The following is a 115,343-nucleotide window of genomic DNA, read 5'->3' as shown; positions in this document are numbered from 1 at the left end:
GTGGCCCTGCTTGTCGTAGACGAAGCCGGTGCCCGTGCCGCCCTCGCCGTTGCTGCTCTGCGCCTCGATCGTCACGACGCTCGGCAGCGCCTTGCTCGCGATGTCCGCGACCGAGCCGGGGCTGCGGCTCTCGGTCTTCGGGTCGCCGGAGGAGGAGACCGTGGTCGAGCTCTCCCCGATCCCCTTGTCGGCCGCCCAGTAACCGACGCCGCCGCCGACGCCGCCGGCGATCAGGGCCGCCGCGATGACGGCCGCGACGAGCCCGCCGGAGCGCTTGCGCTTCGGCGGTACGGGCGCACCCCAGGGGGCGGCCGGGCCGCCGTAGGGCGGGGGCGCGTCGGCGCCGCCGTACCAGCCGCCGGGGGCGTGGGCCGGAGCGCCCGCCGGGGCGCCGGGTGCGTCGGCGGCCGCGAACGCGGCGGAGTCCTGGGGGGCGGGCGGGGCCGCGGGGAACTGCGCGGTCTGCGCCGCCTGACCGTACGGATCGGCGGCCGGCGGCAGCGCCTGACCGCCGGTGCTGCCTGCGCTGCCGACGCTGTCGGTGCCCACGGGGCCGCCGGTGCCGTCAGGGGCCCCGGCCGGCGCCGCGCCGGGCTGCTGCGGCTGCGGCGTCGTGACCTCGGAGGCCGCCGGGGCGGGCGGCGTGCGGGGAGGCTCGGCGGGAACGGCCGGAAGCTGCGCCGTGCGATCGGTCGCGGGCGCCTGTGGCATGACGCCCTCGGACGGAGCCGCCTTGTCCTGCCCGGCGTCAGCCGGACGGGCGGCGCCCTCGTTCTCGGTGCTCACAGTCGTCGTCTCCTCAATCAGGTGCACGTCAGGTCGGTCGCGACTTCCGGCCACGCTCGCACATGTCTGCGGCCAGCTTTTCCCATGGCGCGTCAGACCACCGTAAGCGGAGCCTGTGACCTCGGCGGTCCGTCCTTACTACAGGACAAATTGGACCGCCTGCGCGATTGTGCCAGCCGGTGGCACCATAACGCGGTGACCTACGCGTACCCGGCCGGGAACGACCGTCCCGAGCACCGTCCCCTCGACGTCGTCGCCCACCGCGGAGCCTCCGACGACGCCCCTGAGCACACGCTGGCGGCGTACCGCAAAGCGATCGAGGACGGCGCGGACGCGCTGGAGTGCGATGTGCGACTGACCGCCGACGGGCACCTGGTCTGCGTGCACGACCGCCGGGTCAACCGCACCTCCAACGGCCGCGGCGCCGTCTCCACGCTCGAGCTCGCCGACCTCGCGGCGCTCGACTTCGGGTCCTGGAAGGCTCCGGCCGGCGAGCGCGAGGCGCCCGACCGCGACCCCGAGCGCGACAACCGCGAGCGCACCTCGGTCCTCACCCTCGAGCGCCTCCTCGAGCTCGTCGCCGACTCGGGGCGGCGCGTGGAGCTCGCCATCGAGACCAAGCACCCCACCCGCTGGGCGGGCCAGGTCGAGGAGCGGCTGCTGGCCCTGCTGGGCCGCTTCGGCCTCGCCGAGCCGCCGCCGGACGACCCCTCGCCCGTACGGGTGATGAGCTTCTCGGCCCGGTCCCTGCACCGGGTCCGGGCGGCGGCGCCCGCCCTGCCGACCGTCTATCTGATGCAGTTCCTCTCCCTCCGCTACCGCGACGGCCGGCTGCCGGCGGGCGTGGGCATCGCCGGGCCGAGCATCCGGATCGTGCGCAACCACCCCGACTACGTGGCCCGGCTGCACCGGGCCGGCAACCGGGTGCACGTCTGGACGGTCAACGAGCCCGAGGACGTCGAGCTGTGCGCCCGCCTCGGCGTCGACGCGGTCATCACCAACCGGCCGAAGGCCGTCCTGACGCAGCTCGGGCGCCGCTAGCGCCCGTCCGGCGGGGGCCGGAGGGCCGTGGGCCGGGCGGCGCCCATTACATGGAGTGCACCGGCGCGTTCGGTACGTATTCGACCCGCGCGAGTGCCCCACCCGGCGAAGGTTGGCCGGTTTCCGGTCCAGTCCATTGGGGCATTCATCCCCTGACGTGGGGCAAAGGAGGTCTCGGGGGTGGCGTTGGTGGTGGCACAGGAGGTGCCCACGTCGTCGATCATGGCCGTACCCCATGGTCCCGCCGGTGTGGGCGAGGCGAGACACCGGATGCGCAAGGAACTGCGCGCCGGTGGGGTACCGGATTCGGTCATCGACGACGCCGTACTGATCCTTTCGGAGCTGCTCAGCAACGCGTACCGGCACGGGCGCCCGCTGGGCCGGGAGAACGGCGACAGGGGTATGGGGACGGACGGCGCCTTCCGCGCCGCCTGGCGGGTCGACGCCCGCGGCAGGCTCACCGTCGAGGTCACCGACGGCGGCGGTCCCACCCGTCCCTTTCCGGCCACTCCTTCCGTCACCGCGCGCGGCGGCCGCGGGCTGAACATCATCAACGCACTCTCCCAGGACTGGGGCGTACGGGACTCCTGCGGCGAGGTGACCGTGTGGGCGGCGCTCTCCGCGCGCGCGGGTTTCGCTACGCGCGTCGATGTGGATCCGCTCCTCCTCTACTCCGACCTCGACGAGCCGGCATGACGACGCGCGTAGAGACCGCATAGAGACCGCGCAGAAGCCGCATGGAGGCACGCGCGCGGGCGCGTCGCGGCGCCGCGGCGGGGACACGCGCGGCGACACTCCCGCGCATCCCGCCACCGTCTTCCCGACCCGGCCGCCCGGCCACGCGCGCGTGCCCGCTCCCGCCGCGCCTCTGGCGCTAGGCTCGCGCCCGTCAACGAAGTGTTGCCGCCAGGCACACGAGCCGGACGCACCGATCGGGAGACCCCCACACCATGGCCAAGAAGCGCCGCCCCCAGACCCAGGCTGCCGCCAAGCCGCAGGCAGGCGACGCGCCGATCCCCGTCGTCGGCGCCCGCGAGCCCTGCCCCTGTGGCTCGGGCCGGCGTTACAAGGCCTGTCACGGCCGTGAGGCCTCGCACGCCGTGGTCGAGCTGGTGCGGCGCCCCTTCGAGGGGCTGCCCGGCGAGGCCGACTGGGTCGCCCTGCGCGAGCTGGTGCCCGCCGCGACCGTGGAGCTGAAGCTCAAGGGCGGCCTGCCCGAGGGCGTGCCGTCCGTGACGCTCGCGACGGTCCTGCCGATGGCCTGGCCCGCGCTGCGCCGCGACAACGGCTCGGTGCTGCTGGGCCTGCAGAACGACACCCCCACCGGCGACCTCAGCCGCGACCTCGCCGACACCCTGCAGCGCGCTCTGGCCGCCGAGCCCGGCACGCCGGTCACCGCCGGGCGCACCGGTGCCGAGGGCCCGCGCCTGCAGGACCTGCTGGATGCCGAGGGGCCGTTCGAGCCGGTCGTCCACACGGGCTTCGAGTTCTGGGTGGAGAACGCCGAGAACGCCACCGGCGAGGTGGCGGCCTCCCTGGAGCGCGCCAACGCCGCCGCGATCCCGACCGTCCGGCTGCCCGGCCTGGACGCCGCGTACTGGTGCGAGACCCCGGAGAAGAACCACCTGCGCTGGGTCATGACCCACCCCGAGGAGAAGCTGCTGGACGCCCTGGCGCGGCTGCACGCGGCGGGCGGCACCTCGCTGGGCGAGGGCACCCGCCTGGTGGGCTCCTTCCGCGCGCACGGGCTGACCGTGCCGGTGTGGGACCTGCCGAGCGGAATGAGCGCGGCGGACGTGGAGAAGCCCGCCGCGGCGTTCGCCGAACGGCTGGCCGGCGCGCTGGCGGACGAGACCCCGCTGACCGCCGACGAGCGGCGCGCCCGTGCGGGCCTCACGAGCCGTCAGGTCACGCTGAACTGACGGCGATACCGCCCCCGGGGTTGGGCGATACCCGGCCACGTGGGCGCCGATCGCGGATGCCCCGGGCGCCGAATCGATTCCGCCGTGCCGCGTCACGCGGGCGGAGTTATTGATTCCGGCGCCGTCGGCGGGTAAATGGCGAGTCAAACCGCGTGACTCCTGTCACAACTCCCGCTGTCAGACCGGAAATCGGCGTCCGGAAATCCACGATCGAATTTGCGAACCGCCGATCTCTTGTTACGGTTCTAAAAGCCCGGTCGCTGGTGCATCCCCCGTCGCCAGCGACCGGGCGTTTCCATGCCCGGACCGGTACGGACCCGCAAGGGGAGCCCACCGGCCAGGAGCCCCGGGACACCACCGGGCCGCCGGCTCCACACCGGCACTCGCGCCGGCCGCCGAACGGCCCCGTAGCGGACATCAGGCAGGCACCGGACCGGCGGCAGACCGGCACCATGACGAACACCTGACCGACGCACGGTCATTCCCCGCGAGCCCCCGAACGCGGCCCGCGCCCCCGCCACCCGCGTCCGCGCCCCTCCCGCAACTCCCGGCCCTCGCCGTCGGACAGGCCCTCCGCAGGCCGCCACAGGCCGACCGCCTGCCGCCCCACCTGCACAGATGCCGCGCTGCGGCCCGTAGGCAAGATCCCCGCAGGGGCGCGCGCACCGCACGCCGGGCGGTCCCCCCGCGGGGCACGCCGCGGGGGCACGCCCCCGGGGTGCGCGGCGGGCGTGCCGCTAACCGTCCTCGGGTTCCGGCGAGTTGCTGCCGGAGCGGAGCAGCAGCCTTCCGTCCGCCGAGGCGATCTCCGCGACCGCTGCATACGAGCCATGTCCGCGCACCGTCGGTTCGTGGGGCGTCTCGCACATGTCCGGATCATCGGTTGCGGCCATCTGGCAATTCACCTGCACGGTCCGCCCGGCCGGTCCCATGAGGGTCAGGACGCCCGTCAGGGGGGCGCCCGTGGCGTTGCGGTAGTAGGTCCGCGCCCAGGTGTCGTTCGTCTGTTCAAGGACGCAGGTCTGGGCCTCCACGCCCTCGGGCGCGGTGAGTTCGGGGCCGCAGCGGGCGGTGCCCCGGTCGCCGTCGTCCGGGCCGGCGCCGAGCAGGCCGTCGGAGGAGAGCCGGCTCCCCAGGAGGTCGTCGCCGGTGCCGGGCCCCTTGGCGCCGCCGTACGGGGCGTACGCACCGGAAGGGCCGCCCTCGCCGCGCGGGCCGGGGTGGTCACCGCGCCGGGCCTCGGTCCTGGAGCCGCCGCGTCCGGTGCCGTCGTCGCCGGCCGGGGCCTTGCCCGGTTCCGCGCGCCGCCCGGCGGGACCGGCCGAGGCGACCGCCAGCGGCAGCACGACGGCCAGGACCACCGTGCTCGCGAGCGCGATCATGCGGAAGTTCACCGCACGCCGCTGCCGGACCCACCCGGACACACTGGAGGCACTGGACGCACGGACCATCGGACCCACCTGCACTTCACCTGCGATGCGCCACGGAAGCGCGCACGCCTGCCAAAGGGGTCGGCGGCTCGCTCGCGCGGCGGGAACGGATTGATCGCGGGGACGGATTCGTGCGTTCGCGATCGGAACGCACGCACGCATGCCCCGCCGGGCCGTCGGCGGTCCTGTGACAGGCGCCCGATACGGCCTTGCCCCGAACATACGGGCACGACCGCGCTCTCAGCGCCCTCGCACGCCCGTTTCCTGCGGTTCTCGGAGCGGCTTGCACCCGTAAGAGTGAGAGCGCGGGCGTCTCCCGTCCGTACGCGCCCTCACGTCCACCTGCCGGAGCCGGCCGCTCCGTTCACCGCGCCGGCGGTTCAGTACGCCAGCTTGCTGCCGTCGCCACCAGGCGTGCCCGTGTTCGCGCTCTGCTCCACCAGGACGTCGACGACCGTCGCCACGTCGGGCAGCCAGGGCCGCGCCAGGCCGTCAACACGCCGCGTGGCACCCGGCCTTCCGCCGCGCCCGGCCACGGCCCCGGCGGGCCTGGGGGCACGTTCCCAGCGGACCCGGCCGGCGCCCGTGGGGGACGGCGGCAGCACGGCGTAGCCGCCCTCGCCGTGGAAGCGCAGCGAGCTCGGCACCCAGTCCTGACGGTGCAACAGCTCGCCGAGGACCTCGAGGGAGTACGGGGCCACCAGCAGCGACCAGCGGGTGGGGGTGGCCACCACCGGGCCCAGCCGCACGCCCGCGCGGTCGAAGGCCGCCAGCGCGCGGGCGCCGGCGACGGCGGGCAGGCTCACCGCGCAGGGCGCGCGGCCGCCGGTGGCGAGCACGACGGGGGCCTCGGGCCGGTTGGTCCACCACCAGCGCACCATCCGCGCGTCGGTGGTGGCGGCCAGCAGGCCGGGGTCGAAGGGGTGGGCGCCCGGCACCACGCACTCCGGGTCCGGGCAGCCGCATTCGCGCACGCGGCCGATGCCGGGCCGCAGGCCCACACCGGGGAGTACGGGCCACTGCCACTCCGTGGCGTAGGTCAGGGCCGCGGTGAGCACCGCGGACCGTCCGGCCCGCCGGAGGGAGAGCCTGCGTCGCCTTCCGAGGATCTCGCGCATGAGCGCTCGTTCCTTTCCGTGAACGCCGAAGGTGGGTCCTTGCCTGGGGGCAAGGGCCGTATCGCACAACTGAACACGCTGACATGAACCGCGGGCACCGCAGGGGTTGCGGGAGCCGCGGGCACCGCCTGGACTGCATGGAACGCGTAGCCCCTGGAAGCGCGAGGGCTACATGGCACTACGGGCACTGCTCGGCGCGGTACTCAACGCGCCGTGGCCCCTCGGGCCGGCACACCACGTGGATCACGAGTCACTGCGTAGACAAACGCAGCGCATCACGCCGCGGGCCGAGCGTGAAACCTGGCGGGGGGTGGCGCGCGCATGGCGCTTCGTGCTGAACCGGGTGCGCCCCTCGCCTGCGGCATGGGTTGCCCCACGCCGCTCGGGGATGGGCGTGGCCGTCGACCGATAAGACGCTCGGGTCCGCCGCCGGGTTGCGGGGCGGCCCCAACTGCCCCTGCCCTTCTCCGAGTACGTACCCACCGTGCTGGGTGTGACGCGCTGTTGGAGCGAAGCCAGTCGATCGTAAATCGGGGGCCAGGACACTATTTTCCGGCCAAACTTTACGGCTTCTTCCAGAGGCACGGAACCCCATCAGACACCACCAATCCCACTGGTCCAATGCTGGACATTCCCTTGCCCGGGCGTGTACATGTGGACCACCGGTAGCACGCAACACGATCAGGGGGTTTGCGATGCCGTTGCGCAGAACGCCCAGGCCAAGCAGCTGGTCGAGAGCGCTCGGCGGGCTGCCCCGGCCCGGCGGGCACCCAGGTCCCCGGGGCGGCCCCGCGGGGCCCGTCCGGAGCAGACGGCCATGACCGCGCCCCACCTGCCGAAAGTGGCCGGAATCGATCCCTCGGTGCCCGCTCCCGCCCACACTTCCGCCCCTACGGTTCCTCCTCCCCCTTCCGCCCCCGGCTCCTGCGCCACCGCCGACCCCCCGGTGCAGGACCGTCTCGCGGGCTGGGTCTCCGACCTGACCACGCTCCAGGAGCTGACCGAGCGTCTGACCCGGACCTCGGAGCTGGAAGGAGCCCTGCGCGAACTCCTGCGCGCCGGCGCCACGCTCATGGGGGCCGGGCGCGGCCTGGTCACCCTCCACCCCGACCACCACGGCGGACACCCGCTGACCGTGGGCCTGGGCCTGGGCCACGCCGACATCGGTCACATCGAGACCATCCCGCACGACCCCGCCTCCTCCCCCGGCCCGTACGTCCGCCTCCTCGACGACCTCCCGCCCGTGGGCGACCGCTCCGGCAGGGCCCACCCCGACATCCCGGGCGAGGACGACCTCGACCCCCGCCACCGCGAGGTCGCCGCCCGCCTCGGCTACGCCGCCAGCTACGCCCTCCCCCTGGAGTCGGCGGCCACCCCCGCCGGCGATGCCCCCTCCGCCGGCCGCGTCGGCGCGGCCGTCTGGCTCTACGACGAACCCGCCGAGCCCACCGAGCGCCAGCGCCACCTGGCCGGCCTCTACTGCGGCTACGCCGCCGAACACCTCATCCGGCTCCTCGAACTGACCCGCGCCCGCCGCACTCTGGGCGCCCTGCGCGAGGAGCTGCTGCCCAGCCGGCTGCCCCGGGTGCCCGGCATCCGGCTGGCCGTCCGGCACCGCACCGGACCGCAGGGCGGCGGCGACTGGTACGACGCGCTGCCCCTGCCGGAGGGGGCACTGGGCCTCGCGATCGGCGGCATCAGCGGCTCCGGGCCCGGGGCGACCGCCGCCACGGCACGGCTGAGGGCCTCCCTGCGCGCGTACGCCGTCATAGAGGGCGAGGACCCGGTCGCCGTCCTGTCCGACCTCGAACTGCTGCTCAGGCTGACCGAGCCGACCCGCACCGCGACGGCGCTCTTCGCCTACTGCGAGCCCGCCGGGCGCAAGGTGGTCGTCGCCGGCGCCGGGCACTGCTCGCCGCTGATCATCGGCGCGGGCCGCGCCGAGTACGTGGAGACCTCGCTCTCGGCGCCGCTGGGCATGCTCGCCTGCTGGGAGGCGCCCAGCGTGGAAATCGAACCGGAACCCGGAGAAACGCTCCTCTTCTACAGCGACGGACTGCTCAACCGCGCCGGCGACGCCATGGACCGGTCCTTCGCCCGGCTGCACTCGGCGGCGGCCAGCGTGCCGCGGTCCGCCCGGACGGACCCGGAGGCGATCGCGGACCACGTGCTGCGCGCGGTCCTGCCGGACGGCCCCGACGGGCCGGGCGACGAGGACGTCGTCCTGCTGGTGGCGCACTTCGACTGAGTGCGACCCCCGCCGCGCCCACCCTTCGATCGCCATCGGTCACAGCCTTCTCGACCGCATTCCTCCGCACATACGATGGAAAGCGGCCCCGTTCGAGGAGGAAAGCCAGTGACCGAGCAGCAGCCCGCGCCCGAGAACCCCGAAGGCGACGAGCCGATCAAGCAGCGGAAGAACGGCCTCTACCCCGCCGTCTCCGACGAGCTCGCCGAGAACATGAAGTCAGGATGGGCCGACACCGAGCTGCGTGATCTCCAGCCGATACCCCAGGCCGCCGAGACCGCGCGCCGCCGCGCCGAGCTGTCCGCCCGCTTCCCCGGCGAGCGCCTGGTGATCCCGGCGGGCAACCTCAGGACGCGCTCGAACGACACCGAGTACGCCTTCCGCGCCTCGACCGAGTACGTCTACCTCACCGGCGACCAGACCCAGGACGGCGTCCTGGTGCTCGAGCCCACGGGCCCGGAGGGCCACACGGCCACGCTCTACCTCCTGCCCCGCTCCAACCGCGAGAACGGCGAGTTCTGGCTCGACGGCCAGGGCGAGCTGTGGGTCGGCCGCCGGCACAGCCTGGCGGAGGCCGAGCTGCTGCTGGGCCTGCCCGCCAAGGACGTGCGCGAGCTGGCCGACGCCCTGCGCGAGGCCACCGGCCCCGTCCGGGCCGTCCGCGGCCACGACGCCGGCATCGAGGCGGCCCTGACCGACAACCCGGGCAGCGACGTCACCGCCGAGCGCGACGAGGAGCTGCGCGTCTTCATCAGCGAGCAGCGCCTGGTGAAGGACGCGTTCGAGATCGGCGAGCTGCAGAAGGCCGTCGATTCCACCGTCCGCGGCTTCGAGGACGTCGTGAAGGTCCTCGACAAGGCCGAGGCGACCAGCGAGCGCTACATCGAAGGAACGTTCTTCCTGCGCGCCCGCGTCGAGGGCAACGACATCGGCTACGGCTCCATCTGCGCCGCCGGCCCGCACGCCACCACCCTGCACTGGGTGCGCAACGACGGCCCGGTCCGCTCCGGCGAGCTGCTGCTGCTGGACGCGGGCGTGGAGACCCACACCCTCTACACCGCCGACGTCACGCGCACGCTGCCCATCAACGGCACGTACACCGAGCTGCAGCGCAAGATCTACGACGCGGTGTACGAGGCCCAGGAGGCCGGCATCGCGGCGGTCGTGCCGGGCGCGAAGTACCGCGACTTCCACGACGCCGCCCAGCGCGTCCTGGCCGAGAAGCTGGTCGAGTGGGGCCTGGTCGAGGGCCCGGTCGAGCGCGTCCTGGAGCTGGGCCTGCAGCGCCGCTGGACCCTGCACGGCACCGGGCACATGCTCGGCCTGGACGTCCACGACTGCGCGGTCGCCCGCACGGAGACCTACGTCGACGGCGTCCTGGAGCCCGGCATGGTGCTGACCGTGGAGCCCGGCCTGTACTTCCAGGCCGACGACACCACCGTGCCCGAGGAGTACCGCGGCATCGGCGTCCGCATCGAGGACGACATCCTCGTCACCGAGGACGGCAACCGGAACCTCTCCGCCGGCCTGCCGCGCACGTCGGCCGACGTCGAGGCCTGGATGGCGGCCCTGAAGGACACCCGGGGCTGATCACCACCGCGCCCGGCGACCCCGTGACCCGCACCCGCGGGGCACGGGGTCGCGCGCGTCGCGGGCCGCGCGGCGGGCGGGCGCCGACGGGCGCATGATGGGCGTAGAGGGCATTCGCATCGAGGGAGGTTCCCGGTCATGACCAAGTTCATGGACGTCCATCACGACATGCGGGGCGTCACCGAGAAGCAGCTCCAGGAGGCGCACCGGGCGGACCTGGCCGTCGAGCGCGAGGAGGGCGTCCACTTCGAGCGGGCCTGGGCGGACCCGTCGTCCGGCACCGTCTACTGCCTGTCCGAGGGCCCCTCCAAGGAAGCCGTCCAGCGCGTCCACACCCGGGCCGGCCACCCGGCCGACGAGATCCATCCGGTGCCCCTGACGGTCTCCTGACCGCCGGCGGGGCGCGGCGCGCGGGGCGCGGCCGGCGGGTCAGGACGCTCAGGACGCCTTGAGCAGGGCCGCCGCCGGCGGTGCGCCGTCGCGCCATTTGAGGATCTTGTCGAAGCTCACCACCGCGCCCTGCCGGCCCGGACGGTTGCGGACGCGCACGTGGTCGGTGAGCGAGGCGATCAGAAAGAGACCCCGGCCGTGTTCGTCGTGAACCGAGGCCGGGGTCCTTTCGCGCGTCGGACGGGCCGGCCTGCGGCCCGGTCGCGAGCGTCCGGTGAATCCGGGCCCGGAATCGGTGACCTCGATGCGACAGGTGTCCCCGTCGATGAGGGCGGTGACGCGATAACCGGTCGAGGCGTCACCGCCGTGCTCGACGGCGTTGGCGCACGCTTCGCTGAGGGCGACCGCGAGGTCGTAGGACGTCTCCGGGTCGACCCCGGCCGTCTCCATGGCACCGATCAGGAGCCGCCTGGCGAGCGGAACGCTCGCGGCCTCGCGCCGCAAGTGGAGTGACCACCAAATGCTCATGCTCAGCCTCCTGGCTGCGGCTCGACATACCGATACGTATAGCCGGGTGAGGCATGCGGTAAGCCTGCCGGGCCTGTGAGACCGCTCATTCGGCCGACGCGCCGTGTGGGTGAGGGCGTGTATGGGAGCGGGGTGACGGACCCGTCCGCGCGGGCCCCGGCGATCAAGCCCCTGCCGTAGGGATCCGGTAAGCGCGATGGGATGATGGCGCAGCCATGTCTGACCCCGTCGCGCGCGCCGGCGCCGATCTGCGACTGATCCGGGCCACGGTGTTCACCGCGGTCTGTGTTCTGCTGTCCGCGGGCGGGCACGTACTGGCGTCCTGCGCGAGCGTTCCGGTGTGGACGCTGGGCGCGGGCTTCGCGCTCGTCCTCGCGGCGGTCCTGCCGCTGGCCGGACGGGAGCGCTCGCTGCCGGGCATCGCGGCCTTCCTGGCCGTGGGACAGCTCGCGCTGCACACGCTCTTCGGGCTCGGGCAGCGCGGCGCCGGGACCTCCGGCCGGGCCGTCCCCTCCGAGGGCCACCTGGTCCACTTCGCGGGGCAGCTGATCTGCGACCAGCGCCCGATGTCGGCCACCGAGGCACGACGGGTCATCACCGACGCCGGACTGGACCCGGCCGTCCACCCCATGGGGCCGGCCGCGCCCGCGCCCGGCGGCGCTTCGGCCCCGTTCCCGCACGCCCTGCTGCCGTCGCTGCCGATGGTGCTCGGCCACCTGCTCGCCGCGCTCGCCCTCGGCTGGCTGCTGCGCCGCGGCGAGGCCGCGCTGTGGCGGCTGGTGCGGCTGTCGGCGCGGTCCGCGCGCGACGTCGTGGAGGCCACGCTCGTACGGGCGCTGGGCGCCGCCCTGGTGCTCGTGGGCCTGCGGGCGCCCGAGTCGCCCGCCGTGCCCCGGCGCCGCGCGGGCGCGGACGACGAGCGCCCGCTGCGGGCGCCGGCCCTGCGGCATTCCGTGATCAGGCGGGGCCCGCCGCGCTGCGTCCTCGCGGCCTGACGACGCGACGCACCACTGCCCGTACGGGGCGGGAGGGCGGTCGCGGCGACGCCGCACGCGCGCCACCCCCCTCTCGTTCCTTCCTGCCGTGGAGTGTTGTCCCCATGAACGCATCGCGTATCCGCACCGCCCGTACGTCCCTCGTCGCCGCCCTCGCCGCCGGTGGCGTGCTGCTGCTCGCCGGCCCGGCCTCCGCGCACGTCAGCGTGCAGCCCGGCACCGCCGAGAAGGGCGGCTACAGCACCATCAACATCAAGGTGCCCAACGAGAAGGACGACGCCTCGACGGTGAAGCTCGAGCTCAGCCTCGACCCCAAGCACCCGCTGGCCTCGGTGATGCCGCAGGCGGTGCCGGGCTGGGAGGTCAAGGTCGAGAAGACCAAGCTCGACAAGCCGCTGCAGATGCACGGCAAGACGATCGAGGAGGCCGTCAGCAAGGTCACCTGGACCGGCGGCAAGATCGAGCCGGGTCAGTTCCAGCAGTTCCCGCTGTCCGTCGGCCAGCTGCCGACCGACGCCGACGAGCTGGTCTTCAAGGCCCTGCAGACGTACTCCGACGACGACGTCGTCCGCTGGATCGACCCGTCCAAGCCCGGCGGCCACGAGGCCGAGCACCCGGCTCCGGTCCTCAAGCTCGTCGAGAAGGCCACGAAGCCGGGCGGGAAGGACGCCAAGGACGACAAGGGCGCCAAGGCCGAGGCGGCGTCCGCCACCTCCGAGAAGGCGGACGACTCCGAGGGTGGCTCCGACAACACCGCCCGCGTCCTGGGCGTCGCCGGCATCGTCGTGGGCGTGGGCGGCCTCGTCTTCGGCGTGCTCGCCGGCCGCCGTCGCGCCTCCGACTGACGTCCCGCCGACGCCGTTCACGTCCCGCTGACGCCGACGGCATCACGCTGACCTCTTCGGCACCCACTCCACCGCACGGCCACGTCCGGTCCGGCGGCGGCGCGTTCGTACGCGCCGCCGGGCCGGGCGGCACCGACCACCCCTGGAGAAGCACTCCATGCGCACCACGTTCGCGGGCGCGGCGATCGCCATAGCCGCCGTGCTCACCCTGACCGCCTGCGACGGCTCCGGCGATGCGGGCGACAAGCCCGCCGCCGACGTCTCCGCCGAGCCCAGGAAGGCCGGCGCGATCGTCCTCGACGCGCCCAAGGCCAAGCCCGACCTGGTCCTGACCGACACGTCGGAGAAGAAGTACGAGCTGGTCAAGGAGACCAAGGGCCACCCGGTCCTGCTCTACTTCGGCTACACCTACTGCCCCGACGTCTGCTCGACGGTCGTCTCCGACATCGCCGCCGCCGAGAAGAAGCTGTCCAAGGAGGACCGGGACAACCTGCGGGTCGTCTTCGTGACCACCGACCCCGAGCGCGACACCCCCAAGCGGATGCGCGAGTGGCTCGACGCGCAGGGCGGCCAGGACATCGTCGGCCTGACCGGCGACTTCGCCACCATCCAGGCGGCGGCCAAGCCGCTGGGCATCCTCGTCGAGCCGCCCAAGAAGGAGAAGGACGGCTCGGTGACCGTCAGCCACGGCGCCGAGGTCGTCGGCTTCTCGCCGAAGGACGACGGCGGCCACTGGATCTACACCGCCTCCACCACGTCCGAGCAGTACGCCAAGGATCTCCCGAAGATCGTCAAGGGGGAGAACCCGTGATGCGCAAGTCCACCGCCGCCACCGCCGCCGTCCTGCCGCTGCTGCTCGCCGGGGGCCTGCTGCTGGTCACCGGCTGCCAGTCGGAGAAGAACGCCCTGGCCTCCGACAAGCCCGAACTGTCCGTCAGCGGCGCCTACCTGCCCGAGCCCGCGATGGCCGACATGGCCGCCGCGTACCTCACCGTCACCAACGACGGCGGCAAGGCCGACCAGCTCACCAAGGTCACCAGCCCGCTCTCCCGCGACGTCACCCTGCACGCCACCGAGGGCTCGCAGATGAAGCACGCGGCGAAGCTGGAGGTGCCCGCCAAGGGGAAGCTGTCGCTCACCCGCGGCGGCACCCACCTGATGCTGGGCAAGCTCGACCACAAGCCCAAGAAGGGCGAGAAGGCCGAGTTCACCCTGCACTTCGCCACCTCGGCGCCGATCAGGATCCAGGTGCCGGTCGAAGACATGACCTTCCGTCCGAAGGACTGACATCGTGATGAGGACCCCGGCCGCCGCGCGGCGAACGGTGTCGTTCCTCGGCACCCTGCTCGCCGCGCTGCTGTGGACCGTCACCTCCGGCGCGGGCACCGCGTCGGCGCACGCCGCGCTCACCTCCACCGACCCCGCGAGCGGCTCGGTGGTGGCGAGCGCGCCCCGGCAGGTCAGGCTCACCTTCTCCGAAGGGGTGCTGCTCGGCGCCGACTCCGTGCGGGTCCTGGACCCCAAGGGCGAACGCGTCGACCAGGGAACGCCGGAGCACGTGGGCGGCAGGTCGGAGACGGCCGCCGTCGCGCTGCGCGCGGGGATCGCCGACGGCACGTACACCGTGGCGTGGCAGGCGGTCTCGGCGGACAGCCATCCGGTGGCCGGGGCCTTCACGTTCTCCATCGGGGCGCCCTCGGAGACGACGGTGACGGCGGGGTCGGCCGCCGGAGGCATCGACCCGGCCGTCGACGCCTTCTACGGCATCGGCCGGTTCGCCGCGTACGGGGGCTTCGTGCTGCTCGTCGGCGGCGCCGTCTTCGCGGGCGTGTGCCGCTCGTCGCGGACCGTGCAACGGGTCGCGGTGGGCGGCTGGGTCACGCTGTTCGTCTCGACGACCGTGCTGTTGCTGCTGCGGGGCGCGTACGCCGGCGGCAAGGGCATGGGGTCCGTGCCGGACCTGTCGCTGCTGGGCGACGCGCTGTCCAGCAAGCCCGGGGCGGCGCTGCTGTCCCGCCTGCTGCTGCTGAGCGCGGCGGCGGTGTTCCTGGCGGTGCTGTTCGGCAACCGCACCCGCGAGGACGGCAGGGCGGAGCCGGAGCGGCGGCGCGGCGCCGACTGGGGGCTGGGCGCCGGCGGCGCGCTCGTCGCGGCCGGGCTGGCGGCGACCTGGGCCCTGGCCGAGCACGCCTCCGCCGGCATCCAGCCGTGGCTGGCGATGCCGGTGGACATCGCCCACCTGCTGGCCGCCGCGGTCTGGCTGGGCGGACTCGCGGCCCTGCTGGCCACGCTGTGGTCCGGCGACATGGTCCGGCGGGCGGCGGTGGAGCGCTTCTCGCGGATGGCGTTCGTGTCGGTGTGCGTGCTGGCGGCCACCGGGCTCTACCAGACCTGGCGGCAGGCCGGCTTCTCGTGGAGCTCGCTGATGGGCACGGAGTACGGGCGCTGGCTGCTGGTGAAGGCGGGCCTGGTCGCCGTCCTGCTGGCCGTCGCCTTCCTCTCGCGGCGGTGGACCGGCCGGCTCGCGGACGTCGCGGCGACGAAGGCCGCGAAGAAGACCGCCGGGGTTCCGGCCGGCCGGGCCGGCGCGGGCGATCCCGTGCGCGCCGCCCAGCTCGCCCGGCAGCGGGCGGCGTTGGCGAAGGCCGCCGGGCGGCGGCAGCGCGACGCCGACGCGGGCCGCAGCGGCCTGCGGCGCTCGGTCCTCGCCGAGGCGGCCGTCGCCGTGGCCGTCCTGGCCGTCACCACCCTGCTCACCGGCACCCAGCCCGGCCGCGCCGAGGCGGAGCAGCGGCGGTCCGGGGCCCCGGCCTCACCGGCCGCCGGACCCGCCGAGGTGAGCATCGCCTACGACACCGGCGGGACGAACGGGCGCGGCACCGCCCGCGTCACCGTCGACCCGGCCCGTACGGGGGCCAACACCGTCGACGTCACTCTCCTGGACGCCTCGGGCCGCCCTGTGGACGTTCCTGAGCTGACACTGTCAATGACCGCGACTGAAAAACGCATCGGTCCGCTGCGGGCCGATCTCAAGCGTCAGTCCGCCGGTCATTGGCAGGCCACCGACTTCCGGCTGCCCATGGCCGACAGCTGGCAGCTGTCCCTGACCGTACGGACCTCGGACATCGACCAGGTCACCGAGATCGAGAACGTGAAGATCAATTGATGGCTGACAAGACTGACACCACGTCCGAACCGAAGCCCGGCGACGCCTCCAGGAACCGGGCGGCCGGCCCGACCCACGTCTCCCGCAGACGGCTGCTGGGCACCGCCGGCGCGGCCGGCGCCGCCGCGCTCGTCGCCGGCGGGGCGGCCGGCGCGGCCGGCGCCGAGGCCGTGCGCGAAGGCCCCGATCCGCTGTCCTCCGTCGGATCGGCGGCCGTGCCCTTCCACGGCCCCCACCAGTCCGGCATCCTCCAGCCCGCGCAGGCGCACGCCCACCTGGCCGCCTTCGACCTCATGCCCACGGCGGACCGCAAGGCCGCGGCGGCCCTGATGCGCCGCTGGTCGGACGCGACGGCGGACATGATGGACGGCCGCACGCCCCAGGGCGACGAACTGGGCGTCGCCCTGGACGCGGGACCGTCGTCCCTGACGATCACCTTCGGCTTCGGTCGCACGTTCTTCGACCGGACCGGCCTGGTGGCCAAGCGGCCCGACGCGCTCGCGCCGCTGCCCGCCTTCACCGCCGACGCCCTCGATCCCAAGCGCAGCGAGGGCGACCTGTGGGTGCAGATCGGCGCCGACGACACGCTGGTCGCCTTCCACGCCCTGCGGCTGCTGCAGAAGCTGGCGACGGGCACGGCCCGGATGCGCTGGCAGATGAACGGCTTCAACCGCACGCCGGGCGCCACCGAGCAGCCGATGACCGGCCGCAACCTCATGGGCCAGATCGACGGCACGAACAACCCCAAGCAGTCCGACGGCAACTTCAAGACCCGCATCTTCGTGCCGGAGGACCGCGCCGGCGCCGACGCGTGGATGGCGGGCGGCTCGTACGCCGTCGTCCGGCGCATCCGGATGCTGCTCGACAGCTGGGACAACCTCTCGCTGGACCGCCAGGAGAAGGTGATCGGCCGCCGGAAGTCCGACGGCTCGCCCCTGTCCGGGGGCACGGAGACCACCCGCGCGGACCTCAACAAGGTGGGCCCCGACGGCGCGCTGGCCATCGCGGGCGACGCGCACATCCGGGTGGCCTCCCCGGCGACCAACCGGGGGGCGGCGATGCTGCGCCGCGCCTTCAACTACCACGACGGCTTCCGCGACGACGGCGCCCCGGACGCGGGCCTGCTGTTCGTCGCCTGGCAGGCGGACCCGATGAAGGGCTTCACGCCGGTGCAGCGGAAGCTGGACCGGGGGGACGGCCTCTCGCGCTTCCTCCGCCACGAGTCCAGCGGCCTGTACGCGGTGCCCGGCGGGTGCGAGCGGGGGGAGTACGTGGGGCAGCGGTTGCTCGAGGGGTGAACCCCTTCGGGGGAAACGGCCTCACGCCGCCCACCGGTATCGTGACTGCTCCAGCAGATGATCGGTTCGGAGGGACAGCGCGTGAGGTCGGCAACCCGCTACACCTACCTCGGCCCCGAGGGCACCTTCACCGAGGCCGCCCTGCGCACCCTGCCCGAGGCCGCCACCCGCGAGCTCGTCCCCATGGTGTCGGTGCCCGCCGCGCTGGACGCGGTCCGCGCGGGCGAGGCCGCCGCCGCGCTCGTGCCGATCGAGAACTCCGTCGAGGGCGGCGTCACCGCGACCCTGGACGAACTCGCCACCGGCGAGCCGCTGATGATCTACCGCGAGGTGCTGCTGCCGATCGCCTTCGCGCTGCTGGTGCGGCCCGGTACGCGCCTGGAGGACGTCAAGACGGTGACCGGGCACCCGGTCGCCCAGCCGCAGGTGCGCAACTGGCTGGCGGCGCACCTGCCGGACGCGGTGTGGGAGTCGTCGGCGTCGAACGCGGACGGTGCGCGCCTGGTGCGCGAGGGCCGCTACGACGCCGCGTTCGCCGGGGAGTTCGCGGCGGCCACGTACGGGCTCGAGCCGCTGGTGACGGACATCCACGACGCGCAGAACGCGCAGACCCGCTTCGTCCTGGCCGGCCGTCCGGCGCGGCCGGCGGCGCGCACGGGCGCGGACCGCACGTCGCTGGTGGTGTGGCTCGGGGACGATCACCCGGGTGCGCTGCTGGAGTTGCTGCAGGAGTTCGCGGCGCGCGGGGTGAACCTGATGCGCATCGAGTCGCGGCCGACGGGCGAGGGAATGGGCCGTTACTGCTTCTCGGTGGACTGTGAGGGCCACATCACCGACCGCCGGGTGGGCGAGGCCCTGATGGGGCTCAAACGGACCTGCCCGAAGGTGCGCTTCCTGGGCTCGTACCCGCGTGCGGGTGTTGACCCGGACGACCGGTCGGGTGCCCTGGGGACGGTCAGGCCCGGGACGTCGGACGGCGATTTCGTGGCGGCGGCGGACTGGCTGGCGCGCTGCCAGGACGGCCGGGCCTGAGAAAAGGCCCTGGGCGGGGCCCGTACGAGGCCTCCGTCCCGCATGAGTGCCCTGTTCGTGCGAGCCCTCTGTGGGTTACCCACAAAGTTATCCACAGGTCGCTCTCGAGCTGGGGATAAGTCGACACATCCAGACGCGGACGCGAGGGGCGAAACGGTCAACGTCGACAAATCTCTCTAGCTATCCATCCGACCATCCACAGGCCCCGGCCGGTTACCCACGGGCGCCTCGTCCACCGAAAAGCCTCGAACAACCCGTTAGAGGGAGTGAATACCACCCTAAAGAGCGGCCACGCGAGGTTTGCCCCAAGAAACTCTGACGAATGACAGAGCAGTCGGAATCCTGCATTCCGACATCCACAGTTTTGGCGCACACCCTGTGGACAAAGAAGCGGAAGGCATTGTTCCTGTGGACAACGAGCATTCCGGGCCGCGGTCCCGGCCTGTGGGCCAACTGCCGCGCGCCCCAAGAGGGCACGCCGCGCCCGCGCCGCGCGACGAGGGTGTGAATACCGGTCGCCTGTAGGCCTTTTCCGGAATTTTCACGATCACCCTCGCCCTTTGTTCAAGAGTTTTTCCTCGCCCCCAAAACCGGACAGATCGCCATGAATGGGAATATCACCTCGAACAATCGCAGCCTGCAACGGTAGCCTGGGGGGGTGATTGACCTTCGCCTGCTTCGTGAGGACCCCGACCGTGTGCGCGCGTCCCAGCGTGCCCGTGGAGAGGACGTCGACGTCGTCGACGCTCTGCTCTCCGCCGACGAGCGGCGCAGGTCCTCCAGCGTCCGCTTCGACGAACTCCGTTCCGAGCAGAAGTCGCTCGGCAAACTGATCCCCAAGGCCTCCGGCGACGAGAAGGCCGAGCTGCTCAAGCGCGCCGGCGAGCTGTCCGCCGCCGTCAAGGCCGCCGACGCCGAGCAGGACGAGGCCGCGGCCGAGGCGCAGCGCCTGCTGCTGCAGATCGGCAACATCGTCCACCCGGACGTGCCGCGCGGCGGCGAGGACGACTTCGTCGTCCTCGAGACCGTCGGCACCCCCCGCGACTTCGCGGCCGAGGGCTTCGAGCCCAAGGACCACCTCGAGCTCGGCCAGGCCCTCGGCGCCATCGACGTCGAGCGCGGCGCCAAGGTCTCCGGCTCGCGCTTCTACTACCTGACGGGTGTCGGCGCGCTGCTGGAGCTCGCCCTCGTCAACGCCGCCATCGCCCGGGCCACCGAGGCCGGCTTCACGCCGATCCTCACCCCCGCGCTGGTCAAGCCGCGCGCCATGGAGGGCACCGGCTTCCTCGGCCAGGCCGCGCAGGACGTCTACCACCTGGAGAAGGACGACTTCTACCTGGTCGGCACGTCCGAGGTCCCCCTCGCCGCGTACCACATGGACGAGATCATCGACGCGGACCAGCTGCCGCTGCGCTACGCGGGCTTCTCGCCGTGCTTCCGCCGCGAGGCCGGCACGTACGGCAAGGACACCCGGGGCATCTTCCGCGTCCACCAGTTCGACAAGGTCGAGATGTTCTCGTACATCGCGCCGGAGGACGCCGAGGCCGAGCACGCCCGCCTGCTGCAGTGGGAGAAGGAGTGGCTCACCGCCCTCGAGCTGCCCTACCAGGTGATCGACGTGGCCACGGGTGACCTCGGCTCCTCCGCCTCGCGCAAGTTCGACTGCGAGGCGTGGATCCCCACCCAGGGCAAGTACCGCGAGCTGACCTCCACGTCCAACTGCAACGAGTTCCAGTCCCGCCGCCTGTCCATCCGGATGCGCGACGGCAAGAACGTCCGCCCGCTGGCCACCCTCAACGGCACGCTGTGCGCGATCCCGCGCACGATCGTGGCGCTGCTGGAGAACCACCAGCAGGCCGACGGCTCCGTGCGGGTGCCCGAGGCGCTGCGCCCCTACCTCGGCGGCCGCGAGTTCCTGGAGCCCGTCGCCAAGTGACGCCGACGCCGCTCCCGCCGCCGTACCGCCTGATCGCCACCGACCTCGACGGCACGCTGCTGCGCTCCGACGAGACCGTCTCGGAGCGCACCCGTGCCGCGCTCGGGCTGGCGACGGCGGCGGGCGCCGCGCACATCGTCGTCACCGGCCGGGCGGTCGCCTGGACCCGGCACATCCTCGAGGCCCTGGACTACCGCGGCCTCGCGGTCTGCGGGCAGGGTGCGCAGGTCTACCACGCCGGCGAGCACCGGCTGCTGACGTCGGTGACGCTGGACCGGCAGCTCGCCGCCCTGGCCGTCGCCAAGATCGAGGCCGAGGTCGGCCCCCTGTACCTCGCCGCCAGCCGCGACGGCATGGACGGCGACGTCCTGGTCGGCCCCGGCTACCGCGTCCAGGAGGGGCCGCTCCCGGCCCTGCCCATCACGGACGTCTCCGAGCTGTGGTCGGCCCCGCTGAACAAGCTCTACCTCCAGCACCCCGACCTCGGCGACGACGCCCTGGCGGAGGTCGCGCGCACGGTCGCGGGCGGCCTGGTGGGCGTGACGATGGCGGGCGCCGGGATCGTCGAGCTGCTGCCGCTGGGGCTGAGCAAGGCCACGGGGCTCTCGCTGGCGGCCCGCCGGCTGGGCGTCAAGGCCGCGGACACGATCGCCTTCGGCGACATGCCCAACGACGTCCCGATGTTCGGCTGGGCGGCGCACGGCGTGGCCATGGCCAACGCGCACCCGGAGCTGAAGGCCGTGGCCGACGAGGTCACCGCCTCGCACGAGGACGACGGGATCGCCGTGGTTCTCGAGCGACTGTTCGGGTGAGGTTCTCCGTCGATTCCCCCGCCGAGTTCTGGGCCGGGTTCTCCGCCGGTGCGCGGGCGGCGGGTGAGACGGCGGCGGGGCCGAGGTCCCAGCGCCAGGTCGGCCGGCCGCGCGTGAGCGGCCACAGCGCCAGCCCCAGGGCGAGCGCGATCGCGTGGCCGGCGTCGGTGAACGTACCGCCGGTCGTCAGCGGTACGGCGAAGAAGAGCACGGCTCCCGTCAGGTAGAGCCAGCGCCACGGGCGGGGCACCCGGTAGGTGAGGAGGCCCACGGACCCGGCGAGCCCGTACGAGACGCCTATGTCGACGACGTGCTTCATCGAGCGCGGCGCCGAATGGCTCTCTATCGCCAGCAGCAGGATCTCCTGGCTGACGAGCGTGGCCGCGATGTGCGCGACGGCGACCGTGCACAGCCAGCGCACCGTGCCGACCCAGCGTTCGACGTTGGCGTGGAAGACCTCGAAGAGCACGGCGTAGAGCAGGAACGAGGACGGGTTCGCCATCCAGAAGCCGCTGATGAGCAGCGACTGCAGCGGGTGCTTGTCGAGCTCGTGGATGTTGCTGCTGGTGCGGTGGAGGAGGAAGGCCTCCAGCCCCTCGCTGGCGGCGGCGATGACGAGGCTGGTGATGCCGATGATCAGCAGGTAGATGTGCGTGCCGGGAGAGGAACGCACCCAGGCGCGGACCGAGGACCACAGCGACCACAGCCGGTCCGGCAGCCCTTCGAGGTTCACCCTTAGACGGTAGCCCGGGGAACGCGGGCGCGCAGTTGTAGGATGACTGGGCAACCGGATGAAGTGAGGGGTTTCGGCCATGGCTCTACGTGCGGCGGGACGGCAGTCCCTGGTGGACACCGTCGTCGAACAGCTGCGCGCGCAGGTCGGCGCCGGCGAGTGGCAGGTCGGTGAGCGCATCCCCACCGAGCACGCCCTCGCCGAACAGCTGCAGGTCGGCCGCAACACGGTCCGCGAGGCCGTCCGCGTGCTCGTCCACGCCGGAATGCTGCGTTCCAGGCAGGGCGAGGGCACCTTCGTGGTCTCCACCGCCGACCCCTCCGAGATCATGCGCGGCCTGCGCCGGGCCCGGGTGCGCGACGTGCTCGAGCTGCGCATCGCGCTGGAGGCGGAGGCCGCCAGGCTCGCCGCGCTCCGGCACGAGAGCGCCGACCTCGACCGGATGCGGGCGGCGCTGGACGCCCAGGCGGCGTTCGAGGACGCCGAGGGCCAGCCCGACTCCGGCAGCCTCGAGCTCTACGCCGACCACGACGTCGAGTTCCACCGGGCCGTCGTGGAGGCCGCCCACAACCCCGCGCTGACCGCCACCTACGCCTGGTTCAGCGACGCCGTGCGCGAGGCCCTGCTCGCCGGGCTCGGCGACCGGGAGATGCCGCCCACCGTCCACGGCGACCACCACGCCGTCATGGACGCCATCGCCTCCGGAGACCCGGAAGCGGCCGCCCGCGCCGCCCGGACGCTGCTGGAGCGCCCCAAGCAGGCCGTCGAGTCGCTGCTCACCGAGAGCTGACCCGGCCCGCTCCGCACCCTTCGCACCACCCTTTGGAGAGCACCCGCATGTCCGAATCGAGGCCGTCCACACCGTCCACACCAGTGATCGACACGATGGGCGCACAGGAGACCCCCGCGCCCGCCCCGGCGCCCGCCGCCGCCCCGCGCGTCGCGCGCGCCCACCCGGCCCTGGTGATGCTCGGCATCGTCCTCGCCTCGCTCAACATGCGGGCCGCCCTCGCCGGGGTCTCGCCGCTCATGGGCGAGATCGGCGACCACTTCCACCTGGCCGCCGCCACGAGCAGCCTGGTGACCACCATCCCGCTGATCTTCATGGGCCTGGGCTCGATCGTCGCCCCCCGGCTGGCCCGGCGCTGGGGCACCGAGGCCGTGCTGTGCGGCGCCCTCGTCCTGCTGGCCGGCGGCATCCTGCTGCGCGTCGCCCCTCCGGTCGTCGCCCTCTTCGTCGGCTGCGCGCTCGTCGGCACCGCGATAGCCCTGCTCAACGTCCTGATGCCCGGCCTGGTCAAGCGGGACTTCCCGGACCGGGCCGCGAGCATGACGGCGCTGTACTCCACCACGCTCATCCTCGGCGCCACGGGCGCGGCCGCCTCGTCCGTACCGCTGGAGGAGGCCCTCGGCGGCTGGCGCGGCTCCCTCGCCTCCTGGGCGCTGCTCGCGGCCGTGGCGGCGCTCGTCTGGCTCCCCCAGGCACTCCTGGCCCGGCGCGGCACCGCGCCCGGCGCACCGGCCGCGCCGGCGCACCGGAGCCCCGCGGCGCCCGTGGCGCTCACGCGCTCGCCCCTGGCCTGGCAGGTGACGCTGATGATGGGCACCCAGTCGCTCATCGCCTACGTGTGCATCGCCTGGATGCCGACGGTCTTCACCGACCACGGCATGAGCAGGAGCCAGGCCGGCATCGTCTACGCGTTCTACACCCTGGTGCAGATGGCCGGCTCGTTCTTCGTGCCCCTGATCGCCGGGCGCACGCGCGACCAGCGGCCGCTCGCCGTGGCCGTCGTCGTCCTCATGGCGGCGGGCGTCACGGGCCTGCTGACCGCGCCCGTGGCGGGCGCGTGGGTGTGGGCGACGCTGATGGGCGTGGCCCAGGGCGGTCTGCTCGGCCTCGCCCTGACGCTGATGGTGCTGCGCACCCGCGACGCCCACACCGCGTCCCGGCTGTCGGGCATGGCGCAGACGTGGGGCTATCTGCTGGCGTCCGTCGGGCCGTTCGCGATCGGTGCGGTGCACCAGGCGACCGGCGACTGGACGCTGCCCATCGCCCTGCTGCTCATCGCCTGCGCGGCGCTGCTGTTCCTGGGGCTGGGCGCCGGGCGCGATCGCAAGATCTGAGGCATCAGGATCTGAGGCTTCAAGATCTGAGGTTTGGGCCCGGTGCCCCGTCAGGCCCTCGGCTACTCCTCCCCCCCGAGCGTCAGGGAGCGGAGCTTGTGGGCGGCGAAGGCCGTGGCGGCCACCGTCACGGCCACCAGCAGCGTCAGCGCCAGCGGCAGGCCGACCTCCGCGTCGACGGCGCCCTCGCCGGCGATCCGCTGGGCCAGGGACAGCGCCCACTGCTGCACGCTGAGCGTCCGGGCGCCGGGGATGAGGCTGCCGAAGAGCGACTCCCACACCAGGGCGTAGACGAGGCTCGCGACGACGGCGTGCCGGGTGACCGTGCCCAGCAGCAGGAAGATCGCGCTGTAGGCGACGGAGGCGACGGCGGCCGCGACGGCGTAGGCCACCGCGATCTGCCGGCTGTTGCCGTTGAGCAGGAAGCCCGCGATGAGGGTGGGGACCGCCGAGAAGGCGACGGAGACCCCTGCCGCGACGGTGAGCTTGGTCAGGATGATGCTCGTCCGCTTGACGGGCTTGGACAGGAGGTAGACGACGGACCCGTCGTCGATCTCCGGGCCGATCGCGCCCGTGCCGGCGATGACGCCGATCAGCGGCACCATCGTGGCGAGCGCGAAGCCGCCGAGGACGTTGGCCGCCGTCTGGTCGTCGGCGCCCGTCAGCAGGCGGACGGCGACCGAGATGGCGAGCAGCAGGGCGGGGAGCGCGAAGAGGATCAGCGCGCGGCGGCGGCCGAGGAGGCCCCGGTAGGTGAGCCGGGCGACAGTCGGGTGGTACATGGGCTGTTACCGCTCCCTTCAGGCCGTGACGAGGTAGGAGAAGACCGATTCCAGGGACTCGTCGGAGGGCGAGACCGTCAGGAGCCGGATGCCGTGCGCGCGGGCGACGCGCGGCAGGAGTTCGGTGAAGCGGCCGAAGTCGGCGGCCTCGACCCGCAGGACGCCTTCCCGCACGTCCACTTCGATGCCCGACGTCGACGGGTCGGCGATGAGCGCGGCGGCCAGGGCCCGGTCGTCGCCGGACCGTACGACGTAGCGGTGCGGCCGGTCCGTCATCAGGCGGCGGATCTTGCGGAAGTCGCCCGACGCGGCGTGCCGTCCGGCGACGACGACCTCGATGTGGGCGGCCAGTTGCTCGACCTCCTCCAGGATGTGGGAGGAGAACAGCACGGTGCGGCCCTCGGCGCCCATGGTCCGCAGCAGGTCCATCAGCTGCATGCGCTGGCGCGGGTCCATGCCGTTGAAGGGCTCGTCCAGCAGGAGCACGGACGGCTCGTGGACGAGGGCGGAGGCCATCTTCACGCGCTGCCGCATGCCCTTGCTGTACGTGTCGATCCTGCGGTCCTGCGCGTACTCCATCTCGACCGTGGCCAGCGCCCGCTGGGCCTCGCGGTCGCCCAGGCCGTGCAGCTCGGCGTTGGCCCGGACGAAGTCCCTGCCGGTGAGGAAGTCGTACATCGCCTCCCGCTCGGGGACGATGCCGATGTGGCGGTAGATGCCTTCGTTGCGCCATATCGTCTCGCCGTCGAGGGTGACCGTTCCGGCGGAGGGGGCGAGGAAACCACCCATCATGTTGATGAGTGTGGACTTGCCGGCGCCGTTGGGGCCGAGGAGGCCGGTGACGCCGGGGCCGACGGTCATGGAGACGTCGTTGACGGCGACCACGTTGCCGAACCAGCGCGAGACGTTGTCGATGCGGATAGTACTCATGGGCGCAGCCCATTCCTTGAGGGGTGGTGGTCGGGCGACGGGTGGGCGCTCACAGGCCGGCCTTTCGGTAGCGGCGCATCAGCAGGCCGTACGAGCCGGCGATCAGGGCGAGCACGACGAGGAGGTAGACCGTCCCCGCGCCGGTCCCGGGGCCGTGGCCGTCGGGGAAGGCGGAGGTGGCGGAGAGGAACGCCGTCTGCACGCCGTCGATCAGGGTGATCGGCGAGAAGAGCCCCAGCCATTCGACGGCCCGGATGTTGTCACTGGCGAGCGCGATGTTCTGAATGGTGCTGACCGCGCCGTAGGGGATGGTCAGCACGGCGATGACGGCGGCGACGCCGAAGCCGCGGCGGGGGGTGAGCGCGGCGACCACCAGGCCGATGCCCGCGTAGAAGAGCGAGAGCAGGGTCACGGATGCCAGTCCGTACGCGAAGCCCTTCGTCTGGACGGCGAAGTCCATCTTGGCGAGCAGGGCGCCGACGTAGAGGATCAGCAGGGGCGTCGCGGTGAGCACGAACAGCGCCGAGGCCATCGCCGCGAACTTGGCGACCACGTAGTCGACGCGTTCGATGGGGCGGGAGAAGTACAGCGGCACGGTCCTGAACCGCAGGTCCCGGGAGACCGACTGCGGCGCCTGGGCGGCGAGGTAGAGGCCGATGACGAGCTGCAGCCAGATGGCGTAACGGGTGTACTCCATGGGCAGCTTGTTCATCTTGGTGCTCACGGCGACCGCCACGACGATCGCGGCCGGCAGGCACATGACGCCGAAGAGGATCATCGGCATGACCTTGGACTTCGCCGAGCGGCCCAGTCCGTAGGCGCCGCGCAGGCTCTGGGCGTAGAGCGAGCGGCGGGCGTAGCCGCGGCCCAGGCGGGGGCCGTCGTACGTGCGGTAGCCGATGTTGTGGATGACGTCCGGGGCGGCGCCCTGCTGCCGGCCGGACGCCGCCGTGGTCCTGGTCTCAGGCGGCATCGACGGTGCCTCCGTTCTGCTGCTCGCGGTCGGTGCCGGACGCCTTGCGCCAGTCGGCGCCCCAGGCCGGCGCGGGGGCCTGTCCGGTGGCCGCCGGGTGCTCGCCGTCGTCGTCGCGGAAGACCTCGGCGATGCGGTGGCGGCGCTGTTCCATGCGGACCAGGCCGAGGCCGAGGTCCGCGACGGCGTCGCGGACGATGTCGTACGTGCTCTCGCCCGCGACGTCGACGAGCAGGACCCGGCCGGAGGCGGGCGAGCCGTCGGCGGCCCGGCCGGCGGGGCGGGTCTCGAGGCCGGCCGCGGCCAGGGCCGCGAGCAGCGCGGACGTGCCGTCGGGGCAGGCGTCGGTGTCGGTGACCTCCACGGCGAGCGAGCCCGTCGCCTGGGTGAACTCCTCGGTGGAGGAGGAGCGCAGCAGCCTGCCGCCGTCGATGACCACGACGTGGTCGCAGGTGCGCTCCAGCTCGCCCAGCAGGTGCGAGGTGACCAGGACAGAGATGCCGAAGTCGGTGTGGACGCGCCGGATCAGGGCGAGCATCTCGTCCCGTCCGACGGGGTCGAGGCCGTTGGTGGGCTCGTCGAGCAGCACCAGGTGGGGGTCGTGGACGAGCGCCTGCGCCAGCTTGACCCGCTGCTTCATGCCCGTGGAGTACCCGCCCATGGGGCGGTAGCGCTCCTCGTACAGGCCGACGTGGCGCAGCGTGTCCGCCGTGCGCTCGCGGGCGGCGGCCGGCGGCAGGCCGGACATCCGCGCCATGTGGACGACGAACTCGGTGGCCGACACGTCGGGCGGCAGGCAGTCGTGCTCGGGCATGTAGCCGACGCGTTCGCGGATCTCCGCGCCCTGGGTGGCGACGTCGAGGCCGAGGACGCGGGCGCTGCCCTCGGTGGCCGGGGAGAGGCCGAGGAGGATCTTGATCAGCGTTGACTTGCCGGCTCCGTTGGCACCCACCAGACCGGTGACACCCGGGGTGATGTCGACGGAGAGCCGGTCGAGAGCGGTCACCCGGGGGTACCGCTTGCTGAGGCTTTCGGTAGCGATCACAGTCACACCCTCGACGGTAGTGGCGCGGGTCACACCGGGCGTCAGACCAGACGGCTGGATCGGCGTAGTCCTCGGGTCTGACATGCCCGGGGAGGTGGGACCGAAGGGACGAGGGAAGTTTTCCACAGGGCCGTGCGGGGGCCTTGACGCAGCCGCCGGACATTGTCACAGTCACCAGTGTCAACTTGCGTGCACGGCTGGGGCCTTGGTCGGAGGGGTGGCATGGCGGCTGGCGTGACGGACGAGGCTGAGCTGGGCGGCTTCCGGGAGGTGCAGCGCCTGGCGTACGCATGCGCGGAGGCGGTCGCGGCCCGCCTCGCGCCGGGGGTGACCGAGCGCGACGCGGCCCGGATGCAGCGCGAATGGCTGCGCGAGCGCGGGGTGCGGGACTGGTTCCACCTGCCGTTCGCGTGGTTCGGCGACCGCACGGCCTTCGCGGGCTTCCGGGTGCCGACGCAGTTCTTCCCCACCGGGCGGCGGCTGGAGCCGGGGATGCCGTTCATCCTCGACCTCGCCCCGGTCCACCGGGGCTTCACCGCCGACGTCGGCTACGCGGGCTGCCTGGGCCCGGACCGGCTGCACGACCGGCTCATGACGGACCTCGCGGCCCACCGCGCGCTGATCCTGCGCGAGGTGCGCGAGCGCCGGCCACTGCGGGAGATCTACGAGGCGGTGGACCGGCTCATGACGCGCCAGGGCTACGCCAACCGCCACCGCGCCTATCCCTTCGGAGTGATCGCGCACAAGGTGGGCCGCATACGTGAACGCCGCTGGTCGCCGAGCCTGTTCGGGTTCGGCACGCAGTCGCTCAAGGGGCTCGCCTCGGACGCGGTCCGCGGCCACCGGGAGGGCTGGTCGCCGCTGTGGAGCCCGCACCGCTTCTCCGACCACCCGCCGCGGCCCGGCCTGTGGGCGGTCGAGCCGCACCTGGGCTTCCGGGGGACGGGCGTGAAGTTCGAGGAGCTCCTGGTGGTCACCGACTCCCGGGACCCCGAGGAGAGCGCTTTCTGGCTGGACGACGATCTGCCGCACGTGCGGCGCTGGCAGGAGGAGGGGGCGGTCGCATGAGCGGGGACGGCACGGGAATCGAGGGGGCGCGGGAGCGCCGCGTGCGTACGGGTGGCATCGAGCTGAGCGTGGTGGAGCTCGGCGACGCCGGGCGGCCGACGGTCGTGCTGCTGCACGGCTATCCGGACAGCAAGGAGGTCTGGGCCGACGTCGCCCTGCGGCTGCGCGACCGCTTCCACGTCGTGCTCTACGACGTCCGGGGCCACGGCCGCTCCACGGCGCCCGTCCCGCTGCGGGGCGGATTCACGCTCGAGAAGCTGACGGACGACTTCCTTGCCGTCGCGGACGCGGTCAGCCCCGGCGCGCCGGTGCACCTGGTGGGGCACGACTGGGGATCGGTGCAGGGCTGGGAGTTCGTGACCGTCCCGCGCACCGAGGGGCGCGTGGCCTCCTTCACGTCCATCTCGGGCCCCTCCCTGGACCACTTCGGGCACTGGATCAGACGGCGGACCACCCGGCCCACCCCGCGCCGCCTGGCGCAGGTGCTCGGCCAGGGCGCCCGGTCCTGGTACGTGTACGCCCTGCACACCCCGGCCCTGCCGGAGGCGGCCTGGCGCGGACCGCTCGGCCGCCGGTGGCCCGCGATGCTCGAGCGGCTGGAGAAGCTGCCCCCGGACGTCTCCGGCGGCTACCCCACCGACTCCCTGCCGCGGGACGCCGCCCACGGCGCCTGGCTCTACCGCGACAACGTCCGCGCCAGGCTGCGCCGGCCGCGCCCGGACGCCTACGCCCACGTCCCCGTCCAGCTGATCACCCCCACCGGTGACGCCTACCTCTCCGAGCGTCTCTACGACGACCTCGAGCGGTGGGCCCCCCGTCTGGTGCGGCGCACGATCGCCGCCAAACACTGGGTGCCGCGCAGCCGGCCCGACCAGGTGTCCGCCTGGCTCGCCGAGTTCGTCACGGCTCAGGAGGCCGCCCGGCAGGAGGGCGCGCCCGCCCGGCCGCCGGCGGGCGGCGGCCCGTACGCCCAGCGGTTCGGCGGGCGGCTGGTGCTGGTGACGGGCGCGGCCGGCGGGATCGGCCGGGCCACGGCGTTCGCCTTCGCGGAGGCCGGGGCGAGGGTCGTCGCCGTCGACCGGGACGCCGAGGGCGCGGCCCGCACGGCCGAGCTCGCCCGCCTGACCGGCGCGCCACAGGCCTGGGCCGAGGTCTGCGACGTCTCGGACGAAGCGGCGATGGAGAAGCTGGCCGCCAAGGTCGCCGCCGAGTACGGCGTGGTGGACGTGCTGGTCAACAACGCCGGCATCGGCCTGGGCGGCACGTTCATGGAGACGTCCGCCGAGGACTGGCGCAAGGTCCTCGACGTCAATCTGTGGGGCGTCATCCACGGCTGCCGCACCTTCGGCCGGCAGATGGCCGAGCGCGGGCAGGGCGGCCACATCGTCAACACCGCCTCCGCCGCCGCCTTCCAGCCCTCCAAGACCCTCCCCGCGTACAGCACGTCCAAGGCGGCCGTGCTGATGCTGAGCGAGTGCCTGCGCGCCGAGCTGGCCGGCCAGGGCATCGGCGTGAGCGCGATCTGCCCCGGCATCGTGGACACCGGCATCGTCGCGGCCACCCGCTTCGCGGGCCTGACCGAGGAGGAGCAGCGGCTCCGCCGGGAGAAGGTCGGCCGGGCCTACGCCCGGCGCGGCTATCCCCCGGAGAAGGTCGCCCAGGCCGTCCTGCGGGCCGTGCTCCGCGACCGGGCCGTGGTGCCGGTGGCCCCCGAGGCGCACGGCCTGCGCCTCATCTCCCGCTTCGCGCCCCGGCTGGGGCGCGCCATCGCCCGGATCGACCCCCCGCTGTAGAGGAGATCCCTGATGAGCGTCAGCCATCCCTACTACCGCATAGCGCCACGGCGCGTGGCGTTCGACTGGCGGGACACCCCGCTGCACTGGATACCCGACGAGCCCACCGCCACCCATGTCATCAACGTCCTCCACCTGCTGCTCCCGGCCGGGGAGCGCTGGTTCGTCAAGGTCTTCAGAGAGGCCCTGCCGCTGGTGACCGACGAGGCGCTGCTGAAGGACGTCAAGGGCTTCATGGGCCAGGAGTCCACCCACAGCACCCAGCACTCCCACGTGCTGACCCACCTCGCCGCACAGGGCCTGGACACCGGACCGTACCTCCGGCGGCTGGACTTCCTCTTCGACGTACTCCTGGGCGAGAAGCCGCCGTTCGGCCTCTCGCTGAGCGAGCGCGAGTGGCTGCGCTGGCGGCTGTCGGTGGTCGCGGCGGTCGAGCAGTTCACGGCCGTGCTGGGGGACTGGGTGCTGAGATCGGACGACCTGGACCGGGCAGGGCCGGACCCGGTCATGCTGGACCTGCTGCGCTGGCACGGCGCGGAGGAGGTCGAACACCGCTCCGTGGCCTTCGACATGTACGAGCACTGCGGCGGCGAGGACCCCGGCCGCTACGCCCGCCGCCTGCTGGGCATGGCCGTCGCCGCACCGTGGCTGGCGTACCTGTGGGCCACGGGAGCCGCCTATCTCATACGCAACGACCCGAAGCTGGCGGGCCGGATGCGCTACGGACTGCGCGCCCACAACCGCGCCGTCGCCAAGGGGATACTGCCCGGTTGGCGGGAGCTCGGCTCGGCCGTCCCCCGGTACCTGCGGCGGTCGTACCATCCCTCGCAGGAGGGGTCGCTGCGAAGAGCCGTCGACTATCTGGCGACCTCACCCGCGGCACGGGCCGCGGCGGGCGCGATGGGCCGCGCGGCCATTTCGTAAGGAGCCACCTCATGACCGACGTCGAGTACCGGATCGAGGACCTGGCGCACCGCAGCGGCGCCACGGTCCGCACGATCCGCGCCTACCAGGACCGCGGGCTGCTGCCCAAGCCCGAGCGGCGCGGCCGGGCGAACGTCTACCGCGACACCCACCTGGCCCGGCTGCGCCAGATCGCCGGCCTCCTGGACCGCGGCTACACCCTGGCCAGCATCAAGGACCTGCTGGAGGCCTGGGACGCGGGGCGCGGGCTCGGCGGGGTCCTGGGGCTGGTGGCGGAGGTCGACGGACCCTGGACGGACGAGGAGCCGGGCCGGATCACCCGCGCGGAGCTCGGCGAGAGGTTCGGCGGCGGGCCGGACGACGACGCCGTCGAGGAGGCGGTGGAGCTCGGCGTGCTGGTGCGGGTGCCCTCCTCGCCCGACGAGTTCCTCGTGCCCAGCCCCCAGGAGCTGGCCGTCGCCGCCGAGCTGCACGCGGCCGGGGTCCCGCTGCCCGCCATATCCGGCCACCTGCGCGAACTGCGCGTCCAGGTCGAGCACATCGCCACCCGCTTCCTGGACTTCACCACCGAGCACGTCTTCCATCCGTACCTGAACCACCCGCCCACCGACGAGGAGGCGGCCGAGGCCGCCTCCCTCGTCCGCCGGCTGCGCCCCCTGGCCCAGCAGACGGTCGACGCCGAACTGGCCCGCGCGATGCGCACGTTGGCCACCCGCTACCTCCGCGACCACCTGGGCGCGGTGGCGGCGGAGGATCCGGACGTCCCCGGGCGGCCGGCCCCGGCGGCGCGGGAGGACGTCGCCCTGCCCGCCGGCACGGTACGGGCCGTGCGGGCGCTGGTCGGGCCGGAGAACGCCGCCGCGTTCATCACCGCCGCCGCCGAGCGCGAGGTGCGGGCCCGGGCCATGGACGGGCTCGTCCGCCGCCGCTGACGGCGGCACCGGGCCCGGCCCGGCACACGGCCCCCGCTCACAGCCCCGGTGCGCCCCACACCGGGAACCAGCGGCCCAGGTCCCGCTCGACCGGCAGCTCGCTCTCCAGCAGCGCCCTCGCTTGGAGCTCCAGGCCGTTGTCCCGCCGGTCCGCACCGCCCGGGAGCGGCGCGAAGGGGTAGAACGTGCCGCGCTTGTAGAGGTAGACGAGCGCGAGCGGGCGCCCGCCCGCGTCGCGGAAGCCCATCAGCGAACAGAGCAGCTGGGGGCCGAAACCCCCCTCCTGCAGCAGGGTGTTCACCGCGTGCAGGTCGTTGACCAGCGCGGCCGGGTCGTCGGCCGGCTGCCGTGCGAGCAGCCAGGTGTAGCCGTAGGAGTCCCGGCTGAACTCGACCGGCACCCCTCCCCGCCCGGTGTCGGCGTCCAGCAGTGCCCGTACGTCCTCGCGGATCCGGTCGAACGCCCCGCCCTCCACGCTGGCGAAGCACACCGAGCCCCGTCCGGTGGGGACGAAGCCCGCGCCCGCCTGCAGCGTGACGGCGGCGGACGGCAGGGCGAAGAGCCGGTCGAGGTCCGGGAGGACCGGCTTGCCGCGGCCGAGGATGACATCCAGGAAGCCCACGACCGAAGTCTCCTTCCCTGGCTCTTCCCAGGCCCTCAGGCGAGGCCGAGGCGCGCGGAGATCCTGCCCAGCTGGTCGAGGCGCTGCTCGAGGGTGGGGTGCGAGGACAGCAGCCGGTTCAGGCCCTCGCCGGAGAAGGCGGGCGCGAAGTAGAAGGCGTTGAACGGTTCGGCCTGGCGCAGGTCGCGCGTGGGGATCCGGGCCATCTGGCCAGTGATCTTGGTGAGTGCGGAGGCCAGGGCCGAGGGCCGGCCCGTCAGCAGGGCGGCCGCCCGGTCGGCGGACAGCTCGCGGTAGCGCGAGAGCATCCGGGTGAGCAGGAAGCTGATGGCGTAGACCACGGCGCTGACCAGGGGGATCAGCACCACCAGCACGGCGGTGTTGCTGTCGCGGTCGCCCACGCGGCGCAGGCCGCCCCACAGCCCGACGCGGGTGATGATCCCGGCCAGGACGCCCAGGAAGGACGCGACGGTCATGACCGCGACGTCGCGGTGGGCGACGTGGGAGAGCTCGTGGGCCAGCACGCCCTCGAGCTCCTCCGGCTCCAGCCTGCGCAGCAGGCCGGTCGTCGCGCACACCAGGGCGTTGCGCCGGTTGCGGCCGGTGGCGAAGGCGTTGGGCACGTCGCTGTCGGCCACCGCCACCCTGGGCTTGGGCATGTCCGCGAGCGCGCACAGCCGGTCGACGGCGCCGTGCAGCTCGGGCGCCTGCTCGGGGGTGACCTCCCGGGCGCCCATGCCGTAGGCCGCGATCCGGTCGCTGAACCAGAACTGGGCGACGAACATCCCGCCCGCCAGGAGCAGGATCAGCGGCCAGGCGCCGCGCAGCAGCGCCACCAGCACGCCCACGAAGACCACGTACAGCAGCCCGATGAAGAACATCGTGGCGGCCATGCGGGTGGTCAGCCCCCGGTCGGGGGCGAATCGGGTGCCTTGCACGGCGCACCTCCAAGGCCCCCGCGGGCCGTGCCCGCGGAGAAGCTTTCCTCTCCCGATTCTCCCTCGACGACTCCCGGTCCTCCCTCGACGGCTCCTGGTTCTCCCTCGGCAGCCGGGAATCAGCGGCCGGCGCCCGGCCCGGCGGCGCGGCGGTCAGGACAGCTGCGCGAGCGCCTCCGTGGCGATCTTCTCGAAGACGGCGACGTCCGAGGCGAACATCGAGTCGGCGATCGGCCAGTGCACGACGATCTCGTCGATGCCGAGCTCGGCGTGGGCGCCCGCGAAGTCCACGAAGGCGTCGAAGGACTCCAGCGGCCGGTCGGGGGTGAAGCCCGTGAGGAGCACCTTGCGCAGGTCGGCGACGTCCCGGCCGGCCTCGGCGCACACCGCGCCCAGCCGCTCGATCTGACCGCCGATGGCCGCCAGGGACTGCTCCGGGGTGCCCGTCTCGTAGAGCTTCGGGTCGCCCGTGGTCACCCAGGCCTGTCCGTGGCGGGCGGCCAGCCGCATGCCGCGCGGGCCGGTGGCGGCGACCGCGAAGGGCAGCCGGGGGCGCTGCACGCAGCCGGGGATGTTGCGCACCTCGTGCGCCGAGTAGTGCTCGCCCTCGGAGGTGACGACGTCCTCGGTGAGCAGGCGGTCCAGCAGCGGGACGAACTCGGCGAAGCGGTCGGCGCGCTGCCGCGGCGTCCACGGGTCCTGGCCGCCCTTGAGCAGGGCCGTGGCGTCGAAGCCGGATCCCCCGGCGCCGATGCCCAGCGTGACGCGGCCGCCGGAGATGTCGTCCAGGGAGATGAGCTCCTTGGCGAGCGTGACGGGGTGGCGGAAGTTCGGGGAGGTCACCAGCGTGCCCAGGCGCAGGCGGGAGGTGACGCCGGCGGCCGCCGTCAGGGTCGGTATCGCGCCGAACCAGGGGCCGTCCCGGAAGGTGCGCCAGGACAGGTGGTCGTAGGTGTACGCGGTGTGGAAGCCCAGCTCCTCGGCGCGCTGCCAGGACTCACGGCCGCCCTCGGACCAGCGGCGGTCGGGAAGGATCACGGTGCTCAGTCGCATGCCCCCGAGCCTAGGCGCTGGGTCCGACAAGCAGGGCACCCGGCGGTCCCACGGGCTCCGCCAGGCTCAAGAGTGCGCATGCGTCGCACGCTTGTACGCCGGGCTCCCGCCGGTGGACGAGAATGGGGCCGTGACTTCCGCTACCGAGCCCGAGACCGCGGCGCCCCGCCGGCCGGCCGCCACCCCCCGGCTGATCGCCACCGACCTCGACGGCACCCTGCTGCGGGACGACCAGACGGTCTCCGACCGTACGGTCGCGGCCCTCGCCGCCGCCGAGGCGGCCGGCATCGAGGTCTTCTTCGTCACCGGCCGCCCGGCCCGCTGGATGGACGTGGTCAGGGACCACGTGCACGGCCACGGCCTGGCGATCTGCGCCAACGGCGCCGTGGTGGCCGACCTGCACGACGGGGGCCGGTTCATCGAGGTCCGCCCGCTGGCGGAGGCCGCCGCCCTCGCCATCGTGCGGGCGGTGCGCGCCGCCGCGCCCGGTGCCTCCTTCGCCATCGAGCGCACCTCGGGCATCCACTACGAGCCGGAGTACCCGCCCTTCCGGTCCGAGCCGGGCGCGGCGATCGCCTCCGCCGAGGAGCTGCTGGACGGCGGCGACGGCCCGGGGGCGCCCATCCTCAAGCTGCTCGCCTTCCACCCCGACATCGCCCCGGACGACTTCCTGCGCCGGGCCCGCACGGCGGCCGGCGAGCACGGCTCGTTCACCCGCTCCAGCCCGACGGCGCTGCTGGAGATCAGCGGCCCGGGCGTCAGCAAGGCCAGCACCCTCGCCCTGTGGTGCGAGCGGCGCGGCATCGCCGCCGAGGAGGTCGTGGCGTTCGGCGACATGCCCAACGACCTGGAGATGCTCACCTGGGCGGGCACCTCGTACGCCATGGCCAACGCCCACCCCGAGGTGCTGGCCGCGACCACGCACCGCACCGCGGCCAACACCGAGGACGGCGTGGCGCTGGTCATCGAGCAGATCCTGCACGCCCTGCCCCGCCCGTAAGGGCCCCTAGAGGTCGACCCCCCGGCTGCGCAGCCAGCCCACGGGGTCGACGGCCGTGCCGAACTCCGCCGACCGGCGGATCTCCAGGTGCAGGTGCGGGCCGGTGGAGTTCCCGGTGGTCCCCGACAGCCCGATCCACTCGCCGGCGCGCACGCGCCGCCCCTGTGGCACGACGGGCGCCGACAGGTGGGCGTACTGCGAGTGCCAGCCGCCGTCGTGCCGCAGGACCATGCTGATGCCGAAGGGGCCCCCGCACCCGATCGAGACCACGGTGCCGGCCCCGACCGCCCGCACGGGCGTGCCGATGGGGACGGCGAAGTCCTGTCCGGTGTGCCCGTTGCTCCAGCGCGCGCCCGTGCCCCCGAAGCCGGCGGTGAGCTCGTACGACAACAGCGGCCGCGTCCAGCCGCTGGGGGAGATCTCCGCCGCGCGGTCGACGGAGCCCCGGTTGTCCTGGATCTCGCTCTGCAGGCCGTCGAGGTCCACGGGCGTGCAGCGGCCGCTGCGGATGGACGCCTCCGCCATGCCGTTCAGGTCGCTGCGCGCCTTTGCCAGCCGCCTCTCGAGTTCGGCCTTCTCGCCGCGCATCCGGGTGACGTCCGCGTCGACGACCGCGTAGGAGTCGGCGGACGCCCCCTCCTCGGCGGCCAGGCGGCGGCTCCTGGCGTCCGCCTCGATCAGCATGCGCGCCAGTCGCTCGCGCCGGTCGGTCTCGCCCGCCTGCAGCTCCAGCAGCTCGACGGGGTCGGCGGCCTCGGCGGGCGCGAGGCCGCCGGAAGCGGTGAAGCCGGCGGTGCGGTACTGCGCGCGGGCGACGGCCCCGGCGTCCTGCCGCAGCGCCGCCGAGACGACCCGCTGGCCGTGCAGCTCGTGGGCGATCCGCCGCACCTGTGACCGCTGGTCGTTCACCACGCGCAGCCCGCGCTCGTAGCGCTGCGCCGCCCGCCCCGCCTCCTGCGCCAGCCGCACCACCTCGGAGCTTGCCCGCACGAGCTGCTGCGGGACGGCCCTGAAGGCGGCGGGGGGCCCGGAGGCGGGCAGGGAGGAGACCGCCATCCACACGGCACACAGCGCCACGCCGGAACGATAGGAACATCGCATGTTCGCGATCTTGGCCCGGGCGCCACCCGAGCGCGTCCACACAGGACCGTTCGGCGGAAGATTTACGGCTGGACGGCACTACCGGAGCCCCCACAGGGACCATCGGAGCCCTCACGGGGACCGCCGAAGCCGCACAGGAGCCCCCACAGGGCTCACCGAGCTCACAGGGGCGCTTCCCACACCACCTTCGTGCCGCCCCCGTCCTCGCCCAGGCCCGGCCCGTACGAGCTGGAGCCGCCCAGCGACTCGGCCCGCTTGGCGAGGTTGCGCAGCCCGCTGCGCCGGCCGCCCTCGGGGATGCCGACCCCGTCGTCGGCGACCGTGAGCCGCACCGCCTCCCGGCCGTCCTCCAGCGTGACCGTCGCGTCGACCACGATCTCGATCCGGGACGCGCGCGCGTGCCGGAAGGCGTTGGAGAGTGCTTCGCGCAGCGCGGCGATGAGGTTCTTGCCGGTCAGTTCGCCGACCTTCGCGTCGACCGGGCCGACGAACGTCGCGGAGGGCTGGAAACCGAGCGGCACGGCCGCCGTGCCCAGCTCGCGCAGGACGCGCGTGCGCAAGCCCGCGGGGGCCTCCGCGGGCCCCTGCTGGAGGGCGAAGATGGCCGTCCGGATCTCCTGGATGGTCACGTCCAGCTCGTCGACGGCCTGCCCGACCTTCGTGCGGACCTCCGGTACGACCGCGAGGCGCTGGGCGCTCTCCAGCAGCAGCCCGGTGGCGAACAGCCGCTGGATGACCAGGTCGTGCAGGTCCCGCGCGATGCGGTCGCGGTCCTCGAAGACGGCCAGCCGCTCCCGGTCGCGCTGCGCCTCGGCCAGCACGAGGGCCAGCGCGGCCTGGGCGGCGAACTGCGCCGCCAGGGTGCGCTCGGTGGCGGTGTACTTCCGGGCGCCGCGCGCGCGGGGCGTGGCGAGGGTGCCCAGCACGCGGTCGCCGCTCTTGAGCGGCAGGAGCATGCTCGGGCCGAAGCGGGGCGCGACCTCGGTGATCATGCGCGGGTCGGTGGCCGAGTCGTCGATGAAGACCGGCTCGCCCGCGAGCAGCAGGGAGGCGACCGGGCTGTGCGGCGGTATCACCGTCCCCAGCAGCCCGGCGGGGTCGTCGGCGGAGACGGCCACCATCTCCAGGCCGCCCTCGCCGTCCGGCAGCAGCACGATGCCGGCGGCGGAGTCGGCGAGCCGCCGCGCCTGCTCGGCCACGACGGACAGCGCGTCCTCGGCGTCGCTGCCCGACAGCAGCGCGGTGGTGACGGCCACGGAGCCGTCGATCCAGCGCATGCGCTGGCGGCTCTCGTCGTGCACGCGCGCGTTGCCGATGGCGATGCCCGCCTCCGTCGCCAGGATCTTCACCATGTGCAGGTCCGCGACGCTGAACTCGCCGCCGCCGCGCTTCTCGGTGAGGTAGAGGTTGCCGAAGATCTCGCCCCCGACCCGGATGGGGACACCGAGGGCGTGCTGGCCGTCGGGGAAGGCGGCGATGTCGGCGATGTCCTCGTACTGATCCGCCGCGACGCCGTACGTGATGAAGTCCGACAGCCCCTCGCCGCAGGGGTCGATGACCCCGATGGCGGCGTACCGGGCGTCGGCCAGCTCGGCGGCCGTCTGGGCGATCCGGTCGAGGGTGCTGTGCAGCTCCGGGCCGGTGCCGACCGAGCGCATGGCCTCCAGCAGCTGCGGCACCCGCCCGGTCAGCTCGGTGGACAGGCCCTGGAAGCTGCGGGTGGCCTCCGTGGCGGCGTCCAGCGAGTCCCGGGCGCCGTCGGCGGGCCCGGGGGCGTCCCGCGGGGCGGAGGGCTGATCCGTCGCTGCCATGGCACGAGCCTAATAAGTGCCATTTGCCAGGGAAAGCGCCTTACGGCTGGTGTCCGCCCCGGAGTGCGCGTCCTCGGCGGCCTCCCGCTCCAGCATCCGCCGGAACGGCCCGCTCTCCCGCGCCAGCGCCTCGTACGCCCCCCGCTGCACCACGCGGCCCGCGTCCAGCACGATCACCTCGTCGACCGCCGCCAGCCCGGCCAGCCGGTGGGTGATCAGTACGGCCGTACGGCCCTCGGTCGCCGCCAGCAGGTCGGCGGTCAGCGCGTCGGCCGTCGCGAGGTCCAGGTGCTCGGCGGGCTCGTCCAGCACCAGCACGGGGAAGTCCGCGAGCAGCGCCCGGGCCAGCGCCAGCCGCTGCCGCTGGCCGCCGGACAGCCGTGCCCCGTGCTCGCCGACCATGGTGTCCAGCCCCCGCGGCAGCCCGTCGACCCAGTCCAGCAGCCGCGCCGCCGCCAGCGCCCGCCGCAGGGCGGCGTCGTCCGCGCCGGGGCGCGCGAGGCGCAGGTTCTCGCGCAGGGAGCTGTCGAAGATGTGCGCGTCCTGCGCGCACAACCCCACCAGGCGCCGCACCCCGTCACCGTCCATCAGCGCGGCGGACCGCCCGCCCAGGGTGTACGAGCCCTCCTCGGCGTCCAGGAAGCGCAGCAGCACCTGGGCGAGCGTCGTCTTGCCCGCCCCCGACCGCCCCACCACGGCCACGCGGCGCCCCGCCGTCAGCTCCAGCCCGAACCCTTCCAGGGCCGGTGCCGCCTGCCCCGGGTGGCGTGCCGTCAGCCCGGCCACCCGCAGCGGGAACGGCGACGCGGGCGCGGGCTCCGAGCCGTCCCGTACGGGCACGGGCGCGTCCAGCACCTCGTGCACCCGCTCCGCCGAGCGCCGCACCAGGTGACGGCTGCGCACCGCGAGCGGCAGCCCCGCCACCGCCTCGAACGCCGCCAGCGGCACCAGCACGACCACCGCCAGCCACACCCCGCCCAGCCGCCCGTCGTGCACCGCCTGTACGCCCACCCACGCCGCGGCGGCCACCGTCAGCCCGCAGACCAGCGCCGACAGGCCGGAACCGAGGGCGCTCGCGGCGGCGCCCCGGCGCGCGATCCGGGTGAGCTCGCCGTCCACGCGCCGCAGCCGCTCCAGCCGTGCGGGCAGCGCGCCCGCGACGGTCAGTTCGGCCGTGCCGGTCAGCAACTCGACGGTGGAGGAGGAGAGTTCTCCCCTGGCTCCTGCCAGCTTCCGCTCCGCACGGCGCGCGACCGCGCCCGACAGGGCTGCCACGAGGGGCCCGGCGACCAGCAGCCCGGCGGCGAGCACCGCGCCCGCCTCCGGCAGCAGCCACGCGGTGAAGCCCACGGAGGCCGCGCCGACGACCACGGCCGAGCCGACGGGCAGCGCCCAGCGCAGGAAGTAGTCCTGCAGCGCGTCCACGTCCCCGACCAGCCGCGAGAGCAGATCGCCGCGCCGGACGTCCCGCAGCCCGGCGGGGGCGAGCCGCTCGAGGCGCCGGTAGACCGACACCCGCAGCCCGGCCAGCACCCGCAGCGCGGCGTCGTGCGAGACCAGCCGCTCGGCGTAACGGAAGACCGACCGCCCGATGCCGAAGGCCCGCGTCGCCGTGACGGCGACCATGAGGTAGAGCACGGGCGGCTGTTGCGAGGCCCGCGAGATGAGCCACCCGGAGGTGGCCATGAGCGCGACGGCACTGCCGAGGGCCAGGGCGCCCAGCAGCAGCGCCAGGGCGAACCGTGCCCGAAGCGGCCGTCCGGCGGCCCGCACCCGCGAGAGGACCCCCGCGCCGCGCGCGGGGCCGGGCGCGGCGGCCTCCTCGGCACGCTCCGCGGCCTCGGCCACGACCGGCGCCTCCTGGGCTGCCGGGTGAACGGGCGCGCGGCTGGGCGATTCCCCCGGCCCCAGGGGCCGGTCCCCCAGGCGCACCGTCCGGTCGGCCACGGCGAGCAGGGCGGGCCGGTGCACGACCAGCACCACGGTCCGCCCGACCGCCAGCCGTCGTACGGCCGCCACCACGGCGGCCTCGGTCTCCCCGTCCAGCGAAGCCGTCGGCTCGTCGAGCAGCAGCACCGGCCGGTCGGCCAGGAAGGCCCTGGCCAGCGCCAGGCGCTGCCGCTGGCCGGCGGAGAGCCCCGCCCCGTCCTCGCCGAGCCGGGTGTCAGTGCCGTGCGGCAGCATGGAGACGAACTCGAGCGCGCCGGCCGCACGCAGTGCGTCCCGCACCTGTGCGTCCGTCGCGTCCGGCCGGGCCAGTCGTACGTTCTCGGCGACGGTCCCGGCGAAGAGGTGGGGTCGTTGCGGAACCCAGGCCACCTGGTTCCGCCAGCTGTCGGGGGAGAGCGATGCCAGGTCCGTACCGCCCACGAGCACGCGCCCGCTCGCGGGCCGTTCGAAGCCGAGCAGCACGTTCAGCAGCGTGGACTTGCCCACCCCGCTGGCGCCCGTCACCGCCACCGTCTCCCCGGCCCGCACCTCGAACGAGGTCTTCGCCAGGGAGGGTTCGGTGCGGCCCGCGTGCCGCACCACGAGCCGGTCGATCGTCAGCGCCGCGCCGCGCGCGTCCGGCGCCGGCAGCGTGCCGGCCGGCGCGGGCTCGGTCTCCAGCACCGCGAAGACCTCGTCCGCGGCCGCCAGCCCCTCGGCCGCCGCGTGGTACTGCGCGCCGACCTGACGCAGCGGCAGATACGCCTCGGGGGCCAGGACGAGCACCATCAGGCCGGTGGCCAGGTCGAGTTCGCCGTGCACGAGCCGCATGCCGATGCCGACGGCCACCAGCGCCACCGACACCGTCGACAGCAGCTCCAGCGCGAAGGAGGAGAGGAACGCCAGCCGCAGCGTCCGCAGCGTCGCCCGCCGGTAGTCGGCGGTGATCGCGCGGATCGACTCGGCCTGCGCCTTGGCGCGGCCGAAGACCTTGAGGGTGGGCAGCCCGGCGATGACGTCGAGGAAGTGCCCGGACAGCCGGGACAGCAGCCGCCACTGCCGGTCCATCCGGCTCTGGGTGGCCCAGCCGATGAGGGCCATGAACAGCGGGATGAGGGGGAGCGTGAGGACGATGACGAGCGCCGAGAGCCAGTCGGCGGTGACGATGCGGGCCAGGACGGCCACGGGCACCACGACCGCGAGACCGAGCTGGGGCAGATAACGGGCGAAGTAGTCGTCCAGCGCGTCGATTCCGCGCGTGGCGAGGGCGGTGAGCTCACCGGTGCTGCGGCCGGCCCGGCCCGGCCCGAGCCGGGTCGCGTGCTCCAGCAGCCGCGTCCGCAGGGCGGACTTGACCGCCGCGCTCGCCCGGTGCGCGGCCAGCTCGGTCAGCCAGGACACCGCCGCCCGGCCCAGGGCGACGGCGGCCAGCAGCGCCAGCGGCACGGCCAGGCCGCCGGCCGTGCGCCCGTCCTGGAACGAGCCGGTCACCACCTCGGCGATCAGCATCGCCTGGGCGATGACCAGCCCGGCCCCCGCGAGGCCCAGCACGACGGAGGCGACGAGGAAGAAGCGGGTCGCGGTGGCGTGCTTCAGCAGCCGGGGGTCGATGGGCCTCATGGCGCGAACCTCTCGGTCTCAGTGCGCTGCCGGAATGTGCCGGGTGCCGATCCGCTTGCGGAACACCCAGTAGGTCCAGGCCTGGTAGCCCACGATCAGGGGGGTCGCGAAGCCCGCGACCCACGTCATGATCTTCAGCGTGTACGGGCTGGAGGCGGCGCCTGCCGCGGTCAGGCTCCAGGCCGGATCGGTCGAGGAGGGCAGCACGTCGGGGAACAGCGCGAGGAACACCGCGGCGAAGACCGCCACGACCGTCACCCCCGACAGGGCGAACGCCCAGCCCTCCCGGCCCGCCCGGTTGAGGACCAGGGCCACGAGCAGCGCCACCCCGGCGACGACCGTCGCCGGCAGGCTGCGGCCGTTGCCGTACGCCGCCTGGGTCCAGGTCAGGAAGGCCGCGGCGAGCGCCACCGCCGCCAGCCCGTACCACCGCGCCTGCGCCCTGGCCCGGTGCCGGATGTCCCCCTCGGTCTTGAGCGCCGCGAAGACCGCGCCGTGGAAGGTGAACAGCACCAGCGTGAACAGGCCGCCGAGCAGGGCGTACGGACCCAGCAGGTCGAACACGTCACCGGAGAAGTTCTTGTCCGGCCCGATCGGCACGCCCCGCACGATGTTGGCGAAGGCGACGCCCCACAGGAAGGCGGGCAGCAGCGAGCACCAGAAGATCGCGCGCTCCCAGTTGCGCTGCCAGCGCTCCTCGGGCCGCTTGTGCCGGTACTCGAAGGCCACGCCGCGCACGATCAGGCAGACCAGGATGGCCAGCAGCGGCAGGTAGAAGCCGCTGAAGAGGGTCGCGTACCAGTCGGGGAAGGCCGCGAAGGTGGCTCCGGCGGCGGTGATCAGCCAGACCTCGTTGCCGTCCCAGACCGGGCCGATCGTGTTGATCAGCACCCGGCGTTCGGGGCGGTCCCGGGCCAGCAGCCGGGTCAGGACGCCGATGCCGAAGTCGAAGCCCTCGAGGAAGAAGTAGCCGGTCCACAGGACGGCGATCAACAGGAACCAGAAGTCGTGGAGGTGCATGGTCGTCTCTCCCTTCCGACGCGCGTCAGTACGCGAAGGTCATCGGCTTGTCGGCGTCCTCGGGCTGTTCGCCGCCCGTCGCCCCGCCGGACGGCATGCGCAGCCGGGGGTCCTTCGCCGGGGGCTTCTCGTCGGTGTCCGGGCCGGCCGAGCCGTACTTCACCAGCAGCCTGACCTCGACCACCGCGAGCACCGCGTACAGCGCGGTGAAGACGGCCATGGAGGTGAGGACCTCGCCCTGGCTCACCCCGGGCGAGACCGCGTTGCCGGTCTTCATCAGGCCGTAGACGGCCCAGGGCTGGCGGCCCATCTCGGTGAAGATCCAGCCGAAGGAGTTGGCGATCAGCGGGAAGCCCATGGTGAGGATGCCGATGCGCCAGGACCACTTGGTGAAGAAGGGGCTCATCTCGCGCGTCCTCGTCAGCATCAGCCGCGGGATCTCGCCCTCGGCCGTGCGGTACTCGGGCGCCAGCCAGAGCTTCCGGCGCGTGGTCCACAGGCCGATGAGCGCGGCGACGAAGGAGGTCATCCCGAAGCCGATCATGAGGCGGAAGCCCCAGAAGGTCATGAAGATGCTGGGGATGTAGTCCTCGGGGTCGCCGCCGTAGCGCGCCGCCTCCTGGGCCGCGATGTCGTTGATGCCGGGGACGGCGTCGGAGAAGTTGTTGTGGGCGAGGAAGGAGAGCAGGCCGGGGATCTCTATCTCGACGCTGTTGTGCCCCTTGCCGACGTCGCCGACCGCGAAGACCGAGAACGGCGCCGGCGCCCGGGTCTCCCACAGCGCCTCGGCGGCCGCCATCTTCATCGGCTGCTGCTCGAACATCACCTTGCCCAGCTCGTCGCCGCTGACCGCCGTGCCCAGGCCGGCGATCACCGCGATCACCAGGCCGACCCGCAGCGAGGCCAGCATCGCCGGAAGCTGCCTGCGCTGCTTCTCGCCCAGTTCCTCGCCCTTGATCCGCCGGCGCTTGGCGCGCCACAGGTGGAAGGAGGAGACGCCCACGACGAACGCGGCGCCGGTGAGGAAGGCCGCGGTGAGGGTGTGGAAGACGACGACCAGGGTGGTGTTCTGCGTGAACACGGCCCAGATGTCGGTGAGCTGCGCCTTGCCGGTCGCCTTGTCGACGGTGTAGCCGACGGGGTGCTGCATCCAGGAGTTCGCGGCCAGGATGAAGTAGGAGGAGAGGATCGTGCCGACGGCCACGATCCAGATGCACGCACAGTGGATCTTCTTGGGCAGCTTGTCCCAGCCGAAGATCCACAGGCCGATGAAGGTGGACTCGAAGAAGAAGGCGAGCAGCGCCTCCATCGCGAGCGGAGCGCCGAAGACGTCACCGACGAAGCGCGAGTAGTCCGACCAGTTCATGCCGAACTGGAACTCCTGCACGATGCCCGTGACCACGCCCATCGCGATGTTGATCAGGAAGAGCTTCCCCCAGAACTTCGTGGCGTGGAAGTACTTCTCCTTGCCCGTGCGGACCCAGGCCGTCTCCAGGCCGGCCGTGATCGCGGCGAGACTGATCGTGAGCGGTACGAAGAGGAAGTGGTAGACGGTCGTGATGCCGAACTGCCAGCGGGCCAGCGTTTCCGGAGCCAAAGCCAGATTCACTCGGTCTCTCCTTGCCTCTGGCGCCCCCGCCGACGCGTGACGCCGACGCTTTGCCCCCGTATGACACAGATAAAGAAGGACATAAAGGCGCGCTTGTGAACGCGTTCACATTCACAAGCATTATTGCGCACCGTCTTTTCGGACAAGTAAGCGGGGTACCCCCTTCGGCCCTGGCACGAAGGGGGTACCCCGTCTGCTGAAGGTCCGGCCGGCCCCCGCTGTCCGTCCGGGCGGTGCGTGGGGGGCCGGCCGGTCCCGGCTACAGCTCCTTGCGGAACTCCTCCGCCGCCCGCAGGAAGAGGTCGTTCGCCTCGACCTCGCCGATGGTCACGCGCACGCCCTCCGGGAACGGCCGGACGACCACGCCCGCGCGCTCGCACACGGCCGCGAAGTCCTGCGACCGCTCCCCCAGCGGCAGCCAGACGAAGTTGGCCTGCGACTCCGGCAGCGTCCAGCCCTGCCCGGCCAGCGCCGCGACCACCCGCGTACGCTCCGCCACCAGCGCGTCGACCCGCTCGCGCAGCGCGTCCTCGCTGCGCAGCGAGGCGACCGCGGCGTCCTGGGCCACCTGGCTCACGCCGAACGGCACCGCCGTCTTGCGCAGCGCCGCCGCGACGGGCTCGTGCGCGACGGCGAAGCCGATCCGCAGCCCGGCCAGCCCGTACGCCTTGGAGAAGGTCCGCAGGACGCAGACGTTCGGTCGGGTGCGGTAGAGGTCGATGCCGTCGGGGACGTTCTCGTCGCGGATGAACTCCAGGTACGCCTCGTCGAGGACCACCAGCACGTCGGCAGGCACCCGGTCCAGGAAGGACTCCAGCTCGGCCCGGCGCACGACCGTACCGGTGGGGTTGTTGGGGTTGCAGACGAAGATCAGCCGGGTCCGGTCGGTGATCGCGGCGAGCATCGCCTCCAGGTCGTGGACATCCCCCTCGGCCAGCGGCACCGGCACGGGAGTGGCTCCCGCGACCTGGGTGATGATCGGGTACGCCTCGAAGGACCGCCAGGCGTAGATCACCTCGTCGCCCGGCCCCGCCGTCGCCTGCACCAGTTGCTGCGCCACGCCGACCGAGCCGGTGCCCGTGGCCAGGTGCGACAGCGGGACGTCGAAGCGCTCCGCCAGCTCGGCCATCAGGCCCGCGCACGCCATGTCGGGGTAGCGGTTGAAGGAGGCGGCCGCGGCGAGGGCGCTCTCGAGCACGCCGGGCAGCGGCGGATAGGGGTTCTCGTTGGAGGACAGCTTGTACGCGACCGGTCCGCCGGGCGCCGCCGGCCGGCCCGGCTTGTAGGTCGGCACGCCGTCGAGCGCCGCACGCAGCTTCGGGGTCTTCTCGGTCACCGCTGGTCCTCCTCCACTGAAGCCAATACTGCACACCTTATGAGGATTGACCCGGGCGGCGTCCAGAGCTGAGGGAGCGCTCCTCTTTCTGGCGCGCGCCGTGGCGGACGCCGTGGCGCGCATCCCTCGTGAAGGTGAGTTGAGACCTCTTCGAGACCTGGACCAGTGCCGAGACGCGGATCCGCCAAAGGGCGACAGCCCACCGTCGATGGGCTCAACTACCTTCATTTCCATGATCATTGATGGAAATCGGTAGAGCAGAAACGTGCCTGTCAACAGTCAAATGCGGTGCCCTGCCAAAGGACCACCCGAGCCCTACTATCGGCTCGCCATGACAGCAGCAGGGAAGCATCAGGTGAGCCGGGCGGATCCGTCCCGCAGGGGCAGCTGGCAGGGGCGGGCGGGCATCCGTGATGTTGCCGCCGCCGCCGGGGTTTCGATCACGACCGTCTCCGACGCGCTCAACGGCAAGGGCCGGCTACCGGACGCGACCCGCCGCCATGTCCGCGAGGTCGCCGACCGGCTGGGCTATCGCCCTTCCGCCGCGGCCCGCACCCTCCGTACGGGCAAGTCGGGCCTCATCGGCCTCACGGTCACCACGTACGGGGATGAACCTTTCACCTTCACCGAGTTCGCCTACTTCGCGGAGATGGCGAGAGCGGCCACGTCCGCCGCCCTGGCGCGCGGCTACGCCCTGGTCATCCTCCCCGCCACCTCCCGGCACGACGTGTGGTCGAACGTCGCCCTCGACGGCACCGTCGTCATCGACCCCTCCGACCACGACCCCGTCGTCTCCGACCTGGTCCGCCAGGGCATCCCCGTGGTCTCCGACGGCCGCCCCGCGGGCACCCTCCCCGTGACGGCCTGGGTCGACAACGACCACGAGGCCGCCGTGCTGGGCATCCTCGACCACCTCGCGGACGCCGGAGCCCGCCGGATCGGCCTGCTCACCGGCACCACCACGGACACCTACACGCGCCTGTCCACCACCGCCTACCTGCGCTGGTGCGAGCGCGTCGGCCAGGACCCGGTCTACGAGGAGTACCCCGCCCACGACCCCTGCGCCGGCGCCGTGGCCGCCGACCGCCTGCTGGCCCGCCCCGACCGGCCCGACGCGGTGTACGGGCTGTTCGACCCCAACGGCACCGACCTGCTCGCCGCCGCCCGCCGCTACGGGCTGCGCGTGCCCGACGACCTGCTGCTCGTCTGCTGCAGCGAGTCCACCGTCTACGCCACGACCGAGCCGCCCATCACCACGCTCTCGCTCAAGCCCCGGCGCATCGGCACCGCGGTCGTCCAGCTCCTGATCGACGCCATCGAGGGCCTGGACACCGGCCGGCCGGTGGAACAGGTCATACCCACCGAACTGATCGTGCGGACCTCGTCCCAGCGGCGCCCGCCGCGCACCACCGTCAGCCCGCCGCGCGGACCCGCCGCGACCTGACGGACGTCCCGGGAAAGCTCCCGGCAACCCGCCGCCGGGCCCGGCGAACGCTCCACGGCCCGACCCGCGTCAACCGGAAGTGGACCCGCATCCGGCGCACGGGCACGTCGGCCGAGGACCGGGGGAGCCGCCCCGGCACGCTGCTGACCGGCGCGAACGGCTCATTTAACGGCTCATTTGGGGAGAAATGACCGGCGATCCCGGTCTCCTGCCCCGATTCACGGCCCCTGGTGCGTCACAAGCCGCGACGGTCATTCCTATGATGGGCGCACGACACCACGGACCGCCATCGACCAGGCAAGGTCCACAAGGTGCACGGCGGCGCGATGGTGGAGGGGTCGATGACTCAGGGGGCCGGGCAGGGACCTGCGGCACGGACCACGGCGGCGATGGCGCCCTTCCCCGGGTACGCCGCGCCCGGTCCCGTGCCGGGCTACGCGCACACCGCCCCGCCCGCGCCGGAATATCCGGAATACCCCCCCGGCTACACCCCGACCGCCCGCGACCTGCCGGTGATCGGTGCGCGCGTGCCGCAGGACGTGCCCACCGTCGAGCTGACGCCCATCGCTCCGCCCCAGCCGCAGCAGCAGCCGCAGCAGCACCAGGCCGCCCCCGTCGGCCGCGGCCCGCTGTACGTGGTCGGCGACGTGCACGGCTACCTGGACGAGCTCTACGAGGCGCTCGCCGCCCAGGGCCTCATCGACGCCCACGGCCACTGGGCCGCGGGCAACGCCCGGCTGTGGTTCCTCGGCGACTTCACCGACCGGGGCCCGGACGGCGTCGGCGTGATCGACCTGGTCATGCGGCTGTCCGCCGAGGCCGCTGCCGCCGGCGGCTACTGCAAGGCCCTCATGGGCAACCACGAGCTGCTGCTCATCGGCGCCAAGCGGTTCGCCGACACCCCCGTGAACTCCGGGGCCGGCACCGCCTCCTTCCAGGCCGCCTGGCTGCTCAACGGCGGCCAGCGCACCGACATGGAGCGCCTGGAGGACCACCACCTGCAGTGGATGTCCCGCCTCGACGCGATCGCCGAGGAGGACGGGCACCTGCTGGTGCACTCCGACACCACCGCCTACCTGGAGTTCGGCGACTCCATCGAGGACGTCAACGACGCGATCACCGAGGCCCTGCAGCGCAACGACCCCGACGAGGTCTGGGACCTGTTCCGCAAGTTCACCAAGCGGTTCGCCTTCCGCGACGAGGACGCGGGGCCCGTGGCCGTGCGGGAGCTGCTGCAGACCTACGGCGGCAGCCGCATCGTCCACGGCCACAGCCCCATCCCCTACCTCCTGGGCGAGGTCGGTACCGAGGACGCCGACGGCGAGGACGGCACTCCGCTGGTCGAGGGACCCCATCTGTATGCCGACGGGCTCGCCCTCGCCATGGACGGCGGGGTCACGATGGCCGGAAAACTGCTGGTGGTGCAACTTCCGCTGGCGGGCTGAGGGTTCGGCCGGCCGGTGCACGGGCAAGTGTGGAGTTCCACCGGCTCGGGGTAATTCGGGAAACCAGCTGTCACCCCGCGCCGGTGCGGCTCTACCATCGGCTTATCCGTAGCAGGCTCTCCTCCGTTTCCGCCCACTGCCCGGTACAAGCCGGCACCAGGCCCTACGGAGCATCGGGGGATGCACATGAACAGCGTTCCGCACCTGCTGGCCGAGGACCGCCCGGAATTCGAGCGGGTTCTCGACCAGGCGCTGCGTACCGCGAACCATGACCCGGAACTCGCCGCCGCGATGGGACAGCGGCTCAATACCGAACAGCTGCGCGCCATGGCGATGAGCGCCATGACCGCCATCTCCGCCTGTGCGATGGCGGAATACGAGCACCTCCTCGCCGCCCGGGAGGAAGTGCGCACGCGCTCGTCGGCCGCCCAGCCACAGCCGGCCGGTGCCGGAATCGGTCACCCCGGCGAGAGCGGCCACGGCGCCCCGCTCGCCCCCGCCGACTCGTCCGCCGACGTCCCCGAGGGCCAGGGCGCGGGCGCCGGCGCCGTCCTCGCCGTGCTGGCCCCGGTCCTCGCCGGGATCGCCGCGTTCCTTTTTCTTCTCATCGGATATGTCATGCGAACCGTCGGGGAGGGCGAGTCCGTAGCCCGCCCCATGATCTCGATCGGCTGGTGGTTCGGCGCCTTCACCGTCGCCGGAGTGCTCGTCGCGATGTCCGGCATGCTGCGCACCGCCCTGCGCAACGGCCGGCGCGAGGACGAGGCCCCGCCGCGCGACCACCTCGCCGAGGAGGCCGAGCGGGCCCGCGACGCGTGGCGGCAGGCGCTGCTCGAGCGGGGCGTGCTGCCCTTCCTCCGGGAGGCACTGGCCAAGGCGCCCCCGGCGCCCCGCCGTCCCCGTAACCCGAGGAAGCCCACCGGACCCAGCCGGACGCCCCACCTCGGTTACTCCCGCCCCGGCTTCTCCAGCCCCGACAGCACTCCCTCCGCCCCCACGCGCGCCGCCCGCCCCGGCCCGGACCGCGCCGGCCCGGACGCCACAGGGCCGGACCACCGGGCCGACTAGCCCGGCGATCCGGCCGGCGGTCTTTCCTGCGTCCTGTTACTCAGCGATCGGCAGATAAACGCGGTTGCCCGAGGCCGCGAACTCCTTGGACTTCTGTTCCATTCCGGCCGCGGCCTCGGCGTCGACCGCGAGGTCGCCGCCGTGCTCGCGCCGGATGTCCTGCGAGATCTTCATCGAGCAGAACTTCGGTCCGCACATCGAGCAGAAGTGCGCCGTCTTCGCCGGCTCCGCCGGCAGCGTCTCGTCGTGGAAGGCGCGTGCGGTGTCCGGGTCGAGGGCCAGGTTGAACTGGTCCTCCCAGCGGAACTCGAAGCGGGCGTCGGACAGCGCGTCGTCCCACTCCTGGGCGCCCGGGTGCCCCTTGGCCAGGTCCGCCGCATGGGCCGCGATCTTGTACGTGATGACGCCGGTCTTCACGTCGTCGCGGTCCGGCAGGCCGAGGTGCTCCTTGGGCGTGACGTAGCAGAGCATCGCCGTGCCCCACCAGGCGATCATCGCCGCGCCGATGCCGGACGTGATGTGGTCGTACGCGGGTGCGACGTCCGTGGTGAGCGGGCCGAGCGTGTAGAACGGCGCCTCCTCGCAGATCTCCTGCTGGAGGTCGATGTTCTCCTTGATCTTGTGCATCGGGACGTGACCCGGGCCCTCGATCATCGTCTGCACGTTGTGCCGCTTGGCGATGGTGTTGAGCTCGCCCAGGGTCTTCAGCTCGGCGAACTGCGCCGCGTCGTTGGCGTCCGCGATCGAACCGGGGCGCAGCCCGTCGCCGAGCGAGTACGTCACGTCGTAGGCGGCGAGGATCTCGCAGAGCTCCTCGAAGTTGGTGTAGAGGAAGTTCTCCTTGTGGTGCGCCAGGCACCAGGCGGCCATGATCGAACCGCCGCGCGAGACGATGCCGGTCTTGCGGCGCGCGGTCAGCGGCACGTACGGCAGCAGCACGCCCGCGTGCACGGTCATGTAGTCCACGCCCTGCTCGGCCTGTTCGATGACCGTGTCCTTGTAGATCTCCCAGGTCAGCTCCTCGGCCTTGCCGTCGACCTTCTCCAGGGCCTGGTAGAGGGGCACGGTGCCGATGGGGACGGGGGAGTTGCGCAGCACCCACTCGCGGGTGGTGTGGATGTTGCGGCCGGTGGAGAGGTCCATGACCGTGTCGGCGCCCCAGCGGGTGGCCCAGGTCATCTTCTCCACCTCCTCCTCGATGGAGGAGGTGACGGCGGAGTTGCCGATGTTGGCGTTCACCTTCACCAGGAACCGCTTGCCGATGATCATCGGCTCGATCTCCGGGTGGTTGACGTTCGCCGGGAGCACGGCACGGCCGGCCGCGATCTCCTCCCGGACGGTCTCGGCGGAGACGTTCTCGCGCAGCGCGACGTACTCCATCTCCGCGGTGATCTCACCGCGCCGGGCGTACGCCAGCTGGGTCACCGCGGCGCCGTCCCGGCCCCGGCGGGGCAGGCGCGGGCGGCCGGGGAAGACCGCGTCGAGGTTCTTCAGGCCCCCGCGCGGCGAGATGTGCTTGATGCCGTCGTCCTCCGGGCGCATGGGGCGCCCGGCGTACTCCTCCGTGTCGCCGCGACCGATGATCCAGTTCTCCCGCAGCGGCGTCAGGCCGCGGCGGACGTCCGTCTCGATCGCCGGGTCGGTGTACGGGCCGGAGGTGTCGTACAGCCGTACGTCCTGCCCGTTGGTGAGGTGCACCCGTCGCACCGGAACCCGCAGGTCCGGCCGCGAACCCGTCACATAGTCCTTGTGCCAGCCGATCCGCGCGGCGGACCCGTCGGCAGACATGCGTGCATCCTGCGAGGTCATGAGACCAGTAACTCCCTACGCCGGCATTACCCGGTAACAGGTTCGGCGGTCGGCGCAGCGGCTTCCGTACATCCTTCGTACGGACTTCAGCGCCCTCTCAGCCCGGTGCTCCGAGCTCCCGCGATTGCAAAGGTGACACCACGCTAGCGCCTCTCCGGCGAGGAGGACCAGTGGGGCTTGCGATGATGCCCCGGTGACCAGCACCAGCCATCCCCCCCAACGTCACTCGCACGGCCATGCGCACAGCCACTCGCACAGCCATGGCCCCGCGACCCCCGTTTCGGCCCATCTGCGCAAGGTGATCGCCGCCGTTCTCGTCCCGTTCGCGGCCGCGGTCGTGACCGGTCTGATCGTCCTGTGGCCGGGCGGCGCCCCACCGCACCCGCACACGGGACTGGGCCTCGACCAGCAGACCGAGTCGGGCCGGGTCGTGAAGATCGAGGAGCTCGACTGCCCGAAGGCCGGCGTTCAGCCGCCTCCGTCACAGCAGCAACAGGGAGCGCCTCCTCCCACCAAGGGCAAGTGCGAGAAGACCGAGATCGAGGTGACCTCGGGCAAGGACAAGGGCCGCACCTTCACGGAGATGGTGCAGCCGGACGCCTCGCGCCGCTACGACGTGGGCCAGGAGGTCGTCCTCGCCTACGCCCCGAAGGCGCCGGAGGCGCTTCGCTATTCGGTCACCGATGTGAACCGGACACTGCCGATGGCCGTGCTCGCGGGCATCTTCGCCCTGGCGGTCGTGGCGGTGGGCCGGCTGCGCGGCATCTTCGCGCTGGTGGCGCTGGTGATCAGCTTCGGCGTGCTGACGATGTTCATCCTCCCGGCCATCCTGCAGGGCTCCGATCCCCTGCTGGTCGCGGTGGTGGGCGGCAGCGCGATCATGCTGATCGCGCTCTACATGTGCCATGGGCTCAACGCCCGTACGTCCGTTGCCGTGCTGGGGACGCTGACGTCCCTGCTGATCATCGGCCTGCTGGGATCGTTCTTCATCGACTGGGCGCATCTGACGGGCAACACCGACGACCAGACGGGTCTGGTGCACGGGCTCTATCCGGAGATCGAGATCCGCGGCCTGCTGCTGGCCGGCATCATCATCGGCTCGCTGGGCGTGCTGGATGACGTCACGGTCACCCAGACGTCGGCGGTGTGGGAGCTGAAGGAGGCCGACCCGGGCGCCAATTGGCGCAAACTCTACGGCTCGGCGATGCGCATCGGACGCGACCACATCGCCTCCGTGGTGAACACGCTGGTCCTGGCGTACGCGGGCGCCTCCCTGCCGCTGCTGTTGCTGTTCTCGATCGCGGACAGCGGGGTGAGCGCGGTGGCGACCAGCGAGATCGTCGCGGAGGAGATCGTCCGCACGCTGGTCGGCAGCATCGGGCTGGTGGCGTCGGTCCCGGTGACGACCGTGCTGGCGGCGCTCGTTGTCAGTGCCGACCGGCACACCGCGGGCAAGGGGAGGGGAAGGTCGCGCGGAGGCAGGCGGCGCCGCGCGAAGTGACCCCCGGGGGGCGCCTCCGGCTGATCCGGGGCGCTTCGTGATCAACGGCCCCGGCAGGGGATGGGCTTGGGGCCGGAGCCACCGCGCGCGCGGCATCGCCGCCGCCGCGGCGGCCACCCGTACGACGGGTGAGGGCCGGGGCGGCGGCAGCTCAGGCCAAGGGTCTGGCGGAGACCGAGGTGCTCACGGCGTGCGCGACGGCGCCGGCGGAGGAACCCGGGGCACGGTCGTCGCGCGGCAACTGGCCGAGCGGCGGCCGGAGATCGTCCGGGCCGGAGCTCAGGCGTGGGGAACGGGGACCGCATGGTGCTGCTGTACGGGGCCGACGGCATGTCCGGCCGCTTCGCGAGGGCGCTGACCATGGGAGGGACGGGTCTGGGTCTGGCACGGCAGTTGTTCGCGACCATGGACACGGCCGACAGGCCGGACATCGGTGCGAAAGGTGACAGTGTCGACAAAACCACTGCGGAGGAAGGCAGCGGCGGGGGAAGCGGCGGCGGTCCGTCGGTCCGGACTGCGGTGACCGCGCCACGGGGAGGGGCACCACGCGCCGGGCGGGTGCCGGTCCGGGGGGACGGCGGCTTGCCGGGCCGGGCGGCCCGTTAACCGGCGTTCTGACCCTCGGGATTGCCGGCGAGGATGCTGTCCAGCGCCGCGGCGAGCTCGTAGTCGAAGTCGGCGACCGTGCGCTCCTCCCCCAGGGGGGCCACGCGGTCGGTGCGGTCGAGGAAGGCCACCAGCGGCGCCGCACCGGCACGGAACAGCGCGCCTTCCCCACCCACTTGCAGCCGGATGAAGACATCCGACAGGTGCTGGGAGGAGGCGGGGGCGATGTGCACATCGCCCTCGCCGGACGGCTGGCTCAGCCCGTCGAGCAGCAACTCCCGGGCGAAGGCCCAGGTCACCGGGGCGTCGCCGGGAAGGTGGAAGGTGAACTTCACCGCGTACGGATCGCTGCTGTCGTAGCCCAGCTCCACCGGGATCCGGAACGACAGCTCCTCGGAGACGAGGAACGTCATGACCACTTCTGCCTGAACTGTGTCGCGCATCGCCCAATGCCCCGTCTTCGTCGGTTTGGCAGGGATTGAAGCCTGATGGCCCCAATGACGCCATAGTCTGACAAGAACGCCCCGTGGATCACAAGGAGTGATTTTCCAGTTACTCATGGAGACCGAGGGTGAGCATACGAGCTCGCCGACTCTGGAGCGTAGCGACTCGACTACTGCATGGAGTCGTAACCGGGGGATTTGCTGGCACGGAACAGCCGAGAACTGGCCAAAGTGGCCCGAGGGCGCACGGATTACCGTTTACGCCCCCGGGCTTCGCGTTCACGTTGACGGAGAGAAGTTGACGGGAGAGATAACTCCCCGCCTTCCGCTTCGTTGAGTTGACCGAGCGGACACCGGACGGTGGCGTGGGCGACGCCGTCTGCCGGTGGGGACGTTCCGGGCGGCACGTCACGCCCGGATTGGCCGGCCCCTACCAGTCGCCCTTCGACGACGAGGACGACGTGAACTTCTTGACGACGAAGATCAGGCCACCGACGAGAGCGACCAGCAGCAGCGCCTTGAAGAGCAGGCTGATGACAAAGCCGAGCACGCTCATGATCAGGCTGCCGAACACCAGCAGGACGAGGACCGGCACGGCGATCCACTTCACCCACCACGGCATCCCGTCGAATATCCCCTTCTCGGCCATGTCGATCCCTGCTCTCCGCTTCGCGCGTGATTTCACGCGGCATCGTCACATCACGGCCGGTCGGACTTCCCCGGCGAATGCCGCGGCAAGACTCTCCGGCCGCCCGGAGCGGAATGCCCCGGCCTGCATTCGATGCTAGGGCGGCAGGACCTTCCGGCGGGGCCCGCGCAGCCCCCGTCCTCCCCTGAGCCGCCCCCTACGGGATCCCGGGGGACCGGCTCAGCTCTCAGGCGGAGAGAAGACCACCAGGACCCTCAGATCCTCGCTGATGTGGTGGAAGCGGTGGACCACCCCGGCCGGTACGTACACCACGCTGCCGCGCCCCACCGTCGTGGTCTCCTCCCCGACCGTGACCGATGCCCGGCCGCTCATGACCACGTACACCTCGTCCTGGGCGTGCGGCGCCTGGGGGTCGGCGTCGCCGGCGTTCAGCGCGTACAGCCCGACGGACATGTTCCGCTCGCGCAGGAACTGCAGGTAGGCGCCTTCGTTGGCGACCCGCTCGGCCTCGAGCTCATCCAGCCGGAACGCTTTCATGCGTGGTCCATCCCTCGCCGTACCGATCGCCGCGCCGGTCGCCCCGGCGGCCGCGCCCTTCGAGCCGATCTTCATCGACCGCGCTCGTCTGCAACGATCTCACCATGAAGAATTTCGTAGTCAAGACGATCGCCAACGCGGCGGCCCTGGCGGTAGCCATCTGGCTGCTCAAGGGCATCACCCTGTCCGGCGAGAACACCGCCCGCAAGGTGGTCACGCTCTTCCTCGTCGCGCTCGTCTTCGGCGCGGTCAACTTCATCGTCAAGCCGGTGGTGAAGCTGCTGTCCTTCCCGCTCTTCATCGTCACCCTCGGCCTGATCACGCTGGTCATCAACGCGCTGATGCTGCTGCTGACCTCGTGGCTCGCGGACCGGCTGGACCTGGCCTTCCACGTGGGCGGCTTCTGGCCCGCCCTGGTCGGCGGCGTGATCATCTCCGTCGTGGCCTGGGCGATGCACATGATCCTGCCGGACGAGAACGACTGACGACCGTTCGTCCCCGGCGCCCGCGGGGCCACGGCAGAAGGACGGCTCGAGCCTCCCCCCTCTTGGCTCGAGCCGTCGCGGCTCCACGCGTGAAGAACCGCGCGACCCAGGCTAGTTGACTCTGCGTCAGTGTCCAATCACGCTAGCGACACAGACCTATCGACTTATTTATAGTTCCCCTACGGCCGATGGTGGCGAACAAGGGGAGACAGCATGGATCTGGCCCTTTTACGCACATTCGTCACGGTGCACCGGGCCGGCTCCTTCACCCGCGCCGCCGCCCTGCTCGGCCTCTCCCAGCCCGCCGTCACCAGCCAGATCAGGACCCTGGAACGACAGCTGGGCCGCCCGCTCTTCCTGCGCCAGGCCCGTGGTGTGCGGCCCACCACCATCGGCGACGAACTCGCCCACAAGATCGCACCGCATGTCGACGCCCTGCTGGAGATCGCCGAGGCCGACCTCGACGAGCAGCGGGCCAACCGCACGCTGCACCTGGCCGGTCCCCCCGAGTTCACCGCCCTGCGCGCGCTGCCCGCGCTCACCCCCCTCATCGTCCAGGGGCTGACCGTGCGCGCCGCCCACGGCATGGCCGAGGACCTCTTCGAGGGCCTGGGCGCGGGCCACCACGACCTCGTCGTCACCACCTCCCGGCCGCGCGGACGGCTGCTGTCCGCCACCCCGCTCTGCGACGAGGAGCACGTCCTGGTCGCCGGCCCCCGCTGGGCGGCCCGCCTGGGCGGCGCCGCCGTCGTGCGCGACAAGGGCGTCCGCGCCCTGGAGGACCTGCCCGTCGTCGAGGTCCACGAGAGCCTGCCGTTCGTCTCCCGCTACTGGGCCGCCGTCTTCGACGCCAAGCCCACCGCCGCGGGTGCCGTCATCGCCCCCGACCTGCGCGCCGTCCTGTCCTGCGTCGCGGCCGGGGCCGGCATCGGCGTGCTGCCGCGCTACCTGTGCGGCGACGCCCTCGACAGCGGCGAGATCGTCGCCCTCCTCGACCCGCCGGTGCCCCCGCTGCGCACCTACTTCCTGGTCGTCCGGGCCGGCACCCTGGCCCACCCGCACCTGGCCAGGGCGCACGAGTGGCTGTTGCGCGCTGCCGTTTCCTGGTGAGAAAGGGTTTCGCGGAGGGGACCGTGCGGCAGATGTCCCCTATGACCGAACGGCCAGTGGTCAAACGCACCGCCCGCGCCATCCTGCTCGACGGCGAGCCCGGCTCCGACGCGCTCGACATGATCCTCATCAAACGCACCAAGCCCGGCGAGGCCCCGTACTGGATCACCCCCGGCGGAGGCGTCGAGCCCGAGGACCCGACCGTCGTCGCCGCCCTCCACCGGGAGGTGGACGAAGAGCTCGGGGCGAAGGTCGTCGACGTGGTCCCCGCCTTCGTCGACACCGTCTCGCACTCCCTCCACCACGCCGCCCACGGCGTGAAGGTGCAGCACTTCTTCGTCTGCCGGCTGGCGTCCATGGACCTCTCGCGCCGCCACGGCCCCGAGGTGGACGAGCCCCTCGGCACGTACGAGGTCGTCCGCATCCCCTTCACCCGGGCGGGCATCGACTCGGTGGAGGTGGTGCCTCCGTCGCTGCGCGCCTTCCTCCACGCCAACATCGAGGGCGTGCGCGCCCTGCTCGCCGCCGACCTGGGCTGACGGCGGGCCGGCGCCGGGCGGCGGCCCTACGTCGCGGACGCCGTCAGCTCGTCGAGCGAGTCGTGCCGTATGCGGTCGGCGGGCATGCCGATGCCGACCAGGGTGTCCACACCACTGCGGATCATGCCGGGCGGGCCGGAGAGATACGCGTCGTAGGCGTTCCACGGCCCGTACTTGCGGACGACCTGGGGCAGTTGCCCGCTCAGGCCGAGGGTCGGGCCGTCGGAGATCACCGGGCGGACCATGAGCCAGCGGTGCGACTTCTGCAGTCTGAGCATGGTGTCGATGTCGTAGAGGTCGTCGTTGTGGCGGGCGCCGTAGAAGACGTCCACGGGACGGCTGCGGCCGTGCCGCGCGACGTCCTCGACCAGGGCCTTGATGGGGGCGATGCCGGTGCCGCCGCCCAGGCAGAGGAGGCCGTTGTCGCTGCCGTGGTCAACGGTCATCGAGCCCGTGGGCGGCCCCAGGCGGATGACGTCGCCGGGTCGGGCCCGGTGCACCAGCGCACGGGAGACCCAGCCGGCCGGGACGGCCTTGACGTGGAAGGACAGCAGACCGTCGGGGCGGGGCGCGCAGGAGAAGGAGTAGTTCCGCCAGACGCGCGGCCACCACGGGGTCTCCAGGCTCGTGTACTGGCCGGCGCGGAAGGGGTAGGGCCGGTCGGGCCGTACGGTCACGACGGCGATGTCCGGCGTGCGCGACTCGTGCGAGACGATCTCGGCCTGCCACCAGGGCGGGGACGTCCGCGCGTCCTCGACCGCCGCGTCGATCATGATCTGTGAGATCGCGGTGTACGCCCGGACCCAGGCGGCCTCGGCGTCCGCGTTCCAGCTGTCCCGCGCGTAGTGGGAGAGCGCCCCGATCAGGCATTCGCCGACGGCGGGGTAGTGGGCGGACTCGGTGCCGTACTTGCGGTGACCGCGGCCGAGTTGGCCGAGGTACTCGGTGAGCGTGGCGGTGTCGTCGACGTGCCGGGCGGCGGTGAGCAGGGCCCTGAAGAGCCGGTCGCGCTGGGTGTCCATGGCGGCGGGGAAGAGGGCCCGCAGGCCGGGGTGGCGCAGGAACAGCAGCGCGTAGAAGTACGAGACGGCCTTGTCGGCGACCGGTTCGATCTCGGCCAGCGTGCGGCGGATCAGCAGGGCGTCGGGCGACGGCCCGACCGGGGGCGCGGCGGCGGGGGCGGAGCCGGGCGCGGGGCGCCGGCCGTCGGCGCCCCCGCTCATGAACGGGGGCGCGGCCCCCTCCGGTAACCGAGGCGGCCCCTCCTGGGCGCCCGGCCGGGTGAACCAGCCCCGCTCACCCGCGTCGCCGGTGGTGCGGCCGTCGGCCGAGGGGGTGGTCGGAGCGTTCATGGTCGCGTCGCCTCGCCTCGAACATCTCGGTGTTCCAGCACGCGCAGCATTCCACCCCCTTGCCCGTCGCCCGGCAGGTTTGCCGGAAGTCGCCGCGCCGCTCCCCCGGTTGGGGATAGGCTGCGCCCCTTTCCGGCCCGCCGGTAAGCATGCGGGGCGCTACGCCCGGGGCGCGTCCGCCACCAGGGCGTAGGCCTCCCTGAGGTCCCGCCCGCCGTAGGCGTGCGAGGCGATGTCCCGCACGTGGTGGTCGGCGTTGACGGCCACCGACACCGGCACCACCGCGAACAGCCGGGCGTCCGACATGGAGTCGCCGTACGCCACGCAGTCGGCGCGGCCCAGGCCGTAGCGCTCGCACAGCTCGTCGGCGATCCGGACCTTCGCCGAGGCGTCGAGGATGCCCGCCGGGTCCACCGGGTCGCGGAACGGCACGGCGGGCCACCGCGAGCCATGGGCCGCGTCCGCTCCCCAGTCCAGCAGGCGTTCGACGAAGAACCCCGGCGACAGCGAGATCACCGCGCACCGCTCGCCCCGCGCCCGTATCTCCCGCCAGACGTCCCGGATGCCCGCCAGCCAGGGCGCGCCCTCGAAGGCCGCGGCCACCTGGGGCTCGGTCAGCTCCCCCCAGAGCTCCACCGCCAGTTGGGCGAACCGGGGCGGCGTCAGTTCCCCGGCCGCGAACGCCCGCTCCAGCTCGCCGATCTCCGTCTCCAGCCCGAGTTGCCGGGAGATCTCGACCGCGGCCGCCGATCCGTGGATCAGCGTCCCGTCGAGGTCGAACAAGTGCAATCTGCTCATGACGACCGAGCGTAGGCGCACTCCCGCCGCAAGGACGTACGCCCCGGCCCCCGGCCCGGACCGCGACCGGCCAGCCGGCCAGCGGTGACCGGTCGGCCGCTGGCCGCCGGCCACCAGCCACCGGGCGGCGAGCGGCCCCCGACCGGCCCCGCCGCTCAGCGGGCGGCCGGCGCGGCCTCCCGCTCGGCGGCCGCGGGGACCCCCGAGGCGACCACGCGCCCGGCGGAGGGAGCCGTCGTGCGCCGCTCGAGCGAGGCGGAGAGCAGGGCCAGGAGCAGCGCGGAGGCGGCCATGGCGGCGCCGACCCAGTTGGGGGCGGTGTAGCCGAAGCCGGCGGATATCACGAGCCCGCCGAGCCAGGCCGCTATGGCGTTGCCCAGGTTGAAGGCGCCGATGTTGACGGCGGAGGCGAGGGTGGGGGCGTCGGCGGTCTGGTCGAGCACCCGCTTCTGCAGCGGGGGCACGGTCGCGAAGCCGAAGGCGCCGATGAGCGGGATGGTGATGGCGGCCGCGATCTTGTCGTGCGCGGTGAACGGGAGCAGGGCGAGCAGGACCGCCAGTCCGCCGAGGGCGATGTAGAGCATGGGCATCAGCGCGCGGTCGGCGTACCGGCCTCCCACCAGATTGCCGACGAGCATGCCCAGGCCGAACAGGACGAGCAGCCAGGTGACGGACGAGGGGGCGTAGCCGGCGACGTCGGTCATCATCGGGGCGAGGTAGGTGCTCATGGTGAAGACGCCGCCGAAGCCGAGGACCGTCATCGCCATGGCGAGCAGGACCTGGGGGTTGCGGAAGGCCGCCGTCTCGCCGCTGAGCCGCGTGCGCTCGGGCCGGGGCTGCGGGGGCACGAGGGCGGCGATGCCCAGGACGGCGAGGACACCGAGCCCGGCGATGATCAGGAACGTGACGCGCCAGCCCACGTTCTGACCGACCAGGGTGCCCATCGGCACACCGACCACTGTGGAGACGGTCAGCCCCGTGAACATCATCGCTATCGCGCCCGCCTTCTTCTGCGGGGCGACGAGCCCGGCGGCGACGATCGCCCCGATGCCGAAGAACGCTCCGTGCGCGAGCGACGCGACGATCCGTCCGGCGAGCATCACGGAGAAGACCGGGGCGACGGCGGAGAGGGCGTTGCCCGCGACGAACAGGCCCATGAGGGCCATCAGCATCGTCTTGCGCGGTATCCGGCCCCCGAGGATGGCCAGGATCGGCGCCCCGACGACGACACCGAGCGCGTAGCCGGTGGTCAGCAGGCCGGCGGTGGGGATCGAGACGCCGAACTCCTCCGCGATCTCGGGGAGCAGGCCCGAGGTGACGAACTCGGTGGTGCCGATTCCGAAGGCGCCGATGGCGAGCGCCAGCAGGGCGAGTGGCATGACGGAGGGGTCCTTCGTGGAGGGGTCGGGTCGGTGCGCCAAGTCTTTGCGGCAGACTTTTACCGGCCTCCACAATAATTGCAGACGCTTTTACTTGCAAGCGCGGGCTATTGCGGGAGGGGGATACGCTGGTCGGGAGCGACTCGAACGGCATGTGCCCGCGACCGCGTACGACTCCGAAGGAGGGTCACCCCATGTCCCGCACCCCGGACCCCGCCCTGACCGGCCTGGCGCAGGGCTGGTGCGCCCTGTCGGCGCTGCACAGCCGCATAGAGGCGCACCTCGAACGGGCGCTGCAGACGCATCACGAGCTGAGCGTGCGCGAGTTCTCGGTGCTCGACGTCCTCAGCCGGCAGCACGACGGCGAGGGCGGGCACCTGCGCATGAACGAGGTCGCCGACGCCGTCGTACTCAGCCAGAGCGCGACGACGCGCCTGGTCAACCGCATGGAGGACCGCGGTCTGCTGACCCGCTACCTCTGCCTCACCGACCGCCGCGGCATCTACACCGACGTCACCGACGCCGGCCGTTCCCTGCTGGAGGTAGCGCGGCCCACGAACGACGCCGCGCTACGCGAGGCGCTGCGCGAGGCGTCGGGCCGCTCCGAACTGGCCCCCCTGGTCGCCGTCGTGGAGGGACTCACTCCGGCTTCTTCCTGACCGGCCGCACCGCCGCCACCGTGCGGCACCGGCCCTGACCAGGCCTGTCGTCAGGAACATCCCTGTTGCCAGGACCGGCCCTGCTGTCAGGACCAGGCCTGTCGTCAGGCCGGCTCGGATGGCGTCCAGTCGGCCACCAGGCGCAGCAGCCCCGGGAAGCGGGCCTCGAGGTCGTCGACGCGCACATGGCTGCGCCGCTCGAGCCCGTACTGCCGCTGCCGGATGATTCCCGCCTCCCGCAGCGCCTTGAAGTGATGCGTGAGCGAGGACTTGGGCCGGTCCAGCCCGAACCACCCGCAGGTGTGATCGAACTCCTCCCGTTCCAGCAGGAGTTTGCGCACGATCCCCAGGCGCAACGGGTCGCCCAGCACCCCCAGCACCGCCTCCAGCCGCAGGTCGCCGACCGCGGGCTCGGCCAGCGGCTCGGGCACGCCCGCCGGTACGGGCAGAACCTTGAAGGCCGTCATCGGCGTTCCCCACCTTTCGATCACCTTGTACGACTCCAATCGTACAGCGTGCTAAGTTCGAGAAAAGTCGTACCGCGCACGAACCGAGGGGGATCCCGTGACGACCACGACCACAGCCAGGACCACAACCACACCCACCACCACAGCCACGACCACCCGCCCCACGACCATCCGTCCGACGAGAACCGCAGCGGCGACCACCGGGGCGCCCGGCTGGTGGATCTGGCTCGCGGCCTGGCCGGTGACGGCGGTGTTCATCCTGTCCAACGCGGCGACACCGCTGTACGTCCTGTGGCAGCGCGACATCGGCTTCTCCCGGGGCACGCTGACGATCGTCTTCGCCTCCTACATCGCCGGGCTCGTCGGATCGCTGCTGGTGGCGGGCGTGGCCTCGGACCGGATCGGCCGCAAGCCCGTGCTGCTCCCGGCGCTGGCGCTCGCCGCGGCGGCCTGCGTGATCTTCGCGACCGCGTCCTCCGTCGCCGCGCTGATCGCGGCCCGGCTGCTCAGCGGAATCGCCGTCGGCGCGGTCGTGTCCGCCGGCATGGCGGCGGTGACCGACGTGGCGGGCCCGGCGCGCAGGCGGCTGGCGGCGCTGCTGGCCTCGAGCGCGATGGTGTTCGGCGCCGGCCTGGGGCCGCTGCTGGCGGGCGTGCTGTCCGAGACGCTGCCCGCCCCGACGGCGACCGTCTTCCTCGTCGAGATCGTCCTGCTGGCCCTGGCCTTCGCCGTCGTGCTGCGCATGCCGCTGCCGCGCCCGGAGGCGGGGCGGGGCCGGCAGGCGGGCGGGGCGTGGGTGCGGCTGCCCAAGGTGCCGCGGGGCGCGGGCGGCCGGCTGCTGGCGGGCGCGGCGGCGTTCGCGCCGGGCATCACCGCGACGTCGTTCGTGCTCTCGCTCGGCCCCTCCCTGCTGTCCGGGCTGCTGGGCACGACCAGTCGCGCGGTGGCCGGCGCCATGGCGTTCGCGATGTTCCTCGCCTCGACGGCGGTGCAGTTCGCGGTCCGGCGGCTGCGCGTCCGTACGATCCTCCTCGCCTCCTCGGCGAGCACGGCCGTGAGCATGGCCGCCCTGATCGGCGCGGTGCGCACCTCCTCCGTCGTCCTGCTCGCCGTCGCGGCGGTCGTGGCCGGAGCCGGGCAGGGCATGGGCCAGCTCGGCGGCCTCTCCCTGCTGAACTCCACGGTCCCCGCCGGGCGTCTGGCCGAGGCCAACGCCGCCCTGAACGTCAGCGGCTACCTCCCGGCGGGCCTGCTGCCCGTGGCGGCCGGCTACCTGAGCGACGCCGTCGGCCTGACCTCGGGGGCGACCACGTTCGGCGTCGTGCTCATCGGCCTCGCGGTGACCGGCGGCCTCGTCGTCGCCAAGGGCCACGGGTCGGCCGAGTCCGCCTAGTCCGCTGAGTCCGCCGAGTCCTCCCGGTCCGCCGGGTCCTCCCGGTCCTCGTGAGGCGGCCCGCCGTCACGCGCCCGTACGCGCCCGGGCCCGCTCGCGGTGCGCCCGCTGCCGGCAGGCCCCGCCGCAGTACCGGGCGGGGCGGCCCGTACGCGACGCCGGCACGGGGCGTCCGCAGGACGCGCAGCCCATTTCGTTACGCCGTACGGCCGGATTCGGAGGCAGTTTCGTCACATGGCGCCCCGGCCGCAGGCTGTCGCACAGCAGTGCCGTCATTCTTCCGGGCGCCACTGACGGCCCCCGCCGCTGCTCCATCGAAAGACAGCCCATGAGCAGGGCCATCACATCGTCGATGGTCACGTCCTTCCGTACTGCGACGGCCTGTTGGGCCCGCTCGAGCAGTATCGTCAGCGCCTCACGGAAGCCCTCCTCGACGCCCGGAGAGGGCTCGAGACTGCCCTCCAGGGCGTCACACAGGCCCTTGTTCCGCACGGACAGCCGTACGACCGCAGCGAGGTAGCGGAAGAAGACCGCTCCGGGATCATCCGCGTGCGTCAACTCCCGTGCTGTGTCGGTGAAAAGCTGCACCCGGTCCACCACCGTGGCCCTGAACAGGGCTTCTTTGGACGGGAAATGACGGTAGACGGTGCCCGTACCGACCCCCGCGCGACGCGCGATCTCACCGAGCGGCACCGCCAACCCGGCTTCCTCGAAGGCGGATCGGGCGGCCTGGAGGACGAGTTCCCTGTTGCGGCGCGCGTCCGAGCGGAGCGACGGGGCGAGCGGTGGGGGCGAAGCCGGACTCCTGCGCCGAGCCATGTGCGGGGCCTCCGAGAGGGGCGGAGCGAAACGGGACGTGGGTTCCGATTTTATCTGTGCGTGACGACGAGGAGCCTCACACGACATAAGGGTTATAAGAGACAGAGAACGCGAAAAGGCCGCTGCCGGTGCGTGAAGCACCGGCAGCGGCCTCGTACGAGAGCCCGGGCCGTCCGGGCGCGCGTCAGCCCGCGATCACCGCGTCCCAGGCCTCGCCCGCGGCCCGCAGGGCCCCGGCCGGGTCCGCGGCCGAAACGCCCAGCGCCCGCAGGCCCTCGCCGAACGCCGCCAGCGAGGCGAGGACGACCTCGCGGTCCGCGTCCAGGCCGTAGTGGTTGACGCGGATCATCTCCTTGGCCAGCGCGCCGGCCGCCGCCTGCACGGGCACCGAGGCGTCGGCCGCCAGAGCCGCCGCCACGACGTCCCGGGCGTCGATGCCGTCCGGGGCGCGCAGCGTCGTGGCCGCCGGGGCGGCGTCCTCGTCACGGATCACGTAGGGCGCCAGGGCGCCGAGCGCCCGTACGCCCGCGCGCGTCGCGGCAGAGGCGGCGCGGTGGCGGGCGATGACGCCGTCCAGGCCGTCGGCCTCGATGCGGTCGACGGCCTGCTCCAGCGCGAGCATCTCCAGCTGCGCGGGGGCGTGCGGCAGCGCGGTGCGCCCGCCGTCGATCCAGCGCTCCTTCCAGTCCAGGAGGGAGAGGTACGAGCGGCGGGGCGCCTGCTCATTGGCGGCGATGCGCTCCCAGGCGCGGGCGCTGACCGACACGGCCGACACCCCCGCCGGCCCCGCCATGGCCTTCTGACCGCCGATCACGCACAGGTCGACGCCCCACTCGTCCGTGAGCAGCGGCTCGGCGGCGACGGAGGCCACCGCGTCCAGCATCAGCAGCGCGCCGTGCTCGCGGACCACCGCGCCGATCTCGGCGACGGGGTTGGTGTTGCCGGTGGCCGCCTCGGCGTGGACGAGGCTGACGAAGTCGATGGCGGGGTGCGCGCGCAGCGCCTCGGCGACCTGGCCGGGGGTCACCGCGCCGCTGAAGGGCGCCGCGACCGTGACGACCTCGGCGCCGCAGGAGCGCAGCCAGCCGCCGAACGTCTCGCCGTACGGGCCGGTGATGATGTTGAGCGCGGTGCTGCCGGGCCGTACGGCCGAACGAATGCACGCCTCCAGCGGCAGCAGGGCCTCGCCCTGCATCGCGACCACGGTCTCGCGGGTGCGCATCAGCGCCGCGACCTTGTCCTCGATGCGGGCGAAGTGACCTGCGCCGAGGGGCGCCAGGTCGAGCAGGGCCGGTGCGGTGTTCGCAGTCACGGTGCCTTCCAGGTGGTATCGCGCCGCGTGTCCGGCGCCGCCAGTCTCCCGTCGACTCTACGTCCGCACCCCGACCCCGTCCGACAATCCGACTAGCGCCAGCCAGCTGCGTCGACGCCGCCCGGCACCGCCCCTCCCGCCTCGTAGGGCTCGCGGGTGAACACGAACGTGCCGATGTCCAGATGGCTCACCACCCCGCCCTCGCCCCGGACGACCGACAGGGTCTCCCCCGCGTAGTAGCCGTCGAGCCCGGTCCAGGTCCCGTCCGCCTCCGCGCGGAAGCGTGCCGCGCGCCCGCCGTCGCCCAGCGGCGTCAGCCGCAGCTCCCGGCCGCCGGCCAGGCGCAGCGCGAAGGGGGCGGCGCCCCAGTACCAGGGCCCGGTCAGCTCCAGCAGCTGCCGGTCCACCTCGCCCAGGGGGCGCCACGGCCCGGGAATGCGGGGCTCGCGCTCGGCGACCGTGCCCACGAGGTCCGCCGCGACGGCCGGGATGCCCAGCTGGGAGGTGGCGTTGCCGAGGACGACCGCCGCGACGCCGTCCTCGGCGCTGATCCACAGGGTTCCCACGAACCCCGGCATCGTGCCGACGTGGCCGTGCAGGAAGCGTCCGTTCCGCCAGGTCAGCAGGGTGCCCAGGCCATAGGCCGCCGTCCGGTCCGCGTCCTGCGGCTCGGTCCGCGGAGTGCGCATCTCCGCGAGCGACTCCGCCGAGAGCACCCGGTCGTCACCGTCCATCAGGAACGCAGCGAAGCGGCACAGATCGGCTGCCGTGGACCACAGCTGACCGGCCGGGGCCATCTTCCCGGTGTCCACGGCCGGTTCCGGGAGGAGCACGTCCGCCCAGGGGTGTACGGCCCAGCCCTGGGCGTGCGGCGCCCGGGGCTCGAGGGTCGTACGGTGCATGCCCAGCGGCTCGAGCACCTCCTGGCGCAGCACCTCGTACCACTCCCGCCCGCGCAGGCGCTCCACGAGGGCGCCCAGCAGCGCGTACCCGACGTTGGAGTAGTGGTGCAGGCGCCCCGGCGCGTGGCGCTGGGCGCGTTCGCCGAAGATGTCGGCGAGTTCGGGGCGCAGCGCGCCGTCCGTGCGCTCCCACCAGGGAGCGCCGGTCTCGGCGGCCAGCCCCGAGGTGTGCGACAGCAGCTGGGCGATGGTCGCGTCGCCGCCCTCGGGCGTTTCGAGGTACGCGCCGAGGCGGTCGTCGAGGTCGAGCAGCCCCTCGTCGCGCAGCCGCATCACCAGCACGGCGACGAACGTCTTGGTGATCGAACCGATCCGGTACTGCGTGTCCGCCCCCGGAGCGTCCCCGTCCACGGATCCCCACCCCGCCGACCACACCATGCGCCCGTCACGCATCACCGCACCCACCAGTGCGGGTGTGCGTCCCTCCACCTGGCCGGTGGCAAGGCGGTGCAGCAGGGCGCGGCGGGTGTCGGGCAGCAGTTCGTACGAGTCCGTCATGCCCGCACCCTAACCAGCCGGTGATCACGCGGCAGGCGGATTTCCGCGCGGCGCCGGGGACCACGGCCCGGCGGCGGATCAGGTCTGGGCCATGTCCACGAAGCGCGAGTAGTGACCCTGGAAGGCCACGGTGATCGTGGCCGTGGGGCCGTTACGGTGCTTGCCGACGATGATGTCCGCCTCGCCGGCGCGGGGGGACTCCTTCTCGTAGGCGTCCTCGCGGTGCAGCAGGATGACCATGTCGGCGTCCTGCTCGATGGAGCCGGACTCACGGAGGTCGGAGACCATCGGCTTCTTGTCCGTGCGCTGCTCGGGGCCACGGTTCAGCTGCGAGAGCGCGATGACCGGCAGCTCCAGCTCCTTGGCCAGCAGCTTGAGGTTTCGGGACATGTCCGAGACCTCCTGCTGGCGGCTCTCGGCGCGCTTGTTGCCGCCGGACTGCATCAGCTGGAGGTAGTCGATGATCACGAGCTTGAGGTCGGCGCGCTGCTTGAGGCGGCGGCACTTGGCCCGGATCTCCATCATCGACAGGTTGGGCGAGTCGTCGATGTAGAGCGGCGCGGCCGAGACGTCCGGCATGCGGCGGGCCAGCCGGGTCCAGTCGTCGTCGGTCATGGAGCCGGAGCGCATGTGGTGCAGGGCGACGCGGGCCTCGGCGGACAGCAGGCGCATCGCGATCTCGTTGCGGCCCATTTCGAGCGAGAAGATCACGCTCGGCAGGTTGTTCTTGATCGAGCAGGCGCGGGCGAAGTCCAGCGCGAGCGTGGACTTACCCATCGCGGGACGGGCGGCGATGACGATCATCTGGCCGGGGTGCAGGCCGTTCGTCAGGGCGTCCAGGTCGGTGAAGCCGGTGGGCACGCCCGACATCTGGCCGCTGCGCGAGCCGATGGCCTCGATCTCGTCGAGCGCGCCCTCCATGATGTCGCCGAGGGGGAGGTAGTCCTCGCTGGTGCGCTGTTCGGTGACGGCGTAGACCTCGGCCTGGGCCTTGTTGACGATGTCGTCGACGTCGCCGTCGGCCGCGTATCCCATCTGCGTGATGCGCGTGCCCGCCTCGACCAGGCGGCGCAGCACCGCGCGCTCGTGGACGATCTCGGCGTAGTACTCGGCGTTGGCCGCGGTCGGGACGGACTGGACCAGCGTGTGCAGGTACGCGGCGCCGCCGACGCGGGTGATCTCGCCGCGCTTGGTGAGCTCGGCGGCGATGGTGATCGGGTCGGCCGGCTCGCCCTTGGCGTAGAGGTCGAGGATGGCCTGGTAGATCGTCTCGTGCGCCGGGCGGTAGAAGTCGTGACCCTTGAGGACCTCGACGACGTCGGCGATGGCGTCCTTGGACAGCAGCATGCCGCCCAGGACGGACTGCTCGGCGTCGAGGTCCTGCGGAGGCACCCGCTCGAAGCCGGACCCGCCGCGGTCCCAGGAGCCGCCCTCGTCGCCACCGCGGTCGTGCTGCTCACCGCGGCCCTTGGCGTCGCCGCGACGGGAGCGGGGGAAGGGGAGCCGGTCGCCGGGGCCGCCGTCGCCCCAGGGGTCGTCCATGGGCTCGGGGATGCTCACCCGGGCCACCTCCTCCCGTCCGCGACGCGGACCTCGCCGTGCCACTCTTTCTTACGGCACGGCTCTGACAATTAGGACGCCCGACTCCGCTTCTTGCGCGTCGAGTTCGCGGTGAGTTCGTGTCGGTCCCGTAAGGTCCACGAGACGAAAACGGGGACGTGGACGGGATCGGGAACGGGCCGGGAACGGACGGCAGGCGCCGGTCCACGGTAGGGCCGCGGGCACCGTCAGCCAATCTGGTTATCCACAGGGCATGTGGATGAGCGGCCCCAGCCTGTGGAGAACTCCCCCCAACCTGTGCACGGTGCGGGGGAAAGCACTGTGGACAAACACACAATCGCCTCCGAGTCACCGTCCTGACCTGCGGTTTTGTCATCCACTGGCTGTTGAGGAGAAAAACTTTCCCGACCGGGCGGAGATCGCGACAAACGACGCAGAGAAGATCACACACATCGCGGACGGGTAAGGGTCGTAAGCTTGATGCACTGATTACCTGTGGAAGATTGGACGGCAGCGTGACCCAGGCCCCCACGCGCGAGCGGCGCAGTGCCCGCCATCACGACCGCGAGATCCTCGCGCTCGCCGTCCCCGCCTTCGGCGCACTCGTCGCGGAGCCCCTCTTCGTGATGGCCGACAGCGCCATCGTCGGCCACCTCGGCACCCCCCAGCTCGCCGGCTTCGGCATCGCCGCCCCGCTGCTCACCAGCGCCGTCGGGATCTTCGTCTTCCTCGCCTACGCCACCACCTCCGCCGTCGCCCGCCGGGTCGGCGCCGGCGACACCCGAGCCGCCATCCGGCAGGGCCTGGACGGCATATGGCTCGCGCTCATACTCGGCGCGGCGGTCGCGGCCGCCGCGCTCCCCACCGCCCCCGCGCTCGTCGACCTCTTCGGCGCCTCCCCGGCCGCCGCGCCGCACGCCGTCGACTACCTGCGGATCAGCGCCCTGGGCATCCCCGCCATGCTCGTCGTGCTCGCCGCCACCGGTGTGCTGCGGGGCCTGCAGGACACCCACACCCCGCTCTACGTGGCCGTCGGCGGCTTCGCTGCCAACGGCGCGCTGAACCTCGCCCTCGTCTACGGCGCCGGCCTGGGCATCGCCGGCTCCGCCTGGGGCACCGTCATCGCCCAGTGGGCCATGGCCGCCGTCTACCTCACCGTCGTCGTACGGGGAGCCCGGCGGCACGGCGCCTCGCTACGGCCCGACGCCGCCGGCATCCGGGCCTGCGCCCAGGTCGGCGTGCCGCTGCTGGTCCGTACGCTCTCGCTGCGCGCCGTGATGCTGATCGCCACGGCGGTCGCCGCCCGCCTCGGTGACGCGGACATCGCCGCGCACCAGATCGTGCTCACCCTGTGGAGCCTGCTGGCCTTCGCCCTGGACGCCATCGCGATAGCGGGGCAGGCGATCATAGGGCGCTGTCTGGGGGCCGGCGACGCGGAAGGGGCCCGGGCGGCCTGCCGCCGCATGGTGCAGTGGGGCATCGCCTCGGGCCTGCTGCTGGGGCTGCTGGTGGTGGCGGCGCGGCCGGTGTTCACCCCGCTGTTCACCTCCGACCCGGCCGTACGGGACGCGCTCCTGCCGACCCTGCTGGTCGTGGCCCTGGGCCAGCCGGTGGCGGGCGTGGTGTTCGTCCTGGACGGGGTGCTGATGGGCGCGGGCGACGGGCCGTACCTCGCCTGGGCGATGCTGGTGGTCCTGGCGGTCTTCGCGCCCGCAGCGGTGCTCGTCGTGGGCCTCGGCGGCGGCCTGACGGCGCTGTGGTGGGCGATGACGCTGATGATGACGGCCCGGCTGGCCACCCTGTGGCTGCGCGCCCGCTCCGGGCGCTGGCTGGTGACGGGAGCCGTACGCGCCTGAGGGAGCCGTACGCACCTGAGCCGTACGCGCCTGAGAGCCCGCCCACGGGGCCGGAGCGGGCGCGCGAGCGGCGCGGTCGGCCGGTTGCCGCTGGGCGGCCCGGAAACGGCGGAAGGGCCCGCACCCCGAGGGGTGCGGGCCCTTCCTTCAGGCTGTGCCTGATCGCAGCCGTCAGGCGGCGATGACCTCGATGCCGAGCTTGGCAACGACGTCGGCGTGCAGACGCACGGACACCTGGTGGGCGCCCAGGGTCTTGATGGGCGAGCCCAGCTCGACGCGGCGCTTGTCGACCTCGGGACCACCGGAAGCCTTGATCGCGGAAGCGACGTCGGCCTGGGTCACGGAGCCGAACAGGCGGCCGGCCTCGCCGGCGCGGACGCCGAGGCGGACCTTGACGCCCTCGAGCTGGCCCTTGACCTCGTTGGCCTGCTCGATCGTGGCGATCTCGCGGATCTTGCGAGCGCGACGGATCTGCGCGACGTCCTTCTCGCCACCCTTGGTCCAGCGGATCGCGAAACCGCGCGGGACCAGGTAGTTGCGAGCGTAGCCGTCCTTGACGTCGACGACGTCACCGGCAATGCCGAGGCCGGAGACCTCGTGGGTGAGGATGATCTTCATTAGTTGGTCACCCTTCCCTTATCGCGCGGACGAGGTGTAGGGCAGCAGCGCCATCTCACGGCTGTTCTTCACGGCCGTGGCGACGTCACGCTGGTGCTGGGTGCAGTTGCCGGTCACGCGACGGGCACGGATCTTGCCGCGGTCGGAAATGAACTTCCGCAGCATGTTCGTGTCCTTGTAGTCCACGTAAGCGGTCTTGTCCTTGCAGAACGCGCAGACCTTCTTCTTAGGCTTGCGCGGGGGCGGCTTCGCCATTGTCTCTCTCCTGTGAATCAAGAAGTTTTGTGCTGTCGCCCTCGGGCCGCCAGGCGGCCCGGGCCCGTCGGAACGGGCTTAGAAGGGCGGCTCGTCCGAGTAGCCGCCGCCGGAGTTGCCGGAGCCGCCGCCCCAGCCGCCTCCGCCGCCGCCCTGCTGGCCGCCGGACGGAGCGCCGGTGGCCCAGGGGTCGTCGGCGGGAGCCCCGCCGCCGCTCTGCTGGCCGCCGCCGGGACCGGAGCCCCAGCCGCCGCCACCCTGGCCACCACCACTGCCGCCGCCATAGCCACCCTGGCCACCGCGACCCGCGGTCTTGGTGACCTTCGCCGTGGCGTTCTTCAGGCTGGCACCGACCTCTTCGACGTCGAGCTCGTAGACCGTGCGCTTGACGCCCTCACGGTCCTCGTAGGACCGCTGCTTCAGCCGACCCTGCACGATGACGCGCATGCCTCGCTGAAGCGACTCGGCGACGTTCTCCGCCGCCTGCCGCCACACCGAGCACGTGAGGAAGAGGCTCTCGCCGTCCTTCCACTCGTTGGTCTGGCGGTCGAAAGTGCGGGGAGTGGACGCGACGCGGAACTTCGCGACCGCCGCACCGGACGGGGTGAAGCGCAGCTCGGGGTCGTCGACGAGATTGCCGACGACCGTGATGACGGTCTCGCCTGCCATGGATGAACCTCTCGGCGGGTGTGCTGCTGGCTGCTTGCTACTCGTTGCGATGCAGCCCGATTACCTCTGAACCGCTGGGGTTCAGTGGGTCTCGGGACGGAGGACCTTGGTCCGGAGGACCGACTCGTTCAGGTTCATCTGGCGGTCGAGCTCCTTGACGACCGCAGGCTCGGCCTGCAGGTCGATGACCGAGTAGATGCCCTCGGGCTTCTTCTTGATCTCGTACGACAGACGACGACGGCCCCAGGTGTCGACCTTCTCGACCTTTCCGTTGCCCTCACGGACGACGGAGAGGAAGTTCTCGATCAGCGGGGAGACAGCGCGCTCCTCGAGATCGGGGTCGAGGATGACCATCACCTCGTAGTGACGCATGTGGAACCCACCTCCTTTGGACTCAGCGGCCACGGTCGATCCGTGGCAGGAGGGTCGTGATGCGTGAACAACGGTATCGGCGGACACTGACAATCAGCGGAAAGTCCCTGGGTTGCCCCTGGGACCGAAGCTGGGTCCGGGCAGACACCGGTGCAGACCGTACAGAGTACCCGCACACGGGCGCCGGGTTGAAATCGGTCCTCCGGGCCCCGCAATCTGGACGCATCGTGTGTGACCGGCGCAACACCGCGCTCGCCATCTGGAGGTGGCCCCATGACACAGGCGGTTCGGCAGACCCATGGATCCCGCGGTCTGCTCGCGGTCCTCAACAGCGACGGAAGGCCCCATCCCGTCGAGAACACCCTCGCCGCCGTGACGGTCGTCCTGGGTGCGCTCTCCGCCATCTCCTCCCTGTGGACCGGGCTGCACCTGCTCACCTCCTGGAGCGGGCTGGTGGGCATCCTCACCGGGGCCTGGGGGCAGTTCATCTCCGTCACCACCGGCGAGCGATTCCTGCTGATCGTCGGACTTGGAGCGTCCGCTTTGGGCTTCTTTCTGGGCATGGCGCACGGGGGGCTCTTCGGGGGTGTGATCGGATAGCGGGCCGTACGCCCAATCGGGGCGCTCCCCTGTCGCAGTAGGCTTCGGCGCGAGAGCCGGAGCCCCGACCCTGGGGACACACCTGCCGAGGAGCGCCCCGCATGAGCCACCTGACCCTGAGGACAATCAGCCGAGAGCAGCATCTGGCGTACATCCAGAGCCTGCCCGCGGCCAGTCACATGCAGGTGCCGGGGTGGGCTGATGTGAAGTCCGAGTGGCGCTCGGAGAACCTGGGCTGGTTCGACAAGTCCGGCCAGATGGTGGGCGCCGGCCTGGTGCTCTACCGCCAGCTGCCCAAGATCAAGCGATACCTGGCCTACCTGCCCGAGGGCCCGGTCATCAACTGGTTCTCGCCGAACCTGAAGGACTGGCTGGAGCCGATGCTGGCGCACCTCAAGCAGCAGGGCGCCTTCTCCGTGAAGATGGGCCCGCCCGTCGTCATCCGCCGCTGGGACGCGAACGCCATCAAGACCGGCATCGCCGACCCCGACGTCAAGCGCCTGCGCGACGTCGAGGCCACCTTCATCGAGCCCCGCGCCTTCGAGGTCTCCGACCAGCTGCGCCGCATGGGCTGGCAGCAGGGCGAGGAGGAGGGCGCCGGCTTCGGTGACGTCCAGCCCCGCTACGTCTTCCAGGTGCCGCTGGAGAACCGTTCCCTGGAGGACGTCCACAAGGGCTTCAACCAGCTGTGGCGCCGCAACATCAAGAAGGCCGAGAAGGCCGGCGTCGAGGTCGTCCAGGGCGGCTACGAGGACCTGGCCACCTGGCAGCACCTGTACGAGATCACGGCCGAGCGCGACAAGTTCCGCCCGCGCCCGCTGAGCTACTTCCAGCGCATGTGGACCGCCCTCAACTCCGAGGACCCCAACCGCATGCGGCTGTACTTCGCCGTGCACGAGGGCGAGGCCGTCGCCGCCGCGACCATGCTGATCGTCGGCGGGCACGTCTGGTACTCCTACGGCGCCTCGGCCAACCACAAGCGCGAGGTCCGGCCGTCGAACGCCATGCAGTGGCGGATGCTGCGCGACGCCTACGCGCTGGGCGCCAGCGTCTACGACCTGCGGGGCATCGGCGACTCGCTCGACGAGAACGACCACCTCTTCGGCCTCATCCAGTTCAAGGTCGGCACCGGCGGCCAGGCGGCGGAGTACCTCGGCGAGTGGGACTTCCCGCTCAACAAGCTGCTGCACAAGGCTCTCGACATGTACATGTCGCGCCGCTGATCCTTCCGTCCGCCCGTGGAGCGACTCCGCCGGGCACACGACCACGTCACTTCGCAGCCAAAGGGAAAGGTTCCGGGACCGGCCATGGCGCTCACGCTCTACGTCGACACCGCGCGTTGGCGGGCACACCAGCAGTCCGTGATCCAGCAGTTTCCGGGGATCGTCCCGGTCTGCAAGGGCAACGGCTACGGCTTCGGCCACGAGCGGCTCGCCGAAGAGGTGACGCGCTGGGGAGCCGACACCCTCGCGGTGGGCACCACCTACGAAGCGGCCCGTATGAAGGACTACTTCGGCGGTGACCTGCTGGTGCTGACGCCGTTCCGGCTCGGCGAGGAGCCGGTGCCGCTGCCGGACCGGGCCATCCGCTCGGTCTCCTCGGTGGAGGGCGTGCGCGGCCTGGTGGGCGCGCGCGTCGTCATCGAGGTCATGAGCAGCATGAAGCGGCACGGCATCAGCGAGGAGGACCTGCCCAAGCTGCACGCGGCCATCGAGGACGTGCGCCTGGAGGGCTTCGCGATACACCTGCCGCTGGACCGCGCCGACGGCACCACCGGCGTCGACGAGATCAGCGCGTGGATGGAGCGGCTGCGCAACGCCCACCTGCCGCTGCACACCATGTTCGTCAGCCACCTCAAGGCCGACGAACTGCGCGAGCTGCAGCAGCGGTTCCCCCAGACCCGCTTCCGCGCCCGCATCGGCACCCGGCTGTGGCTGGGCGACCACGACGCCACCCACTACCGCGGCGCGGTGCTGGACGTCACGCCCGTCTCCAAGGGCGACCGCTTCGGCTACCGCCAGCAGAAGGCGGCCGGTGACGGCTACCTCGTCGTGGTGGCCGGCGGCACCTCGCACGGCGTCGGGCTGGAGGCTCCCAAGGCGCTGCACGGCATGATGCCGCGCGCCAAGGGCGTCGCCCGCGCGGGTCTGGCGACCATGAACCGCAACCTGTCGCCCTTCGTCTGGGCCGGCAAGCAGCGCTGGTTCGCGGAGCCCCCGCACATGCAGGTCTCCATCCTCTTCGTGCCGAACGACGCCCCGGCCCCCCAGGTCGGAGACGAGCTGGTGGCCCATCTGCGGCACACCACCACGCAGTTCGACCGCATTCTCGATCACTGATCCCACCCCCGTGGTTCGGGGCGGGGAGCCGCCGGCCCTACAGGTCGCGGCTCCCTGTGCCCCACTGGACGCGTGCCGTCCGGGAGGACTCCGCGTGCCGCTCGCGGCGCGCGGGGCCCAGGACGAATATGTCGGGAGCCCCGTCCAGGACTCCCCCGGACGGATCGTCCGAGCCGTCGCGCCGTACGACGTCCCGCTCGGGCATCAGGATGTCCCGCACCACCAGCGCGCACAGGTACAGCGTGCCCAGCAGGTGCACGATGATCGCGAGTTGGTAGCCCTCCGGCGGCAGGCCCTGGTGCTTGTCGCCGCTGCCCGTGTACGCCAGGTAGAACCAGATGCCCAGGTAGTACATGACCTCGCAGGCCTGCCAGATCAGGAAGTCACGCCACTTCGGGCGGGCCAGCGCGGCCAGCGGCACCAGCCACAGCACGTACTGCGGCGAGTAGACCTTGTTGACCAGGATGAACAGCGCCACCACCAGGAAGGTCAGCTGCGCGAAGCGCGGCCGCCGGGGCGCGCACAGGCCGAGGGCTCCTATGCCCAGGCAGCCCAGGATCATCAGCAGCGTCGCGTAGTCGTTGGCGTCGTTCAGCGGGTCACCGGTGCGCTGCGAGATGAAGAGCCAGATGGACCCGAAGTCCACCGGCCGGTCCTGGCTGAAGGTGTAGAACTTCGCCCAGCCCGCCCGGATGTGGAACCCGTCGGCGTCGTGCGTGAACATGACCGGCAGGTTCACCACCAGCCACGCTCCGGCGGATGCGGCAGCGGCGGCGAGGAACGCCCGCGGCCGGCCCGCCCGCCAGCACAGCACCAGCAGCGGCCCCAGCAGCAGCGCCGGGTACAGCTTCGCCGCGGCCGCCAGGCCGATCAGCACCCCGGCCGCGACCGCCCGGCCGCGTGACCACATCAGCATCGCGGCGGCGGTGAGGGCCACCGCGAACAGGTCCCAGTTGATGGTGGCCGTCAGCGCGAAGGCCGGGGCCAGGGCGATCAGCAGCGCGTCCCAGGGCCGGCGCCGGTGCGTACGGGCCGCGCACACCACGATGACGGCCGTACAGGCGAGCAGCATCCCGGCGTTGATGAACCAGTACATCCGCTCGCGGTCCTGGATGGTGCCGCCACCCGGCGTGAGCAGCGCCGCGACCTCCATGAACAGCCCCGTGAGGACCGGGTACTCCAGATAGTCCATGCCGCCCGAGAGCGACTGCGGGATGCGGTCGAAGTACGGCAGCAGCCCCTGGTCGAAGCCGCGTCCGCTGTACAGGTGCGGGATGTCGGAGTAGCAGGCGTGGGTGTACTGCGTGGTGGCGCCGAAGAACCAGCCGTGGTCGTAGCACGGCAGCTTCTGCACCATGCCCAGCGCGAACATCCCGATGGCCACCAGCGCGATCACCCGCACCGGCGTCCACCAGTGCACGCCGAGCAGCGCCCGCCGCCCCACCGGCCCGCCGATGAGCTCGCTGCCGGCGGCGGCCACCTCGTCCTCGACGGTGGGCCGTACAAGCTGGTCGTCCCGCGCGCTCCTCATGCCCACATCCTGCCGTACCCGTCCGTGACCCGGCGGAACCTGTGGACAACTCGAGGGCCGCCCCGCGCGAACGCGGGACGGCCCTCGAAAAGACCTGCTCAGCAGGGGTCCGACGGATTCATCGGATGATCAGCCGCCGGGGCCGCCGAACAGTCCTCCGTCCGGCTGGCGCCCGGTCGGATCCGGTGACGGCGATTCCCCGCCGCCGCCCGCGCCGCTGCTGGTGCCACCGTGCTTCCCTCCGCTGCCGCCGCTGCCGCCCGGCTTGCACTTGGGGTCGAACGGGCTGCAGGACTGCTTCGGGGAGGGCGAGCGGGACGGGTGCTTGGACGGCGAGGACGACGCCGACGGGGACGGCATGGCCGACGGCGACGTCGACGGCATCGGGCTGGGGGAGGGGCTGGCGCCGTCCCCGTAGACCTTCTCGCCGATCGCCTGCGGCGCGTCGAACTGCAGGACGGGCTGTCCCTTGAGCGCCTTGCCCATGTAGTCGGCCCAGATCTCCGCCGGGAACGACGCACCGTGAATGGTGGGCTTGCCGCCCACACCGCGCATCGACAGGAACTCCTGCTTCTTGGCGTTGGGGTCCACGCGGTACATGCCGATCGCCGTCGACAGCTGCGGGGTGTAGCCCGCGAACCAGGCCGAGCGGTTGCCGTCGGTCGTACCCGTCTTGCCCGCCGCGGGGCGGTCGCCGAGCTTCGCCGCGGTGCCGGTGCCCGACTCCACGACGGTCTTCAGCACGTCGGTGACGTTGTTGGCCACGTTCGAGTCGAAGGCCTGGGCGCTCTTCTTCTCGTGCTCGTAGGCCGACCGGCCGTTCTTCTCGACCTTCTCGACCGAGTAGGGGTCGGTCTGCTTGCCGTTGGCCGCGAACGTGCCGTACGCGCCCGCCAGGCGGATCGCGCTGGGCGCGGAGGTGCCGAGCGAGAAGGTGGGCGTCAGCGAGGACAGCTGGTCCTTGTCCAGGCCCGCCTTGAGGGCGGCCTCCTGCACCAGGTCGGTGCCGACGTCCATACCCAGCTGGATGAAGGGCGTGTTGACCGAGAACTGCATGGCGGTCCGCAGGCTGACCAGGCCCTTGTCCTCGTCACCGTCGTTCGGCTGGCGCCACTCCCCGCCGTTCTGGTCGTGCCAGACCCGGCCGTTGTACTCCCGCAGGGTCAGCTTGTTGTTGCCGTTGTAGACGCTCTCCGGCGAGACGATCGTGCGCTGGCTGTCGCTCTGCTGCGGGCCGAGGCCCGGGTTGCGCTTGCCGTGCGTCATCGCGGCGGCCAGGACGAAGGGCTTGAAGGTCGAGCCCACCTGCACACCGGTGTAGTCGGAGTTGTTGGTGAAGTGCTCCAGAGCGTTCTCGCCGCCGTAGATGGCGACGATCTTGCCGGTCTTGGGCTCCACCGACGCCCCGCCGAACTGCACGAACTGGTCGACGTCGCGCACCTTGGGCTTGATGTTCGCCTTGCGCACCTCCTCGACCGACTTGGCCAGCGCGTTGACCTTGTCCCGGTCGAAGGTGGTGTAGATCTGGTAGCCGCCCTTGTCCAGCTCCGCCTTGCTGAGCCGGGAGTGGGCCACGATGTAGTTGTCGGCGAGGTCGGTCAGGTAACCGATCTGCCCGGCCCGGTTGGTCGCCGGCTTCGGCTTCTGGACCTTCGGGAAGCCCTGCGCGACCCACTTGTCGCGCTCGAGACCCTGCATGCGGCCGACCTGGACCTCACGGTCCAGCGTCCACTTCCAGCGGTCGGTGGCCCGCTTGGTGTTCTTCTCGGGCGTGGCCGCCGGGCCCTGGCCACCGTACGGGTCGTAGAGGTTCGGACCGTTCAGCGTGGCCGACAGGAACGCGCTCTCGCTGGGCGTCAGGTCGGCGCAGTCCTTGTCGAAGTACGCCCGCGCCGCTGCCTGGATGCCGTAGGCGCCGCGCCCGTAGTAGGCGGTGTTGAGATAGCCCGCCAGGATGAACTTCTTGTCCTTGGTGGCACCCACCTTCACCGAGATGAGCAGCTCGGTGGCCTTGCGCTTGAGCGTCTGCTCCTGGCTGAGGTAGGTGTTCTTCACGAACTGCTGCGTGATGGTCGAGCCGCTCTGCGTCTCACCGCCCTGCGCCATCTTCACGACGGCGCGCGCGATGCCCATCGGGTCGACGCCCCAGTCCTTCTCGAAGCTGGCGTTCTCCGCGGAGATCACCGCGTTCTGCATCGACAGGGGGATCTGGGCGATCGGCACGATCTGCCGGTTGAGGCTGCCACCGCCGGCGACGACCATCTGTTTGCCGTCGGCCCAGTAATAAACGTTCTTCTGGACGACCGATGCCTTCTGCGCGCTGGGCACCTGCACCAGCGCCAGGGCCACGCCGACGATGCCGACGACCAGGCCGGCCATGGTGACGACCATGCCCGCCATGAGCTTCCAGGACGGGATCCAGCGCCGCGCCCCGGTCTTGCCCGCGCGCGGATAGTCGATGAAGCGCTTGACGGGGGGGCGTCCGCCGTCCCTGCGGCCCCGCCCCGCGTCCGGGGAGCGTCTGCGCCCGCCGGCGGCATCGCCGCGCTGGGGCACGTCGCGCGCGCCCGTCCGGCCGGCTGACCGGGAATCCTCTCCTCGGCCGCGCCCCGGACCGGCGGCATTGCTGGGTGGTGCGGTGCGACGGCCGGACGTCGGCGGCTGGGCCGCACGTCGGCCCGCGGCCCGTCCCCCGCCCTGAGGCGGCGGCGGCTTGCGGCGGTGCTCGCTCATCGAACGATTACTCCTCGGGCAGGCGCTATCGCCTGACAGCGGCAGGTGGCTTGCATTCCCCCCGATGTGCGATCCGGCTGTCCCCCTGAGCGACGAACCGCACTGCATACGGGACGAGGACGTCTGACGACGTCACCCGGTTCCCGTTGGTCTGCATGGCGCACAGACTACGCACGGCCAAATCCCGCCCACTGCGGATGTTCACTCCAAATCAGGCCTGTTGTGTCCCACGAATCGGTGACTGTGACCTCGTTCACCGTGCCCCCTCTTGTCGCGGCAGGACGCTCGTTCTATCGTCTGGATGTATCGAGTCGATACATCAGCTCGGCACATCAGCCCGACACATCAAGTCGGCATAAGGGACCAATAAGGATTAGGGATCACAAGGACTAGGCTGTGGGGGACAAGGAGGCGAAACATGAGCAGACGCTCCGGCATCCTCGAGTTCGCCGTCCTCGGCCTGCTCCGCGAGTCCCCGATGCACGGCTACGAGCTGCGGAAACGCCTGAACACCTCCCTCGGGGTGTTCCGTGCGTTCAGCTACGGCACCCTCTACCCCTGCCTGAAGTCCCTTGTGGCGAGCGGCTGGCTGGTCGAGGAGCCCGGGAGCGCTCCGGAAGACGCCCGGGCGGCGTCGCTGGCCGGACGGCGGGCGAAGATTGTCTACCGCCTGACGGCAGAGGGCAAGGAGCACTTCGAGGAGCTGCTCGCCCACACCGGTCCGGACACGTGGGAGGACGAGCACTTCGCCGCCCGCTTCGCGTTCTTCGGACAGACCTCGCGGGATGTCCGGATGCGGGTGCTGGAAGGCCGCCGCAGCCGGCTGGAGGAGCGTCTGGAGAAGATGCGCGCCTCCCTCGCCCGCACCCGGGAGCGGCTGGACGACTACACCCTCGAACTTCAGCGACACGGCATGGAGTCCGTGGAGCGAGAGGTCCGCTGGCTGAACGAGCTGATCGAGAGCGAGCGGGCCGGGCGTGACAAGCGCAACGGCCCGGACCAGTGAGCCCTGCACTCCGCAGGGCTTCGTCGAGTACAAACAGGGAGCAACCGGAATGGGTTCGGTTCGCGTAGCGATCGTCGGTGTGGGCAACTGCGCCGCCTCGCTGGTGCAGGGCGTCGAGTACTACAAGGACGCCGACCCGAACGGCCGCGTGCCGGGTCTGATGCACGTGCAGTTCGGCGACTACCACGTGCGTGACGTCGAGTTCGTCGCTGCCTTCGACGTGGACGCGAAGAAGGTCGGCCTCGACCTCGCGGACGCCATCGGTGCCAGCGAGAACAACACCATCAAGATCTGCGACGTTCCGCAGTCCGGTGTCACGGTCCAGCGCGGCCACACCCTCGACGGCCTGGGCAAGTACTACCGCCAGACCATCGAGGAGTCCGCCGAGGCCCCCGTCGACGTCGTCCAGATCCTCAAGGACAAGCAGGTCGACGTCCTGGTCTGCTACCTGCCGGTGGGTTCCGAGGACGCCGCCAAGTACTACGCGCAGTGCGCCATCGACGCCAAGGTCGCCTTCGTCAACGCCCTCCCGGTCTTCATCGCCGGCACCAAGGAGTGGGCGGACAAGTTCACCGAGGCCGGCGTCCCGATCGTCGGCGACGACATCAAGTCGCAGGTCGGCGCCACCATCACGCACCGCGTCATGGCCAAGCTCTTCGAGGACCGGGGCGTCATCCTGGACCGCACGATGCAGCTGAACGTCGGCGGCAACATGGACTTCAAGAACATGCTCGAGCGCGAGCGCCTGGAGTCCAAGAAGATCTCCAAGACGCAGGCCGTCACCTCCCAGATCCCCGACCGCGACATGGGCGAGAAGAACGTCCACATCGGTCCGTCGGACTACGTGGCCTGGCTGGACGACCGCAAGTGGGCGTACGTCCGCCTCGAGGGCCGCGCCTTCGGCGACGTCCCGCTGAACCTGGAGTACAAGCTCGAGGTCTGGGACTCCCCGAACTCCGCCGGTGTCATCATCGACGCCGTGCGCGCCGCGAAGATCGCCAAGGACCGCGGCGTCGGTGGCCCGATCCTCTCCGCCTCCTCGTACTTCATGAAGTCGCCGCCGGTGCAGTACTTCGACGACGAGGCCCGCGAGAACGTCGAGAAGTTCATCAAGGGCGAGGTCGAGCGCTGAGCGTCCACGCCACGCGCCAGCTCGCCTGATCACAGGCCCCCGGGTAATACACCCGGGGGCCTGTGTGTTGTGTGAGGCTGGGGAGTATGCCTGTTGTGCGTGATCTTCGCGTCCTGCTCCATCTGCGCGATTTCCGCCGTCTGCTGGCAGTCCGGCTGCTCTCCCAGGCAGCCGACGGGGTCTACCAGGTCGCGCTCGCCGCCTACGTCGTCTTCTCCCCCGAGAAACAGACCTCCCCCGCCGCCATCGCCTCCGCCATGGCCGTCCTGCTCCTGCCCTACTCCCTGCTCGGGCCCTTCGCCGGCGTCCTGCTCGACCGCTGGAGCCGCCGTCAGGTGCTGCTGTACGGCAACCTGCTGAGGGCCGCCCTGGCCACCGGGACCGCGCTGCTCGTCGTCGGCCGGGTCCCCGACTGGCTCTTCTACGCCTCCGCGCTGTCGGTGACCGCTGCCAACCGCTTCGTCCTCGCCGGGCTCTCGGCCGCCCTGCCCCGCGTCGTCGACTCCCCCGAGCGCCTGGTGATGGCCAACTCCCTCTCCCCGACCGCCGGCACCCTCGCCGCCACCGCGGGCGGCGGGGTCGCCTTCGCGGTGAGCCTCGCCGGGTCCGGGGGCGCCGCGGCCGACGCCTGGGTCGTCCTGCTCGGGGCCGCGCTGTACCTGTGCGCCGGCCTGTGCGCGCTGCGCATGCCGGCCGGGCTTCTGGGACCGGACGCCGCCGTGACCCGGACACGACTGCGCACCGCCCTGGCGCTCACCCTCCACGGCCTGGCCGACGGACTGCGCCACCTGGCCGAACGCCGCCTGGCGGCGGGCGCGCTGGCGGCGATGACGCTCATGCGCTTCTGCTACGGCGCGCTGACGGTCACCGTGCTGACGCTCTGCCGCTACGCCTGGTCCGACAACGAATCCGACGGGCTGGCCCTGCTCGGCTACGCCGTCGCCGTCTCGGGCGCGGGATTCTTCGCCGCGGCCCTCCTCACGCCCTGGGCGGTCTCCCGGCTGGGCCGGCTGGGCTGGATGACCGCCTGCGCCGCGGCCGCGGCGGTTCTCGAACCCGCCCTCGGCCTCCCCTTCACCCCGGCCCCCATGCTCGTCGCGGCGTTCATCCTGGGCATCGTCACCCAGGGCGCCAAGATCACGACCGACACGGTGGTCCAGTCCTCGGTCGACGACGCCTTCCGGGGCCGGGTCTTCTCGCTCTACGACGTCCTGTTCAACGTCGCCTTCGTGGGCGCCGCGGCGACCGCCTCGCTGATGCTGCCGCCGGACGGCCGGTCGTCCGTACTGATCGTCGCGGTGGGCGTGATCTATGCGGCGATTGCCGCCGCTATGGCCGGATTCCGGCGTCGGTAAGTGTCACATCAAGGCCACAGGATCGCTGTGAGCTGCAGAAATGTCATGGACACCGGATAACTTACGGGCTGCGTTCGCCGACCGGATCTCGCCATGCCGAAGGACTTCCCCGTGACCACTCCGCCGCCCCAGCCCAACCCGTACGCCCCGCAGGGCGGCCACCCCTACGGTCAGCAGCCGCCGGCTCCGTACGGCCAGCAGCCCGGCCCGTACGGTCAGCAGCCCCCGGCGCCGCCCTACGGCCAGGCGCCCGCCGCCCCCTACGGCCAGCCCGGCGGCTTCCCGGGGGCGCCGGTGCCGCCGCCGGCCCCGCGTCCGCGCCGCTCGGTCGTCAAGATCCTCCGGAACATCGTGCTGCCGATCCTGGGCCTCATCGTGGCCGGGGCCGCGTGGATCTTCGGCAAGGACGACGTCAAGACGCTGTCGGTCGGCCAGTGCCTGGAGAACACCGGGTCCAGCTACAAGCCGAACATCGAGCAGCGCGACTGCTCGGCCTCCAACGCCACCCACAAGGTGCTGAAGAAGGTCAAGGGCACGTCCTCCGCCTACACGGCGTGCGAGAACGTGGAAGGCACCGTCGCGGCGGTGACCTGGAAGGAGCGCAGCGACTCCTTCGTGCTCTGCCTGGCGAAGAACAAGTAGCGCTTCACCACCCCACGGCATGCGGCGAGGGCCGGTGTTTCACGTGAAACACCGGCCCTCGCTCTGTCCGCACCGGGCGATGTTTCACGTGAAACATGCCCGGAAGCGTCATCAGCCCTGCTGGGTCGCCCACCACTCCTTGAGCGCGGCGACGGCGGCTTCCCGCTCCATCGGTCCGTGCTCCAGGCGCAGCTCCAGCATGTGCCGGTAGGCCTTGCCGATCTCCGGGCCCGGGCCGATGGCCAGGATCTCCATGATCTCGTTGCCGTCCAGGTCGGGCCGGATCGCGTCCAGCTCCTCCTGCTCCTGCAGCCGCGCGATGCGCTCCTCGAGCCCGTCGTAGGCGCGGGAGAGCGCGTTGGCCTTGCGCTTGTTGCGGGTCGTGCAGTCGGAGCGGGTGAGCTTGTGCAGCCGGTCCAGCAGCGGGCCGGAGTCGCGCACATAGCGGCGCACGGCCGAGTCGGTCCACTCGCCGGTGCCGTAGCCGTGGAAGCGCAGGTGCAGCTCGACCAGCTTCGAGACGTCCTTGACCAGGTCATTGGAGTACTTGAGCTTGGTCATCCGCGCCTTGGTCATCTTGGCGCCCACCACCTCGTGGTGGTGGAAGGAGACGCGGCCGTCCTTCTCGAAGCGCCGCGTCTTCGGCTTGCCGATGTCGTGCAGCAGGGCCGCGAGCCTCAGCACCAGGTCCGGGCCGTTCTCCTCCAGGTCCATGGCCTGCTCGAGAACGGTCAGGGTGTGCTCGTAGACGTCCTTGTGCCGGTGGTGCTCGTCCCGCTCCAGGCGCAGGGCGGGCAGCTCCGGCAGGACCAGACGGGCGAGGCCGGTGTCGACGAGGAGCTTGAGGCCCTCACGGGGGTGGCTGGAGAGGATCAGCTTGTTCAGCTCGTCCCGGACCCGCTCGGCCGAGACGATCTCCAGGCGGTCGGCCATCTCGGTCATCGCGGTGACGACCTCGGGGGCGACCGTGAAGTCCAGCTGCGCGGCGAAGCGCGCGGCGCGCATCATGCGCAGCGGGTCGTCCGAGAAGGACTCCTCGGGGGTGCCGGGCGTGCGCAGCACGCGCGCGGCCAGGTCCTCGAGGCCGTTGTGCGGGTCGATGAACTCCTTCTCCGGCAGCGCGACGGCCATCGCGTTGACGGTGAAGTCACGGCGGACCAGGTCCTGCTCGATGGAGTCGCCGTAGGAGACCTCCGGCTTCCGCGAGGTCCGGTCATACGCTTCCGACCGGTATGTCGTGACCTCAATATCAAAGTCTGATTTGCGGCAGCCCACCGTGCCGAAGGCGATGCCCACCTCCCAGACCGCGTCCGCCCACGGACGGACGATCTTCAGCACGTCCTCCGGTCGGGCGTCCGTGGTGAAGTCCAGGTCATTGCCGAGACGGCCGAGCAGCGCATCCCGCACCGAGCCGCCGACCAGGGCAAGCGTGAACCCGGCCTCCTGGAATCGGCGGGCGAGGTCGTCGGCTACGGGGGACACCCGCAGAAGCTCGCTCACGGCACGGCGCTGCACCTGGCTGAGCTCGTTCGTCGACGGCGGGGTATGGCTGTCATTGTTGGCGTTCGGCACAACAGAAGAGGGTACGTGTCCGCGCGCGCGGGGGCCTCCTCGTTGTGAGGCGCCCCTCAGTGGCCTGCGCAAAGCAGGCGCAGCCCGGACAACGGCCCCTGGGGGCGATCTTGTAGCGCGGTCCGCAGCACTTCGTCACAGCGGGCCTCGTTACCATTCACGGACGCACCATCCGACGACCACTGACGACGACGAGGGACGGGCGAACGCGTGGCCGAGGCGGCAGAGGTCCAGGAGGCCTTCGAGGGGACAGCGCCCGCTCCTGCCTGCCGGTGGTTCCGGCACATCGCGACATTGCTCGCGGGGGTGCTGCTGTTCCTGGGCCTGGTGGAGCTGCCGACGGCTCCCGACGCGCACGCGGAGCCCTCCGGCTCGCGCACGGTGTCGGTCGCGGTGAACTCGCTGGCCCCGGTCGCGCCCAAGCAGGACGACACGCTCACGATCTCGGGCACGGTCACCAACAACGGCAAGTCGACGATCACCGGCGCCCATGTGGACCTGCGGGTGGGCCCGCAGATCAACACGCGCAGCGACATCGACGACATCGGCGACCGCAGCGGCTTCTCCCCGGGCACCGACGGCTCCGAGGTGGGCGGCAACCACTCCCAGAAGCTCCAGCCGCTGGCTCCCGGCATCAGCCGTGACTTCACCCTGTCCGTCCCGGTCAAGGACCTGAACCTCGGCAAGGACGGCGTCTACCAGCTCGGCGTCACCCTCTCGGGCCAGGCCGACGGCCAGTCGTACGAGCGCGTGCTCGGCATCCGCCGGACGCTGCTGCCCTGGCAGCCGTCCGGGACCGACGGCAAGAAGACCCAGCTGACGATGCTGTGGCCGCTGATCTCCGCCACCCACCTCACGGCCCGCACGGAGTCCGACCAGCAGCAGACGCCGATCTTCCCCAACGACGACCTGGCGGCCGAGCTGGCCCCCGGCGGCCGGCTCCAGCAGCTCGTGGCGCTGGGCAAGGGCCTGCCGATCACCTGGGTCATCGACCCCGACCTGCTCGCGACGGTCGAGGCGATGACCAAGAGCTACCGGGTGGGCGGCCCCAGCGGCCAGAACGTCCCCGGAAAGGGCCAGGCGGTCGCCAAGCAGTGGCTCTTCCAGCTCCAGGACGCGGTCAAGGACCACCAGGTCGTGGCGCTGCCGTTCGGCGATCCCGACCTGGCCTCGCTCGCCCACCACGGCAAGGACGTCTCGGGCTCCCTGAGCCACCTGCAGTCCGCCACGGAGCTCGCCTCGACCACCGTGGACACGATCCTCGGCGTGAAGCCCCGCACGGACTTCGCCTGGCCCGTCGACGGCGCGGTCGACTCCTCGATCGTGGACGTAGCCACGTCCGCCGGCGCCCACAACGTGATCGCCCGCAGCGACAGCCTCCGCGAGGCCGGCAGCTCTCCCTACGCGCCCACCGCGGCCCGGCAGATCGGCGGCGGCAACACGGCGATCGTCGCCGACGCCCGGCTGTCCACCGCCTTCGAGGGCGAGATGATCAAGGCCGACGACTCCGCGCTCGCCGTGCAGCGGTTCCTCGCCCAGAGCCTCATGGTCAACAAGCAGGCTCCGGAGAACGAGCGCAGCATCGTCGTGGCCCCCCAGCGCATGCCCACGACGAGCCAGGCGCAGGCCATGGCGACCGCGCTCAAGGGCCTGTCCGACGGGCGCTGGACCCAGCCCCTGGACCTCGGGGACGCGGCCAGGGCCAAGCCCGACCCCGCCGCCAACCAGCAGGTTCCCGGCTCCGGCGGCTACCCGGAGGGGCTGCGCGACCAGGAGCTGTCGACCGAGGCGTTCGAGGCGATCCAGCGGACGCAGAGCACTCTGGACAGCTTCAAGGTGATCCTCACCTCCCAGGACCGGGTGGTCACCCCCTTCGGCAGCGCGATCATGCGGGAGATGTCCACGTCGTGGCGCGGCAACCCCCGGGGTGCCGCGGAGTTCCGCGACGCCGTCCAGTCCTACCTGGACCAGCTCACGCGCCAGGTGCACCTGATCAAGAAGTCGGACGCGACGCTCTCCGGACGCAGCGCGACGATCCCGGTGACCGTCCAGAACGGCCTGCTCCAGGGCGTGCGCGGGCTCAGGCTCGTCCTCACCTCCAGCCAGCCGAACCGCCTCAAGATCGACGACGAGTCGCAGCAGATCCACGTCGAGGGCGGCCGCAGCCAGTCGGTGAAGTTCGAGACCCGGGCCAACGCCAACGGTCCGGTCCAGGTGACGGCCCGGCTCTACTCCGACGACGGCCAGCCGTACGGCGAGCCGATCATGTTCACTGTGCATGTCACGTCCATCACCCCTATGGTGCTGCTGGTCATCGCCGGTGGCGTCCTCCTCCTCGTCCTCGCGGGGCTTCGTATCTACCTCCAGCGCAAGCGGGCCGCGGCCCGTAAAGCCGCAGGTGGCGAGCCGGGCGGCGAAAACGGGGGAGACTCGGGCGACGACGGCGGATCCGGCGACGGCGAGCCCGAGCAGCCGGGTGATCCGGAGGCGGGAACCGGAGCGCGAAACGGGGACCCGTCCGGCTCAGGTGAGAAAGTGGAACGTTGACGTGTTGTGGGGCCAAGCGGCCGCGGACGATGAGGTGGGGTAGCGATGAGCGCGCCGTACGACGGTGACCGCGGTCAGGGCATGGGCGGTGAGCAGCGGGATCAGTACCCGCCGGCTCCGCCTGCCCCGGTCCCTCCCGCGCCGGCCCCCGGTCCGGGAGGCCCGGCGCACCAGGGCCCGTACGCCCGGGATCCCTACCTCCGGGACGCCTACGCGTCGGACCCCTACCCCGGCCACGCCCCGTCCGCACAGGATCCGGTGACCGACCCGCTGTACGACCGGACCGCGCCCCCGCCGGCCCCGGGCGGCTACCAGCAGCCCTCCGCGCCCGCGTACGCCTCCGACGACCGGATGTGGGACCGGCCACAGCCCCCGCAGCCCCCGGCGCCGGGACGCCCGTACGCCGACGACGCCGCGGCGACCCAGGTCATGGGCCTCAGCGGCCTCGTGGGCCAGGGCACGCCCGCCGACGGCCCCCAGCAGCGCGATGCCTTCGCGCACCTCTACCGCGACCAGCAGCAGCCGTACGAGCCCCAGCGCCCGTCCGGCCGGCAGGTGCCGCCGCCTCCGGGCCAGATGGTGCCCCCGCCGATGCAGCCGCCGGCCGCCGAGCCCGGTCCGGAGCCGGAGCCCGCGACCGCTCCGGCGGCGAAGGGCGGCGGCCGTGCCGCGAGCCTGATGAAGTCGAGCGCGCTGATGGCAGCGGGCACGATGGTCTCGCGCATCCTGGGCTTCGGCCGGAACCTCGTCATGGCGGCGGCGGTGGGCGTCGGCGCGCTCAACGACGACTACCAGGTCGCCAACGTCCTGCCGACGATGATCTACATCCTGGTGGGAGGCGGCGCGCTCAACGCCGTGTTCATCCCCCAGCTGGTGCGTTCGATGAAGAACGACGAGGACGGCGGCGAGGCGTACGCCAACCGGCTCCTCACGCTCGTCGTCGTGCTGCTCGCGGGCGTCACCACCGTCTGTGTCCTGGGAGCCCCGTTCTTCATCCAGGCGATGTCGCCGACCATCGCCTCCGACCCGGACCGGATGGACGTGGCGGTGGCGTTCGCGCGCTACTGCCTGCCCACGATGTTCTTCATGGGCGTCCACGTCGTCCTGGGTCAGATCCTCAACGCGCGCGGCAAGTTCGGCGCGATGATGTGGACCCCGGTCCTCAACAACATCGTCATCATCGCCACCTTCGGCTCCTTCATCTGGGCCTTCGGTCCCTTCTCCAGCAGCCAGGTCAACGCCTCGAGCATCACGCCCGAAGGCGTGCGCCTGCTCGGCATCGGCACGCTGCTGGGCCTGACCGTCCAGGCCCTGGCGATGCTCCCCTACCTGCGCGACGCCGGCTTCCGGATCCGCCCCCGCTTCGACTGGCGCGGCCAGGGCCTGGGCAAGGCCGCCGGGCTCGCCAAGTGGACGTTCTTCTTCGTCCTCGCCAACCAGCTCAGCATGGTCGTCGTCACCCAGCTCGCCACCAAGGCCGGCGCGCTGGCCGAAAAGGGCCACCACACGGGTACGGGCATCGCCGCCTACAACTTCGCGCTGCAGCTCTGGCAGATGCCGCAGGCCATCATCACCGTCTCGGTGATGACCGCCGTCCTGCCCCGCATCTCGCGCGCCGCCCACGACGGGGACGTCTCGGCCGTCCGTGACGACCTCTCGCACGGGCTGCGGACCTCGGCCGTCGCGATCGTGCCCTGCGCCTTCGCCTTCCTCGCCCTCGGCGTCCCCATGGCGACGCTGATGTTCTCCGGCGGCTCGGGCACAGAGGGCGCCACCAACATCGGCTTCATCCTCATGGCCTTCGGCCTCGGCCTGATCCCGTACTCCGCGCAGTACGTGATCCTGCGAGGCTTCTACGCCTACGAGGACACCCGCACTCCCTTCTACAACACCCTGATCGTCGCGGCCGTCTTCGCGGCGGCCTCCGTCCTCAGCTACGTGGTGCTCCCCGCCCGCTGGGCCGTCGCCGGCATGGCCGCCTCCTACGGACTGGGCTACGTCGTCGGCGTCGGCGTCGCCTGGCGCCGGCTGCGCAGCCGTCTCGGCGGCGATCTGGACGGCGCGCGCGTCGTCCGCACCTACACCCGCCTGATCGGTGCGTGCGTCCCCGCCGCCCTGATCGGTGGAGCCGTCGCTTACGGAATCGGTCAGGTTCTGGGCAACGGTGTCCCCGGATCGCTCGCCGCCCTGGCAGGCGGTGGACTGATCCTGATCGCCGTCTTCTACATCGCCGCAAAGCGGATGCGGATCGAGGAGCTGACCGCCATGGTCGGTATGGTTCGCGGTCGACTCGGTCGCTGACCGAGCACAACCATCGCCCGCCGGAGTGTGTCGTGCATTACGCCGGACTGTGGGCACAATTGGTCTTGGCTGTGGACAGCGTGCAACGGATGGGGAGGCAGGAACGACGGTGGCGGAACGGAGCACGGCTGCCGTCGACGTGGCCGACAACAGCGGCGAGCAGCCACTGACCGCCGCGGCGGGCAAGGCCACGACCGACGGGGCGGAGGCCGACAAGAAGGTCAGCACGCACAAGGACACCAAGCGCGCGGGGCACGAAAGCCCCGCGCGCGACGCACAACCGCCCGAGTTGCACAGCGGACACAAACTCGCCAGAAGGTACCGCCTGGAGGAGTGCGTCACCCGTCTGGAGGGATTCAGCAGCTGGCGCGCCGTCGACGAGAAGCTCCGTCGCGCGGTCGGAGTCCATCTGCTGCCCGCCGACCACCCCCGGGCCCGTCCCGTGCTCGCCGCGGCCCGTTCCGCGGCGCTGCTCGGTGATCCGCGGTTCGTCCAGGTCCTCGACGCCGTCGAGGAGAACGACCTGGTCTACGTCGTCCACGAGTGGCTGCCCGACGCCACCGAGCTCACGCCCGTCCTCGCCTCCGGCCCGCTGGAGCCGCACGAGGCCTACCAGCTCGTCAGCCAGGTCTCCCAGGCCATGGCGGCCGCCCACCGCGAGGGCCTCGCGCACCTGCGCCTGAACCCCGGCTCCGTCCTGCGCACCGGGACCGGCCAGTACCGCATCCGCGGCCTGGCCGTCATGGCCGCCCTCCGCGGCATCACCTCCGAGCACCCCCAGCGGACCGACACCGAGGCCATCGGCGCGCTCCTGTACGCCGCGCTCACCCAGCGCTGGCCGTACGAGAACGACGCCCACGGCCTGTCCGGACTGCCCAAGGGCCTCGGCCTCATCGCACCCGACCAGGTGCGCGCCGGAGTCCACCGCGGCCTCTCCGAGCTGGCCATGCGCGCGCTCGTCAACGACGGCGCCACGCCCTCCCGGCAGGAGAAGCCCTGCGCCACCCCGGAAGAGCTCGCCAAGGCGGTCGCCGCGATGCCGCGCATCCGGCCCCCGGAGCCGGACTTCGCCACGCCGCCGGCCTATCCGCGCGCCCAGACCTCGCCCCGGGGCGGCGGCCCGGCCCAGCCCCTGCCGGTGGCTCCGCCGCCCCCGCTCCAGAGCCGCGCGGGCCGCGCCCTGAAGTGGAGCGTGTCGGCCCTGCTGATCGCCGCGCTCGGCCTGGGCAGCTGGCAGCTCGCGGACACGCTCCTCGAGGACGGCCAGCCGGACAAGCCGCGGACACAGTCGTCGGGTGACGACGTGTCCAGGAAACCCACGCACAAGCCGCTTCGGATCAAGGACGCTGCGGAGTACGCCCCGGACGGCAGCCTTCAGGACAAGGACCCGATTCAGAGGACATACGACGGCAAGCCCAAGACCTACTGGCGGACGGCCTCGTTCAAGGGAGGCCCGACGCTTGCCCCGTACAGGTCCGGCGTTGGCATCGTCTACGACCTGGGGTCGAAGAAGCTGGTCAGCGGCGCCACCGTGAATCTTCGGTACGGAGGCGACCACACCGCCGCTTCCCTGTATGCCGTCGACTCCATGTCGCCCTCCGGGCCGGTGGCCAAGATGAAGGAGTTGTCGGACGGTCAGACGTCCCTGAAGACGTTGAAGCTCACCGTCGAGAAGCCGACCACGACTCGGTACGTCCTCCTGTGGATCACAGCGATGCCCTACTCTGCGTACGACACGGAGACCTACAGCGGCGACGGCTTCAAGCAGGCCATCAACGAGGTGCAGATCACCGGCTGACCGCGAGGTCGCGCCACTCAGGGGGAGGGCTCGACGTTGGACGACGTCACACGTGGCGGCGCGAGCGACGCCGAGCTCCTGGCGCGGCACGTCGACGGCGATCCCGACGCCTTCGGCGAGATAGTGCGGCGCCATCGCGACCGGCTCTGGGCGGTGGCGCTGCGCACGCTCGGGGACCGGGAGGAGGCCGCCGACGCCGTCCAGGACGCGCTGGTCTCCGCCTACCGGGCCGCTCATACCTTCCGGGGGCAGTCCGCCGTCACCACATGGCTGCACCGCATCACCGTCAACGCCTGTCTGGACCGGGCCCGCAAGGCCGCCTCCCGGCGCACCGCGCCGCTCGCCGAGACCGAGCGGCTCGAGCAGCTCCTCGAGCCCCATGAGTCCGCCGCCGCGCCCGCCGAGCGCGGGGATCTGCAGCGGGAGCTGGTGCGGGCCCTCGCCAAGCTGCCGCCGGAGCAGCGGGCGGCCCTGGTCCTGGTCGACATGCAGGGCTATCCGGTCGCCGAGGCGGCCAGGGTTCTCGACGTCCCCACCGGCACGGTGAAGAGCAGATGCGCCCGTGGACGGGCGCGGCTGTTGCCGTTGCTCACCCATCTGCGCCCGGATGGCAGGGGTAGCCCACCTCTTGACAGGGAAAGGAACCGGTCGCAGGGGGCGTCCGTCCCACCACCGGCAGGACAGAACGACGCAGATCCAGTGAAGGGCGGAGGTGGGCGAGCGTGACTTCGACGACCGGCACGGATGAGCACCCGGAGGTCGAGGAGATCTCCGCGCTCACCGAGGGAGTGCTGCCGCCTTCCCGTACCGCGGATCTCCGGGAACACCTGGCGGCCTGCGAGCTGTGTGACGACGTACGGACCTCGCTCACCGAGATCCGGGGCCTGCTCGGCACGCTCCCCGGACCGGCCCGGATGCCGGTCGACGTCGCCGAGCGCATCGACGCCGCCCTCGCGGCCGAGGCACTGCTGAACGCGACCGGCCCCGACCCCGACACCAGTGCCGGTGTTTCACGTGAAACGGAGACACGTGAAACGGAGACGGCGGAGGCGACACCCGCCGCTGTCGCCGCCCCGCGTGTTTCACGTGAAACCAGTCGCGAAACCGGCCGGGAAACGCCGGACCGCCCCAGCGGCCGCCCCCGCGCCTCCACCGGCCCGGGCCGACAGCGGACAGGCCCCGCCGGCTCGCGTGCCCCGCGTGGACGCCGCTGGCGTACGGCGCTGCTCGGCACGGCCTGCGCCGCGGCCGTCATCGGTATCGGCAGCTTCTTCCTCGTGCCCGGGGACGACGGCGACACCCACGCGAAATCGCCCCGGTCCACCAGCGACCAGGCCTCGGGACCGACCACCCTCGGCTTCGACGAGCTGCAGACCCATGTGCGTGACCTCCTGCAGACCACCAAGGGCACCGAGACCCGGGGCATGAAGACCTCACCCGAGACGCTGCGTGATTCCGGCGTCACGGCCCCGGTCTGTGTGCAGCAGGGCATCGGACGCCCCGAGCCGGCACTGGCCTCGCGTCAAGAAAAATACAATGGGCAGGACGCCTATCTCGTCGTCCTGCCGCACCCCGGTGACACCACGCTCGTCGACGCCTATCTGGTGTCTTCCACCTGCGAGGGCGCCTCGCCGTCCGCTCCCGGGAAGGTCCTGGCGAACCGGACCTTCCCGCGCGACTGAGCCCTTGCGCTCCGTGCTGTCGTCCGCTTCGGGAATGCTCGCCCCGTAGGATCCGTTGGGTGGGGTGAGACCCAGCAAGGACCCAGTACAGCTGTCGGCAGAGACAAGGAAGACACCCGTGAGCGACGTCCGCAACGTGATCATCATCGGCTCCGGGCCCGCGGGCTATACGGCCGCGCTCTACACCGCCCGCGCGTCCCTGAAGCCGCTGGTCTTCGAAGGCGCCGTGACGGCCGGTGGTGCGCTGATGAACACCACCGAGGTGGAGAACTTCCCCGGGTTCCGTGAGGGCATCATGGGCCCGGACCTGATGGACAACATGCGGGCCCAGGCCGAGCGCTTCGGCGCCGAGCTGATCCCGGACGACGTCGTCGCCGTCGACCTCAGCGACGAGATCAAGACCGTCACGGACTCCGCCGGCACCGTCCACCGTGCCAAGGCCGTGATCGTCACCACCGGCTCCCAGCACCGCAAGCTGGGCCTGCCGCGCGAGGACGAGCTCTCCGGCCGCGGTGTCTCCTGGTGCGCCACCTGCGACGGGTTCTTCTTCAAGGACCAGGACATCGCCGTCATCGGCGGTGGCGACACCGCGATGGAGGAGGCCACCTTCCTCTCCCGGTTCGCCAAGTCCGTCACCGTGGTCCACCGCCGTGACGCCCTGCGGGCGAGCAAGGCGATGCAGGAGCGCGCCTTCGCCGACCCGAAGATCTCCTTCGTGTGGGACAGCGAGGTCGCCGCGCTCCACGGGGACACCAAGCTCTCCGGGCTGACGCTGCGCAACGTCAAGACCGGTGAGACCTCCGAACTCCCGGTGACCGGCCTCTTCATCGCGATCGGCCACGACCCGCGCACCGAGCTGTTCAAGGGCCAGCTGGACCTGGACGACGAGGGCTACCTCAAGGTGGACGCCCCCTCGACCCGCACCAACCTCTCGGGTGTGTTCGCGGCCGGTGACGTCGTGGACCACACCTACCGCCAGGCGATCACCGCCGCCGGTACGGGCTGCTCCGCCGCCCTCGACGCCGAGCGCTTCCTGGCGTCCCTCGGGGACGGCGAGAACCTCCGCGAGCCCGAGCAGACCGTCTGACCCCGCCTCCTCCTCCCCCCCACCCCACGTAGAGAAGATTCAAGGAGACCTCAATGGCTCTCAAGGCCGTGACCGACGCGTCCTTCAGCGAGGACGTGCTGAAGAGCGACAAGCCCGTCCTGGTGGACTTCTGGGCCGAGTGGTGCGGTCCGTGCCGCCAGATCGCTCCCGCCCTGGAGGCGATCGCCGCGGAGTACGGCGACAAGATCGAGATCGTCAAGCTCAACATCGACCAGAACCCGGGCACCGCGGCCAAGTACGGCGTGATGTCGATTCCGACGCTCAACGTTTACCAGGGTGGCGAGGTCGTTCAGACCATCGTCGGTGCCAAGCCCAAGGCGATGCTCGAGCGCGAGCTGGGCAACTTCATCCACGCCTGAGCCATATGCTCCGGGGCGGCCGGGTGCTGTTTCACGTGAAACGGCACCCGGCCGCCCCGTTTTTCATGGCACTGCTTTCGTGGCGCGTGACGCGGCTGTCCGGGCGCCGCGCGGCTAGAGCGGCCTGAGCGCCGGCTCCTTCTGGACCGCCCCCAGGAGCCGGTCCAACGCCAGCTCGACGTCCTCCTTCCAGGAGAGCGCCGTACGCAGCTCGAGCCGCATGCGCGGATAGCGCGGGTGCGGCCGTACGGTCTTGAAGCCGACCGCCAGCAGATGGTCGGCGGGCAGCACACACGCCGGTTCCTTCCAGCGGGCATCACCGAAGGCCTCGATCGCCTTGAAGCCCCTCCGGAGCACGTCCTTCGCCACCGTCTGCACCATGGTCCTGCCCAGCCCCTGCCCCTGGTGGGAGGGCGCCAGCCAGGCGGTCATCAGCTGCACGGCATCCGCGGCGACGGGGCTGGTGGGGAAGGCGGTCGACCGGGGCACATAGGCGGGGGGCGCGTAGAGCACGAAGCCCACCGGCACCTCGTCGACGTAGACCACCCGGCCGCAGGATCCCCACTCCAGCAGCACGGCGGAGATCCAGGCTTCCTTCTCCAGCTCGGGATGGCCGGCTCTCAGTGCGGCTTCGCCGCTGACAGGGTCCAATTCCCAAAAGACGCAGGCGCGGCAGCGCTTGGGGAGGTCAGGGAGGTTGTCCAGAGTGAGCGGTACGAGCCGACGCCCCATGCAGTCAGTTCCTCACTTCCGTCGCGTGCCATGCTCCGGGCGGCGCTCAGCGCGCTGCGCTCCCTGAGGAGACTGCCGACGAATCCGCCGACTGCCCCCAGGCCCAGGCCTGCTGCCACCAGTCCGGTCCGGCTCACCGTTCGCATGGCCCCGCCCCTCCGTGAACAGCGTCCAACGTGGATGTGCCATACCTCAACGCATCGTATCCGGACGCCGATTGAGTCGACAGCGCGACAAGGCAAAGGGCGGGTTGTGTTCCGGGGATCCACAACGGTTCCACGTGAAACACAACCCGCCCCAAGCGCGAGCGTCGACGAGGAGCTAGTCCTCGGAGTTCTCCTCACCGACACCGGAGAGCTTCTGCTCCAGCACCCGGCCCTCACCCGGGGCGAGGGTGCTGAGGATCCGCTCCAGGTCGTCCATCGAGGCGAATTCGACGACGATCTTTCCCTTCTTCTGGCCCAGGTCCACCTTCACCCGGGTCTCGAAGCGGTCCGACAGCCGGGAGGCGAGGTCGGTCAGCGCCGGCGACACCCGCCCACCGGCCCGGGGCCCCTTGGCCTTGCCGGAGCCCTTCGACCGCGACCCCATCAGGGTCACGATCTCCTCGACCGAACGGACGGAGAGGCCCTCGGCCACGATGCGGCGGGCGAGCTGGTCCTGCTCCTCCGAGTCGTCGACGGAGAGCAGGGCCCGGGCGTGTCCGGCGGACAGCACGCCGGCGGCGACCCGCTTCTGCACGGCAGGCGACAGCTTCAGCAGCCGCAGCGTGTTGGAGACCTGCGGACGCGAGCGCCCGATGCGGTCGGCCAGCTCGTCATGAGTGCAGCTGAAGTCCTTCAGCAGCTGGTCGTACGCGGCGGCCTCTTCCAGAGGATTCAGCTGAGCCCGGTGCAGGTTCTCCAGCAGCGCGTCCAGCAGAAGCTTCTCGTCGTCGGTCGCCCGGACGATGGAGGGGATCTTCTCCAGCCCGGCCTCACGGCAGGCCCGCCAGCGCCGCTCACCCATGATGAGCTCGTAGCGCTCGGGCGCCAGCTGCCGGACCACCACGGGCTGCAGCAGGCCGACCTCGCGGATGGAGGTCACCAGCTCCGCGAGGGCGTCCTCGTCGAACACCTCGCGCGGCTGCCGGGGGTTGGGCGTGATGGAGTCCAGGGGCAGCTCGGCGAAGTGCGCACCGGCCACCGCGCCCGAGAACTGCTCGGCGCCACCCTGCGACGCACCCTCCGTTTCACGTGAAACATCGTCCGACGGGGCGGAACCCAGGGATCCCCCGTCGCGCGAGACGGTGTCACGGGAGACGGTGATCTCCTCCAGCGGAAGCGCGGTCACCTTCGCGGCGGCCACCCCCCGCTCCGCCGTCAGCACCGGCACCGCGGTCGGAGACGTGGCGCCGGCCCCGACGGCCGGTCCGCCCTGCTCCGCTCCCTTCGGCGCCGGCGGAATCAGCGCACCGAGCCCCCGGCCCAGTCCTCTGCGTCGCTCACTCACTGAAGCCCCTCCGACATGCTGTGCTGGTCTTGCTGTTGCTGGCGGCCCACCGTGTGAGCCCTGGTGCCGTCGTAGTGCACGCCGACCCCCCGTAGTGCGATTTCCCGGGCGGCTTCCAGATAGGACAGCGCGCCGCTGGAGCCCGGGTCGTACGTCAGAACCGTCTGCCCATAGCTGGGCGCCTCGGAGATGCGGACCGAGCGGGGAATGCTGGTCCGCAGCACCTCCTTGCCGAAGTGGGTGCGCACCTCCTCGGCCACCTGAGAAGCGAGCCGCGTCCGACCGTCGTACATCGTCAGCAGAATCGTCGACACATGGAGCTCGGGGTTCAGATGGCCCCGCACCAGCTCGACGTTGCGCAGCAGCTGACCCAGGCCCTCGAGCGCGTAGTACTCGCACTGAATGGGGATCAGCACCTCGGCACCCGCGACGAGGGCGTTGACCGTCAGCAGGCCGAGCGACGGCGGACAGTCGATGAGGATGTAGTCCAGGGGCTGCTGATAGGCCTTGATCGCCCGGTCCAGCCGGCTCTCCCGGGCCACGAGCGAGACCAGCTCGATCTCCGCACCGGCCAGGTCGATCGTGGCGGGGGCGCAGAACAGGCCCTCCACATCCACCACCGGCTGCACCACGTCGGAGAGCTGCTTGTTGTCCACCAGGACGTCGTAGATCGACGGAACCTCGGCATGGTGGTCGATGCCCAGAGCCGTCGAGGCGTTGCCCTGCGGGTCGAGATCGATGACCAGCACGCGATTGCCGTGCAGCGCCAGGGAGGCCGCGAGGTTCACGGTGGTCGTGGTCTTGCCGACCCCGCCCTTCTGGTTGGCGACCACCATCACCCGGGTCTGCTCCGGCCGGGGCATCGGGGGCGGTGGCGTTTCACGTGAAACCACCTCGCCCCCGGGCAGCGGAACGGAAGCAGCCACGGATTCGGATTCGGCGGGGCGGGGGCCGGGGACCGGATCGGTCATCGGTCCCGCGATATTGGCGTCGGACCGCAAGGATTCACTCTCCTCGACATCAGGCTCGCGATGGACAGAGCCTGCCATGCTTTCGGGGTCGTGAACCAGCGAGGCCCGTTCTCCTGTGGATGAATCCCGTGGGCCTGTGGATGAACCCACTTCCTCGACCGGTCGACGGTCACGCGGCGCGGCGGCCGCACGGGTGCGGCCGATGATTCCATGCAGCAGGGAACGATGTTTCACGTGAAACACGATGCATGGCACGCGCCGCTACCCCGTCGCGACACTCCGTAATGCGTAGTTTTGCCAGCTTGTAGGAGCAGGCCCCCCTCAGGGGGCGCTCGCCTCAGCGCCGGCGGCGGGACCGGGTCGTCCTGGCGGCCTTGGCCCGCTTGGCCGCGAAGCGCACACCGCCGGGGCTCTCCCCGACCTCGACCCGGACCACGGTGGACAGCGGGTCGACCACGCCCTCACCGACGTGCAGCACCGAGGTGCGCACCACACCGAGCTTGCTCAGCGCGGCACGGGCGCCCTTGAGCTCCTCCTCCGCGGTGTCGCCCTTGAGGGCCAGCATCTCGCCGTAGGGGCGCAGCAGCGGCACTCCCCACCCGGCCAGCCGGTCCAGCGGCGCCACGGCCCGCGCGGTGACCACGTGCACCGGCTCGACCTTGCCCAGCATCTCCTCGGCCCGGCCGCGGACGACGGTGACGTGGTCCAGCCCCAGCAGCTCCACGACCTCCTGGAGGAAGGTCGTACGGCGCAGCAGCGGCTCCAGCAGGGTGATCTGCAGGTCGGGGCGGACCAGGGCCAGCGGAATGCCGGGCAGTCCGGCGCCGGAGCCCACGTCGCACACCGAGACGCCGTCCGGCACGGCCTCGGAGAGCACCGCGCAGTTCAGCAGGTGCCGCTCCCAGAGCCTCGGGACCTCACGGGGACCGATCAGTCCGCGCTTGACGCCCGCGTCCGCGAGGAGCTCGGCATAGCGGACGGCCTCCGGAAAGCGGTCACCGAATACCGCCCGAGCCGCCTCGGGCGCCGGGGGGAGCTCCGCTGCCTCTTCCACGGGAAACCGTCCTTCCATACAAAAAGGGTCTGAATATCAGGCTGACAAGGATCGGCCCCGCCTGCGAGCAGACGGGGCCGTACACACCTGGAAGTGGGGCTGGTCAGGCGGGGAGGACGACCACTCGGCGCTGGGGCTCTTCGCCCTCGGACTCGCTGCGCAGGCCGGCGGCGGCCACCGCGTCGTGGACGACCTTGCGCTCGAAGGGGGTCATCGGGTCGAGCTTGACCGGCTGACCGGAGCTCTTGGCCTCCTGGGCCGCCTTGGCGCCCAGGCCGGCCAGCTCCTCGCGCTTGCGCGCGCGGAAGCCGGCGATGTCCAGCATCAGACGGCTGCGGTCGCCGGTCTCCCGGTTCACCGCGAGCCGGGTCAGCTCCTGGAGCGCCTCCAGCACCTCACCGTCGCGGCCCACCAGCTTCTGCAGGTCACGGCTGGTGGAGTCGCTGATGATCGACACCGAGGCGCGGTCGGCCTCGACGTCCATGTCGATGTCGCCGTCGAGGTCGGCGATGTCCAGCAGCCCCTCGAGGTAGTCGGCCGCGATCTCGCCCTCCTGCTCCAGGCGGGACAGGGTGTCGGTGCCCTCAGCGGCGTTCTGGCGCTGCGTCTCCGTCACGGTGGACTCCTTCATTACTTCTTCGACGGGTGCTTGGGCCGCTGCGGGCCGCCCTTGCGCTGTCCGGACTTGGCACTGCGGGAGGAACCGCCCTGCTTGGGCGCCTCGTCGTCGGCCTGCCCGGACTGGCCCTTCTCCAGGGTGGTCTTCTTGCCGGAGCCCGGGGCCTGCGGCGTCTGGCCGGCGACCTGGCGCTTGGCCTTCGTCTGGCGCTTGGGCTGCTGGCGGGCGGCGCGGGCGGCCTCGACGGCCTTGCGGGCCTCGACCTCCGCCGGGTCCTCCTTGAGCTTGCCCTTGGCCTTCAGGCGCTCCTGGCGCTGCTGGAAGGCGAGGCTGCCCGGGGTGGGGTTGCGGCGGATGACGAACATCTGCTGGCCCAGGGTCCACACGTTGGTGGTCAGCCAGTAGACCAGGACACCGACGGGGAAGTTGATGCCGAAGACGGCGAACATGATCGGGAAGACGTACATCAGCATCTTCTGCTGCTGCATGAACGGCGTCTTCACCGTGAGGTCGACGTTCTTCGTCATCAGCTGGCGCTGCGTGTAGAACTGCGACAGCGACATCAGGACGATCATGATGACCGTGACGACGCGGACATCGGTGAGCGTGGCGCCGAGCGACTCGACCTTGCTCGCGCTGTCCATGAACTTCGACGCGATCGGGGCACCGAAGATGTGCGCCTTACGGGCGCTGTCGACCAGGGACTGGTCCAGGACGCCGACCTCGTGGCCACCGGCGATCTTGTTCAGCACCTGGTACAGCGAGATGAAGAACGGCGACTGGGCCAGAATCGGGAGGCAGCTCGAGAGCGGGTTGGTGCCCGACTCCTTGTAGAGCTTCATCATCTCTTCGGACTGGCGCTGCTTGTCGCTCTTGTAGCGCTCCTGGATCGCCTTCATCTTCGGCTGGAGCGCCTGCATGTTCCGCGTGGCCTTGATCTGCTTCACGAAGAGCGGGATCAGGCAGATACGGATCAGCACCACCAGCGAGACGATGGACAGACCCCACGCCCAGCCACTGTCCTTGTTGAAGATGAGGCTGAAGAACGCGTGGAACTGGACGATGATCCAGGAAACAACGTAGTAAAGAGGACCGAGGATCGTGTCCACGAATCAGGCTCCTTGGGCGTTGGACTGAGTCTCGGGCTGTGCGGCGGGGCCCGTGGTGGGGTCCCCGGCCAGTCGGCTCCTCAGCCGCTGGTGCCAGACCGGACGCTTCCGGGGAGGGACGTGGTCGACGCCACCGAGCGACCACGGATTGCAGCGCAGGATGCGCCAGGCCGTCAGCACCGTTCCTTTGACCGCGCCGTGCACGTCAATGGCCGTGTAGCCGTAGTGCGAGCACGAGGGGTAGTACTTGCAGACCGGGCCCAGCAAAGGGCTGATGGTCCACTGGTAGAGCTTGATCAACCAGAGCAGCGGGTACTTCACTGTGCGCTCCCTCCCGGGTGACCGGGGCTCCGGGGGTCACCCCCCGGGGGATTGCTTCGCGGCGCCCCTCCCAGCAGCCGCTGCAGTGCGGTGTCGAGGTCACGGCCCAGTTGTGCGTGGTCCGCCTCGCCCGCGCCCGGCAGGGCTCGCACCACCACCAGGCTACCGGCGGGCAGCAGATCCAGCCGGTCACGCATGAGGTGGCGAAGACGCCGCTTGACGAGGTTGCGGACGACGGCACCGCCGACGGCCTTGCTCACGACGAAACCCGCACGCACCGGAGGGGCGATTCCCCCCGGTGTGTGCGGGTCCGTGTTACCGCTGCGTAGGTGGACGACGAGGAGCGGGCGGCCGGCCCTGCGTCCTCGACGAACCGCGGTCGCGAAGTCCTCGCGCCGCCTCAGCCGAGACTCGGAAGGCAGCACGTCATGGACCTTGACGTCAGACTGGTCAGGCCGACAGGCGGGCGCGACCCTTGCCACGGCGGGACGCGAGGATCGCGCGGCCGGCACGGGTGCGCATGCGCAGGCGGAAGCCGTGGGTCTTCGCGCGGCGGCGGTTGTTCGGCTGGAAGGTGCGCTTGCTCACTCGGGGACTCCAGAAATGAATTGATGGCGGGACATCGCCTGGCTGTCACCGTGCGCCCGCGAGGAGCTCGCAATACGCCCAAGTGCACCGCTTCATAATCACGACCGGTTAGGATCATGATCTTTGCCCATCGGAGGCAGGCGGCAGCAGCCATCGACAACTCGACCTGGTCACGGTACGCGCGGTTACGCCATCCGGTCAAACCGGCAGTGCACCAGGCATACACCGTAGCTTCCTCAGGGCCGGAACGACGCCACGCGCCACGGCATGGCACATTTGTACACACCCTGTGGACAACGACTTGAACCGCACACCTCGCCCTGACTACCGTGACTGAACTCCGAATCCTTCCCGCCCGTCCCGAGAACCACACATTCGTGGGACTCCGGGACACCCCCCGTGACCCGTGACTGAGAGAGCGTGCCCTGTGGCTGACCTGCCCGCCGATCTTGCCGCAGTGTGGCCGCGCGTGCTCGAACAGCTCCTCGGTGAGGGGCGGGGCCAGGGCGTGGAGACCAAGGACGAGCACTGGATCAAGCGGTGCCAGCCGCTGGCGCTGGTGGCCGACACCGCGCTCCTGGCCGTGCCGAACGAATTCGCCAAGGGCGTCCTCGAGGGCCGGCTGGCCCCGATCGTCAGCGAGACCCTCAGCCGCGAGTGCGGCCGCCCCATCCGGATCGCGATCACCGTCGACGACTCCGCGGGCGAGCCCCCGGCCCCGCAGCCCCAGGAACCCCGCCAGCAGCCCGCGCACGGCCCCGGCCAGGGCGGCCGGGACACGTACGAGGGATACGGCGACCGCGGCGGCTACGAGGGCCGTGACGGCTACGGCACCCGGCCCGGCGCCGACGACCTGCCGTCCGTACGCCCCGCCTACCCCGACTACCAGCAGTCCCGCCCCGAGCCCGGCGCCTGGCCGCGCGGCTCGGCGGCCGCCGGCCCGGCCGGCGGCGACCGGAGCGACCGGAGCGACCGGGGCGACCGGGGCGACTACGGCTGGCAGCAGCCGCGGCTCGGCTCCTTCGGCGAGGGCGAGCGCGATCCGTACGCCTCTCCCTCGCAGTACGAGCAGCAGTCCTACGAGCAGCAGTCCTACGAGCAGCAGCCGGACTACCGCTCGCAGGAGCGTCCCGAGCGTCTGTCGTACGAGCAGCAGCGCCGGGAGCTGCCCGAGGGTCCCGCCCGCGGAGGCTCGGCGTCCGGCCCCGGCCCGCGCCCGGACCGCTCCTCCTCGTCCTCCGGCTCCGGCTCGTCCACGACGAGCGGTGCCGCGGAGCCGACGGCCCGGCTGAACCCGAAGTACCTCTTCGACACCTTCGTCATCGGCGCGTCCAACCGCTTCGCCCACGCGGCGGCGGTCGCGGTCGCCGAGGCGCCGGCCAAGGCGTACAACCCCCTGTTCATCTACGGGGAGTCGGGGCTGGGCAAGACCCACCTGCTGCACGCCATCGGGCACTACGCGCGCAGTCTCTACCCGGGCACCCGCGTGCGCTACGTGAGCTCCGAGGAGTTCACGAACGAGTTCATCAACTCCATCCGCGACGGCAAGGCGGACGCGTTCCGCAAGCGCTACCGCGACATGGACATCCTGCTGGTCGACGACATCCAGTTCCTGGCGAGCAAGGAGTCGACGCAGGAGGAGTTCTTCCACACCTTCAACACCCTGCACAACGCGAACAAGCAGATCGTGCTCTCCTCGGACCGGCCGCCCAAGCAGCTGGTGACCCTGGAGGACCGGCTCCGCAACCGCTTCGAGTGGGGCCTGATCACGGACGTGCAGCCGCCGGAGCTCGAGACCCGCATCGCGATCCTGCGGAAGAAGGCGGTCCAGGAGCAGCTCAACGCTCCGCCGGAGGTCCTGGAGTTCATCGCCTCCCGCATCTCGCGCAACATCCGTGAGCTCGAGGGCGCGCTGATCCGGGTCACGGCCTTCGCCAGCCTGAACCGGCAGCCGGTCGACCTGGGCCTGACCGAGATCGTGCTGAAGGACCTGATCCCGGGCGGCGAGGACGCCTCCCCGGAGATCACGGCGCCGGCCATCATGGCGGCGACCGCGGACTACTTCGGGCACACCGTCGAGGACCTGTGCGGTGCCTCGCGCAGCCGGGTGCTGGTGACGGCACGGCAGATCGCGATGTACCTGTGCCGTGAGCTCACCGACCTCTCGCTGCCGAAGATCGGCGCGCAGTTCGGCGGCCGCGACCACACGACGGTGATGCACGCGGACCGCAAGATCCGTGCGCTGATGGCCGAGCGGCGCTCCATCTACAACCAGGTGACCGAGCTGACGAACCGCATCAAGAACGGCTGACGGAGCGGCGGTCGCCGCCGTCCGAGGGCGCCCCGGGACACCTCCCGGGGCGCCCTTCGCCGTTCCCGGACGCCTGTGGAACGGTTCCCGGGCCGTCCCCAACCGTCCCCGAATCGCCCCTGAACCGCCCCCCGAAACCTCCTCGAACCGCCTCCGAACCGCTCCCGAACCGCTCCCGGGCCGCTCCCGGCCGTCCCCAGGCCGTCCCCCGCGCTCCCCGGTCTGTTCGAATTACGGTCCTGACCTGGCGGTTCTCCACAGATTCGGCCGGAAGGCCCTGTCCACACCCTGGGGACCGGGAAGTTATCCATACGGTGTCCACAGACCAGGCTGTTGATATGCCATCAGGCGAGGTCAGGGGGGTGTGGATTTGTGGTCGACGGGGTTCCACAGCCTGTGGACAGGCGGCTTGTGCACAGCGGCCCCGGACGTTGTCCACCGGCCGCCCACAGGAGGACCGGTGTTATACACAGTCTTTCCACACGCCTGTCCACTGTTCGGCAACGAAACGCCGAAGCTCACCGCACCGAGTGAAAGGCGTCACACCAAGGTGCCGGGTTGGCCTGTGGGCAACGTGGGTAAACCTGGGGACGCACCTGGGGAGAAGTGGGCCCTGCCTGTGCACCGGGTGTGCAGAACTTTCCGCGGTCCACAGAACCCCCCGGTTATCCACCGCCGCCACCCACAGGGCCGGTGGACAAAAAATCCGGCCTGACCTGGGCAAAGGAAGTTTTCCACGGTTTCCACAGGCCCTACTACTACGACCACAGAGATGTAGCGGAGAACTCGTTTCGAAGTGGGTGCTGTGGATGAAGCGGCTGATCGCCGCGCCACGCCCCGGACCTCGACTTGACCGCCAGCCGCATCGACTGTCGGTGGCGTGCGTCAGACTGGTCTCCGGCGACTGAAGCCGACGAAGAAGCCAGCAGGGCGAGCCAGCAACAAGCAGGAGGCGGTTCCGGTGAAGATCCGGGTGGAGCGCGATGTACTCGCGGAGGCAGTGGCCTGGGCGGCCCGCAGCCTCCCGGCCCGTCCGCCGGTGCCGGTCCTCGCGGGGTTGCTGCTGAAGGCCGAGGACGGCTCCCTGAGCCTGTCCGGCTTCGACTACGAGGTCTCCGCCCGCGTCTCCGTCGAGGCCGATGTGGAGGAGGACGGCACCGTCCTCGTCTCCGGCCGCCTGCTCGCCGACATCTGCCGCGCACTTCCCAACAGGCCTGTGGAGATCTCCACCGACGGCGTGCGGGTCACCGTGGTCTGCGGCTCCTCGCGATTCACACTCCACACCCTGCCTGTGGAGGAATACCCCGCCCTGCCCCAGATGCCGACCGCCACGGGCACCGTGCCGGGCGAGGTCTTCGCCTCCGCCGCCGCCCAGGTCGCCATCGCCGCCGGCCGTGACGACACGCTGCCGGTGCTCACGGGTGTGCGGATCGAGATCGAGGGCGACACCGTCACCCTCGCCTCCACCGACCGCTACCGCTTCGCGGTCCGCGAGTTCATGTGGAAGCCGGAGACCCCGGACATCTCCGCCGTCGCCCTGGTGCCCGCCAAGACGCTGCTGGAGACCGCCAAGTCGCTCAGCGGCGGCGACACCGTCTCGATCGCGCTGTCCGGCTCCGGTGCCGGTGAGGGCCTGATCGGCTTCGAGGGCGCCGGCCGGCGTACGACCACCCGCCTGCTCGAGGGCGACCTGCCGAAGTACCGCACGCTCTTCCCGACCGAGTTCAACTCCGTCGCCGTGATCGAGACCGCCCCGTTCGTCGAGGCCGTCAAGCGCGTGGCGCTCGTCGCCGAGCGGAACACCCCGGTCCGTCTGAGCTTCGAGCAGGGCGTGCTGATCCTGGAGGCCGGTTCCAGCGACGACGCACAGGCTGTGGAAAGGGTCGACGCCCAGCTCGAGGGCGACGACATCTCGATCGCGTTCAACCCCGGCTTCCTGCTGGAGGGCCTGTCCGCGATCGACTCGCCGGTCGCCCAGCTGTCCTTCACCACGTCCACCAAGCCGGCCCTGCTCAGCGGCAAGCCCGCCGTCGACGCCGAGGCCGACGAGGCGTACAAGTACCTGATCATGCCGGTGCGCCTGTCGGGCTGACGCCCCGGGACACGGCCTCCTGCGCGGGGCCTCCCCCGTGCGCGACGCGGTGTGCCGACGCGCTTCCCGGGCAGACGCCCAGGGAAGCGCGCGGTCCACAGGACCGCGACCGCCTGTGGACCGGGGCGCCTCACCCGATGAGCGCCCCAGCCCACAGCTGTGCACCGACCCTCGGGCGTAGGCTCGGAGCAAGTACCTCCGGTACGCATCGGACGACTACGGCATGAAGGATCACTGATGGAGCTCGGTCTCGTCGGTCTCGGCAAGATGGGCGGCAACATGCGCGAGCGCATCCGCCGCGCAGGCCACACCGTCATCGGATACGACCGCAACCGCGACCTGGCGGATGTCCACAGCCTCAAGGAGCTTGTGGATTCCCTGCAGGGTCCGCGCGTCGTGTGGGTCATGGTCCCGGCCGGTGCCGCGACCCAGTCCACCATCGACGAGCTCGCCGAGCTGCTGTCGCCCGGCGACATCGTCGTCGACGGCGGGAACTCCCGCTGGACCGACGACGAGAAGCACGCCGAGGAGCTGAAGGCCAAGGGCATCGGCTTCGTCGACTGCGGCGTCTCCGGCGGTGTCTGGGGCCTGGAGAACGGCTACGCCCTGATGTACGGCGGCGACGCCGAGCACGTGGCGAAGGTCCAGCCGATCTTCGACGCGCTCAAGCCGGAGGGTGACTTCGGCTCGGTCCACGCGGGCAAGGTCGGCGCGGGCCACTTCGCCAAGATGGTCCACAACGGCATCGAGTACGCGATGATGCAGGCCTACGCCGAGGGCTGGGAGCTGCTGGAGAAGGTCGACTCCGTCACCGACGTGCGCGAGGTCTTCCGCTCCTGGCAGGAGGGCACGGTCATCCGCTCCTGGCTGCTCGACCTGGCCGTCAACGCCCTGAACGAGGACGAGCACCTGGACGGCCTGCGCGGCTTCGCGGCCGACTCCGGCGAGGGCCGCTGGACGGTCGAGGCCGCCATCGACAACGCCGTGCCGCTCCCCGCGATCACGGCCTCCCTCTTCGCGCGCTTCTCGTCGCGCCAGGAGGACTCCCCGCAGATGAAGATGATCGCGGCGCTGCGCAACCAGTTCGGTGGCCACGCGGTCGAGAGCAAGAAGTAACACCCAGCAGTTGCCGGGGGAGGTCGGCGCGCAACCATGCATGTCTCGCATCTGTCGCTCGCCGACTTCCGCTCGTACGCCCGGGCCGAGGTGGCCCTCGACCCCGGCGTCACGGCCTTCGTGGGCCCCAACGGCCAGGGCAAGACCAACCTCGTCGAGGCGGTCGGCTATCTGGCCACCCTCGGCAGCCACCGGGTCTCCTCCGACGCGCCCCTGGTGCGCATGGGCGCCGACCGCGCGGTCATCCGCGCCGCCGTCGTCCAGGGGGAGCGGCAGCAGCTGATCGAGCTGGAGCTCAACCCGGGCCGGGCCAACCGGGCCCGGATCAATCGTTCCTCCCAGGTCAGGCCGCGCGACGTGCTGGGGATCGTGCGCACCGTGCTGTTCGCCCCGGAGGACCTCGCGCTGGTCAAGGGCGATCCCGGCGAGCGCCGCCGCTTCCTGGACGAGCTGATCACCGCCCGCGCCCCGCGCATGGCGGGCGTGCGCTCGGACTACGAGCGCGTCCTCAAGCAGCGCAACACCCTGCTGAAGTCGGCCGCCATGGCCCGCCGGCACGGCGGCCGCGGCATGGACCTGTCCACCCTCGACATCTGGGACCAGCACCTGGCCCGGTCCGGCGCGGAGCTGCTGGCGCAGCGGCTGGACCTGATCGCGACGCTGCGGCCGCTGGCCGACAAGGCGTACGAGCAGCTGGCGCCCGGCGGCGGTCCGGTCTCCTTCGACTACCGCGGTCCGGCTGGCGTGGAGGGTGCCCGGACGCGCGAGGAGCTGTACGAGGTCCTGCTGGCCGCCCTCGGCGAGGCGCGCAAGCAGGAGATCGAGCGCGGCGTGACGCTCGTCGGTCCGCACCGCGACGAGCTGCTGCTCAAGCTCGGCCAGCTGCCGGCCAAGGGCTACGCCAGCCACGGCGAGTCCTGGTCGTACGCGCTGGCGCTGCGCCTGGCGTCGTACGAGCTGCTGCGCTCGGAGGGCAACGAGCCGGTGCTGGTGCTGGACGACGTCTTCGCCGAGCTGGACGCCCGCCGCCGCGAGCGGCTGGCGGAGATGGTGGCCCCCGGTGAGCAGGTGCTGGTGACGGCGGCTGTGGACGACGATGTACCAAGTGTGCTGACGGGCACGCGGTACGCGGTCGCCGAGGGCAGGGTCGAGCGCGCGTGAACGGACACCGGGCATGAACGGACACGGCGAGAAGCCGGCGGCGCCGCAGGCCAAGGCCCCCGAGCCCTCGGGAGTGGACCTGGCGCGGGTGGCCCTGCGGGCCGCCAAGGAGCAGGCGCGGGCCAAGGGCAACGCGGCGCAGCAGAAGAAGCAGGCGCGGCGCGGGGGCCTGCGCTCCGGCGCGCGCGCCGACGGGCGGGATCCATTGCCCCTGGGCGCGGCCATCAACCGGCTGATCACCGAGCGCGGCTGGGAGACGCCCGCCGCGGTGGGCGGGGTGATGGGCCGCTGGCCGCAGATGGTGGGCCCGGAGGTGGCGCTGCACTGCGAGCCGCAGCGCTACGACGAGGACGCCCGGGTGCTGACGGTGCAGTGCGACTCGACGGCGTGGGCGACGCAGCTGCGGCTGCTGGCGCCCCAGCTGGTGGCCCGGCTGAACGACGACCTGGGCCAGGGGACCGTGAAGATGATCAAGGTGCTGGGGCCCGGCGGCCCCGGGCGCCGGTACGGGCCGCTGCGCGCCCCGGGGAGCACGGGGCCGGGCGACACCTACGGGTGAGCGGACGCCGCGAATCGCCCCCGAACCGACCCCGGATCGGCCGTGGGACGTCGCGGCGGTGAACCGAGTGACGCCCGCCGACGGCTGAGACTCCGCTCACGGTAGCGGGCGGTTGACAGCCCGAAGCGCTGAGTGCCTCCGTGAGCCTCTTGGAGCCCCGGTCCCCATATAGGGAGTCGGCTGATGCCGGTTCAGGGCGGCACATGAGGACCTAGGCACCGCCAAACCCCCATTCATGTCAGTGCCACCGGTACACTGTGTAGTAATCCCGCCGGAATCGCGGGACTCGTCGATACACGCTGAACGACGCAGCCGCTCCTGCCTGCCCCGGACACCCCCGCCGCAGCAGGGAAGGCCTGTGCTGTGCCAGAAAGGGCGCTTCGTGGCCGATTCCGGCAACCCCAACGAGAACACCAACCCCTCCGAGACCCCGGGCACCGTGCCCGGAGGCGAGGCATCGTCGTACGACGCCAGCGCGATCACGGTGCTGGAGGGACTGGACGCGGTCCGCAAGCGGCCCGGTATGTACATCGGCTCCACCGGTGAGCGCGGCCTCCACCACCTTGTGTACGAGGTCGTCGACAACTCCGTCGACGAGGCCCTGGCCGGTCACGCGGACACCATCGATGTGACGATCCTGCCCGACGGCGGTGTGCGCGTCGTGGACAACGGCCGGGGCATCCCGGTCGGCATCGTCCCCTCCGAGGGCAAGCCCGCCGTCGAGGTCGTGCTGACCGTCCTGCACGCGGGCGGCAAGTTCGGCGGCGGTGGCTACGCCGTCTCCGGTGGTCTGCACGGCGTCGGCGTCTCGGTCGTCAACGCCCTGTCGACGCGCGTCGCGGTCGAGGTCAGGACCGACGGCCACCGCTGGACGCAGGACTACAAGCTCGGCGTCCCCACGGCCCCCCTCCAGAAGAACGAGGCGACCGACGAGACGGGCACCTCCGTCACGTTCTGGGCCGACGGCGACATCTTCGAGACCACCGAGTACTCCTTCGAGACGCTCTCGCGGCGCTTCCAGGAGATGGCCTTCCTCAACAAGGGCCTGCGCATCTCGCTGACCGACCTCCGGGCCGACCACGTCGACGAGGAGGGCAAGGCGCTCACGGTCGGGTACCACTACGAGGGCGGCATCGTCGACTTCGTGAAGTACCTCAACTCGCGCAAGGGCGAGCTGATCCACCCGACCGTCATCGACATCGAGGCCGAGGACAAGGAGCGCATGCTCTCCCTCGAGGTCGCGATGCAGTGGAACAGCCAGTACAGCGAAGGTGTCTACAGCTTCGCCAACACCATCCACACCCACGAGGGCGGTACCCACGAGGAGGGCTTCCGCGCCGCGCTGACGGGTCTGATCAACCGTTACGCCCGCGACAAGAAGCTGCTCCGCGAGAAGGACGACAACCTCACGGGCGAGGACATCCGCGAGGGTCTGACCGCGATCATCTCCGTCAAGCTCGGCGAGCCGCAGTTCGAGGGCCAGACGAAGACCAAGCTGGGCAACACCGAGGCCAAGACCTTCGTCCAGAAGGTCGTCCACGAGCACCTCACGGACTGGCTGGACCGCAACCCCAACGAGGCCGCGGACATCATCCGCAAGGGCATCCAGGCCGCCACGGCCCGGGTCGCCGCCCGCAAGGCGCGCGACCTGACCCGCCGCAAGGGCCTGCTGGAGACCGCCTCCCTGCCGGGCAAGCTGAGCGACTGCCAGTCGAACGACCCGACCAAGTGCGAGATCTTCATCGTCGAGGGTGACTCCGCCGGCGGCTCGGCCAAGTCCGGCCGGAACCCGCAGTACCAGGCGATCCTCCCGATCCGAGGCAAGATCCTCAACGTCGAGAAGGCGCGCGTCGACAAGATCCTGCAGAACACCGAGGTCCAGGCGCTGATCTCGGCCTTCGGCACCGGTGTGCACGAGGACTTCGACATCTCGAAGCTCCGCTATCACAAGATCATCCTGATGGCGGACGCCGACGTCGACGGTCAGCACATCAACACCCTGCTGCTCACCTTCCTCTTCCGCTTTATGCGGCCGCTGGTCGAGGCGGGGCACGTCTACCTCTCCCGTCCCCCGCTCTACAAGATCAAGTGGGGTCGCGACGAGATCGAGTACGCGTACTCCGACCGCGAGCGCGACGCGCTGATCCAGCTCGGCCGGGAGAACGGCAAGCGGATCAAGGACGACTCCGTCCAGCGCTTCAAGGGTCTCGGCGAGATGAACGCCGAGGAGCTGCGCGTCACCACGATGGACGTCGACCACCGCGTGCTCGGCCAGGTCACCCTGGACGACGCCGCGCAGGCGGACGACCTGTTCTCGGTGCTCATGGGTGAGGACGTCGAGGCCCGGCGCTCCTTCATCCAGCGCAACGCCAAGGACGTCCGCTTCCTCGACATCTGAGCCTGTCGGCCACGAGAAACAGCCGCAGCGCGAAAGGACTTTGAACACCAATGGCCGACGAGACCCCTGAGACTCCCACCGCTCCCGTGCCCGAGGTGACGCCCGAGGGCGCGCCCGCGCCGCTGGAGGGCGTGGGGATGCGTGTCGAGCCCGTCGGGCTCGAGACGGAGATGCAGCGCTCGTACCTCGACTACGCGATGAGCGTCATCGTCTCGCGTGCCCTCCCCGACGTGCGGGACGGCCTCAAGCCGGTGCACCGCCGCGTGCTCTACGCGATGTACGACGGCGGCTACCGCCCCGAGAAGGGCTTCTACAAGTGCGCCCGCGTCGTCGGTGACGTCATGGGTACGTACCACCCGCACGGCGACGCCTCGATCTACGACGCCCTGGTGCGCCTGGCGCAGCACTGGTCGATGCGCATGCCGCTGGTGGACTCCAACGGCAACTTCGGTTCCCCGGGCAACGACCCGGCCGCCGCCATGCGGTACACCGAGTGCAAGATGATGCCGCTGTCCATGGAGATGCTCCGGGACATCGACGAGGAGACCGTCGACTTCCAGGACAACTACGACGGCCGCAACCAGGAGCCGACGGTCCTGCCGGCCCGCATCCCCAACCTGCTGATCAACGGCTCGGCGGGCATCGCGGTCGGCATGGCCACCAACATCCCTCCGCACAACCTGCGCGAGGTGGCCGAGGGCGCCCAGTGGTTCCTGGCGAACCCCGAGGCGACGTCCGAGGAGCTCCTCGAGGCGCTCATGGAGCGGATCAAGGGCCCCGACTTCCCGACCGGCGCCCTCGTGGTGGGCCGCAAGGGCATCGAGGAGGCCTACCGCACCGGCCGCGGCTCGATCACCATGCGTGCGGTGGTCGAGGTCGAGGAGATCCAGAACCGCCAGTGCCTGGTGGTCACCGAGCTGCCCTACCAGGTCAACCCGGACAACCTCGCGCAGAAGATCGCCGACCTGGTCAAGGACGGCAAGATCGGCGGCATCGCCGACGTCCGTGACGAGACCTCGTCCCGCACGGGCCAGCGCCTGGTGATCGTCCTCAAGCGGGACGCGGTCGCCAAGGTCGTCCTCAACAACCTCTACAAGCACACCGACCTGCAGACGAACTTCGGCGCCAACATGCTGGCGCTGGTGGACGGCGTGCCGCGCACCCTGTCGCTGGACGCCTTCATCCGCAACTGGGTCACCCACCAGGTAGAGGTCATCGTCCGGCGCACCCGCTTCCGGCTGCGCAAGGCCGAGGAGCGCGCCCACATCCTGCGCGGCCTGCTCAAGGCCCTCAACGCCATCGACGAGGTCATCGCGCTCATCCGGCGCAGCGACACCGTCGAGACCGCGCGCGAGGGCCTGATGGGCCTCCTGGAGATCGACGAGATTCAGGCGAACGCGATCCTGGAGATGCAGCTGCGCCGCCTGGCGGCCCTGGAGCACCAGAAGATCACCGCCGAGCACGACGAGCTGCAGGCGAAGATCAGCGAGTACAACGCCATCCTCGCCTCGCCCGAGCGGCAGCGCATGATCATCAGTGAGGAACTGACGGCGATCGTCGAGAAGTTCGGCGACGACCGGCGCTCCAAGCTGATCCCCTTCGACGGTGACATGTCCATCGAGGACCTCATCGCCGAGGAGGACATCGTCGTCACCATCACCAACGGTGGCTACGTCAAGCGCACCAAGACCGAGGACTACCGCTCGCAGAAGCGCGGCGGCAAGGGCGTACGCGGCACGAAGCTCAAGCAGGACGACATCGTCGACCACTTCTTCGTCTCCACCACGCACCACTGGCTGCTGTTCTTCACCAACAAGGGCCGGGTCTACCGCGCCAAGGCGTACGAGCTGCCGGACGCCGGCCGGGACGCGCGCGGCCAGCACGTGGCCAACCTGCTGGCCTTCCAGCCGGACGAGAAGATCGCCCAGATCCTCGCCGTCCGCGACTACGAGGCGGCGCCCTACCTGGTGCTGGCCACCAAGTCGGGCCTGGTGAAGAAGACCTCGCTCAAGGACTACGACTCGCCGCGCTCCGGCGGTGTCATCGCCATCAACCTCCGCGAGACCGACGGCGGCGTGGAGGACGAGCTGATCGGCGCCGAGCTGGTCTCCGCCGAGGACGACCTGCTGCTCATCAGCAAGAAGGCCCAGTCCATCCGCTTCACCGCGACGGACGAGGCGCTGCGTCCCATGGGCCGGGCCACGTCCGGTGTCAAGGGCATGAGCTTCCGCGAGGGGGACGAGCTCCTCTCGATGAATGTGGTCCGTCCCGGTACGTTCGTCTTCACCGCCACCGACGGTGGCTACGCGAAGCGGACGAACGTCGACGAGTACCGCGTCCAGGGCCGCGGCGGCCTCGGCATCAAGGCCGCCAAGATCGTGGAGGACCGCGGATCGCTCGTCGGTGCTCTGGTGGTCGAGGAGACCGACGAGATCCTCGCCATCACGCTGAGCGGCGGCGTGATCCGTACACGGGTCAACGAAGTCAGGGAGACGGGCCGTGACACCATGGGCGTCCAACTGATCAACCTGGGCAAGCGCGATGCCGTCGTGGGCATCGCCCGGAACGCCGAGGCCGGTCGCGAGGCTGAGGGTGTCGAGGACTTGACCGACGCAGCCGACGGCGACGGGTCCGAGGCGGCCGAGGGCATCGCGCCCCCGGTCGAGGACACCGAGGAGTAAGTCGTGAGTCGAGCCACGGGCACCGCCGACGGCGGTGCGGGTACCAAGCGGCGGGACCCTGCCCGGCCCGCCACCGGCAAGACCGGTGCCCGTGGCTCGGATACGGATACGGACAAGCCCGGCAACGCCGGCGCCAATGCCAAGGCCGACGCCGGCGCCAAGGGCGACGGGAAGCCGGCCGGGAAGCCGGACCCCCGGGTGGCCGTGACTGCCGCCGACAAGGCTGCTGACAAGGCCGACGCCAAGGCCACCGACGCCAAGGCCACCGGCGAGAAGGCGGCCGACGGGAACGCGGCCGACGACAAGGTCGCGGCCGGGAAGACCGGCGACGAGAAGGTCGCCGTGAAGAA

Annotated in this window: 98 protein-coding genes and 1 pseudogene (1 of these 99 running past the window's edge); 53 read left to right on the top strand and 46 right to left on the bottom strand. The window is 71.6% G+C overall.

Features of this window, described 5'->3' with window-relative positions:
- Window positions 1-786, bottom strand: partial view of a trypsin-like peptidase domain-containing protein gene (locus IE295_RS13030; RefSeq protein ID WP_224322998.1) — the beginning only. It extends 846 nt beyond the left edge of the window; only the first 786 of its 1,632 coding nucleotides appear in the window; the start codon lies at window positions 784-786; its stop codon lies beyond the left edge, outside the window.
- 195 nt (window positions 787-981) lie between these two features.
- On the opposite strand from IE295_RS13030, the gene IE295_RS13025 reads away from it, so the two are divergent.
- The 3 genes and pseudogenes from IE295_RS13025 (at window position 982) to IE295_RS13015 (ending at window position 3,749) form a co-directional block, all read left to right on the top strand.
- Window positions 982-1,827, top strand: coding sequence for a glycerophosphodiester phosphodiesterase (locus tag IE295_RS13025; protein ID WP_224322997.1), 846 nt, complete (start codon window positions 982-984; stop codon window positions 1,825-1,827).
- Window positions 1,828-1,920: 93 nt separating this feature from the next.
- Window positions 1,921-2,523: pseudogene (locus IE295_RS13020) on the top strand (ATP-binding protein).
- Window positions 2,524-2,777: 254 nt separating this feature from the next.
- Window positions 2,778-3,749 (top strand): DUF5926 family protein, encoded by a 972-nt coding sequence (locus IE295_RS13015; protein ID WP_190063755.1) that lies wholly within the window; start codon window positions 2,778-2,780, stop codon window positions 3,747-3,749.
- Between the two features lie 737 nt (window positions 3,750-4,486).
- On the opposite strand, the gene IE295_RS13010 is transcribed toward IE295_RS13015, so the two are convergent.
- Window positions 4,487-5,131, bottom strand: a complete 645-nt coding sequence (locus IE295_RS13010) for a hypothetical protein (protein ID WP_190063754.1) — start codon at window positions 5,129-5,131, stop codon at window positions 4,487-4,489.
- Between the two features lie 428 nt (window positions 5,132-5,559).
- A complete protein-coding gene (locus tag IE295_RS13005) occupies window positions 5,560-6,297 on the bottom strand; it encodes a bifunctional DNA primase/polymerase (protein WP_190063753.1) in 738 nt (245 codons plus the stop codon).
- An 817-nt stretch (window positions 6,298-7,114) separates the two neighbouring features.
- Between IE295_RS13005 and IE295_RS13000 the strand changes: the two genes are divergently transcribed.
- The 3 genes from IE295_RS13000 to IE295_RS12990 all read left to right on the top strand — a co-directional run bounded on the left by IE295_RS13000 (window position 7,115) and on the right by IE295_RS12990 (window position 10,525).
- Window positions 7,115-8,545, top strand: a complete 1,431-nt coding sequence (locus IE295_RS13000; protein ID WP_190063752.1) for a PP2C family protein-serine/threonine phosphatase — start codon at window positions 7,115-7,117, stop codon at window positions 8,543-8,545.
- 108 nt (window positions 8,546-8,653) lie between these two features.
- Window positions 8,654-10,135, top strand: coding sequence for an aminopeptidase P family protein (locus tag IE295_RS12995; protein WP_224322994.1), 1,482 nt, complete (start codon window positions 8,654-8,656; stop codon window positions 10,133-10,135).
- A gap of 138 nt (window positions 10,136-10,273) precedes the next feature.
- Window positions 10,274-10,525: an SCO4226 family nickel-binding protein gene (locus tag IE295_RS12990; RefSeq protein ID WP_190063750.1), complete on the top strand. Its 252-nt coding sequence runs from the start codon at window positions 10,274-10,276 to the stop codon at window positions 10,523-10,525.
- Between the two features lie 48 nt (window positions 10,526-10,573).
- Here the strand turns inward: IE295_RS12990 and IE295_RS12985 are convergent, their stop codons facing one another.
- Window positions 10,574-11,053, bottom strand: a complete 480-nt coding sequence (locus tag IE295_RS12985) for an ATP-binding protein (protein ID WP_190063749.1) — start codon at window positions 11,051-11,053, stop codon at window positions 10,574-10,576.
- Between the two features lie 215 nt (window positions 11,054-11,268).
- On the opposite strand from IE295_RS12985, the gene IE295_RS12980 reads away from it, so the two are divergent.
- The 9 genes from IE295_RS12980 to IE295_RS12940 all read left to right on the top strand — a co-directional run bounded on the left by IE295_RS12980 (window position 11,269) and on the right by IE295_RS12940 (window position 21,137).
- Window positions 11,269-12,048, top strand: a complete 780-nt coding sequence (locus IE295_RS12980) for a hypothetical protein (protein ID WP_190063748.1) — start codon at window positions 11,269-11,271, stop codon at window positions 12,046-12,048.
- 104 nt (window positions 12,049-12,152) lie between these two features.
- Window positions 12,153-12,893, top strand: coding sequence for a YcnI family copper-binding membrane protein (locus IE295_RS12975; protein WP_190063747.1), 741 nt, complete (start codon window positions 12,153-12,155; stop codon window positions 12,891-12,893).
- A 157-nt stretch (window positions 12,894-13,050) separates the two neighbouring features.
- Window positions 13,051-13,704, top strand: coding sequence for an SCO family protein (locus tag IE295_RS12970; RefSeq protein WP_190063746.1), 654 nt, complete (start codon window positions 13,051-13,053; stop codon window positions 13,702-13,704).
- On the top strand, window positions 13,704-14,180 hold the full coding sequence (locus IE295_RS12965) for a copper chaperone PCu(A)C (RefSeq protein WP_190063745.1): 477 nt from the start codon (window positions 13,704-13,706) through the stop codon (window positions 14,178-14,180). Before IE295_RS12970 ends, IE295_RS12965 begins: the two co-directional genes overlap by 1 nt.
- 7 nt (window positions 14,181-14,187) lie before the next feature.
- A complete protein-coding gene (locus IE295_RS12960; RefSeq protein ID WP_190063744.1) occupies window positions 14,188-16,059 on the top strand; it encodes a copper resistance CopC/CopD family protein in 1,872 nt (623 codons plus the stop codon).
- Complete coding sequence (efeB, locus tag IE295_RS12955) at window positions 16,059-17,357, top strand: iron uptake transporter deferrochelatase/peroxidase subunit (RefSeq protein WP_190063743.1); 1,299 nt, start codon at window positions 16,059-16,061, stop codon at window positions 17,355-17,357. Before IE295_RS12960 ends, efeB begins: the two co-directional genes overlap by 1 nt.
- Before the next feature lie 81 nt (window positions 17,358-17,438).
- The gene (gene pheA, locus IE295_RS12950; RefSeq protein ID WP_224322993.1) at window positions 17,439-18,389 is read left to right on the top strand and encodes a prephenate dehydratase; all 951 of its coding nucleotides are present in this window, start codon (window positions 17,439-17,441) and stop codon (window positions 18,387-18,389) included.
- Between the two features lie 658 nt (window positions 18,390-19,047).
- Window positions 19,048-20,325 (top strand): serine--tRNA ligase, encoded by a 1,278-nt coding sequence (gene serS, locus IE295_RS12945; protein WP_190063741.1) that lies wholly within the window; start codon window positions 19,048-19,050, stop codon window positions 20,323-20,325.
- Window positions 20,322-21,137, top strand: a complete 816-nt coding sequence (locus IE295_RS12940) for an HAD family hydrolase (protein WP_190063740.1) — start codon at window positions 20,322-20,324, stop codon at window positions 21,135-21,137. Before serS ends, IE295_RS12940 begins: the two co-directional genes overlap by 4 nt.
- Here IE295_RS12940 and IE295_RS12935 read toward each other — a convergent pair.
- Window positions 21,079-21,870 carry a rhomboid-like protein gene (locus tag IE295_RS12935; RefSeq protein WP_372478802.1) on the bottom strand — a complete coding sequence of 264 codons (792 nt, stop codon included), beginning with the start codon at window positions 21,868-21,870 and terminating at the stop codon, window positions 21,079-21,081. The genes IE295_RS12940 and IE295_RS12935 overlap by 59 nt on opposite strands.
- Window positions 21,871-21,949: 79 nt before the next feature.
- Here IE295_RS12935 and IE295_RS12930 point away from each other — a divergent pair, with 79 nt between their 5' ends.
- Window positions 21,950-22,660: a FadR/GntR family transcriptional regulator gene (locus IE295_RS12930; protein ID WP_190063739.1), complete on the top strand. Its 711-nt coding sequence runs from the start codon at window positions 21,950-21,952 to the stop codon at window positions 22,658-22,660.
- 47 nt (window positions 22,661-22,707) lie between these two features.
- Window positions 22,708-23,994 carry a CynX/NimT family MFS transporter gene (locus IE295_RS12925; RefSeq protein ID WP_190063738.1) on the top strand — a complete coding sequence of 429 codons (1,287 nt, stop codon included), beginning with the start codon at window positions 22,708-22,710 and terminating at the stop codon, window positions 23,992-23,994.
- 62 nt (window positions 23,995-24,056) lie between these two features.
- Here IE295_RS12925 and IE295_RS12920 read toward each other — a convergent pair whose 3' ends face one another.
- The 4 genes from IE295_RS12920 to IE295_RS12905 are packed head-to-tail and all read right to left on the bottom strand — an operon-like array spanning window position 24,057 to window position 27,724.
- Window positions 24,057-24,776, bottom strand: coding sequence for an ABC transporter permease subunit (locus IE295_RS12920; RefSeq protein ID WP_190063737.1), 720 nt, complete (start codon window positions 24,774-24,776; stop codon window positions 24,057-24,059).
- An 18-nt stretch (window positions 24,777-24,794) separates the two neighbouring features.
- Window positions 24,795-25,706, bottom strand: coding sequence for an ABC transporter ATP-binding protein (locus tag IE295_RS12915; protein ID WP_190063736.1), 912 nt, complete (start codon window positions 25,704-25,706; stop codon window positions 24,795-24,797).
- 49 nt (window positions 25,707-25,755) lie between these two features.
- Complete coding sequence (locus IE295_RS12910) at window positions 25,756-26,679, bottom strand: ABC transporter permease (RefSeq protein WP_190063735.1); 924 nt, start codon at window positions 26,677-26,679, stop codon at window positions 25,756-25,758.
- Entirely contained in the window at window positions 26,669-27,724 is a 1,056-nt protein-coding gene (locus tag IE295_RS12905) for an ABC transporter ATP-binding protein (protein WP_190063943.1), read from the bottom strand. Before IE295_RS12905 ends, IE295_RS12910 begins: the two co-directional genes overlap by 11 nt.
- 222 nt (window positions 27,725-27,946) lie before the next feature.
- Here IE295_RS12905 and IE295_RS12900 point away from each other — a divergent pair, with 222 nt between their 5' ends.
- Genes IE295_RS12900 through IE295_RS12885 form a run of 4 tightly spaced genes read left to right on the top strand, consistent with a single transcriptional unit; the run spans window position 27,947 to window position 32,441 of the window.
- Window positions 27,947-28,792: a M24 family metallopeptidase gene (locus IE295_RS12900; protein ID WP_190063734.1), complete on the top strand. Its 846-nt coding sequence runs from the start codon at window positions 27,947-27,949 to the stop codon at window positions 28,790-28,792.
- Window positions 28,789-30,585, top strand: a complete 1,797-nt coding sequence (locus tag IE295_RS12895; protein WP_190063733.1) for an SDR family oxidoreductase — start codon at window positions 28,789-28,791, stop codon at window positions 30,583-30,585. The genes IE295_RS12900 and IE295_RS12895 overlap by 4 nt, the downstream gene beginning before the upstream one ends.
- A gap of 12 nt (window positions 30,586-30,597) precedes the next feature.
- A complete protein-coding gene (locus tag IE295_RS12890) occupies window positions 30,598-31,509 on the top strand; it encodes a metal-dependent hydrolase (protein WP_190063732.1) in 912 nt (303 codons plus the stop codon).
- Window positions 31,510-31,520: 11 nt separating this feature from the next.
- Window positions 31,521-32,441: a MerR family transcriptional regulator gene (locus tag IE295_RS12885; RefSeq protein WP_190063731.1), complete on the top strand. Its 921-nt coding sequence runs from the start codon at window positions 31,521-31,523 to the stop codon at window positions 32,439-32,441.
- Window positions 32,442-32,478: 37 nt separating this feature from the next.
- Here the strand turns inward: IE295_RS12885 and pspAB are convergent, their stop codons facing one another.
- The 3 genes from pspAB to IE295_RS12870 all read right to left on the bottom strand — a co-directional run bounded on the left by pspAB (window position 32,479) and on the right by IE295_RS12870 (window position 35,054).
- Window positions 32,479-33,063, bottom strand: coding sequence for a PspA-associated protein PspAB (gene pspAB, locus IE295_RS12880; RefSeq protein WP_190063730.1), 585 nt, complete (start codon window positions 33,061-33,063; stop codon window positions 32,479-32,481).
- Between the two features lie 35 nt (window positions 33,064-33,098).
- The gene (gene htpX, locus IE295_RS12875; RefSeq protein ID WP_190063729.1) at window positions 33,099-34,001 is read right to left on the bottom strand and encodes a zinc metalloprotease HtpX; all 903 of its coding nucleotides are present in this window, start codon (window positions 33,999-34,001) and stop codon (window positions 33,099-33,101) included.
- Between the two features lie 153 nt (window positions 34,002-34,154).
- On the bottom strand, window positions 34,155-35,054 hold the full coding sequence (locus IE295_RS12870) for an LLM class flavin-dependent oxidoreductase (RefSeq protein ID WP_190063728.1): 900 nt from the start codon (window positions 35,052-35,054) through the stop codon (window positions 34,155-34,157).
- A gap of 130 nt (window positions 35,055-35,184) precedes the next feature.
- On the opposite strand from IE295_RS12870, the gene IE295_RS12865 reads away from it, so the two are divergent.
- The gene (locus IE295_RS12865) at window positions 35,185-36,054 is read left to right on the top strand and encodes a Cof-type HAD-IIB family hydrolase (RefSeq protein WP_224322992.1); all 870 of its coding nucleotides are present in this window, start codon (window positions 35,185-35,187) and stop codon (window positions 36,052-36,054) included.
- Window positions 36,055-36,060: 6 nt separating this feature from the next.
- On the opposite strand, the gene IE295_RS12860 is transcribed toward IE295_RS12865, so the two are convergent.
- The 6 genes from IE295_RS12860 to hisC form a co-directional block, all read right to left on the bottom strand.
- The gene (locus IE295_RS12860) at window positions 36,061-37,131 is read right to left on the bottom strand and encodes a peptidoglycan DD-metalloendopeptidase family protein (RefSeq protein ID WP_190063726.1); all 1,071 of its coding nucleotides are present in this window, start codon (window positions 37,129-37,131) and stop codon (window positions 36,061-36,063) included.
- Window positions 37,132-37,316: 185 nt separating this feature from the next.
- The gene (locus IE295_RS12855; RefSeq protein ID WP_190063725.1) at window positions 37,317-38,966 is read right to left on the bottom strand and encodes a sensor histidine kinase; all 1,650 of its coding nucleotides are present in this window, start codon (window positions 38,964-38,966) and stop codon (window positions 37,317-37,319) included.
- A 9-nt stretch (window positions 38,967-38,975) separates the two neighbouring features.
- A complete protein-coding gene (gene cydD / locus IE295_RS12850) occupies window positions 38,976-42,515 on the bottom strand; it encodes a thiol reductant ABC exporter subunit CydD (protein WP_190063724.1) in 3,540 nt (1,179 codons plus the stop codon).
- Between the two features lie 18 nt (window positions 42,516-42,533).
- Window positions 42,534-43,535 carry a cytochrome d ubiquinol oxidase subunit II gene (cydB, locus tag IE295_RS12845; RefSeq protein ID WP_190063723.1) on the bottom strand — a complete coding sequence of 334 codons (1,002 nt, stop codon included), beginning with the start codon at window positions 43,533-43,535 and terminating at the stop codon, window positions 42,534-42,536.
- 25 nt (window positions 43,536-43,560) lie between these two features.
- Complete coding sequence (locus IE295_RS12840) at window positions 43,561-45,144, bottom strand: cytochrome ubiquinol oxidase subunit I (RefSeq protein ID WP_190063722.1); 1,584 nt, start codon at window positions 45,142-45,144, stop codon at window positions 43,561-43,563.
- A 259-nt stretch (window positions 45,145-45,403) separates the two neighbouring features.
- The gene (gene hisC / locus IE295_RS12835) at window positions 45,404-46,480 is read right to left on the bottom strand and encodes a histidinol-phosphate transaminase (protein WP_190063721.1); all 1,077 of its coding nucleotides are present in this window, start codon (window positions 46,478-46,480) and stop codon (window positions 45,404-45,406) included.
- A 331-nt stretch (window positions 46,481-46,811) separates the two neighbouring features.
- Here hisC and IE295_RS12830 point away from each other — a divergent pair, with 331 nt between their 5' ends.
- The 3 genes from IE295_RS12830 to IE295_RS12820 all read left to right on the top strand — a co-directional run bounded on the left by IE295_RS12830 (window position 46,812) and on the right by IE295_RS12820 (window position 50,437).
- On the top strand, window positions 46,812-47,924 hold the full coding sequence (locus IE295_RS12830; protein ID WP_190063720.1) for a LacI family DNA-binding transcriptional regulator: 1,113 nt from the start codon (window positions 46,812-46,814) through the stop codon (window positions 47,922-47,924).
- A 326-nt stretch (window positions 47,925-48,250) separates the two neighbouring features.
- On the top strand, window positions 48,251-49,369 hold the full coding sequence (locus IE295_RS12825) for a metallophosphoesterase family protein (RefSeq protein ID WP_190063942.1): 1,119 nt from the start codon (window positions 48,251-48,253) through the stop codon (window positions 49,367-49,369).
- A 180-nt stretch (window positions 49,370-49,549) separates the two neighbouring features.
- On the top strand, window positions 49,550-50,437 hold the full coding sequence (locus tag IE295_RS12820; RefSeq protein ID WP_190063719.1) for a hypothetical protein: 888 nt from the start codon (window positions 49,550-49,552) through the stop codon (window positions 50,435-50,437).
- Between the two features lie 36 nt (window positions 50,438-50,473).
- Here IE295_RS12820 and thiC read toward each other — a convergent pair whose 3' ends face one another.
- On the bottom strand, window positions 50,474-52,246 hold the full coding sequence (gene thiC / locus IE295_RS12815) for a phosphomethylpyrimidine synthase ThiC (protein WP_190063718.1): 1,773 nt from the start codon (window positions 52,244-52,246) through the stop codon (window positions 50,474-50,476).
- Between the two features lie 193 nt (window positions 52,247-52,439).
- Here thiC and IE295_RS12810 point away from each other — a divergent pair, with 193 nt between their 5' ends.
- Complete coding sequence (locus IE295_RS12810) at window positions 52,440-53,747, top strand: YibE/F family protein (RefSeq protein WP_190063717.1); 1,308 nt, start codon at window positions 52,440-52,442, stop codon at window positions 53,745-53,747.
- A 602-nt stretch (window positions 53,748-54,349) separates the two neighbouring features.
- On the opposite strand, the gene IE295_RS12805 is transcribed toward IE295_RS12810, so the two are convergent.
- The 3 genes from IE295_RS12805 to IE295_RS12795 all read right to left on the bottom strand — a co-directional run bounded on the left by IE295_RS12805 (window position 54,350) and on the right by IE295_RS12795 (window position 55,982).
- Window positions 54,350-54,796, bottom strand: coding sequence for an SsgA family sporulation/cell division regulator (locus tag IE295_RS12805; protein ID WP_086573811.1), 447 nt, complete (start codon window positions 54,794-54,796; stop codon window positions 54,350-54,352).
- Window positions 54,797-55,226: 430 nt separating this feature from the next.
- Window positions 55,227-55,445: a DUF5326 family protein gene (locus IE295_RS12800; protein WP_190063716.1), complete on the bottom strand. Its 219-nt coding sequence runs from the start codon at window positions 55,443-55,445 to the stop codon at window positions 55,227-55,229.
- 219 nt (window positions 55,446-55,664) lie between these two features.
- A complete protein-coding gene (locus IE295_RS12795) occupies window positions 55,665-55,982 on the bottom strand; it encodes a cupin domain-containing protein (RefSeq protein WP_190063715.1) in 318 nt (105 codons plus the stop codon).
- 104 nt (window positions 55,983-56,086) lie between these two features.
- On the opposite strand from IE295_RS12795, the gene IE295_RS12790 reads away from it, so the two are divergent.
- From IE295_RS12790 to IE295_RS12780, 3 genes are all read left to right on the top strand, one after another.
- Window positions 56,087-56,467: a phage holin family protein gene (locus IE295_RS12790; RefSeq protein WP_190063714.1), complete on the top strand. Its 381-nt coding sequence runs from the start codon at window positions 56,087-56,089 to the stop codon at window positions 56,465-56,467.
- 213 nt (window positions 56,468-56,680) lie between these two features.
- Entirely contained in the window at window positions 56,681-57,577 is an 897-nt protein-coding gene (locus IE295_RS12785; protein ID WP_190063713.1) for a LysR family transcriptional regulator, read from the top strand.
- 41 nt (window positions 57,578-57,618) lie between these two features.
- Entirely contained in the window at window positions 57,619-58,116 is a 498-nt protein-coding gene (locus tag IE295_RS12780; protein WP_190063712.1) for an NUDIX hydrolase, read from the top strand.
- A 26-nt stretch (window positions 58,117-58,142) separates the two neighbouring features.
- Here the strand turns inward: IE295_RS12780 and IE295_RS12775 are convergent, their stop codons facing one another.
- The 3 genes from IE295_RS12775 to IE295_RS12765 all read right to left on the bottom strand — a co-directional run bounded on the left by IE295_RS12775 (window position 58,143) and on the right by IE295_RS12765 (window position 61,645).
- Window positions 58,143-59,468 (bottom strand): globin domain-containing protein, encoded by a 1,326-nt coding sequence (locus tag IE295_RS12775; RefSeq protein WP_190063711.1) that lies wholly within the window; start codon window positions 59,466-59,468, stop codon window positions 58,143-58,145.
- A 159-nt stretch (window positions 59,469-59,627) separates the two neighbouring features.
- The gene (locus IE295_RS12770; RefSeq protein ID WP_190063710.1) at window positions 59,628-60,266 is read right to left on the bottom strand and encodes an HAD family hydrolase; all 639 of its coding nucleotides are present in this window, start codon (window positions 60,264-60,266) and stop codon (window positions 59,628-59,630) included.
- 155 nt (window positions 60,267-60,421) lie between these two features.
- Window positions 60,422-61,645, bottom strand: a complete 1,224-nt coding sequence (locus IE295_RS12765; protein WP_190063709.1) for an MFS transporter — start codon at window positions 61,643-61,645, stop codon at window positions 60,422-60,424.
- A 194-nt stretch (window positions 61,646-61,839) separates the two neighbouring features.
- Between IE295_RS12765 and IE295_RS12760 the strand changes: the two genes are divergently transcribed.
- Window positions 61,840-62,304 (top strand): MarR family winged helix-turn-helix transcriptional regulator, encoded by a 465-nt coding sequence (locus IE295_RS12760; RefSeq protein ID WP_190063708.1) that lies wholly within the window; start codon window positions 61,840-61,842, stop codon window positions 62,302-62,304.
- A 104-nt stretch (window positions 62,305-62,408) separates the two neighbouring features.
- Here the strand turns inward: IE295_RS12760 and IE295_RS12755 are convergent, their stop codons facing one another.
- On the bottom strand, window positions 62,409-62,771 hold the full coding sequence (locus IE295_RS12755; protein WP_190063707.1) for an ArsR/SmtB family transcription factor: 363 nt from the start codon (window positions 62,769-62,771) through the stop codon (window positions 62,409-62,411).
- A gap of 97 nt (window positions 62,772-62,868) precedes the next feature.
- Between IE295_RS12755 and IE295_RS12750 the strand changes: the two genes are divergently transcribed.
- On the top strand, window positions 62,869-64,164 hold the full coding sequence (locus IE295_RS12750) for an MFS transporter (RefSeq protein WP_443732308.1): 1,296 nt from the start codon (window positions 62,869-62,871) through the stop codon (window positions 64,162-64,164).
- A 66-nt stretch (window positions 64,165-64,230) separates the two neighbouring features.
- Here IE295_RS12750 and IE295_RS12745 read toward each other — a convergent pair whose 3' ends face one another.
- The 4 genes from IE295_RS12745 to dnaB form a co-directional block, all read right to left on the bottom strand.
- The gene (locus IE295_RS12745; protein WP_190063706.1) at window positions 64,231-64,983 is read right to left on the bottom strand and encodes a TetR/AcrR family transcriptional regulator; all 753 of its coding nucleotides are present in this window, start codon (window positions 64,981-64,983) and stop codon (window positions 64,231-64,233) included.
- Between the two features lie 184 nt (window positions 64,984-65,167).
- A complete protein-coding gene (locus IE295_RS12740; RefSeq protein ID WP_190063705.1) occupies window positions 65,168-66,295 on the bottom strand; it encodes a pyridoxal-phosphate-dependent aminotransferase family protein in 1,128 nt (375 codons plus the stop codon).
- A gap of 92 nt (window positions 66,296-66,387) precedes the next feature.
- Window positions 66,388-67,755, bottom strand: a complete 1,368-nt coding sequence (locus IE295_RS12735; RefSeq protein WP_190063704.1) for a serine hydrolase domain-containing protein — start codon at window positions 67,753-67,755, stop codon at window positions 66,388-66,390.
- A 78-nt stretch (window positions 67,756-67,833) separates the two neighbouring features.
- Window positions 67,834-69,315 (bottom strand): replicative DNA helicase, encoded by a 1,482-nt coding sequence (gene dnaB / locus IE295_RS12730; RefSeq protein ID WP_190063703.1) that lies wholly within the window; start codon window positions 69,313-69,315, stop codon window positions 67,834-67,836.
- A gap of 515 nt (window positions 69,316-69,830) precedes the next feature.
- On the opposite strand from dnaB, the gene IE295_RS12725 reads away from it, so the two are divergent.
- On the top strand, window positions 69,831-71,171 hold the full coding sequence (locus tag IE295_RS12725; RefSeq protein WP_190063702.1) for an MATE family efflux transporter: 1,341 nt from the start codon (window positions 69,831-69,833) through the stop codon (window positions 71,169-71,171).
- A 171-nt stretch (window positions 71,172-71,342) separates the two neighbouring features.
- Here IE295_RS12725 and rplI read toward each other — a convergent pair whose 3' ends face one another.
- The 4 genes from rplI to rpsF form a co-directional block, all read right to left on the bottom strand.
- Window positions 71,343-71,789, bottom strand: coding sequence for a 50S ribosomal protein L9 (rplI, locus tag IE295_RS12720; RefSeq protein WP_190063701.1), 447 nt, complete (start codon window positions 71,787-71,789; stop codon window positions 71,343-71,345).
- A gap of 18 nt (window positions 71,790-71,807) precedes the next feature.
- Window positions 71,808-72,044 (bottom strand): 30S ribosomal protein S18, encoded by a 237-nt coding sequence (rpsR, locus tag IE295_RS12715; RefSeq protein WP_004950692.1) that lies wholly within the window; start codon window positions 72,042-72,044, stop codon window positions 71,808-71,810.
- Window positions 72,045-72,122: 78 nt separating this feature from the next.
- Entirely contained in the window at window positions 72,123-72,713 is a 591-nt protein-coding gene (locus IE295_RS12710; protein WP_190063700.1) for a single-stranded DNA-binding protein, read from the bottom strand.
- A gap of 81 nt (window positions 72,714-72,794) precedes the next feature.
- The gene (rpsF, locus tag IE295_RS12705; RefSeq protein WP_006604399.1) at window positions 72,795-73,085 is read right to left on the bottom strand and encodes a 30S ribosomal protein S6; all 291 of its coding nucleotides are present in this window, start codon (window positions 73,083-73,085) and stop codon (window positions 72,795-72,797) included.
- Between the two features lie 273 nt (window positions 73,086-73,358).
- Here rpsF and IE295_RS12700 point away from each other — a divergent pair, with 273 nt between their 5' ends.
- The 3 genes from IE295_RS12700 to IE295_RS12690 all read left to right on the top strand — a co-directional run bounded on the left by IE295_RS12700 (window position 73,359) and on the right by IE295_RS12690 (window position 76,024).
- Entirely contained in the window at window positions 73,359-73,685 is a 327-nt protein-coding gene (locus IE295_RS12700) for a hypothetical protein (RefSeq protein ID WP_190063699.1), read from the top strand.
- Between the two features lie 101 nt (window positions 73,686-73,786).
- Window positions 73,787-74,908 carry a lipid II:glycine glycyltransferase FemX gene (locus IE295_RS12695; protein ID WP_190063698.1) on the top strand — a complete coding sequence of 374 codons (1,122 nt, stop codon included), beginning with the start codon at window positions 73,787-73,789 and terminating at the stop codon, window positions 74,906-74,908.
- Between the two features lie 84 nt (window positions 74,909-74,992).
- Window positions 74,993-76,024, top strand: coding sequence for an alanine racemase (locus tag IE295_RS12690; RefSeq protein WP_190063697.1), 1,032 nt, complete (start codon window positions 74,993-74,995; stop codon window positions 76,022-76,024).
- 37 nt (window positions 76,025-76,061) lie between these two features.
- Here the strand turns inward: IE295_RS12690 and IE295_RS12685 are convergent, their stop codons facing one another.
- Window positions 76,062-77,555 carry a glycosyltransferase family 87 protein gene (locus IE295_RS12685; protein WP_190063696.1) on the bottom strand — a complete coding sequence of 498 codons (1,494 nt, stop codon included), beginning with the start codon at window positions 77,553-77,555 and terminating at the stop codon, window positions 76,062-76,064.
- Between the two features lie 129 nt (window positions 77,556-77,684).
- The gene (locus IE295_RS12680; RefSeq protein WP_190063695.1) at window positions 77,685-80,288 is read right to left on the bottom strand and encodes a transglycosylase domain-containing protein; all 2,604 of its coding nucleotides are present in this window, start codon (window positions 80,286-80,288) and stop codon (window positions 77,685-77,687) included.
- Between the two features lie 418 nt (window positions 80,289-80,706).
- On the opposite strand from IE295_RS12680, the gene IE295_RS12675 reads away from it, so the two are divergent.
- The 4 genes from IE295_RS12675 to IE295_RS12660 all read left to right on the top strand — a co-directional run bounded on the left by IE295_RS12675 (window position 80,707) and on the right by IE295_RS12660 (window position 84,423).
- Window positions 80,707-81,294 carry a PadR family transcriptional regulator gene (locus IE295_RS12675; protein WP_190063694.1) on the top strand — a complete coding sequence of 196 codons (588 nt, stop codon included), beginning with the start codon at window positions 80,707-80,709 and terminating at the stop codon, window positions 81,292-81,294.
- Window positions 81,295-81,343: 49 nt separating this feature from the next.
- Complete coding sequence (locus IE295_RS12670; RefSeq protein ID WP_190063693.1) at window positions 81,344-82,426, top strand: inositol-3-phosphate synthase; 1,083 nt, start codon at window positions 81,344-81,346, stop codon at window positions 82,424-82,426.
- 86 nt (window positions 82,427-82,512) lie between these two features.
- On the top strand, window positions 82,513-83,781 hold the full coding sequence (locus tag IE295_RS12665; RefSeq protein WP_190063692.1) for an MFS transporter: 1,269 nt from the start codon (window positions 82,513-82,515) through the stop codon (window positions 83,779-83,781).
- A gap of 111 nt (window positions 83,782-83,892) precedes the next feature.
- A complete protein-coding gene (locus IE295_RS12660) occupies window positions 83,893-84,423 on the top strand; it encodes an LppU/SCO3897 family protein (RefSeq protein WP_190063691.1) in 531 nt (176 codons plus the stop codon).
- A 111-nt stretch (window positions 84,424-84,534) separates the two neighbouring features.
- Here IE295_RS12660 and IE295_RS12655 read toward each other — a convergent pair whose 3' ends face one another.
- On the bottom strand, window positions 84,535-85,995 hold the full coding sequence (locus tag IE295_RS12655; RefSeq protein WP_190063690.1) for a CCA tRNA nucleotidyltransferase: 1,461 nt from the start codon (window positions 85,993-85,995) through the stop codon (window positions 84,535-84,537).
- Between the two features lie 210 nt (window positions 85,996-86,205).
- Between IE295_RS12655 and IE295_RS12650 the strand changes: the two genes are divergently transcribed.
- The 7 genes from IE295_RS12650 to trxA all read left to right on the top strand — a co-directional run bounded on the left by IE295_RS12650 (window position 86,206) and on the right by trxA (window position 95,790).
- Complete coding sequence (locus IE295_RS12650) at window positions 86,206-88,542, top strand: DUF6049 family protein (protein WP_190063689.1); 2,337 nt, start codon at window positions 86,206-86,208, stop codon at window positions 88,540-88,542.
- Window positions 88,543-88,587: 45 nt separating this feature from the next.
- Complete coding sequence (gene murJ / locus IE295_RS12645) at window positions 88,588-90,843, top strand: murein biosynthesis integral membrane protein MurJ (protein WP_190063688.1); 2,256 nt, start codon at window positions 88,588-88,590, stop codon at window positions 90,841-90,843.
- Between the two features lie 109 nt (window positions 90,844-90,952).
- Window positions 90,953-92,641, top strand: a complete 1,689-nt coding sequence (locus IE295_RS12640; RefSeq protein WP_190063687.1) for a protein kinase family protein — start codon at window positions 90,953-90,955, stop codon at window positions 92,639-92,641.
- A 36-nt stretch (window positions 92,642-92,677) separates the two neighbouring features.
- Entirely contained in the window at window positions 92,678-93,367 is a 690-nt protein-coding gene (gene sigM / locus IE295_RS12635; RefSeq protein ID WP_190063686.1) for an RNA polymerase sigma factor SigM, read from the top strand.
- Window positions 93,364-94,323, top strand: coding sequence for a zf-HC2 domain-containing protein (locus IE295_RS12630; protein WP_190063685.1), 960 nt, complete (start codon window positions 93,364-93,366; stop codon window positions 94,321-94,323). The genes sigM and IE295_RS12630 overlap by 4 nt, the downstream gene beginning before the upstream one ends.
- Window positions 94,324-94,441: 118 nt before the next feature.
- The gene (gene trxB, locus IE295_RS12625) at window positions 94,442-95,410 is read left to right on the top strand and encodes a thioredoxin-disulfide reductase (protein ID WP_190063684.1); all 969 of its coding nucleotides are present in this window, start codon (window positions 94,442-94,444) and stop codon (window positions 95,408-95,410) included.
- A gap of 53 nt (window positions 95,411-95,463) precedes the next feature.
- Window positions 95,464-95,790, top strand: coding sequence for a thioredoxin (trxA, locus tag IE295_RS12620; protein ID WP_190063683.1), 327 nt, complete (start codon window positions 95,464-95,466; stop codon window positions 95,788-95,790).
- A 114-nt stretch (window positions 95,791-95,904) separates the two neighbouring features.
- On the opposite strand, the gene IE295_RS12615 is transcribed toward trxA, so the two are convergent.
- The 9 genes from IE295_RS12615 to rpmH all read right to left on the bottom strand — a co-directional run bounded on the left by IE295_RS12615 (window position 95,905) and on the right by rpmH (window position 102,675).
- Window positions 95,905-96,522 (bottom strand): GNAT family N-acetyltransferase, encoded by a 618-nt coding sequence (locus tag IE295_RS12615; RefSeq protein WP_190063682.1) that lies wholly within the window; start codon window positions 96,520-96,522, stop codon window positions 95,905-95,907.
- Between the two features lie 321 nt (window positions 96,523-96,843).
- Window positions 96,844-98,013 carry a ParB/RepB/Spo0J family partition protein gene (locus IE295_RS12610; RefSeq protein WP_190063681.1) on the bottom strand — a complete coding sequence of 390 codons (1,170 nt, stop codon included), beginning with the start codon at window positions 98,011-98,013 and terminating at the stop codon, window positions 96,844-96,846.
- Window positions 98,010-99,062 (bottom strand): ParA family protein, encoded by a 1,053-nt coding sequence (locus IE295_RS12605; RefSeq protein ID WP_190063940.1) that lies wholly within the window; start codon window positions 99,060-99,062, stop codon window positions 98,010-98,012. The genes IE295_RS12610 and IE295_RS12605 overlap by 4 nt, the downstream gene beginning before the upstream one ends.
- A gap of 259 nt (window positions 99,063-99,321) precedes the next feature.
- Window positions 99,322-100,038, bottom strand: a complete 717-nt coding sequence (gene rsmG, locus IE295_RS12600) for a 16S rRNA (guanine(527)-N(7))-methyltransferase RsmG (RefSeq protein WP_190063680.1) — start codon at window positions 100,036-100,038, stop codon at window positions 99,322-99,324.
- Between the two features lie 103 nt (window positions 100,039-100,141).
- Window positions 100,142-100,654 (bottom strand): Jag family protein, encoded by a 513-nt coding sequence (locus IE295_RS12595; RefSeq protein ID WP_372478801.1) that lies wholly within the window; start codon window positions 100,652-100,654, stop codon window positions 100,142-100,144.
- 14 nt (window positions 100,655-100,668) lie between these two features.
- Window positions 100,669-101,766, bottom strand: a complete 1,098-nt coding sequence (gene yidC, locus IE295_RS12590) for a membrane protein insertase YidC (RefSeq protein WP_190063678.1) — start codon at window positions 101,764-101,766, stop codon at window positions 100,669-100,671.
- Window positions 101,767-101,769: 3 nt separating this feature from the next.
- Window positions 101,770-102,087, bottom strand: coding sequence for a membrane protein insertion efficiency factor YidD (gene yidD, locus IE295_RS12585; RefSeq protein WP_190063677.1), 318 nt, complete (start codon window positions 102,085-102,087; stop codon window positions 101,770-101,772).
- Entirely contained in the window at window positions 102,084-102,512 is a 429-nt protein-coding gene (gene rnpA, locus IE295_RS12580; protein ID WP_190063676.1) for a ribonuclease P protein component, read from the bottom strand. Before rnpA ends, yidD begins: the two co-directional genes overlap by 4 nt.
- Before the next feature lie 25 nt (window positions 102,513-102,537).
- A complete protein-coding gene (gene rpmH / locus IE295_RS12575) occupies window positions 102,538-102,675 on the bottom strand; it encodes a 50S ribosomal protein L34 (RefSeq protein ID WP_003949374.1) in 138 nt (45 codons plus the stop codon).
- A 427-nt stretch (window positions 102,676-103,102) separates the two neighbouring features.
- On the opposite strand from rpmH, the gene dnaA reads away from it, so the two are divergent.
- The 7 genes from dnaA to gyrA all read left to right on the top strand — a co-directional run bounded on the left by dnaA (window position 103,103) and on the right by gyrA (window position 114,993).
- Window positions 103,103-104,986: a chromosomal replication initiator protein DnaA gene (dnaA, locus tag IE295_RS12570; protein ID WP_190063675.1), complete on the top strand. Its 1,884-nt coding sequence runs from the start codon at window positions 103,103-103,105 to the stop codon at window positions 104,984-104,986.
- 961 nt (window positions 104,987-105,947) lie between these two features.
- Entirely contained in the window at window positions 105,948-107,078 is a 1,131-nt protein-coding gene (gene dnaN, locus IE295_RS12565; RefSeq protein WP_190063674.1) for a DNA polymerase III subunit beta, read from the top strand.
- A 237-nt stretch (window positions 107,079-107,315) separates the two neighbouring features.
- Window positions 107,316-108,194, top strand: a complete 879-nt coding sequence (gene gnd, locus IE295_RS12560) for a phosphogluconate dehydrogenase (NAD(+)-dependent, decarboxylating) (protein WP_190063673.1) — start codon at window positions 107,316-107,318, stop codon at window positions 108,192-108,194.
- Window positions 108,195-108,230: 36 nt separating this feature from the next.
- Complete coding sequence (recF, locus tag IE295_RS12555) at window positions 108,231-109,355, top strand: DNA replication/repair protein RecF (RefSeq protein WP_190063672.1); 1,125 nt, start codon at window positions 108,231-108,233, stop codon at window positions 109,353-109,355.
- Window positions 109,356-109,368: 13 nt separating this feature from the next.
- Window positions 109,369-109,914, top strand: a complete 546-nt coding sequence (locus tag IE295_RS12550; protein ID WP_190063671.1) for a DciA family protein — start codon at window positions 109,369-109,371, stop codon at window positions 109,912-109,914.
- A gap of 358 nt (window positions 109,915-110,272) precedes the next feature.
- Window positions 110,273-112,312 (top strand): DNA topoisomerase (ATP-hydrolyzing) subunit B, encoded by a 2,040-nt coding sequence (gene gyrB / locus IE295_RS12545; RefSeq protein ID WP_190063670.1) that lies wholly within the window; start codon window positions 110,273-110,275, stop codon window positions 112,310-112,312.
- 50 nt (window positions 112,313-112,362) lie between these two features.
- On the top strand, window positions 112,363-114,993 hold the full coding sequence (gene gyrA, locus IE295_RS12540) for a DNA gyrase subunit A (protein ID WP_190063669.1): 2,631 nt from the start codon (window positions 112,363-112,365) through the stop codon (window positions 114,991-114,993).
- Window positions 114,994-115,343 lie beyond the last annotated feature (350 nt).

It is taken from the genome of Streptomyces griseocarneus (genome assembly GCF_014655595.1).
GTDB classification, from domain to species: domain Bacteria; phylum Actinomycetota; class Actinomycetes; order Streptomycetales; family Streptomycetaceae; genus Streptomyces; species Streptomyces griseocarneus.
Note: the sequence above shows the minus strand (reverse complement) of the source record. Positions and strands in the feature narration are given on the sequence as shown.

Coding starts and splice junctions, on each gene's coding strand:
- IE295_RS13015 (WP_190063755.1), top strand. CDS start 2,778: ATGGCCAAGAAGCGCCGCCCCCAGACCCAGGCTGCCGCCAAGCCGCAG.
- IE295_RS13010 (WP_190063754.1), bottom strand. CDS start 5,131: ATGATCGCGCTCGCGAGCACGGTGGTCCTGGCCGTCGTGCTGCCGCTG.
- IE295_RS13005 (WP_190063753.1), bottom strand. CDS start 6,297: ATGCGCGAGATCCTCGGAAGGCGACGCAGGCTCTCCCTCCGGCGGGCC.
- IE295_RS13000 (WP_190063752.1), top strand. CDS start 7,115: ATGACCGCGCCCCACCTGCCGAAAGTGGCCGGAATCGATCCCTCGGTG.
- IE295_RS12990 (WP_190063750.1), top strand. CDS start 10,274: ATGACCAAGTTCATGGACGTCCATCACGACATGCGGGGCGTCACCGAG.
- IE295_RS12985 (WP_190063749.1), bottom strand. CDS start 11,053: ATGAGCATTTGGTGGTCACTCCACTTGCGGCGCGAGGCCGCGAGCGTT.
- IE295_RS12980 (WP_190063748.1), top strand. CDS start 11,269: ATGTCTGACCCCGTCGCGCGCGCCGGCGCCGATCTGCGACTGATCCGG.
- IE295_RS12975 (WP_190063747.1), top strand. CDS start 12,153: ATGAACGCATCGCGTATCCGCACCGCCCGTACGTCCCTCGTCGCCGCC.
- IE295_RS12970 (WP_190063746.1), top strand. CDS start 13,051: ATGCGCACCACGTTCGCGGGCGCGGCGATCGCCATAGCCGCCGTGCTC.
- IE295_RS12965 (WP_190063745.1), top strand. CDS start 13,704: ATGCGCAAGTCCACCGCCGCCACCGCCGCCGTCCTGCCGCTGCTGCTC.
- IE295_RS12960 (WP_190063744.1), top strand. CDS start 14,188: ATGAGGACCCCGGCCGCCGCGCGGCGAACGGTGTCGTTCCTCGGCACC.
- efeB (WP_190063743.1), top strand. CDS start 16,059: ATGGCTGACAAGACTGACACCACGTCCGAACCGAAGCCCGGCGACGCC.
- IE295_RS12930 (WP_190063739.1), top strand. CDS start 21,950: ATGGCTCTACGTGCGGCGGGACGGCAGTCCCTGGTGGACACCGTCGTC.
- IE295_RS12925 (WP_190063738.1), top strand. CDS start 22,708: ATGTCCGAATCGAGGCCGTCCACACCGTCCACACCAGTGATCGACACG.
- IE295_RS12920 (WP_190063737.1), bottom strand. CDS start 24,776: ATGTACCACCCGACTGTCGCCCGGCTCACCTACCGGGGCCTCCTCGGC.
- IE295_RS12915 (WP_190063736.1), bottom strand. CDS start 25,706: ATGAGTACTATCCGCATCGACAACGTCTCGCGCTGGTTCGGCAACGTG.
- IE295_RS12910 (WP_190063735.1), bottom strand. CDS start 26,679: ATGCCGCCTGAGACCAGGACCACGGCGGCGTCCGGCCGGCAGCAGGGC.
- IE295_RS12900 (WP_190063734.1), top strand. CDS start 27,947: ATGGCGGCTGGCGTGACGGACGAGGCTGAGCTGGGCGGCTTCCGGGAG.
- IE295_RS12895 (WP_190063733.1), top strand. CDS start 28,789: ATGAGCGGGGACGGCACGGGAATCGAGGGGGCGCGGGAGCGCCGCGTG.
- IE295_RS12890 (WP_190063732.1), top strand. CDS start 30,598: ATGAGCGTCAGCCATCCCTACTACCGCATAGCGCCACGGCGCGTGGCG.
- IE295_RS12885 (WP_190063731.1), top strand. CDS start 31,521: ATGACCGACGTCGAGTACCGGATCGAGGACCTGGCGCACCGCAGCGGC.
- IE295_RS12870 (WP_190063728.1), bottom strand. CDS start 35,054: ATGCGACTGAGCACCGTGATCCTTCCCGACCGCCGCTGGTCCGAGGGC.
- IE295_RS12855 (WP_190063725.1), bottom strand. CDS start 38,966: ATGGCAGCGACGGATCAGCCCTCCGCCCCGCGGGACGCCCCCGGGCCC.
- cydD (WP_190063724.1), bottom strand. CDS start 42,515: ATGAGGCCCATCGACCCCCGGCTGCTGAAGCACGCCACCGCGACCCGC.
- cydB (WP_190063723.1), bottom strand. CDS start 43,535: ATGCACCTCCACGACTTCTGGTTCCTGTTGATCGCCGTCCTGTGGACC.
- IE295_RS12830 (WP_190063720.1), top strand. CDS start 46,812: ATGACAGCAGCAGGGAAGCATCAGGTGAGCCGGGCGGATCCGTCCCGC.
- IE295_RS12825 (WP_190063942.1), top strand. CDS start 48,251: ATGGTGGAGGGGTCGATGACTCAGGGGGCCGGGCAGGGACCTGCGGCA.
- IE295_RS12820 (WP_190063719.1), top strand. CDS start 49,550: ATGCACATGAACAGCGTTCCGCACCTGCTGGCCGAGGACCGCCCGGAA.
- thiC (WP_190063718.1), bottom strand. CDS start 52,246: ATGACCTCGCAGGATGCACGCATGTCTGCCGACGGGTCCGCCGCGCGG.
- IE295_RS12805 (WP_086573811.1), bottom strand. CDS start 54,796: ATGCGCGACACAGTTCAGGCAGAAGTGGTCATGACGTTCCTCGTCTCC.
- IE295_RS12800 (WP_190063716.1), bottom strand. CDS start 55,445: ATGGCCGAGAAGGGGATATTCGACGGGATGCCGTGGTGGGTGAAGTGG.
- IE295_RS12795 (WP_190063715.1), bottom strand. CDS start 55,982: ATGAAAGCGTTCCGGCTGGATGAGCTCGAGGCCGAGCGGGTCGCCAAC.
- IE295_RS12790 (WP_190063714.1), top strand. CDS start 56,087: ATGAAGAATTTCGTAGTCAAGACGATCGCCAACGCGGCGGCCCTGGCG.
- IE295_RS12785 (WP_190063713.1), top strand. CDS start 56,681: ATGGATCTGGCCCTTTTACGCACATTCGTCACGGTGCACCGGGCCGGC.
- IE295_RS12780 (WP_190063712.1), top strand. CDS start 57,619: ATGACCGAACGGCCAGTGGTCAAACGCACCGCCCGCGCCATCCTGCTC.
- IE295_RS12775 (WP_190063711.1), bottom strand. CDS start 59,468: ATGAACGCTCCGACCACCCCCTCGGCCGACGGCCGCACCACCGGCGAC.
- IE295_RS12770 (WP_190063710.1), bottom strand. CDS start 60,266: ATGAGCAGATTGCACTTGTTCGACCTCGACGGGACGCTGATCCACGGA.
- IE295_RS12765 (WP_190063709.1), bottom strand. CDS start 61,645: ATGCCACTCGCCCTGCTGGCGCTCGCCATCGGCGCCTTCGGAATCGGC.
- IE295_RS12760 (WP_190063708.1), top strand. CDS start 61,840: ATGTCCCGCACCCCGGACCCCGCCCTGACCGGCCTGGCGCAGGGCTGG.
- IE295_RS12755 (WP_190063707.1), bottom strand. CDS start 62,771: ATGACGGCCTTCAAGGTTCTGCCCGTACCGGCGGGCGTGCCCGAGCCG.
- IE295_RS12745 (WP_190063706.1), bottom strand. CDS start 64,983: ATGGCTCGGCGCAGGAGTCCGGCTTCGCCCCCACCGCTCGCCCCGTCG.
- IE295_RS12735 (WP_190063704.1), bottom strand. CDS start 67,755: ATGACGGACTCGTACGAACTGCTGCCCGACACCCGCCGCGCCCTGCTG.
- rplI (WP_190063701.1), bottom strand. CDS start 71,789: ATGAAGATCATCCTCACCCACGAGGTCTCCGGCCTCGGCATTGCCGGT.
- rpsR (WP_004950692.1), bottom strand. CDS start 72,044: ATGGCGAAGCCGCCCCCGCGCAAGCCTAAGAAGAAGGTCTGCGCGTTC.
- IE295_RS12710 (WP_190063700.1), bottom strand. CDS start 72,713: ATGGCAGGCGAGACCGTCATCACGGTCGTCGGCAATCTCGTCGACGAC.
- rpsF (WP_006604399.1), bottom strand. CDS start 73,085: ATGCGTCACTACGAGGTGATGGTCATCCTCGACCCCGATCTCGAGGAG.
- IE295_RS12700 (WP_190063699.1), top strand. CDS start 73,359: ATGACACAGGCGGTTCGGCAGACCCATGGATCCCGCGGTCTGCTCGCG.
- IE295_RS12695 (WP_190063698.1), top strand. CDS start 73,787: ATGAGCCACCTGACCCTGAGGACAATCAGCCGAGAGCAGCATCTGGCG.
- IE295_RS12690 (WP_190063697.1), top strand. CDS start 74,993: ATGGCGCTCACGCTCTACGTCGACACCGCGCGTTGGCGGGCACACCAG.
- IE295_RS12685 (WP_190063696.1), bottom strand. CDS start 77,555: ATGAGGAGCGCGCGGGACGACCAGCTTGTACGGCCCACCGTCGAGGAC.
- IE295_RS12680 (WP_190063695.1), bottom strand. CDS start 80,288: ATGAGCGAGCACCGCCGCAAGCCGCCGCCGCCTCAGGGCGGGGGACGG.
- IE295_RS12675 (WP_190063694.1), top strand. CDS start 80,707: ATGAGCAGACGCTCCGGCATCCTCGAGTTCGCCGTCCTCGGCCTGCTC.
- IE295_RS12670 (WP_190063693.1), top strand. CDS start 81,344: ATGGGTTCGGTTCGCGTAGCGATCGTCGGTGTGGGCAACTGCGCCGCC.
- IE295_RS12665 (WP_190063692.1), top strand. CDS start 82,513: ATGCCTGTTGTGCGTGATCTTCGCGTCCTGCTCCATCTGCGCGATTTC.
- murJ (WP_190063688.1), top strand. CDS start 88,588: ATGAGCGCGCCGTACGACGGTGACCGCGGTCAGGGCATGGGCGGTGAG.
- trxA (WP_190063683.1), top strand. CDS start 95,464: ATGGCTCTCAAGGCCGTGACCGACGCGTCCTTCAGCGAGGACGTGCTG.
- IE295_RS12615 (WP_190063682.1), bottom strand. CDS start 96,522: ATGGGGCGTCGGCTCGTACCGCTCACTCTGGACAACCTCCCTGACCTC.
- IE295_RS12605 (WP_190063940.1), bottom strand. CDS start 99,062: ATGGCAGGCTCTGTCCATCGCGAGCCTGATGTCGAGGAGAGTGAATCC.
- gnd (WP_190063673.1), top strand. CDS start 107,316: ATGGAGCTCGGTCTCGTCGGTCTCGGCAAGATGGGCGGCAACATGCGC.
- recF (WP_190063672.1), top strand. CDS start 108,231: ATGCATGTCTCGCATCTGTCGCTCGCCGACTTCCGCTCGTACGCCCGG.
- IE295_RS12550 (WP_190063671.1), top strand. CDS start 109,369: ATGAACGGACACGGCGAGAAGCCGGCGGCGCCGCAGGCCAAGGCCCCC.
- gyrA (WP_190063669.1), top strand. CDS start 112,363: ATGGCCGACGAGACCCCTGAGACTCCCACCGCTCCCGTGCCCGAGGTG.